The sequence below is a fragment of the Pseudomonas xantholysinigenes genome (assembly GCF_014268885.2).
In the GTDB taxonomy this organism is placed as follows: Bacteria; Pseudomonadota; Gammaproteobacteria; order Pseudomonadales; family Pseudomonadaceae; genus Aquipseudomonas; species Aquipseudomonas xantholysinigenes.
Window position 1 is genome coordinate 3,016,188 of the sequence record NZ_CP077095.1, and the last position, 113,926, is coordinate 3,130,113.

The 113,926-nt window shown below is 63.8% G+C and carries 100 protein-coding genes and 3 pseudogenes (2 of these 103 only partly in view); 39 read left to right on the forward strand and 64 right to left on the reverse strand.

All coding sequences use genetic code 11. The features are described 5' to 3' along the window. Positions 1–387: the 3' portion of a DUF3313 domain-containing protein gene (locus HU772_RS13335; RefSeq protein WP_225923012.1), read on the forward strand. Its footprint begins 291 nt before the window's first position; only the last 387 of its 678 coding nucleotides appear in the window; its start codon lies beyond the left edge, outside the window; its stop codon occupies positions 385–387. A gap of 44 nt (positions 388–431) precedes the next feature. On the opposite strand, the gene HU772_RS13340 is transcribed toward HU772_RS13335, so the two are convergent. Next, complete coding sequence (locus HU772_RS13340) at positions 432–1,706, reverse strand: serine/threonine transporter (protein ID WP_225923154.1); 1,275 nt, start codon at positions 1,704–1,706, stop codon at positions 432–434. 291 nt (positions 1,707–1,997) lie between these two features. Continuing rightward, positions 1,998–3,374, reverse strand: coding sequence for an L-serine ammonia-lyase (locus tag HU772_RS13345; RefSeq protein WP_186662722.1), 1,377 nt, complete (start codon positions 3,372–3,374; stop codon positions 1,998–2,000). Between the two features lie 146 nt (positions 3,375–3,520). Between HU772_RS13345 and HU772_RS13350 the strand changes: the two genes are divergently transcribed. Continuing rightward, the gene (locus HU772_RS13350; RefSeq protein ID WP_186662723.1) at positions 3,521–4,456 is read left to right on the forward strand and encodes a LysR substrate-binding domain-containing protein; all 936 of its coding nucleotides are present in this window, start codon (positions 3,521–3,523) and stop codon (positions 4,454–4,456) included. Between the two features lie 1,016 nt (positions 4,457–5,472). Here the strand turns inward: HU772_RS13350 and hpaR are convergent. Together hpaR and hpaA are read right to left on the reverse strand one after the other, a co-directional pair. Further along, positions 5,473–5,895 carry a homoprotocatechuate degradation operon regulator HpaR gene (gene hpaR, locus HU772_RS13355; RefSeq protein ID WP_186655314.1) on the reverse strand — a complete coding sequence of 141 codons (423 nt, stop codon included), beginning with the start codon at positions 5,893–5,895 and terminating at the stop codon, positions 5,473–5,475. 175 nt (positions 5,896–6,070) lie between these two features. Continuing rightward, the gene (gene hpaA, locus HU772_RS13360; RefSeq protein ID WP_186655309.1) at positions 6,071–6,973 is read right to left on the reverse strand and encodes a 4-hydroxyphenylacetate catabolism regulatory protein HpaA; all 903 of its coding nucleotides are present in this window, start codon (positions 6,971–6,973) and stop codon (positions 6,071–6,073) included. Positions 6,974–7,124: 151 nt separating this feature from the next. Here hpaA and HU772_RS13365 point away from each other — a divergent pair, with 151 nt between their 5' ends. The 10 genes from HU772_RS13365 (at position 7,125) to HU772_RS13410 (ending at position 19,012) form a co-directional block, all read left to right on the forward strand. Beyond that, complete coding sequence (locus HU772_RS13365) at positions 7,125–7,799, forward strand: fumarylacetoacetate hydrolase family protein (protein ID WP_186655307.1); 675 nt, start codon at positions 7,125–7,127, stop codon at positions 7,797–7,799. Then, on the forward strand, positions 7,796–8,575 hold the full coding sequence (locus HU772_RS13370) for a fumarylacetoacetate hydrolase family protein (RefSeq protein WP_186655297.1): 780 nt from the start codon (positions 7,796–7,798) through the stop codon (positions 8,573–8,575). The genes HU772_RS13365 and HU772_RS13370 overlap by 4 nt, the downstream gene beginning before the upstream one ends. Further along, entirely contained in the window at positions 8,572–10,032 is a 1,461-nt protein-coding gene (hpaE, locus tag HU772_RS13375; RefSeq protein ID WP_186655284.1) for a 5-carboxymethyl-2-hydroxymuconate semialdehyde dehydrogenase, read from the forward strand. Before HU772_RS13370 ends, hpaE begins: the two co-directional genes overlap by 4 nt. Before the next feature lie 134 nt (positions 10,033–10,166). Next, positions 10,167–11,090: a 3,4-dihydroxyphenylacetate 2,3-dioxygenase gene (gene hpaD / locus HU772_RS13380; protein WP_186655282.1), complete on the forward strand. Its 924-nt coding sequence runs from the start codon at positions 10,167–10,169 to the stop codon at positions 11,088–11,090. Positions 11,091–11,101: 11 nt separating this feature from the next. Further along, positions 11,102–11,512 (forward strand): 5-carboxymethyl-2-hydroxymuconate isomerase, encoded by a 411-nt coding sequence (locus tag HU772_RS13385; RefSeq protein WP_186655268.1) that lies wholly within the window; start codon positions 11,102–11,104, stop codon positions 11,510–11,512. Positions 11,513–11,519: 7 nt separating this feature from the next. Next, complete coding sequence (hpaH, locus tag HU772_RS13390) at positions 11,520–12,323, forward strand: 2-oxo-hept-4-ene-1,7-dioate hydratase (protein WP_186655265.1); 804 nt, start codon at positions 11,520–11,522, stop codon at positions 12,321–12,323. A 9-nt stretch (positions 12,324–12,332) separates the two neighbouring features. Beyond that, the gene (hpaI, locus tag HU772_RS13395) at positions 12,333–13,136 is read left to right on the forward strand and encodes a 4-hydroxy-2-oxoheptanedioate aldolase (RefSeq protein WP_186655263.1); all 804 of its coding nucleotides are present in this window, start codon (positions 12,333–12,335) and stop codon (positions 13,134–13,136) included. Between the two features lie 210 nt (positions 13,137–13,346). Then, positions 13,347–15,752 (forward strand): glucose/quinate/shikimate family membrane-bound PQQ-dependent dehydrogenase, encoded by a 2,406-nt coding sequence (locus tag HU772_RS13400; protein ID WP_186655260.1) that lies wholly within the window; start codon positions 13,347–13,349, stop codon positions 15,750–15,752. Between the two features lie 306 nt (positions 15,753–16,058). After that, on the forward strand, positions 16,059–17,303 hold the full coding sequence (locus tag HU772_RS13405; RefSeq protein WP_186655257.1) for a carbohydrate porin: 1,245 nt from the start codon (positions 16,059–16,061) through the stop codon (positions 17,301–17,303). 317 nt (positions 17,304–17,620) lie between these two features. Then, positions 17,621–19,012, forward strand: a complete 1,392-nt coding sequence (locus HU772_RS13410; RefSeq protein ID WP_186655253.1) for an APC family permease — start codon at positions 17,621–17,623, stop codon at positions 19,010–19,012. A gap of 80 nt (positions 19,013–19,092) precedes the next feature. Here the strand turns inward: HU772_RS13410 and argE are convergent, their stop codons facing one another. Together argE and HU772_RS13420 are read right to left on the reverse strand one after the other, a co-directional pair. Continuing rightward, positions 19,093–20,253 carry an acetylornithine deacetylase gene (gene argE / locus HU772_RS13415; protein ID WP_186655249.1) on the reverse strand — a complete coding sequence of 387 codons (1,161 nt, stop codon included), beginning with the start codon at positions 20,251–20,253 and terminating at the stop codon, positions 19,093–19,095. Continuing rightward, positions 20,246–20,923, reverse strand: a complete 678-nt coding sequence (locus HU772_RS13420) for a DUF1028 domain-containing protein (RefSeq protein ID WP_186655246.1) — start codon at positions 20,921–20,923, stop codon at positions 20,246–20,248. Before HU772_RS13420 ends, argE begins: the two co-directional genes overlap by 8 nt. Positions 20,924–21,306: 383 nt before the next feature. On the opposite strand from HU772_RS13420, the gene HU772_RS13425 reads away from it, so the two are divergent. Both HU772_RS13425 and HU772_RS13430 read left to right on the forward strand, forming a co-directional pair. Then, a complete protein-coding gene (locus HU772_RS13425) occupies positions 21,307–22,623 on the forward strand; it encodes a flavin-containing monooxygenase (RefSeq protein WP_186655243.1) in 1,317 nt (438 codons plus the stop codon). Then, positions 22,623–23,039, forward strand: a complete 417-nt coding sequence (locus HU772_RS13430) for a RidA family protein (protein ID WP_186655240.1) — start codon at positions 22,623–22,625, stop codon at positions 23,037–23,039. Before HU772_RS13425 ends, HU772_RS13430 begins: the two co-directional genes overlap by 1 nt. A 127-nt stretch (positions 23,040–23,166) precedes the next feature. Here HU772_RS13430 and HU772_RS13435 read toward each other — a convergent pair whose 3' ends face one another. The 6 genes from HU772_RS13435 to HU772_RS13460 form a co-directional block, all read right to left on the reverse strand. Beyond that, a complete protein-coding gene (locus tag HU772_RS13435) occupies positions 23,167–24,054 on the reverse strand; it encodes a pirin family protein (RefSeq protein ID WP_186655237.1) in 888 nt (295 codons plus the stop codon). A 223-nt stretch (positions 24,055–24,277) separates the two neighbouring features. Further along, on the reverse strand, positions 24,278–25,915 hold the full coding sequence (pgm, locus tag HU772_RS13440; protein WP_186655234.1) for a phosphoglucomutase (alpha-D-glucose-1,6-bisphosphate-dependent): 1,638 nt from the start codon (positions 25,913–25,915) through the stop codon (positions 24,278–24,280). An 82-nt stretch (positions 25,916–25,997) separates the two neighbouring features. Further along, on the reverse strand, positions 25,998–28,253 hold the full coding sequence (locus tag HU772_RS13445; protein ID WP_186655348.1) for an ATP-dependent DNA helicase: 2,256 nt from the start codon (positions 28,251–28,253) through the stop codon (positions 25,998–26,000). Further along, positions 28,250–29,899: a VRR-NUC domain-containing protein gene (locus tag HU772_RS13450; protein WP_186655232.1), complete on the reverse strand. Its 1,650-nt coding sequence runs from the start codon at positions 29,897–29,899 to the stop codon at positions 28,250–28,252. Before HU772_RS13450 ends, HU772_RS13445 begins: the two co-directional genes overlap by 4 nt. Positions 29,900–30,082: 183 nt before the next feature. Beyond that, complete coding sequence (locus HU772_RS13455; protein ID WP_186655229.1) at positions 30,083–31,489, reverse strand: hypothetical protein; 1,407 nt, start codon at positions 31,487–31,489, stop codon at positions 30,083–30,085. Positions 31,490–31,681: 192 nt separating this feature from the next. Next, a complete protein-coding gene (locus tag HU772_RS13460) occupies positions 31,682–32,704 on the reverse strand; it encodes a zinc-dependent alcohol dehydrogenase family protein (protein WP_186655226.1) in 1,023 nt (340 codons plus the stop codon). A 207-nt stretch (positions 32,705–32,911) separates the two neighbouring features. Here HU772_RS13460 and HU772_RS13465 point away from each other — a divergent pair, with 207 nt between their 5' ends. Beyond that, positions 32,912–33,826, forward strand: coding sequence for a LysR family transcriptional regulator (locus HU772_RS13465; protein WP_225923014.1), 915 nt, complete (start codon positions 32,912–32,914; stop codon positions 33,824–33,826). Positions 33,827–33,995: 169 nt separating this feature from the next. Here HU772_RS13465 and HU772_RS13470 read toward each other — a convergent pair whose 3' ends face one another. Together HU772_RS13470 and HU772_RS13475 are read right to left on the reverse strand one after the other, a co-directional pair. Continuing rightward, positions 33,996–34,604 carry a glutathione S-transferase gene (locus HU772_RS13470; RefSeq protein ID WP_186655224.1) on the reverse strand — a complete coding sequence of 203 codons (609 nt, stop codon included), beginning with the start codon at positions 34,602–34,604 and terminating at the stop codon, positions 33,996–33,998. A gap of 12 nt (positions 34,605–34,616) precedes the next feature. Beyond that, positions 34,617–34,973 carry a hypothetical protein gene (locus HU772_RS13475; RefSeq protein ID WP_186655222.1) on the reverse strand — a complete coding sequence of 119 codons (357 nt, stop codon included), beginning with the start codon at positions 34,971–34,973 and terminating at the stop codon, positions 34,617–34,619. 106 nt (positions 34,974–35,079) lie between these two features. Between HU772_RS13475 and HU772_RS13480 the strand changes: the two genes are divergently transcribed. Then, positions 35,080–35,997, forward strand: coding sequence for a LysR substrate-binding domain-containing protein (locus HU772_RS13480; protein WP_186655219.1), 918 nt, complete (start codon positions 35,080–35,082; stop codon positions 35,995–35,997). 490 nt (positions 35,998–36,487) lie between these two features. Here HU772_RS13480 and HU772_RS13485 read toward each other — a convergent pair whose 3' ends face one another. The 5 genes and pseudogenes from HU772_RS13485 to HU772_RS13505 form a co-directional block, all read right to left on the reverse strand. After that, the gene (locus tag HU772_RS13485; RefSeq protein ID WP_186655216.1) at positions 36,488–37,423 is read right to left on the reverse strand and encodes an alpha/beta hydrolase; all 936 of its coding nucleotides are present in this window, start codon (positions 37,421–37,423) and stop codon (positions 36,488–36,490) included. A 28-nt stretch (positions 37,424–37,451) separates the two neighbouring features. Then, the gene (locus HU772_RS13490; RefSeq protein ID WP_186655213.1) at positions 37,452–38,087 is read right to left on the reverse strand and encodes an SDR family oxidoreductase; all 636 of its coding nucleotides are present in this window, start codon (positions 38,085–38,087) and stop codon (positions 37,452–37,454) included. A gap of 63 nt (positions 38,088–38,150) precedes the next feature. Continuing rightward, positions 38,151–39,050 (reverse strand): alpha/beta hydrolase, encoded by a 900-nt coding sequence (locus HU772_RS13495; RefSeq protein ID WP_186655211.1) that lies wholly within the window; start codon positions 39,048–39,050, stop codon positions 38,151–38,153. A 278-nt stretch (positions 39,051–39,328) separates the two neighbouring features. Beyond that, complete coding sequence (locus tag HU772_RS13500) at positions 39,329–40,246, reverse strand: AraC family transcriptional regulator (RefSeq protein WP_186655209.1); 918 nt, start codon at positions 40,244–40,246, stop codon at positions 39,329–39,331. 453 nt (positions 40,247–40,699) lie between these two features. Continuing rightward, positions 40,700–41,270, reverse strand: a pseudogene (locus HU772_RS13505) (outer membrane beta-barrel protein); the annotation flags it as partial. 53 nt (positions 41,271–41,323) lie between these two features. On the opposite strand from HU772_RS13505, the gene HU772_RS13510 reads away from it, so the two are divergent. Then, positions 41,324–41,659 carry an acyl-CoA dehydrogenase C-terminal domain-containing protein gene (locus HU772_RS13510; RefSeq protein WP_264082534.1) on the forward strand — a complete coding sequence of 112 codons (336 nt, stop codon included), beginning with the start codon at positions 41,324–41,326 and terminating at the stop codon, positions 41,657–41,659. Positions 41,660–41,732: 73 nt separating this feature from the next. On the opposite strand, the gene HU772_RS13515 is transcribed toward HU772_RS13510, so the two are convergent. Continuing rightward, positions 41,733–43,502, reverse strand: a complete 1,770-nt coding sequence (locus tag HU772_RS13515) for an acyl-CoA dehydrogenase C-terminal domain-containing protein (protein ID WP_186655206.1) — start codon at positions 43,500–43,502, stop codon at positions 41,733–41,735. A gap of 99 nt (positions 43,503–43,601) precedes the next feature. Then, entirely contained in the window at positions 43,602–45,224 is a 1,623-nt protein-coding gene (locus tag HU772_RS13520; RefSeq protein ID WP_186655203.1) for an acyl-CoA synthetase, read from the reverse strand. A gap of 181 nt (positions 45,225–45,405) precedes the next feature. Between HU772_RS13520 and HU772_RS13525 the strand changes: the two genes are divergently transcribed. After that, positions 45,406–46,830 (forward strand): sensor histidine kinase, encoded by a 1,425-nt coding sequence (locus HU772_RS13525; RefSeq protein WP_186655200.1) that lies wholly within the window; start codon positions 45,406–45,408, stop codon positions 46,828–46,830. Further along, on the forward strand, positions 46,827–47,489 hold the full coding sequence (locus HU772_RS13530) for a response regulator transcription factor (RefSeq protein WP_186655198.1): 663 nt from the start codon (positions 46,827–46,829) through the stop codon (positions 47,487–47,489). Before HU772_RS13525 ends, HU772_RS13530 begins: the two co-directional genes overlap by 4 nt. Before the next feature lie 65 nt (positions 47,490–47,554). Here HU772_RS13530 and HU772_RS13535 read toward each other — a convergent pair whose 3' ends face one another. The 5 genes and pseudogenes from HU772_RS13535 to HU772_RS13555 form a co-directional block, all read right to left on the reverse strand. Next, positions 47,555–48,370, reverse strand: coding sequence for a LysR family transcriptional regulator (locus HU772_RS13535; protein ID WP_225923156.1), 816 nt, complete (start codon positions 48,368–48,370; stop codon positions 47,555–47,557). A gap of 243 nt (positions 48,371–48,613) precedes the next feature. Then, positions 48,614–49,588: a 5-oxoprolinase subunit C family protein gene (locus tag HU772_RS13540; protein WP_186655196.1), complete on the reverse strand. Its 975-nt coding sequence runs from the start codon at positions 49,586–49,588 to the stop codon at positions 48,614–48,616. Next, a complete protein-coding gene (locus HU772_RS13545) occupies positions 49,585–50,457 on the reverse strand; it encodes a 5-oxoprolinase subunit B family protein (protein ID WP_186655194.1) in 873 nt (290 codons plus the stop codon). The genes HU772_RS13540 and HU772_RS13545 overlap by 4 nt, the downstream gene beginning before the upstream one ends. Then, a pseudogene (locus tag HU772_RS13550) lies at positions 50,454–50,888 on the reverse strand (acetyl-CoA carboxylase biotin carboxylase subunit); the annotation flags it as partial. The gene HU772_RS13545 and the pseudogene HU772_RS13550, both read right to left, overlap by 4 nt. A 144-nt stretch (positions 50,889–51,032) precedes the next feature. Then, positions 51,033–51,791 (reverse strand): 5-oxoprolinase subunit PxpA, encoded by a 759-nt coding sequence (locus tag HU772_RS13555; protein WP_186655192.1) that lies wholly within the window; start codon positions 51,789–51,791, stop codon positions 51,033–51,035. Between the two features lie 125 nt (positions 51,792–51,916). Here HU772_RS13555 and HU772_RS13560 point away from each other — a divergent pair, with 125 nt between their 5' ends. The 4 genes from HU772_RS13560 (at position 51,917) to HU772_RS13575 (ending at position 56,946) form a co-directional block, all read left to right on the forward strand. After that, positions 51,917–52,834 carry a LysR family transcriptional regulator gene (locus HU772_RS13560; RefSeq protein ID WP_186655190.1) on the forward strand — a complete coding sequence of 306 codons (918 nt, stop codon included), beginning with the start codon at positions 51,917–51,919 and terminating at the stop codon, positions 52,832–52,834. A 120-nt stretch (positions 52,835–52,954) separates the two neighbouring features. Further along, positions 52,955–53,458, forward strand: coding sequence for a sigma-70 family RNA polymerase sigma factor (locus tag HU772_RS13565; RefSeq protein ID WP_186655188.1), 504 nt, complete (start codon positions 52,955–52,957; stop codon positions 53,456–53,458). Beyond that, on the forward strand, positions 53,458–54,456 hold the full coding sequence (locus HU772_RS13570) for a FecR domain-containing protein (protein ID WP_225923016.1): 999 nt from the start codon (positions 53,458–53,460) through the stop codon (positions 54,454–54,456). The genes HU772_RS13565 and HU772_RS13570 overlap by 1 nt, the downstream gene beginning before the upstream one ends. Positions 54,457–54,537: 81 nt before the next feature. Then, a complete protein-coding gene (locus HU772_RS13575) occupies positions 54,538–56,946 on the forward strand; it encodes a TonB-dependent siderophore receptor (RefSeq protein ID WP_186655183.1) in 2,409 nt (802 codons plus the stop codon). Between the two features lie 544 nt (positions 56,947–57,490). Here HU772_RS13575 and HU772_RS13580 read toward each other — a convergent pair. The 4 genes from HU772_RS13580 to HU772_RS13595 all read right to left on the reverse strand — a co-directional run bounded on the left by HU772_RS13580 (position 57,491) and on the right by HU772_RS13595 (position 60,242). Then, positions 57,491–58,714, reverse strand: coding sequence for an amidohydrolase family protein (locus tag HU772_RS13580; protein ID WP_186655180.1), 1,224 nt, complete (start codon positions 58,712–58,714; stop codon positions 57,491–57,493). Between the two features lie 47 nt (positions 58,715–58,761). Continuing rightward, positions 58,762–59,019, reverse strand: coding sequence for a DUF2790 domain-containing protein (locus tag HU772_RS13585; protein ID WP_186655177.1), 258 nt, complete (start codon positions 59,017–59,019; stop codon positions 58,762–58,764). A gap of 66 nt (positions 59,020–59,085) precedes the next feature. Then, entirely contained in the window at positions 59,086–59,556 is a 471-nt protein-coding gene (gene cynS / locus HU772_RS13590) for a cyanase (protein ID WP_186655175.1), read from the reverse strand. Positions 59,557–59,582: 26 nt separating this feature from the next. Further along, complete coding sequence (locus tag HU772_RS13595; protein ID WP_186655172.1) at positions 59,583–60,242, reverse strand: carbonic anhydrase; 660 nt, start codon at positions 60,240–60,242, stop codon at positions 59,583–59,585. A 112-nt stretch (positions 60,243–60,354) separates the two neighbouring features. Between HU772_RS13595 and cynR the strand changes: the two genes are divergently transcribed. Continuing rightward, positions 60,355–61,266, forward strand: a complete 912-nt coding sequence (gene cynR / locus HU772_RS13600; protein ID WP_186655169.1) for a transcriptional regulator CynR — start codon at positions 60,355–60,357, stop codon at positions 61,264–61,266. Positions 61,267–61,360: 94 nt separating this feature from the next. Here cynR and HU772_RS13605 read toward each other — a convergent pair whose 3' ends face one another. The 3 genes from HU772_RS13605 to HU772_RS13615 form a co-directional block, all read right to left on the reverse strand. Further along, positions 61,361–62,698 carry an MFS transporter gene (locus HU772_RS13605; protein WP_186655166.1) on the reverse strand — a complete coding sequence of 446 codons (1,338 nt, stop codon included), beginning with the start codon at positions 62,696–62,698 and terminating at the stop codon, positions 61,361–61,363. A gap of 57 nt (positions 62,699–62,755) precedes the next feature. Next, the gene (locus HU772_RS13610) at positions 62,756–63,826 is read right to left on the reverse strand and encodes a C45 family autoproteolytic acyltransferase/hydrolase (protein ID WP_186655163.1); all 1,071 of its coding nucleotides are present in this window, start codon (positions 63,824–63,826) and stop codon (positions 62,756–62,758) included. 156 nt (positions 63,827–63,982) lie between these two features. Continuing rightward, positions 63,983–64,912, reverse strand: a complete 930-nt coding sequence (locus tag HU772_RS13615; RefSeq protein ID WP_186655160.1) for a LysR family transcriptional regulator — start codon at positions 64,910–64,912, stop codon at positions 63,983–63,985. A gap of 224 nt (positions 64,913–65,136) precedes the next feature. Between HU772_RS13615 and HU772_RS13620 the strand changes: the two genes are divergently transcribed. The 3 genes from HU772_RS13620 (at position 65,137) to HU772_RS13630 (ending at position 68,577) form a co-directional block, all read left to right on the forward strand. Then, positions 65,137–66,858 carry an amidohydrolase gene (locus HU772_RS13620; protein ID WP_186655157.1) on the forward strand — a complete coding sequence of 574 codons (1,722 nt, stop codon included), beginning with the start codon at positions 65,137–65,139 and terminating at the stop codon, positions 66,856–66,858. A gap of 110 nt (positions 66,859–66,968) precedes the next feature. Then, complete coding sequence (locus HU772_RS13625) at positions 66,969–67,694, forward strand: TorF family putative porin (RefSeq protein ID WP_186655155.1); 726 nt, start codon at positions 66,969–66,971, stop codon at positions 67,692–67,694. A 325-nt stretch (positions 67,695–68,019) separates the two neighbouring features. Further along, the gene (locus HU772_RS13630; RefSeq protein WP_186655152.1) at positions 68,020–68,577 is read left to right on the forward strand and encodes a GNAT family N-acetyltransferase; all 558 of its coding nucleotides are present in this window, start codon (positions 68,020–68,022) and stop codon (positions 68,575–68,577) included. Positions 68,578–68,857: 280 nt separating this feature from the next. On the opposite strand, the gene HU772_RS13635 is transcribed toward HU772_RS13630, so the two are convergent. The 3 genes from HU772_RS13635 to HU772_RS13645 all read right to left on the reverse strand — a co-directional run bounded on the left by HU772_RS13635 (position 68,858) and on the right by HU772_RS13645 (position 70,717). After that, positions 68,858–69,328, reverse strand: coding sequence for a hypothetical protein (locus HU772_RS13635; RefSeq protein WP_186655149.1), 471 nt, complete (start codon positions 69,326–69,328; stop codon positions 68,858–68,860). 108 nt (positions 69,329–69,436) lie between these two features. Beyond that, positions 69,437–69,823, reverse strand: a complete 387-nt coding sequence (locus HU772_RS13640) for a cupin domain-containing protein (protein WP_186655146.1) — start codon at positions 69,821–69,823, stop codon at positions 69,437–69,439. A gap of 72 nt (positions 69,824–69,895) precedes the next feature. Then, on the reverse strand, positions 69,896–70,717 hold the full coding sequence (locus HU772_RS13645) for an AraC family transcriptional regulator (protein WP_186655144.1): 822 nt from the start codon (positions 70,715–70,717) through the stop codon (positions 69,896–69,898). 245 nt (positions 70,718–70,962) lie between these two features. On the opposite strand from HU772_RS13645, the gene HU772_RS13650 reads away from it, so the two are divergent. Next, a complete protein-coding gene (locus HU772_RS13650; protein WP_186655140.1) occupies positions 70,963–71,454 on the forward strand; it encodes a GNAT family N-acetyltransferase in 492 nt (163 codons plus the stop codon). Positions 71,455–71,613: 159 nt separating this feature from the next. On the opposite strand, the gene HU772_RS13655 is transcribed toward HU772_RS13650, so the two are convergent. After that, positions 71,614–72,258, reverse strand: a complete 645-nt coding sequence (locus tag HU772_RS13655) for a TetR/AcrR family transcriptional regulator (RefSeq protein ID WP_186655138.1) — start codon at positions 72,256–72,258, stop codon at positions 71,614–71,616. 76 nt (positions 72,259–72,334) lie between these two features. Between HU772_RS13655 and HU772_RS13660 the strand changes: the two genes are divergently transcribed. The 4 genes from HU772_RS13660 to HU772_RS13675 all read left to right on the forward strand — a co-directional run bounded on the left by HU772_RS13660 (position 72,335) and on the right by HU772_RS13675 (position 75,707). After that, positions 72,335–73,306, forward strand: a complete 972-nt coding sequence (locus HU772_RS13660; protein WP_186655136.1) for an alpha/beta hydrolase — start codon at positions 72,335–72,337, stop codon at positions 73,304–73,306. Positions 73,307–73,521: 215 nt separating this feature from the next. Continuing rightward, complete coding sequence (locus HU772_RS13665; RefSeq protein ID WP_186655133.1) at positions 73,522–73,869, forward strand: metalloregulator ArsR/SmtB family transcription factor; 348 nt, start codon at positions 73,522–73,524, stop codon at positions 73,867–73,869. A gap of 21 nt (positions 73,870–73,890) precedes the next feature. Further along, positions 73,891–75,174 (forward strand): arsenic transporter, encoded by a 1,284-nt coding sequence (locus HU772_RS13670; RefSeq protein ID WP_186655130.1) that lies wholly within the window; start codon positions 73,891–73,893, stop codon positions 75,172–75,174. Between the two features lie 23 nt (positions 75,175–75,197). Then, on the forward strand, positions 75,198–75,707 hold the full coding sequence (locus HU772_RS13675) for an arsenate reductase ArsC (protein ID WP_186655127.1): 510 nt from the start codon (positions 75,198–75,200) through the stop codon (positions 75,705–75,707). A gap of 36 nt (positions 75,708–75,743) precedes the next feature. On the opposite strand, the gene HU772_RS13680 is transcribed toward HU772_RS13675, so the two are convergent. The 4 genes from HU772_RS13680 to HU772_RS13690 form a co-directional block, all read right to left on the reverse strand. After that, a complete protein-coding gene (locus tag HU772_RS13680; RefSeq protein ID WP_186655124.1) occupies positions 75,744–76,043 on the reverse strand; it encodes a cupin domain-containing protein in 300 nt (99 codons plus the stop codon). Positions 76,044–76,200: 157 nt separating this feature from the next. Beyond that, positions 76,201–76,602, reverse strand: coding sequence for an MFS transporter (locus tag HU772_RS24975; RefSeq protein ID WP_264082535.1), 402 nt, complete (start codon positions 76,600–76,602; stop codon positions 76,201–76,203). Next, the gene (locus HU772_RS24980; protein ID WP_225923018.1) at positions 76,566–77,468 is read right to left on the reverse strand and encodes an MFS transporter; all 903 of its coding nucleotides are present in this window, start codon (positions 77,466–77,468) and stop codon (positions 76,566–76,568) included. Before HU772_RS24980 ends, HU772_RS24975 begins: the two co-directional genes overlap by 37 nt. A gap of 39 nt (positions 77,469–77,507) precedes the next feature. Further along, positions 77,508–78,602: an NmrA family NAD(P)-binding protein gene (locus HU772_RS13690; protein WP_186655122.1), complete on the reverse strand. Its 1,095-nt coding sequence runs from the start codon at positions 78,600–78,602 to the stop codon at positions 77,508–77,510. A 210-nt stretch (positions 78,603–78,812) separates the two neighbouring features. Between HU772_RS13690 and HU772_RS13695 the strand changes: the two genes are divergently transcribed. Continuing rightward, positions 78,813–79,340 (forward strand): winged helix-turn-helix transcriptional regulator, encoded by a 528-nt coding sequence (locus HU772_RS13695; RefSeq protein ID WP_186655120.1) that lies wholly within the window; start codon positions 78,813–78,815, stop codon positions 79,338–79,340. Between the two features lie 267 nt (positions 79,341–79,607). Here the strand turns inward: HU772_RS13695 and HU772_RS13700 are convergent, their stop codons facing one another. The 3 genes and pseudogenes from HU772_RS13700 to HU772_RS25280 all read right to left on the reverse strand — a co-directional run. Next, positions 79,608–81,266, reverse strand: coding sequence for a phosphoethanolamine transferase (locus HU772_RS13700; protein ID WP_186655118.1), 1,659 nt, complete (start codon positions 81,264–81,266; stop codon positions 79,608–79,610). A 267-nt stretch (positions 81,267–81,533) separates the two neighbouring features. Further along, complete coding sequence (locus HU772_RS13705) at positions 81,534–82,340, reverse strand: LysR family transcriptional regulator (protein ID WP_437182439.1); 807 nt, start codon at positions 82,338–82,340, stop codon at positions 81,534–81,536. After that, positions 82,329–82,382 (reverse strand): annotated as a pseudogene (locus HU772_RS25280) (hypothetical protein); the annotation flags it as partial. The gene HU772_RS13705 and the pseudogene HU772_RS25280, both read right to left, overlap by 12 nt. Before the next feature lie 146 nt (positions 82,383–82,528). On the opposite strand from HU772_RS25280, the gene HU772_RS13710 reads away from it, so the two are divergent. After that, positions 82,529–82,852: a hypothetical protein gene (locus HU772_RS13710; RefSeq protein ID WP_186655115.1), complete on the forward strand. Its 324-nt coding sequence runs from the start codon at positions 82,529–82,531 to the stop codon at positions 82,850–82,852. Between the two features lie 51 nt (positions 82,853–82,903). On the opposite strand, the gene HU772_RS13715 is transcribed toward HU772_RS13710, so the two are convergent. The 4 genes from HU772_RS13715 to HU772_RS13730 are packed head-to-tail and all read right to left on the reverse strand — an operon-like array spanning position 82,904 to position 89,239. Beyond that, positions 82,904–83,524 (reverse strand): TetR family transcriptional regulator, encoded by a 621-nt coding sequence (locus HU772_RS13715; protein WP_186655113.1) that lies wholly within the window; start codon positions 83,522–83,524, stop codon positions 82,904–82,906. Between the two features lie 22 nt (positions 83,525–83,546). Next, a complete protein-coding gene (locus HU772_RS13720) occupies positions 83,547–84,935 on the reverse strand; it encodes an efflux transporter outer membrane subunit (protein WP_186655111.1) in 1,389 nt (462 codons plus the stop codon). After that, on the reverse strand, positions 84,932–88,072 hold the full coding sequence (locus HU772_RS13725; protein ID WP_186655109.1) for an efflux RND transporter permease subunit: 3,141 nt from the start codon (positions 88,070–88,072) through the stop codon (positions 84,932–84,934). The genes HU772_RS13720 and HU772_RS13725 overlap by 4 nt, the downstream gene beginning before the upstream one ends. A gap of 42 nt (positions 88,073–88,114) precedes the next feature. Further along, positions 88,115–89,239 (reverse strand): efflux RND transporter periplasmic adaptor subunit, encoded by a 1,125-nt coding sequence (locus HU772_RS13730; protein ID WP_186655106.1) that lies wholly within the window; start codon positions 89,237–89,239, stop codon positions 88,115–88,117. Positions 89,240–89,461: 222 nt separating this feature from the next. Between HU772_RS13730 and HU772_RS13735 the strand changes: the two genes are divergently transcribed. Continuing rightward, the gene (locus HU772_RS13735) at positions 89,462–90,229 is read left to right on the forward strand and encodes an IclR family transcriptional regulator (RefSeq protein ID WP_186655104.1); all 768 of its coding nucleotides are present in this window, start codon (positions 89,462–89,464) and stop codon (positions 90,227–90,229) included. A 484-nt stretch (positions 90,230–90,713) separates the two neighbouring features. On the opposite strand, the gene HU772_RS13740 is transcribed toward HU772_RS13735, so the two are convergent. Continuing rightward, entirely contained in the window at positions 90,714–92,987 is a 2,274-nt protein-coding gene (locus HU772_RS13740; protein ID WP_186655101.1) for an FdhF/YdeP family oxidoreductase, read from the reverse strand. A gap of 325 nt (positions 92,988–93,312) precedes the next feature. On the opposite strand from HU772_RS13740, the gene HU772_RS13745 reads away from it, so the two are divergent. Both HU772_RS13745 and cydB read left to right on the forward strand, forming a co-directional pair. Continuing rightward, positions 93,313–94,719 (forward strand): cytochrome ubiquinol oxidase subunit I, encoded by a 1,407-nt coding sequence (locus tag HU772_RS13745; RefSeq protein WP_186655087.1) that lies wholly within the window; start codon positions 93,313–93,315, stop codon positions 94,717–94,719. 38 nt (positions 94,720–94,757) lie between these two features. Beyond that, on the forward strand, positions 94,758–95,765 hold the full coding sequence (gene cydB, locus HU772_RS13750; RefSeq protein ID WP_186655084.1) for a cytochrome d ubiquinol oxidase subunit II: 1,008 nt from the start codon (positions 94,758–94,760) through the stop codon (positions 95,763–95,765). Positions 95,766–95,802: 37 nt separating this feature from the next. Here cydB and HU772_RS13755 read toward each other — a convergent pair whose 3' ends face one another. From HU772_RS13755 to HU772_RS13805, 11 genes are all read right to left on the reverse strand, one after another. Continuing rightward, positions 95,803–96,714, reverse strand: a complete 912-nt coding sequence (locus HU772_RS13755) for an AEC family transporter (RefSeq protein ID WP_186655081.1) — start codon at positions 96,712–96,714, stop codon at positions 95,803–95,805. Positions 96,715–96,719: 5 nt separating this feature from the next. Further along, positions 96,720–97,784 carry an NAD(P)/FAD-dependent oxidoreductase gene (locus HU772_RS13760; protein ID WP_186655079.1) on the reverse strand — a complete coding sequence of 355 codons (1,065 nt, stop codon included), beginning with the start codon at positions 97,782–97,784 and terminating at the stop codon, positions 96,720–96,722. After that, a complete protein-coding gene (locus tag HU772_RS13765) occupies positions 97,774–98,091 on the reverse strand; it encodes a cupin domain-containing protein (RefSeq protein WP_186655075.1) in 318 nt (105 codons plus the stop codon). Before HU772_RS13765 ends, HU772_RS13760 begins: the two co-directional genes overlap by 11 nt. A gap of 26 nt (positions 98,092–98,117) precedes the next feature. Further along, positions 98,118–99,287, reverse strand: a complete 1,170-nt coding sequence (locus HU772_RS13770) for a CaiB/BaiF CoA transferase family protein (protein WP_186655073.1) — start codon at positions 99,285–99,287, stop codon at positions 98,118–98,120. Further along, a complete protein-coding gene (locus HU772_RS13775) occupies positions 99,284–100,855 on the reverse strand; it encodes a methionine--tRNA ligase (RefSeq protein WP_186655070.1) in 1,572 nt (523 codons plus the stop codon). Before HU772_RS13775 ends, HU772_RS13770 begins: the two co-directional genes overlap by 4 nt. Then, complete coding sequence (locus HU772_RS13780; protein ID WP_186655067.1) at positions 100,848–102,137, reverse strand: ATP-grasp domain-containing protein; 1,290 nt, start codon at positions 102,135–102,137, stop codon at positions 100,848–100,850. Before HU772_RS13780 ends, HU772_RS13775 begins: the two co-directional genes overlap by 8 nt. Positions 102,138–102,148: 11 nt before the next feature. After that, positions 102,149–103,507, reverse strand: coding sequence for a lysine N(6)-hydroxylase/L-ornithine N(5)-oxygenase family protein (locus HU772_RS13785; protein WP_186655065.1), 1,359 nt, complete (start codon positions 103,505–103,507; stop codon positions 102,149–102,151). Between the two features lie 49 nt (positions 103,508–103,556). Continuing rightward, a complete protein-coding gene (locus HU772_RS13790) occupies positions 103,557–104,702 on the reverse strand; it encodes an NAD(P)/FAD-dependent oxidoreductase (protein ID WP_186655063.1) in 1,146 nt (381 codons plus the stop codon). Further along, on the reverse strand, positions 104,699–106,102 hold the full coding sequence (locus HU772_RS13795; protein WP_202885374.1) for a KamA family radical SAM protein: 1,404 nt from the start codon (positions 106,100–106,102) through the stop codon (positions 104,699–104,701). Before HU772_RS13795 ends, HU772_RS13790 begins: the two co-directional genes overlap by 4 nt. Before the next feature lie 185 nt (positions 106,103–106,287). Then, positions 106,288–107,175 carry an isocitrate lyase/PEP mutase family protein gene (locus tag HU772_RS13800; RefSeq protein ID WP_186655061.1) on the reverse strand — a complete coding sequence of 296 codons (888 nt, stop codon included), beginning with the start codon at positions 107,173–107,175 and terminating at the stop codon, positions 106,288–106,290. Positions 107,176–107,184: 9 nt separating this feature from the next. Continuing rightward, entirely contained in the window at positions 107,185–108,102 is a 918-nt protein-coding gene (locus HU772_RS13805) for an amidohydrolase family protein (RefSeq protein ID WP_186655059.1), read from the reverse strand. 116 nt (positions 108,103–108,218) lie between these two features. Between HU772_RS13805 and HU772_RS13810 the strand changes: the two genes are divergently transcribed. Further along, the gene (locus tag HU772_RS13810) at positions 108,219–109,112 is read left to right on the forward strand and encodes a LysR family transcriptional regulator (protein WP_186655057.1); all 894 of its coding nucleotides are present in this window, start codon (positions 108,219–108,221) and stop codon (positions 109,110–109,112) included. A 97-nt stretch (positions 109,113–109,209) separates the two neighbouring features. On the opposite strand, the gene HU772_RS13815 is transcribed toward HU772_RS13810, so the two are convergent. From HU772_RS13815 to HU772_RS13825, 3 genes are all read right to left on the reverse strand, one after another. After that, positions 109,210–110,253 (reverse strand): chitinase, encoded by a 1,044-nt coding sequence (locus HU772_RS13815; protein ID WP_186655055.1) that lies wholly within the window; start codon positions 110,251–110,253, stop codon positions 109,210–109,212. Between the two features lie 37 nt (positions 110,254–110,290). Then, positions 110,291–110,926, reverse strand: coding sequence for a lytic polysaccharide monooxygenase auxiliary activity family 9 protein (locus tag HU772_RS13820; RefSeq protein ID WP_186655052.1), 636 nt, complete (start codon positions 110,924–110,926; stop codon positions 110,291–110,293). 220 nt (positions 110,927–111,146) lie between these two features. Further along, on the reverse strand, positions 111,147–112,199 hold the full coding sequence (locus HU772_RS13825) for a transketolase-like TK C-terminal-containing protein (protein ID WP_186655049.1): 1,053 nt from the start codon (positions 112,197–112,199) through the stop codon (positions 111,147–111,149). Positions 112,200–112,283: 84 nt separating this feature from the next. Here HU772_RS13825 and HU772_RS13830 point away from each other — a divergent pair, with 84 nt between their 5' ends. Next, on the forward strand, positions 112,284–112,916 hold the full coding sequence (locus tag HU772_RS13830) for a glutathione S-transferase family protein (RefSeq protein ID WP_186655047.1): 633 nt from the start codon (positions 112,284–112,286) through the stop codon (positions 112,914–112,916). Between the two features lies 1 nt (position 112,917). On the opposite strand, the gene HU772_RS13835 is transcribed toward HU772_RS13830, so the two are convergent. After that, a protein-coding gene (locus HU772_RS13835; protein WP_186655044.1) for an MFS transporter crosses the window boundary here: on the reverse strand, positions 112,918–113,926 show its 3' portion. 332 nt of this gene lie beyond the right edge of the window; 1,009 of the gene's 1,341 nt are visible here — the last part of the coding sequence; the start codon falls outside the window, past its right edge — the gene reads right to left on this strand; its stop codon occupies positions 112,918–112,920.

Below are 113,926 nucleotides of genomic sequence, written 5' to 3' on the forward strand. Positions count from 1 at the left end.
GACGCGATGCGCCGCGAGTTGGGCAGTGTGCTGACCTTGGTCAAGAGCCCCGGGCCAAACACCATCGTGGTACGCCCGGCGATCACCGCCGTGTCCACCAGCAGCGAAGGCCTCAAACCATACGAGGTAATCCCCATCGCGCTGGTCGCCGCCGCGGTCAACACCGCCGCTGGTGGGCGTGACCAGGAGGTGGACATCGCCGTGGAAGCGGCCTTCCTCGATGGCGCCAATCAGAAGGTCCTGGCCCAGGTCGTGCGCAAGGGCAGTGGCAAGGAGCTGGAGAACAAGACCACCCAGCTGACGTTGGACGACGTCAAGCCGGTACTCGATGGCTGGGCCAGCGACATGCGTCGCAGCTTCGTGGCGCTACAGCAAAAAGCCAAGTGAACGAGCGCGCAGGCCGGCTCCTTGCGCAGGAGCCGGCCTGGCAATCAGGCGACGAAGCTGTAGACGATCGCCGACAAGGTGATCAGGCCGATCAAAACCACAAATACATTCGACAGTTTGCCCGAGTACTGACGCAGCGCCGGCACCTTGTGCACCGCGTACATCGGCATCAGGAACAGCAAACAGGCGATCACCGGGCCACCCAGGCTCTCGATCAAGCCGAGGATGCTCGGGTTCAGGGTCGCCACCGCCCAGCAGGTCAGCACCATGAACAGCGCCGTGACACGCTCCAGGCGCTTGGCCGGCCAGGTCTTGCCGCGCCCGCGCAGGCTCTTGACGATCATGCCCTGGAAGCCCTCACTGGCGCCGATGTAATGGCCAAGGAACGACTTGGTGATCGCCACCAGCGCGATCAGCGGCGCGACGAACGCGATCACCGGGGTCTGGAAGTGGTTGGCCAGGTACGACAGGATCGAGATGTTCTGCGCCTTGGCCGCCGCCAGGTCGCCTGGGCTCAGGGCCAGCACGCAGCTGAAGCAGAAGAACATCACCGTCAGCACCATCATCACATGGGCAGTGGCCAGGGTACGCCCGCTCTTGCGATCGGCATCAAGGCCATAGCGGTGTTTCTGGTCGACGGCGAACGCCGAGATGATCGGCGAATGGTTGAACGAGAACACCATCACCGGGATCGCCAGCCACAGGGTCAGCAGCAGTTTCGAGGCACTGAAGCCTTCGTTGGCCTGGGCGAAGAAGGCGCCATTCCAGTTGGGAATCAGGCTCAGGGCCAGCAACAGCAGCGAGGCGACGAAGGGGTACACCAGCACGCTCATGGCCTTGACGATGATCTGCTGGCCACAACGCACCACGATCATCAATCCACAGATCAGCAACAGCGCGAGCAAGGCTCGGGGCGGCGGGGCGATGTGCAGCTGGTGCTCGAAGAAGCTGGTCAGGGTGTTGGTCAGCGCAACGCTGTAGACCAGCAGGATCGGGAAGATGGCAAAGAAGTACAGCAAGGTGATCAATTTGCCGGCACCGGTGCCGAAGTGCTCTTCGACCACTTCGGTGATGTCTTCGTTGCCGCCTTTGCGCCCGGAAAGCACGAAGCGAGTCAGTGCCCGATGGGCGAAGAAGGTCATGGGGAATGCCAGCAGCGCCAGGATCAGTAACGGCCAGAAGCCGCCGACCCCGGCGTTGATCGGCAGGAACAGGGTGCCGGCGCCGATGGCCGTGCCATACAGGCCCAGGGCCCAGGTGGTGTCGTGACGGTTCCAGGTGCTCGCGCCCGCAGCCGGGGCAGCCGAATCCGCACGCATGCGCGTGGTGCTTTGTACATCTGTCATAGGTATCGCCTTGTAGTTGTTTTTGTCGCAGGTACAGCGGGTATTGCAGGTCGCTTATTGATTTAGCCAGGCCCTGTAGGAGCGGCCTTGCGTCGCGAAAGGGGTGCGCAGCGGCCCCAGATTCCGAGCCACAATCGCCACTGCTGGGGCTGCTGCGCAGCCCTTTCGCGACGCCAGGCCGCTCCCACAGGGGGATAGTTCCCTGCGCGGCAGCGTAGCCCGAAGGGCTCGGCGATCTCCTACAGCGCAGTCAGTACGAAGCCATCAACACTCGACGAAGGCGACGGCCAGGCCGCCGCGCGATGTTTCCTTGTAGTTGGCATGCATGTCCGCGCCGGTATCACGCATGGTGCGGATCACCCGGTCGAGGGAAATGAAGTGTTCGCCGTCGCCACGCAAGGCCATCTGCACGGCATTGATCGCCTTCACTGCGGCGATCGCGTTGCGTTCGATACAGGGGATCTGCACCAGGCCGCCCACCGGGTCGCAGGTCAGTCCAAGGTTGTGCTCCAGGGCGATTTCGGCAGCGTTTTCCAGCTGCGGCGGCGTGGCGCCAAGTACCTCGGCCAGCCCTGCGGCGGCCATCGAGCAGGCCGAACCGACCTCGCCCTGGCAACCAACCTCGGCGCCGGAAATCGAAGCGTTCTTTTTGCACAGGATGCCCACCGCGGCAGCGGCCAGCAGGAACGCCACCACATCGTCGTCGCAGGCGCCGGGGTTGAACTTCATGTAGTAGTGCAGCACCGCCGGGATGATCCCCGCCGCACCATTGGTGGGCGCGGTAACCATGCGTCCGCCGGCGGCGTTCTCTTCGTTGACGGCCAGGGCGAACAGGTTGACCCACTCCATGGCGCTGAGGGTCGAGCCGATCACATTGGGTTTGCCCAGCTCCTGCAGGCTGCGGTGCAGGCGCGCCGCGCGGCGCTTGACCTTGAGTCCGCCAGGTAGGATGCCTTCGTTGCGCAGGCCGTTGTTGACGCACTCGCCCATCGCCGCCCAGATCTTCAGCAACCCTTCGCGGACTTCGCTTTCCGGCCGCCAGGCACATTCGTTGGCCAGCATCAGCTGGCTGACGCTGAGGTTGTGGGCCTTGCACAGCGCCAGCAACTCGGCGCCACTGGAAAACTCGTAGGGCAGCTCGACCTGCCCGCCAGCGGCCTGCGGTGCGTCGATCTCGCTGGCCTCGACGATGAAGCCGCCGCCGACCGAATAGTAGGTCTGGCTGAACAGGCTGGCCTGGCCGCAGAAGCATTCGACGGTCATGGCGTTGGGGTGGTAGGCCAGGTTCTCGTCGAGCAGGCGCATGTCACGGGCATACTGGAACTCGACCGGGTGGCTGCCATCGAGCAGCAGGCAGTTTTCCTGCATCAGTTGATCGATGCGCGGCTCGATGCTCTGCGGGTCGATCCGGTCTGGCCACTGGCCCATCAACCCGAGCAGACAGGCACGGTCGGTGGCATGCCCCACGCCGGTGGCCGACAGCGAGCCATACAGACGCACCTCGACCCGCGTCACCTGGGCCAACAGGCCTTGTTCACGCAGGGTCTGGGCGAAGGTCGCGGTGGCGCGCATCGGGCCAACGGTGTGGGAGCTGGACGGGCCAATGCCAATCTTGAAGAGGTCGAAAACACTGATAGCCATGCTAATGCCTGACCATGACGCATAACGGAAACACGCCATGGTTCTCTGGAAAAATTGAACGGTATTACAAAGTTGCGCGATACTGCCGCGCTCAGGTCGGCTTGACCAACGAAACTTCCTACACAAGCCTTTAGCAGGACTAAACGATGAAAGGGCCACTTAACGGCCAGGTGTTCGTCTGGCTGCATGTGTTTTCCTGCGCCGCGCGGCACTTGTCGTTCACCCGCTGCGCCGAGGAGCTGCACATTACCCCCGGAGCGGTCAGCCAGCAGATGCGCCAACTCGAGGAGCGCCTGGGCTTTCGCCTGTTCCTGCGTCGTGCTCGCGGCGTCGAACTGTCCGCCGAAGGCCAGCGCCTGGCGCAGACAGTAGCGGAGGCCTACGGCAGCATTGAAGCAGAGCTGCTGCGCCTGGATGCTGGCGAGATCCGTGGCACCTTGCGCCTGCGCTCGATCCCATCGTTCCTGGCCAAGTGGCTGACGCCGCGCCTGCCACGCTTCCAGCAGCGCTACCCGGACATCGAACTGCGTCTGGTGGCCGAGGACAGCAACCAGGCGTTGCACCCGGAAGACTTCGACCTGGCCATCGATCTCAACGACGGCAGTTATCCGGGCATGCTTTCCACGCCGCTGCTGGACGAGCAGATCTTTCCCGTCTGTTCCCCTGCCCTGCTGCGCGGCCGCCCGCCTTTGCACGGCCCGGCCGATCTGGCGCACTACCCGCTGCTGCACGACATCACCGCCTGGCGTGGCAGCTCGGAATATGCCGAATGGGAGTTCTACCTCGACGGTATTGGTGCTGCCGGGTTGGATGTGCGCCGCGGGCATACCTTCAACCGCAACCACCTGACCATCGAGGCGGCCATTGCCGGTGTCGGCGTGGCCATTGCCCGGCGCACCCTGCTCAACGACGAGCTGGAGCGTGGCGCGTTGATCGTGCCGTTCGGCGTGCCGATCGCCAACCACAAACGCTACGTACTGCTGTACCCGCCGGGCGGGTTGAACCAGCCAGGAGCACGGGCGGTGCATGACTGGCTGGTGGAAGAAGCGCAAAGTTTCAGGGCCATGTGGGAAAGAAGTTGAAGACCGGCCTTCAGGGCCGTTGCCGTTGCCGTTGCCGTTGCCGTTGCCGTTGCCGATCAAGAGGCTAGCGCCAAACCCAACGCGCGACAGCTGCGCCAGCCCAGGCGCCGCCCGTACCTTCGCGACTTCAGGAGGCCGAACGCAGGCCTTGCGGAGGGAGGTGACGGGCATGGATGCCCGTCAAGCGCTGCGCCCCAGGATGGGGCGTTCAGCGCGGTCCTCCCGGGAGCAAGGCCGGAGTGAGGGAACCCGGAGCGAAGCGGAGGGCCGAATGAATGGAGCGCAGCGTTTTTTGGTTACTTTTTGTCGCGTTTGACAAAAAGTGACTCGCCGTAAAGGCGAAAAGGTGACTATGCGTCGACATAGCAAATGAATGCGCTTACATCTGTAGAAACCCACGCCGACCGACTTTGACTTTGACTTTCAGAGCGTGGGTTTTGAAAGTTATACGCTCATTCATTGGCGATGGCGACGCATAGTCACCTTTCCGCCCTTACGGCCAGCCCTTTCAAGGTCTTTGCGTTTTTCGGATGTGGCCGCTTCAATTCAAGATTGCCGGGGCTGCGTTGCAGCCCTTTCGCAACACAAGGCCGCTACAGGTGACCGTGCCGCCCTGTAGGAGCGGCCTTGTGTCGCGAAATTCTAAGTCGGACGCCAATTCTCAACACCTTGAAAGGGCTGGCCCTTACGGCGGCCTACTTTTGTGGCAAAAGTAGGCAAAACCGTTCCGCTCCGTTCATCCGGCCCCTACGCTTCGCTCCGGGGTCCCCTCGCTCCGTTCTTGCTCCCGGGAGGACCGCGCTGAACGCCCCATCCTGGGGCGCAGCGCTTGACGGGCATCCATGCCCGTCACCTCCCTCCGCAAGAACTCCGCTCGGCCTCCTGAAGTCGCAATTGGTGGCGCCTGAACTATCGCGCGCTTAGAAGCAAAATCAAGAGCGCAACAGCAACCGAGTCGACAGAAGTGTGAATTGATTGTTACTCGAGTCTATATTCCGAGCACACAGTTCCCTCTCTCAAGGCTTGACCTTTTTCAATTCATTCAACAACACCATGAGCTGCTCCAACTTATCCGTCCCGAATTGCCGCTGGATCTCCTGATAGTTGCGCTCCATCTCCTCACTCATCGCCAGAAACGCCTGCTGCCCTCGCACAGTCAGGCTGATGAAGATCCGCCGCTGGTCTTCCGGCGACTTACGCCGTGCCACCAGGCCATCGCGTTCAAGGCGCTTGAGCACGCCACTCATGCTGGGTTTGAGAATGCATGCCAGATCCGCCAGCTGGTGGCTTTCCAGCTCACCCTGCTGGCGCAGGATACGGATCACCCGCCATTGCTGCTCGGTCAGGTCATGGGCATTGAGGGCCGGGCGGAAGAACGCCATCGTCGCTTCGCGGGCCTGCAACAGGGTCAAGGTCAGGGAGGGTCTTGGTTGGGTCATCAGGATAAAGGGCTGGTTTTATTAAGATATTAATAAAGTGAAAACCATTTACCCCCACCCTGTCCAGCCTCCGTGAAAAGTACCAGCGTTCCCAGCCAACGCCCATTCACCCCAGGCTTCCCGCCGTTGCACGATCAAGCCCCTGTCCCAACGCCTGGAGGCCAACGTGCAGCGCTCAACGCAACCCCGCCTGACGCAGGCGATATTCCCCAGGCGTGGTGCCCGCGTGCCGCTGGAAAAACCGGCTGAAGTACGCCGGGTCCTTGAACCCCAACTGATAGCAGATCGCATTGGCCGAGCCCCCCGTGTACAGCAACAGTCGCCGCGCTTCCTGCATCAATCGTTCGAACACCAAACGCTTGGACGGCAAGTTGGCAATTCGCCGGCAGACGTCGTTCAACCGCGCCTCCGTCACCCCCAGCGCCGCTGCATAGGCCGGCAGTGTCCAGTGATCCAGGTAGTGCCGCTCGATCAACTCGTTGAACCGGCGAAACACCTGCAAGTCCTCATGCCGCGCGGGATTGGCCGGCAACGCATTGGTACTCAGGCGCAACAGGCTGATCATCACCAACCGCGCCAGGTCCTGCACCGCCGTGCCCTGCCCCACCTGGCCCCGACCCATTTCGCTGCCCAACAGGTCGAGCAGTTGCTCCAACCGGCGCGCCTCTTCAGCCCCCTGGCCCTGCAACGGCCCCAAGGCAACGCATGCCGGAGCCAAGTGCGCGCCCGCCACCAGCCCTGGCTCGGCCTGGAGCAATTGCCAAACCAACTGCTGGCTGAGGGTCAGCACATGGCCGTCGGCATCGGGCTCGGTCACGAAGGCGTGGGGGATGGTCGGCGGGGTCAGGAAGAACATCGGCCCCGCCTCGTGAAACTGCTGGTCATCGAGGAACACCCGCACGCTGCCACTCTTGACGTAATGCACCTGGAAGAAACGGTCATGGCGATGCACCGGCATGTTGCGACCGAAGAACCCAGCCAGGTTGCCAAGCCGGTCGTAATGCACCTCGCTGTCGCTGTAACGCTGGTCGTAGACCTGCCCGATATTGATATTGGGAATCGGCTGTCGCGCTTTCATTGTTGTTCTCGTGCCGGTGGGACTGCCCGGAATCGCCATCGTAGCACCGTCGATGCCTTGACGATCGTTAACATATTAAATATAACGTTAACACATTAACAAAAACACGATGAAGCATCCCCGCATGCTTCACCCAGCGCAGGAGAAAAGCATGAGCCGTGCCTTGCACGAGGTCGCCAGCGGCAGCCTGTTCGGCGTCGCCCTGAACTACCAGGGCCTGCTGCAACAGCATCTGGCGTCCTTCCATGAAGCGCCCTACCGGCAACCGCCGGTCAAGCCGGTGCTGTTCATCAAAACCCCAAACACCCGTAACGGGCATGGCCAGGCACTGACCTACCCCTCGGCAGTCGAGCGCCTGCAACCCGGGCCTGCCCTGGGCGTGGTGATCGGCAAGGACGCCAGCCGCGTAAGCGTGGAGCAGGCCCTGGAGCATGTGGCGGGCTACACCGTGGTCAACGAGTTCAGCCTGCCCGAGGACAGCTACTACCGCCCAGCGGTCAAGGCCAAGTGCCGCGATGGCTTCTGCCCAATGGGGCCAGAGCTGGTGCCGGCGTCCCAGGTCGGCAACCCTGATGCGCTGGGTATCCGCCTGTGGGTCAACGGCGAACTGCGCCAGCAGAACAACACCGCCAACTGCGTGCGCAACGTGGCGCAATTGATCGCCGAGATCAGTGAATTCATGACCCTGCACGCCGGCGACGTGCTGATCACCGGCACCCCGGAAGGCCGAGTCGATGTGCTGCCGGGCGATCAGGTGACGGTCGAGATCGATGGCCTCGGCCAGCTCACCACCCCCATCGTCGCCGAACAAGGACTCGCCCCATGAAGCACGCCCGCATTCAGTTCGACGGCCAGGTCCACCAGGCCATCGTCGAGGCCGACCAGCAACTGCGCCTGGCCGACGGGCGCGTGGTCCAGGCCGACCAGGTCACCTGGCTGCCACCGGCCACCGGCAACATGTTCGCCCTGGGCCTGAACTACGCCGACCACGCCGCCGAGCTGGCCTTCACACCACCCACCGAACCGCTGGCATTCATCAAGTCACTCGGCACCTACACCGGGCACGGCCAAGTAACCTGGCGTCCAGACAACATCAAGTACATGCACTACGAGTGCGAACTGGTGGCGGTGATCGGCAAGACCGCGCGCAACGTGCGCCGCGAGGATGCCCTGGACTACCTGGCTGGCTACACGGTGTGCAACGACTACGCCATCCGTGACTACCTCGAGAACTACTACCGCCCCAACCTGCGGGTGAAGAACCGCGACGCCACCACCCCCGTGGGCCCGTGGATCGTCGACACCGCCGATGTGCCGGACCCGTCCAACCTCAAGCTGCGCACCTGGGTCAACGGTGAACTGAAGCAGGAAGGCAGCACGGCGGACATGATCTTCGACATCCCTTACCTGATCGAATACTTCTCCAGCTTCATGACCCTGCAACCCGGCGACATGATCGCCACCGGTACGCCGGAAGGCCTGGCCGACGTGGTGCCGGGCGATGAAGTGGTGGTGGAGGTGGAAGGCGTCGCTCGCCTGGTCAATCGAATCGTCAGCGAAGCCGAGTTCTTCGCCCGCAAAGCACAAGAGGCAACAGCATGATCAAGCACTGGATCGACGGCCGCGAAGTCGAAAGCCGCGACACTTTCATCAACTACAACCCTGCCACCGGCGAGGCCATTGGCGAAGTCGCCAGCGGCGGCGCCGAGGAAGTCGCCCAGGCCGTGGCCGCGGCCAAGGCGGCCTTCCCGAAATGGGCCAATACCCCGGCCAAGGAGCGCGCCCGCCTGATGCGCCGCCTGGGCGAGCTGATCGAGCAGAACGTGCCGCAGTTGGCCGAGCTGGAAACCCTGGACACCGGCCTGCCGATCCATCAGACGCGCAACGTGCTGATCCCCCGCGCTTCGCACAACTTCGACTTCTTCGCCGAGGTCTGCACGCGCATGGACGGCCACAGCTACCCGGTGGACGACCAGATGCTCAACTACACCCTGTACCAGCCGGTGGGCGTGTGCGGGTTGGTGTCGCCGTGGAACGTGCCGTTCATGACCGCCACCTGGAAGACCGCGCCATGCCTGGCCCTGGGCAACACCGCGGTGCTGAAGATGAGCGAGCTGTCGCCGCTGACCGCCAATGAGCTGGGCCGCCTGGCGGTCGAGGCCGGCATCCCCAACGGCGTGCTCAACGTGATCCAGGGCTATGGCGCCACGGCCGGCGATGCCCTGGTGCGTCACCCGGACGTGCGGGCCATCTCGTTCACCGGCGGCACCGCCACCGGCCGCAAGATCATGCAGACCGCGGGCCTGAAAAAGTATTCCATGGAGCTGGGCGGCAAGTCGCCGGTGCTGATCTTCGAGGACGCCGACCTCGAGCGTGCCTTGGATGCCGCGCTGTTCACCATCTTTTCGCTCAACGGCGAACGCTGCACCGCCGGCAGCCGGATCTTCATCCAGGAGAGCGTCTACCCGCAGTTTGTCGCCGAATTCGCCGCCCGTGCCAAACGCCTGATCGTTGGCGACCCGACCGATCCGAAGACCCAGGTCGGCTCGATGATCACCCAGCAGCACTACGACAAGGTCACCGGCTATATCCGTATTGGTCTCGAAGAAGGCGCGCGCCTGGTCGCAGGTGGCCTGGAGCGCCCGACGGGCCTGCCGGCGCACCTGGCCAAGGGGCAGTTCATCCAGCCGACCGTGTTCGCCGACGTGAACAATCGGATGCGCATCGCCCAGGAAGAGATCTTCGGGCCGGTGGTGTGCCTGATCCCGTTCAAGGACGAGGCCGAGGCGCTGCAGCTGGCCAACGACACCGAGTACGGCCTGGCCTCGTACATCTGGACCCAGGACATCGGCAAGGCCCACCGCCTGGCACGTGGCATCGAGGCCGGGATGGTGTTCATCAACAGCCAGAACGTGCGCGACCTGCGCCAGCCGTTTGGCGGGGTCAAGGGCTCGGGCACTGGCCGCGAAGGCGGGCAATACAGCTTCGAGGTCTTCGCCGAGATCAAGAACGTGTGTATATCCATGGGTAGCCATCACATTCCGCGCTGGGGGGTTTGACGCTCCAGCTCTTCGCGGGTAAACCCGCTCCCACACGGACAAGCGCAGGACCTGTAGGAGCGGGTTCACCCGCGAATCGAGGGCGCAGCCCTCGCCATGGACACATAACAACACTCTTCAACAGGAGACACACCATGGGCACACTCGCTCTCGCCGCCAAGATCACCCATGTCCCGTCGATGTACCTGTCGGAACTGCCCGGCCCGCGCCAGGGCTTTCGCCAGGCGGCCATCGACGGCCACCACGAGATCGGCCGGCGCTGCCGCGAACTGGGGGTGGACACCATCGTCGTGTTCGACACCCACTGGCTGGTCAACGCCAACTACCACATCAACTGCGCCGCGCAGTTCGAAGGCCTGTACACCAGCAACGAGCTGCCGCACTTCATCGCCAACATGAACTACGGCTTCCCCGGCAACCCGGAACTGGGTCGACTGCTGGCCGAGCAATGCAATCGCCTGGGGGTCGAGACCATGGCCCACGACGCCACCACCCTGGCCCCGGAATACGGCACCCTGGTGCCAATGCGCTACATGAACGCCGACCAGCACTTCAAGGTGATCTCGGTCTCGGCGCTGTGCACCTCGCACTACCTCAACGACAGCGCGCGCCTGGGCTGGGCCATGCGCAAGGCGGTCGAGGAGCACTACGACGGCACCGTGGCGTTCCTCGCCAGTGGCTCGCTGTCGCACCGCTTCGCGCAGAACGGCCAGGCGCCGGAGTTCGCCACCAAGGTCTGGAGCCCGTTCCTGGAAACCCTTGACCACCGCGTGGTGCGCATGTGGCAGGACGGCGACTGGGCCGACTTCTGCGCCATGCTCCCGGAATATGCGGTCAAGGGCCATGGCGAAGGCTTCATGCACGACACCGCGATGCTGCTCGGCGCCCTGGGCTGGTCACGCTACGACGGCAAGGCCGAGGTGGTGACGCCCTACTTCGGCTCGTCCGGCACTGGCCAGATCAACGCGATCTTCCCGGTCACCGCGCAGGACGGCCGCGCCATCCCCGCCGCCCAGGCCTCGAACCCGGCCGGCGTGGCCTCCACCAGCCGCCTGTAAGGAGCCGCTGCATGCCCCATCTGGTCCTGCTCTACAGCCCAGACATCGAAGCCGATGCCGACATGCCCACACTGTGCCGCGCCCTCGCCGACTGCATGCTCGAACAACGGGATGAGTCCGGCCGGCAAGTGTTCCCCACCGGCGGCACCCGGGTGCTCGCCTACCCCGCTGCCCATGCGGCGATTGCCGATGGCCGGGGTGACTATGGCTTCGTCTACGCCAACCTGCGCATGGGCGCGGGGCGCAGTGGCGGCGTGCACCGCCAGGTCGGCGACCAATTGCTGGCGGTGATGCGCCAACAGCTTGACCCCTTGCTCGCGCGACGCCCGGTGGGCGTGACCGTGCAGATCGACGAAAGCCAGGCCCAGGTATACGACGCCAAGCACAGCAGCCTGCATCCCTTGTTCAACCGTCAACCCTGAGGTTTCCATGCTCGACGCGCACATCATCCAGCAAGCCGTCGCCCGTCTCGACCAGGCCGAACGCGCCCGCGAACAGGTCGGCCAGTTTTCCCTCGAATACCCGGCCATCAGCATCGAGGACGCCTACGCCATCCAGCGCGCCTGGGTCGCCCAGAAGATCAAGGACGGCCGCCGACTGGTCGGCCACAAGATCGGCCTGACCTCCCGCGCCATGCAGGTTTCCTCGAACATCACCGAGCCGGACTATGGCGCCCTGCTCGACGACATGCTGTTCGAGGAAGGCAGCGACATCCCCTTTGACCGCTTCATCGTGCCACGGGTGGAGGTGGAGCTCGCGTTCATCCTCGGCAAGCCCTTGAAAGGCCCGGACGTAACCCTGTTCGATGTACTCGAGGCCACCGAGTGGGTGATTCCGGCGCTGGAAATCATCGACGCACGTATCCAGCAGGTTGATCCGCAGAGCGGCGCCACGCGCAAAGTCTTCGACACCATCTCCGACAATGCCGCCAACGCAGGCGTGGTCATGGGCGGGCGCGCGGTGCGGCCCAACGCCATCGACCTGCGCAAAGTGCCCGCGGTGCTCTACCGCAACGGCGTGATCGAAGAGTCCGGGGTGTCCGCCGCGGTGCTCAACCACCCGGCCAAGGGCGTGGCTTGGCTGGCCAACAAACTGGCGGCCTACGATGTCGGCCTGGAAGCCGGCCAGGTGATCCTCGGCGGCTCCTTCACCCGTCCGGTGGCGGCCCGCCCCGGCGATACCTTCCATGTCGACTACGACCAGCTCGGCTCGATCGCCTGCCGTTTCGTCTGAGGACAGCCCATGGACATGCCTATCAACACCTTCAAGCAACGGCTGCGCGGCGGCCAGGCGCAAATTGGCCTGTGGCTGGGCCTGGCCGACCCGTACTGCGCGGAGCTGGCCGCCAATGTCGGCTTCGACTGGTTGCTGCTCGATGGCGAGCACGCCCCCAATGACCTGCGTAGCCTGCTCGGCCAACTACAGGCGGTGGCACCCTACCCTGGCCAGGCAGTGGTACGCCCGGTGATCGGCGACACCGTGCTGATCAAGCAACTGCTCGATATTGGCGCGCAGACCTTGCTGGTGCCGATGGTCGAGAGCGCGGAACAGGCCCGCCAGCTGGTGCGCGCCACCCGCTATCCGCCTGCAGGCATACGGGGTGTCGGTAGCGCCCTGGCCCGTGCCTCGCGCTGGAACAGCATTGCTGGCTATCTGGATCGCGCCGACGACCAGGTCTGCCTGCTGGTGCAGATCGAAAACCGCGAAGGCTTGGCCAATCTCGAGGCAATCTGCGCGGTGGACGGCGTCGACGGGGTGTTCATCGGCCCTGCCGACCTCAGCGCCGCCATGGGCCATCGTGGCAACCCCGGGCATCCCGAGGTGCAGGCGGCCATCGAACAAGCCATCGTGCGTATCAGCCAGGCCGGCAAGGCGGCAGGGATCCTCAGTGCCGACGAGCAGTTGGCGCGCCGCTATATCGAGTTGGGCGCTGCGTTTGTCGCGGTGGGGGTGGATACCACGGTGCTGATGCGCGGCTTGCAGGGGTTGTTGGGCAAGTTCAAGGCAGGTACGCCGGGGGGCACGGCTACCAGTTCGGTGTACTGAGCCTTTCGCGGCTCCACGAGCCCTCTGGGGGCTTGGCACCGACTGCGCCAGTGTTCGCGGCGCTGCCCGCTCCCATAGGGATAATAGTTCCCTGCGCGACAACGTAGCCCCAAAGAGCGGGGCGAACTCCTGCAAACAAAATGTACTAACTTGTTAATTAGCTTGCTAAGGGCTTACACTGCGGCGTATTCCACCTGCGAGATCCCTGGCATGAACAACACCTCCCGCGCTACCGGCGCCTCAACCTTCATCCTGGTCGGGCTCGGCGCCATCATCGCCCTGCTCGGCCTGCTCCTGGCCGCCGGCGGCGCCAAGTTGGCCGGCCTGGGCGGTTCCTGGTACTTCCTGGTCGGCGGCCTGGCCATGGCCATCGCCGGCATCCTCATCGCCCGCCGCAAGCCTGCGGGCGCCTGGCTGTACGCGCTGTTCCTGCTCGGCACCCTGGCCTGGGCGCTGGCCGACACGGGCCTGGTGTTCTGGCCGCTGTTCTCACGGCTGTTCATGTTCGCCGCAATTGGCCTGGTGGTGGCGCTGGTCTACCCGCAACTGGTCCGACGTCAGGCGCGCGGCGCCTATGGCGTGGCCGCTGTACTGGCCCTGGCGCTGGCCGTCGCCGCCGGCAACATGTTCGTCGCTCACCCCAGCGTCGCCCCGACCGGCAAGGGGCCGGGCCTGACCCCGGTCGAACCGGGCAAGGCCCAGCAGGACTGGGCCCATTACGGCAACACCGAAGGCGGCAGCCGCTTTGCCGCGCTGGACCAGATCAACCGCGGCAACGTCGACCAGCTCCAGGTGGCCTGGACCTATCGCACCGGCGACATTGCCGTCAGCGATGGCAACGGCGCCGAGGACCAGCTGACCCCCTTGCAGGTCGGCGACAAGGTGTTCATCTGCACCCCGCACAACAACCTGATCGCGCTGGACACCGATACTGGCCGCGAGCTCTGGAAAAACCCGATCAACGCTCAGTCCAAGGTCTGGCAGCGTTGCCGTGGGCTGGCCTACTTCGATGCCAGCGCGCCCCTGGCGCAGCCGACCCAGCCGGGCAGCTCGGCCATCAGCGTGGCCAGCGTGGCACCCGGTGCCAATTGCCAGCGTCGCCTGCTGACCAACACCATCGACGGTCGCCTGATTGCCGTCGACGCCGACACCGGCGCGTTCTGCCAGGGCTTCGGCAGCAACGGCCAGGTCGATCTCAAGGCCGGCCTGGGCGATGTGCCCGACTCGTACTACCAGCTGTCCTCCGCGCCGCTGATGGCCGGCACCACCGTGGTGGTCGGCGGACGTGTCGCCGACAACGTCCAGACCGACATGCCGGGCGGTGTGATCCGCGGCTTCGACGTGATCAGCGGCAAAATGCGCTGGGCCTTCGACCCGGGCAACCCGCAAGCACGCAACGCCCCGCAAGGCGACGACACCTATGTGCGCAGTACGCCGAACAGTTGGGCACCGATGTCCTACGACCCGGCGATGAACACCCTGTTCCTGCCCATGGGCTCGTCGTCCACTGACATCTATGGTGTCGAGCGCAACCAACTGGACCATACCTACGGCGCCTCGGTACTGGCCCTGGACGCCACCACCGGCGACCAGAAGTGGGTGTACCAGACCGTGCACAACGACCTCTGGGACTTCGACCTGCCGATGCAGCCGAGCCTGATCGACTTCACCCGCGATGACGGCAAGCGCGTGCCGGCGGTGGTGATCGGCACCAAGGCCGGGCAGATCTACGTGCTCGACCGCGCCACCGGCAAGCCGCTCACCCAAGTGGACGAAGTGCCGGTCAAGCCGAGCAACATTCCCAACGAGCCCTACTCCCCGACCCAGCCCAAATCGGTGGGCATGCCGCAGATCGGCGCGCAGACCCTGACCGAATCGGACATGTGGGGCGCCACCCCTTACGACCAGCTGCTGTGCCGTATCGATTTCAAGCAGATGCGCTACGACGGCCTGTACACCGCCCCCGGCAGCGATCTGTCGCTGAGTTTCCCCGGCTCGCTGGGTGGCATGAACTGGGGCAGCCTGTCCACCGACCCGGTCCACGGTTTCATCTTTGTCAACGACATGCGCCTGGGCCTGTGGATTCAGATGATCCCCTCGCAGAACAAAGGCGCGGCCGCCGGCGGTGGCGAGGCGCTGAACACCGGCATGGGCGCGGTACCGCTCAAAGGCACGCCTTACGCGGTGAACAAGAACCGCTTCCTGTCGGTAGCCGGTATCCCCTGCCAGGCACCGCCGTACGGCACCCTGACCGCCATCGACATGAACACCCGGCAGATCGCCTGGCAGGTACCGGTGGGCACCGTCGAGGACACCGGGCCGCTGGGTATCCGCATGCACCTGCCGATCAAGATCGGCCTGCCGACTCTTGGCGGTACCCTGTCGACCCAGGGTGGCCTGCTGTTCATCGCCGGTACCCAGGACTTCTACCTGCGCGCCTACGACAGCGGCAACGGCACTGAAATCTGGAAGGCGCGCCTGCCGGTGGGCAGCCAGGGCGGGCCAATGACTTACGTGTCGCCGAAAACCGGCAAGCAGTACGTGGTGGTCACCGCCGGCGGCGCGCGCCAGTCGACCGATCGTGGCGACTACGTCATTGCCTACGCCCTGCCGTAAACCGCGTCGCCCTCTTCGCGGGCAAGCCCGCTCCCACAGGGATCGCACAGGCCGCAGGCCAGTGACCATCCTGTGGGAGCAGGTCTATCTACCTCACAGGAACCGCACAAGCTACAGGCCTGCGCAAATCCTTTAGGAGCAGGTTTATCTGCCTCACAAGGACCGCACACGCTACTGGCCTGTGCAAGTCCTGTGAGAGCAGGTTTATCTGCCTCACAAGGACCGCGCAAGCTACAGGCCTGCGCAAATCCTGTGGGAGCGGGCTTGCCCGCGAAAGGGCCCTTACAGACAACCCGAGATACCGCAATGTCCTGCGTTTTTCGCTTCACTCCACTTCTTCTGACCCTCACAAGCCCCCTTACCCTCGCTGACAACACCCTGACGGGCGACTGGGGCGGCCTACGCTATCAACTTGAAGCAGACGGCATCACCTTCACCGGCGACTACAGTGGCGAAACCGCCTACAACGCCCATGGCGGCCTGCACCGCTCGGCCCGCTACTCGCAGAACCTCAAGCTCGGCGTACAGTTCGACCTGTCGAAGCTGTACGGCCTGGATAACGGCGGCCAGGTCCAGCTGACCATCAACGACCGCCGCGGCAACAGCGCCTCCGAGGACCTGGTGGGCAACCGCCTGCCAATCCAAGAGAACTACGGCGGCCTGTATACCCGCCTGACCGAGCTCAGCTACGCGCGCAACCTGTCGCCCGCGCTGAATCTCAAGCTCGGCTACATGGCCATGGGCAACGACCTCGGCGGCCTGGACAGCGGCATCTTGTGCAACTTCATGAACGCCGGGTTCTGCGGCCACCCGCTGAACATGTCCGGCGGTAGTGGCTGGAGCAACTACCCCAACGCCCACCTTGGCGTACGGGTGAAATACGACCTGACGCCCGACTGGCAATTGCGGGTGGCAGCGTTCAACGTCGACCCCGAGAGCAACGGCAATGCCAGTCGAGCCTGGCACCTTGGGCCCAAGCGCACCACCGGCACCGTGGTCCCGGTAGAGCTGGTGTACAAGCTGCACGGCAAACTACCAGGCGAGTACAAGCTCGGTTACTACTACGACAGCTCGAACGTGAAACGCATCGGCAGCAGCGAGGAAGTCGCCGATCGTGGCGGGCATTATTTGCTGGTCGACCAAGCCATGTGGAACGACCCGGCCTTGCCCGGGCGCAGCCTGCACGCCTTCGGCCAGTATTCAGCGTCGAGCAAGGCCGCCTCGCCGTTCACTCGCTGGTATGGTGCCGGCGTGGTGCTGTACCAGCCTTTCGCAAGCCGGCCACGGGATACCGTGGCGCTGGGCTATGGCCGCGCGGTCCCGAATCCGCGTAGCCGCGAAGTGCTGGAAGCGGCGGCATACGATGCAGGACAAGGCTTTCCCGACCTCGACAGCGCCGAACAACTGGTGGAGCTGAGCTATGGCTACCAGGCCACGCCGTGGCTGAACCTGCGCCCGGATGTGCAGTACATCGTCGAGCCAGGGGCGTTTTCCGGGCAAGATATCGACAATGCGCTGGTGGTCGGCTTGCAGGTCAAGGCGACGTTCTGAAAATTCGGTCTGCTTCGCGCTGCTGCGCTCTCGGTGGGAGCAACTGTCTTGCTCAACTGCTAAAGCTAGCGCGATCCCTGTGGGAGCGGCTTTAGCCGCGAACACCGGCACAGCCGGTGCCAGGCACCGCGCCGCCTGCTTCGCGGCGGTTCGGCGCCCCGATAAACCCGCTCCCACAGGTGTGGTGCATGCCCTGAGGTCGTTGTCGGCGCGCATAGCTTTTTCCTGCCCAGCAACCACATATTTACTAATTTCCCCGCCCCGCCCCCTGTCCCAGTATCTGGCGCGACTACAACAACAAGAGCGGGGAAATTCACATGACTGCAAGTACCTCCGTGCCTGCCGCCGCGCAGCACGACAACGCCGGCTTTCGCCGGGTCCTGGGACTGGGGTCGCTGCTGGCGGTAGCTGTCGGCCTGGTGGTGTCGCAAGGGGTGATGGTGATGATGCTGCAAGGCGTAGGCGCCGCCGGCCTGGGCTTCATCGTACCCTTGGCGCTGGCCTACCTGCTGGCCCTGAGCTACGCCTTTTCATTCTCCGAACTGGCCTTGCTGGTACCGCGCGCCGGCAGCCTGTCCAGCTACACCGAAGTGGCGCTGGGGCATTTCCCGGCGATTCTCGCCACCTTCTCCGGCTACGTGGTGGTAGCCATGTTCGCCCTGTCGGCCGAGCTGCTATTGCTCGACCTGATCGTCGGCAAGGTCTACCCGGGCGTGTTCCCGCAGTACTCGGTGGCCTTCGGCGTGCTCGCCCTGTTCACCGTCCTCAACCTGATGGGCATCGACATCTTCGCCAAGCTGCAAAGCGCCATGGCCGTGGTCATGGTCATCGTGCTGCTGATTCTCGGCCTGGCCGCGATCAGCGAAGGCCATGCCGAAGGGGTCACCACCACACTGCTGCAGGGTGACTGGAACCCGATGGGCGCCGGGGTGCTGGCCCTGACCGCCATGGCCGTGTGGGGCTTCGTCGGCGCCGAGTTCGTCTGCTCGTTGGTGGAGGAAACCCGCAAGCCCGAGCGCAATATCCCACGCTCGATGACCATTGGCCTGACCGTGATCTTCGCCACCATCGGCCTGTACGGGCTGGGCGCGCTGTTCCTGGTCCCGCGCGAAGCCTTGAGCAGCGATGCCCTGCCCCACTACCTGTTCGCCACCACGGTGTTCGGCAAGACCGGCGAGGTGTTCCTGGTGATCGCCGCAGTCACCGCCACCTGCAGCACCCTCAACACCTCGCTGGCGGCCATCCCGCGCATGCTCTACGGCATGGCCTGCAACGGCCAGGCATTTCCGCAGTTCAAGCTGCTCAGCCCGCGTGCGCGTACACCTTGGGTGGCGGTGCTGTTCGTAGCGGCAATCACTGGCTTGCCGGTGTTGCTGATGGGCCAGGACGCGGCGGCGATCAACCTGCTGCTGTTGTCCGCTGCACTCGCCTGGCTGCTGGCCTACATCATCGTGCACCTGGACGTGATCGCCCTGCGCCGCCGCTACCCGCACCTGCCACGGCCATTTCGCACGCCGTTCTACCCATTGCCGCAACTGTTCGGCATCGGCGGCATGCTCTATGCGATCTGGAACGCCTCGCCCAGCCCGGAAATGAACCTGAAGATCTTTGGTACCGCAGGGGTGGTGCTGGCCGTGGTGTCGCTGATTGCCGTCGCCTGGATCAAAGGGGTGATGAAGAAGCCGTTGTTCAGGCCTGAGCCGCTTTAAGCCCTACCGGCGTCTTCGCGGGCAAGCCCGCTCCCACAGGGTGGTTGCCTATCCTGTGGGAGTGGGCTTGCCCGCGACGTTCACTCGTGCTTGAGATGATCCACCAACCGCCGCAACAGCGCATCGCAGCCCTGCAACTGCTCGACACTGACGAACTCATCGGGCTTGTGCCCCTGGTCCATGCTGCCAGGGCCGCACACCACCGTGGGGATGCCAGCCTGGTCGAACAAGCCGCCTTCGGTGCCAAAGGCCACGGTACCGAAATCATCCGAGCCACTGAGCAGCGCCACCAGCCGCGCCACCTCGCTGTCGACCGGTGTTGCCAGCCCGGGATAGGCGCTCAACGGCTGCAGCTCAATCGTGCTGGCGGCGTGGACAGCACGCATGCGCGGCAACAGTTCGGCCTCGGCGTAGGCCTGCAACCGTTCGACCACTGATTGTGCCTCGAAGCCCGGCAAGGCGCGCACTTCGAAGTCGAATTCGCATTCCTCGGGCACGATATTCAGCGCCCTGCCGCCTTTGATCAGCCCGGTCTGCACCGTGGAAAACGGCGGATCGAAGCGCTCATCGTGGTGCGCCGCAAGCGCCAGGTCGTCGCCGATTTCGCCCAGTTTGCCGATCAGTCGCGCGGCATACTCGATGGCATTGACGCCATAAGGCGCATAAGCCGAATGGCAGGCCGCGCCGTGCACCTGGCAGCGCATGGCCAGCTTGCCCTTGTGGCCGAGCACCGGCTTCAGTTCGGTGGGCTCACCGATCAGGCACAACCGCGGCTTGTGCGCACGCTGCGCCAGGGCCGCGAGCATCGAGCGCACGCCCAGGCAGCCGACTTCCTCGTCATAGGAAAACGCCAAGTGCACCGGCATCTTCAGCGGCTGGGCAAGAAAAGCCGGCACCGCTGCCAGCACCGAGGCGATGAAGCCTTTCATGTCGGCGGTGCCGCGGCCATACAGGCGACCGTCACGTTCGCTGAGCCGAAACGGTTCGACCGTCCAGGCCTGGCCATCCACCGGCACCACGTCGGTGTGCCCGGAGAGCACCACGCCACCTCGGTCGGCGGGGCCGATGGTGGCGAACAGGTTAGCCTTGGTGCCCTCTTCGTTGAGGAACAGCTCGCTGGCAACGCCTAGCCCGGCCAGGTAATCGCGGATGAAGGCGATCAGTTCCAGGTTGGAATCGCGGCTGACCGTGGCAAAGCTGACCAAGCGCGCCAGTAGCGCGCGGCTGGACATCTCACTCATCGCCCGGCACTCCATAGCTTGGCGCGGCGGTCGGGTTCAGGGCGCGGGTCACGTAGTCCTGCATCTGCGGGCGATAGGCCTGCCAGAGGTTGTCCAGCTCGCCGATGGGATCGTGCTCGGCCCAGTCCACGCGCAGGTCCACTAGTGGCCAGGTCAGCTCGCCGGCGACCTTCAACGCCGCCGAGTGCACCGGGCCCGCCTCGCCACCGGCGGCCATGGCCGCGTGCATCGCCGCCAGCAGGCGGTCGGCCAGGTGGCCACCGGCCTGTTCGAATGCCGCCACCATGGCCTCGATCACCGTCCGCGTCGACAGCAGGTTGCCGGCCGCCACGCAGCCTTCACCCGCCACGGCGTTGTGCACGCCCAAGGCCTCCTTGCCGGTGAACAGTGCCACCTGGCCGTGGCTGTCGATCACCGTGACCTGGCGGTACTCGCTCCAGCCATTGGCACTGAGCACCCGGTCCAGGGCCGCAGCAGGTGGCATCTGGCCCTGTTCGAGGGCATCGAGGATCTGTGGGCCGAGGGCCGGCAGGGTGATGTTCTGGGTGGCCACCGCGCCAACCCCGGCGCGCACCCAGGGGCAGCGGGCGCCGACGGCGATGCTCGATGAACTGATGGCGATGCCCAGTTGGCCGGTTTCCTGGCAGCGGCCGATGATGGAGAAAGTCATGGATGCAGCTCCTGTGTTGAGGTTACCGGCATTCTCGATGTGCCCCGGAAGCTGCGAAACCAACATTTTCCTCGGTACAGGGCAGGAAAAAACTAAGGCGGCGTGAATGCATTCTGTGTAGGAGCGGCCTTGCGCCGCGAAAGGGCTGCGTAGCAGCCCCGGGATTTCAGCGTTGATGCAAAGATTGCCGGGGCTGCTCTGCAGCCCTTTCGCGGCGCAAGGCCGCTCCTACAAGGCCCCGTGCAACCCTGAACATCGCAGGCCTTCGCCAATTTATCGGCAAGCCCCAGCTAAATACTATTTTCGCGATTCCCGCCCCATCCCTAGTCTGGCCCCAGGCAACACCGACCTGAACAAGAACGCCGCTGAAGAAGGGCTGGGACATGACACTGAACAATATCGAAATCGACACCCTCGTGGTTGGCGCCGGCCAGGCTGGCGTGGCCATGAGCGAACACTTGAGCAAGCTCGGCGTGCCGCACCTGGTGCTGGAGCGCAAGCGTATCGCCGAAGCCTGGCGCAGTGGACGCTGGGACTCGCTGGTAGCCAACGGCCCGGCCTGGCACGACCGCTTCCCAGGGCTGGAATTCGACCTCGATGCCGACGCGTTCGCCGGCAAGGACCAGGTCGCCGACTACTTCGAGCAGTACGTGCGCAAGTACAACCTGCCGGTGCGCACCGGTGTCGAGGTCAAGCGTGTGGTGCGCAACGCCGATCGCCCGGGCTTCACCATCGATACCAACCAGGGCGTGATCCGCGCCAACCGCGTGGTGGCCGCCACCGGTCCATTCCAGCGCCCGGTGATCCCAGCCATCGCGCCGAAGGACGAGGGCCTGCACCAGATCCACTCCGCCGCCTACTACAACCCAGAGCAACTGCCCGAAGGCGCGGTGCTGGTGGTCGGCGCCGGCTCCTCCGGGGTGCAGATCGCCGAGGAATTGATGCGCGCCGGGCGCCAGGTGTACCTGTCGGTCGGTGCCCATGACCGTCCGCCGCGCAGCTACCGCAACCGCGATTTCTGCTGGTGGCTGGGGGTGCTCGGCGAGTGGGATGCCGAGATCGCCAAGCCAGGCCGCGAGCACGTGACCATCGCCGTGTCGGGCGCCCGTGGCGGGCACACCGTGGACTTTCGCACCCTCGCCCACCAGGGCATGACCCTGGTCGGCCTGACCCAGTCGTTCGAAGGCGGCGTGGCGCGCTTCCAGGACAACCTGGCTGAGAACATCACCCGCGGCGACGAGAACTACCTGGCCTTGCTGGACGCCGCCGATGCCTATGTCGAGCGCAATGGCCTGGACCTGCCCGAAGAACCCGAGGCACGCAAGCGCCTGCCCGATCCGGACTGCGTTACCCAGCCCCTGCGCGAGCTGGACCTGGCCCAGGCCAACGTCAACAGCATCATCTGGGCCACCGGTTATGGCGTCGACTTCAGCTGGCTGCAGGTCGACACCTTCGATGCCAACGGCAAGCCGCAGCACCAGCGCGGCGTGTCGAAGGAGCCGGGCGTGTACTTCCTCGGCCTGCCCTGGCTGTCGCGCCGTGGCTCGTCGTTCATCTGGGGCGTGTGGCATGACGCCAAGCACGTCGCCGGGCATATCGCCACCCAGCGCACCTACCTGGCCTACCGCGACCGCGAACAGCGCGCGGCGGCCGATCAACAATCCTCGATCAGCAATGTCAGCACTTTCGGAGCCCACTGATGCCTACCCACACGCGCATCCGCATGTTCAACACCAAGGCCACCTACCCCAACCAGACCCTGGACAACGACCTGTGCCAGGCCGTGCGGGCCGGCAACACCATCTATGTACGCGGCCAGGTCGGCACCGACTTCGAGGGGCGCCTGGTCGGCCTGGGCGACCCGCAGGCGCAGGCTGAACAGGCCATGAAGAACGTCAAGCAATTGCTCGAGGAGGCTGGTTCGGACCTGTCGCATATCGTCAAGACCACCACCTATATCACCGATCCGCGTTTCCGCGAGCCGGTGTACCGGGAGGTTGGCAAATGGCTGAAGGGCGTGTTCCCGATTTCCACCGGGCTGGTGGTCGCGGGCCTGGCGCAGGCCGAGTGGCTGATGGAGATCGACGTGATCGCGGTGGTGCCGGAAGCGATCTGACGACCATAGCCCTGAACGTCTGTGGGAGCGGGTTTACCCGCGAATGCTGCGGTGACTTCACCGACGCATTCGCGGGTAAACCCGCTCCCACAGATACCCGCTGCCTGGCATGCCTTGAAACAGGCCGTCAATGCCGGGCGCCGTGCTCGACACCGCCCATCTGCCCGAACCGCCCGGCCTGGAAGTCGTCGAACGACTCGGCAATTTCCGCCTGGCTGTTCATCACGAACGGGCCGTAGCCGACGATGGGCTCGTCGATCGGCTCACCGCTGAGCAGCAGCACGCTGACATCCTCCAGCGCCTCGATCCGCACATCCTCGCCGTCACGCTCCAACAGCACCAGGCTGGCCGGGCCAGCTTCACGCTGGTCATTGACCCGCAGGTTGCCGCGCAGTACCACCAGCGCGGCATTGCGCCCGGCGGCTACGGGCAGTTGCAGCGAAGCACCGGCTTTCAGACGCAGGTCCCATACATCCATGTCGGTGAAGGTATGGGCCGGGCCTTGCTGGTCCCGGTAACGCCCGGCGATCACCCGCAAGTTGCCCATCTCGTCGTCCAGCGTCACCACTGGAATATCACTGGCCAGCAATGTCTGGTAGCCGGCGGCGGCGCGCTTGTCCTTGGCCGGCAGGTTGACCCACAGCTGGACCATTTCCAAGGTACCGCCACGCTTGGCGAAAGCCGGCGAATGAAACTCTTCGTGGAGGATACCGCCCGCGGCGGTCATCCATTGCACATCGCCCGGGCCGATCAAACCGCCGGCACCGGTGGAGTCCCGGTGCTCCAGCTCGCCCTGGTAGACGATGGTCACGGTCTCGAAGCCGCGATGCGGATGCTGGCCGACGCCGCGCCGGTCCGTGGTCGGTGTGAAATCATGGGGGCCGGCATAGTCCAGCAGCAGGAACGGGCTGATGTGCCGGGCCAGGTTGTCATAGGTGAACAGGCTGCGCACCGGGAAGCCGTCGCCCACCCAGTGGGCGTGGGGGCTGCGGTGGATGCCCTGGATCTTTTTCATGAGAAGCCTCCTCTTGGATAGGTATAACCTTACCGACGAGGCTAATTAAGCGGTAGACAGGAGAATTGGCATGGATCGTTCTACTGACAGAACAATCACAGCATCCTTTGGGAGCGGCTTCAGCCGCGAAGCAGGCGACGCGGTGCCTGGCACCGGCTGTGCCGGTGTTCGCGGCTAAAGCCGCTCCCACAGGGACCGCGCCGACCTTGTTTAACGAGGTAGATCAGGCGATCGCCGCATCCACCAGCACCTGGGCTTCGGCCACCAGACGCGCCAGATGCGCCTCGTCGATGAAGCTCTCGGCGTAGATCTTGTAGATGTCCTCGGTGCCCGACGGCCGTGCGGCGAACCAGCCGTTGGCAGTCATCACCTTCAACCCACCGATGGCCTGGTTGTTGCCCGGCGCATGGCTGAGGATCTGCTCGATCGGCTCGCCAGCCAGTTCGGTGGACGTGACCTGCTCGGGCGCCAGCTTGCTCAGCAGCGCCTTCTGCCGCGCATCGGCCTTGGCTTCGACACGGGTGGCGTAGGGCTTGCCCAGCTTGGCGGTAAGGTCGGCGTAGATCTGGCTCGGGTTGCGCCCGGTGCGTGCGGTCATCTCGGCCGCCAGCAGCGCCGGGATCAGGCCGTCCTTGTCGGTGGCCCAGACGCTGCCGTCCTTGCGCAGGAACGAGGCGCCGGCGCTTTCTTCGCCGCCAAAGCCCAGCGAGCCATCGAACAGGCCCTGGGCGAAGAACTTGAAGCCCACCGGCACTTCGTACAGGTCACGGCCCAGCGCGGCGGTGACCCGGTCGATCAGGCCGCTGGAGACCACGGTCTTGCCCACCGCCGCGTCGCTGCGCCATTGCGGGCGGTTGCGGTACAAGTAGTCGATCGCCACGGCCAGGTAGTTGTTCGGCTGCAGCAGGCCATCGGCGGTGACGATGCCGTGGCGGTCGTGGTCCGGGTCGCAGGCGAAGGCCACGTCGAAGCGCTCGCGCAGGCCGATCAGGCCTTGCATGGCGTAAGGCGAGGACGGGTCCATGCGGATCTGGCCGTCCCAATCGACGGTCATGAAGCGGAAGGTCGGGTCTACTTCGGTATTCACCACTTCCAGGTTGAGTTGGTAGCGCTCGGCGATGGCCGACCAGTAACGCACCCCGGCACCGCCCAGCGGGTCGACGCCCAGACGCAGGTTGGCGCCGCGAATTACCTCGAAGTCGATGACGTTTTCCAGGTCGGCGACGTAGCTGCTGACATAGTCGTGACGCTGGGTGGTCGGTGCCGCCAGCGCCTGCTTGTAGTCCATGCGCTTGACGCCGGCCAGATTGGCCGCCAGCAGTTCGTTGGCCTTGGCCTCGATCCACTTGGTCACATCGCTGTCGGCCGGGCCGCCATTGGGCGGGTTGTACTTGAAGCCACCGCTCTGCGGTGGATTGTGCGACGGGGTGATGACGATGCCGTCGGCCAGGCCCTGCTGGCGGCCACGGTTGTAGCAGAGGATGGCATGGGACACCGCCGGGGTCGGGGTGTACTCGTCATCCTGGCTCAGCATCACCTGCACGCCGTTGGCGGCCAGCACTTCCAGGGCACTGGCGGCGGCCGGCGCGGACAGCGCATGGGTGTCGGCGCCGATGAACAGCGGGCCGTCGATGCCCTTTTCCTGGCGATACAGGCAAATGGCCTGGGTGATCGCCAGCACGTGGTATTCGTTGAAGCTCAGCTCGAACGAGGTGCCCCGGTGGCCCGAGGTGCCGAAGGCCACGCGCTGGGCCGCTACCGTGGCGTCGGGGCGCCCGGTGTAGTAAGCGGTCAACAGGCGGGGGATATCGACCAGCACGCTGGCCGGAGCCGGCTTGCCTGCCAAAGGACTGAGCGTCATGCAAAAACCTCGAGAATCAACGAATGTTGGGGGTTGGAACGCGCAGTGTACTGGGAGTTTCAACGCCAGGCGATGGGCACGTTCAGGCGCAGTGCCACCAGCTGGGGAACATCTGCCGTACCCGCGGCTCGGCGAAACGCTCGTCGATCAGCAACAGCACGCCGCGGTCCTGGTCGCCACGGATCACCCGGCCGGCCGCCTGGATCACCTTGCGCACCCCGGGATAAAGGTAGGCATAGTCGAAACCGGCGCCGAACTGGCGGCCCAGGCGCTGCTTGAACTGCTCATTGACCGGGTTGACCTGGGGCAGCCCGAGGGTGGCGACGAAGGCGCCGATCAGCCGCGTGCCCGGCAGGTCCACGCCTTCGCCAAAGGCGCCACCGAGCACGGCGAAGCCAATGCCCTGGCCATCTTCGACGAAACGCGCGAGAAACACCTCGCGGCTGGCCTCGTCCATCCCCGGTGCCTGGCGCCACAGGGGGATATCCGGGTGCTGCGCCTCTAGCAACCGCGCCACCTGTTCCAGGTACTCGAAGCTGCTGAAGAAGGCCAGGTAGTTGCCTGGCTGGCGGGCGAACTGGGCGACGATCAGTTCGACGATCGGTGCCAACGACGCCTGGCGCTGCTGGTAGCGGGTCGACACGTCGCTGACGATGCGCACCTGCAGCTGCTCGGCGCGAAACGGCGCGGCGACCTCCAGCCAGGCCGTGTTGGCCGGCATGCCCAGCAGGTCGCGGTAATAGTGCTGCGGGTTGAGCGTTGCGGAAAACAGCGTGACGCTGCGCGCCGCGCTCATCCGTGGCCCGAGCAGCCGCGCCGGCACCACGTTGCGCAGGCACAGCGTGGCCAGGCGTCGCCCGCGAGGGCCGTTGCGCGGGCTGATATCGAACAGGAAGTGTTCGTCGAACAGTTCGGCGATGCGGCTGAACTGCAAGGCTTGAAAGAAGAATTCCAGAACCTTGGGCTCGACCTCGGCGGGCGCCTGGTTCATGCGCTCCTGGATCAGCCCGATGCACTGCTGCAGGGCACGCAGGAAAGCATCCGGCAGGTGTTCGCAGACTTGGTACGGCGCATGCTGGGCCTTGTACAACGCATTCCACTGCCGGTTCAGCCGGTCAAGGGCGCTGCCCAGCCCTGCCGGCTTGCTCTGGCGCAACGCCAGCAGCTGGCCCTGGTCGAGGCTGGCGCTGTACATCTGTCGTCCGCGCTCCACCAGGTTGTGTGCTTCGTCCACTAGCACCGCCGTGCGCCACTGGTTGGCCTGGGCCAGGCCGAACAGCAAGGCATGGGCATCGAAGTAGTAGTTGTAGTCGGCCACCAGCACGTCGACCCAGCGCGCCATTTCCTGGCCCAGGTAGTACGGGCAGACCTGATGCGCCAAGGCCACCTCGCGCAGCGCAGCACGGTCGAGCAATGGCACACGGGCCGCTGCTTCGCGGGCCGCCGGCAGCCGATCGTAGAACCCCCGGGCCAACGGGCATGACTCGCCATGGCAAGCGTTCTGCGGGAACTCGCAGGCCTTGTCGCGGGCGATCAGTTCCAGGCTGCGCAAGGCCGGTTGCGCCGAGGCCTGGGTGATCTGGCGCAAGGCATCGAGCGCCAGGGCCCGACCCGGCGTCTTGGCGGTGAGGAAGTAGAGCTTGTCCAACTGCTGTGGCACCACGGCCTTGAGTAGTGGAAACAGGGTACCGAGGGTCTTGCCGATGCCGGTGCTGGCCTGGGCCATCAGGCAGCGACCGGTGCTCACCGCCTTGTACAGCGTCTCGGCCAGCTGTCGCTGGCCCTGGCGCAATGCGGGATAGGGAAAGCCCAGCGCCTGAAGCTCCTGGTCTCGTGCCAGCGTGCGCGCCTGCTGGGCTTGCGCCCAGGCCAGGAAGCGCTGGCACTGCGCTTCGAAAAACGTCTTCAGCGCACTGGCGCTGTAATGCTCGCGGATGACCGTCTGGCCATCGCTGTCCACATCCAGGTACACCAGCGCCACATCGAGGGCCGGCAATTGCCGCGCCTGGCACAGCAGCCAGCCATAGACCTTGGCCTGGGCCCAGTGCAACTGGCGATGGTTGGCCGGCTGCCGGGCCAGGTCGCCGCGGTGGGTCTTGATCTCTTCCAGGCAGTTGCGTGCCGGGTCGTAGCCATCGGCACGGCCGCGCACGCGCAAACCCTGGTAGTGCCCTTCGAGGGTCACTTCAGCCTCATAGCCGGCCTCGCGCCGGGCCACCACCCGGCGATGGCCGGCCATGCCTTCCTGGGCGGTAGGCGAAGGGGTAAAGCGCAGGTCCAGGTCGCCAAGCTTGGCGCTGAACTCGCACAGGGCGCGCACGGCGACGGTGTAGGTCATGCCGGCGGCGTCCAGCGTACGTGGCACACCGTGACCGGCAGGCCATGCTCATGGCAGAACGCGAGCCAGCGCAGTTGGTTGTCCTGCAGGCGGTCGCCCGGGCCCTTGACCTCGACCATGCGGTAGCGCCCCTCCCCCGGCCAGAACTGGATCAGGTCGGGCATGCCGGCGCGGTTGGCGCGGATGTCCTGCAGCAGGCGCACAAAGCAGGCCTTCAGGTGCGCCGCCGGCAGATGCTCGAGGGCTTGCTCGAGCAAGTCCTGGTCGAGCATCTGCCAGGCCACGAACGGTGATTGCAGGCCCTGCTTGGCCGTGTAACAGGCGCGAATGGCGGCGCGATGACTGCCATCGTCGAGCCGGCCCAGGCAACGCTCGAACAACTCGCCACGCCGCAACTGGAAATCAGCATCGTGCAGGTCCTGGGGCCCGACCTGGAACGGATGGAAGAACGCCCCCGGCACCGGGGCGAAGATAGCCTCCCAGCACAGCAGGCCGAACAGACTGTTGAACAGGGTGTTCTCGACATAATGAACAACCCCACCGGCCTCTTGCAGATGCACGCGCACGGCCTCCTCCACTCCCTGCGAGGCCAGCGTGAGCGGCAGCTCCAGTTCGATGATATCCATCGGCGCCGGACCTCGACGCGGCTGCGCCGGCCCGCCGAGCTTGCGCGCCAGACGCGGCAGCATGCGCGCCAGGGCTTGCGCCTCCTGGGCATTGGCCGGCGCCGCGGCCATGCGCGAGGCCAGGGCATGGGCCTGCGACCACTGCTCGCTGCGCTCGTACACCCGCACCTGGCGAATGCGCGCCTGCGGGTGGTCGCAGTCGGCGTAGACCTGCAAGGCCAGGTCCCAGTCGCCGGCACGCTCGCATTGCTGGCCGATGCCAAACAGCAGCCGCGCCCGACGCCGGGCCAGCCAGGGGTTGGCACTGTCGAGCCCGTGCAGCGCCGCCAGTACTTCGGCCGGCGCTGCACCCTGCTCCAAGCGTTCGGCGCTTGCATGCAAGGTCATGGCCAGGTCGACCTCTGCACGCTGGCACAGGGCCCGGGAATCATCGCTGAACGGCACCTGCTCGTAACGGTACAGGCCCAGGTCGGCGAGCACGAAGTCTGACCAGTCCTGGTAGAGGTTGCCGAAGAACAACAAGCGCAGGCGATCGCACACCGGTTGCAGACGCCAGTGCCACAGCCGCACCGGGAAATCGGCGCACCAGTCGGCCAAGGGCCTGGGCGCAAGCGCAAGCGCCTGCAACTGCGCCAGTAGGTCGGTCTTGCCCGCCCGTGGCCGCGCCAGTTGCGCGCCGAAGCAGTGGGCCAGCTCCTCCTTGCGCAGCAGCGCCCAGAGCTGCTCCACGGTCAGGGGGGCGTCGGCCTCGACCCATCCCAGGGCCAGCAACGGCGCCAGCGCGGCTTGGGTGTCGCCAATCTCGGCGTAGGCGAGCTTGTCGCTTCGAAACCACTGGCCCTTGCGCATGACCATGCGCACCAGCAAGGCCTGGGCCGGTACCGGCAGGCTGGCGAACGCCTGGATAAAGCCACGCTCGTCGGCATCCAGTAAATCGGCGTAGCGCTGCTCGACCCAGCTCAGGACCTGGCGGAAGTTGTGCAGGTAATACAAGGGGTCGTCGACAGGATGGGCGATCACGGCATGAGGAGAGTGCTAGGAGTGAATGCTGGTTATACATACAGGCCTGTATCGAAACAAGCCTCTGCCACACACCTCCACACCCCCGCGGCCCGTTCGCACGCCTCTAGCACGCGGGGTCGCGCGCGTTTGTCCGCTGGCCTAATCGCCATCCCTTACCGATGAGCGGCCAACAACAGGGGCTCACACCGCCGTCTGGCGCACTGCTGCGTCATCGGATGCAGGGTCTGCCACTCGACACAACCCTAGGTCGCGTCGAGCCAGCAAGGCGTACAAATGCTGTACTTCTGGCCGCAATTGGCCGGTGTAGATAGCCCGCAACTGGGCAAGCGTGAGCCCACTGGTATCGATCAGCCATTGACTCACCGGGTCCGGACAGGGCCTGCCCTGCAACGCCCGGTGCAGGTAGGGCAAGGCAACCCGCATGTTCGGCTGACAACGCAGCACGTAGGCATCGAGGTTGCGCCCTTGCGCCACGAACGGCGTGGACAACAGGCACGCCAACTGCTTCTCGCCGACCGCGTAGGCGTCTCCCAGGCGAACCTGCGCTTCGTCGCGCAGGGCTTGGCCCTGCGGCCACGCCAGCGGTCGATGGCCCAGGCGCTTGAACAATGCCTGGGCGCCTTCACGGTAGCTGCGCTGCTCGATCATCTGCGCCCGCAGGCCATGCAGGTGCGCCAGCGGCAGCGGATCGAACAGCCCGGCCGGCCCGTGGGGCTGTTCGCACGGGTCCGTGGCGTGCCCCAGCATGCGTTCGAGGGGCCCGGCCTCCCCTGGGTGCGGTAGCAGCGCCTCGACCGATGCCACTCGTACCACCCGCCCGGCCTCGATCATGGGCCGCGATAATGGCGGACACAGCGGGTCCGACAGGACATCGCCCAGTTGCTTCATGCCGTCTACCAGGCTGATCACGCTGTCGCCACTTACGCTCTGCGCCACGTGCTCGGTATGCCGCAGACAACGCCGCCCCCACGCCAGCAGACGATGCAAGCGCAGAGGCGGGATAGCGCTGACCAGCAAGTTGGCGCCATCCTCGCCACCAAGTGCCTGCGCCAGGCTCGCCGCCAGCTCCATGTAGCCCCTGGCGCCAAGCATGGCATCCGGCTGCCCGCCAGTAAGGTGGCCGAACAGCAACCAGGCATTGCCCGCCGCCTGTGCCTGGCTGGGCGAGCACACCGGCCGAGGCCCGAACGGCCCCAGTTGCCCGGCATCGGTACGCAGCAACTCGACGCGTGGGTCGTCCTGGAGGAACAACGCACTGAAGCAACGCTCGTGCAGGGCCACCGTCTCACGATCAAGGCTAGGCAACCTGGCCACCAGCACCTGCAGGCGAAAGGTCCCGGCATGGCGCAGGGCGATGCTCAATTGCGCGGCGCGCAGGCAGGCCAGCAAATGTGTGCTGCGCGGGTCCGGGCCATGCAGTACCAGGATGCGGAAACCACCGATGTTTTCCGCCCCTCCGCCCATCACCAGCATCCGCTGCACCAGCAGTTGCACCGAAGCCCGCTGGGCCTGGTTCATGTGTTCGAGCAGGCGCTGCAGGACCTGCTGGTAGATATAGTGCATGGCTTGATCATGGGTTGTGCTCATGCGTTCGCTCCATCTTCCTGACGGCTTCAAGGTGAAGCCCGAATTCTGGCAGTGAATACAGCACCAGGCTTGAAGGACGCTTCCCATAACCATGTAAGACAATTATCTGAATGCAGGCGCGCGCCTCACCTGGCGCCCAATAAAAAGCCCGGGACCACTGCCCGGGCTCTTGCCATCACATCGCTGAACGCGTCACACGGTGCCCATGTCCAGCACCACCCGCCCGCCACACGGGCATTCATCCATGTGGCGATGCGCCTCGACCACCTGGTCGAACGGGTAGACCTTGATGATCTGCGGCGTCAACAACTGGTCGGCGGTGAACTGGTTGATGTCGCGCAAGGCCCGCTGCAAGGCCACCTGGTCCTGGGCGATGCCCAGTTCCGGCTTGCCGGTGAAGTTGCCGATGCAGTGCACATGGAACTGGATGTTCTTCTGGAACGCCGCGCAGGCCGGGAACGGCGTCTGGTTGCCGCCCTGCAGGCCGTACAGCACCAGGCTGCCACGGGGCGCCAGCACATCGCCGAGCAACGACATCTGCGGCCCACCCATGCCGTCGAGGACCATGTCCACGCCGCGGCCATCGGTGTACTTGCCGATCTGCATCAACAGGTCCTGCTCCTCGGTGACGATCACCTTGTCCGCCCCCAGGCCCAGCAGGTATTCACGCTGCTCCGGCTCCTTGGTCGCGGCGAACACCTTGAGCCCCAGGGCCTTGCCCAGTTGCACGAAGGCCGGACCGGCACAATGGCTGGCGTCGGTGATCAGCGCGGTCTGCCCGGCCTTGGCCCGGGCCAGATCGACATAGGCGAAATAAGCCATCAGCAACGGCGTGTAGTGCACGCTGGCCTCGATCGGGGTCAGCACATCGGGATAACGGGTGATGGCGCTGCGCGGCAACACGATGACATCGCCATACACCGGGTGGTCGTTGGGGCTGGTAGCCGGGAAGCTAGCCACCCGGTCACCCACCGCAATATCGTCCACGCCTTCGCCGACCGCCGTGACCACGCCGGCCATCTCATGGCCGATACCCGCCGGCAGGCGCGCCTGGGAAGGCGCCAGGTTCTGCCGCCAGAGCACGTCGTACCAACTGATGCCGATCGCCTCGACGCGGATCTGCAGCTCGCCGGCAGCCGGGGACGGTTCGGCCTGCTCCTCGCAACGGAGCACATCGGCCTGGCCGAACTTGTGGAAACGGATCATGCGGGACATCGCATACCTCGCCTGTGTGAATCTCGTATTACCACGGACTTTATCCGGGCTTTCGCGGTTGGACCATCAGTGGCTGTTAATAGTCGACATGCTTGTCATTGATTGGGCCCCTGACTTTTATGTGCATTGGCACCCGGAAATCGGTGCAGGGTAACAGCCTTTGGCCTTAAGATTCACCCCTGCCCCACTTCTGGCGAGCCGCATCGAATGAATCGTAACGACTTGCGTCGCGTAGACCTCAACCTGCTCATCGTGTTCGAAACGCTGATGCACGAACGCAGCGTGACCCGCGCCGCCGAGAAACTGTTCCTCGGCCAGCCGGCGATCAGCGCCGCGTTGTCGCGCCTGCGCAACCTGTTCGACGACCCATTGTTCGTGCGCACCGGGCGCAGCATGGAACCCTCGGCGCGCGCCCACGAAATCTTCGCCCTGCTGTCGCCGGCGCTGGACTCGATTTCCACCGCGGTCAGCCGCGCCGCCGAATTCGACCCGGCCACCAGCAACGCAGTGTTCCGCATTGGCCTTTCCGATGACGCCGAGTTCGCCCTGCTGCCACAATTGCTCAAGCGCGTGCGCGCCGAGGCGCCGGGCATTGTGCTGGTGGTGCGCCGGGTCAACTACCTATTGATGCCGACCCTGCTTGCCTCCGGCGAGATCTCGGTGGGCGTGAGCTACACCAGCGAGCTGCCGGCCAACGCCAAGCGCAAGGTGCTGCGCCGCAGCAAGCCCAAGCTGCTGCGCGCCGACAGCATGCCTGGCGGTATCACCCTGGACGACTTCTGCGCCCGGCCCCATGCCCTGGTGTCGTTCGCTGGCGACCTGTCCGGGTTCATCGACGAGGCACTCGATGAAATCGGCCGCAAGCGCCACGTGGTGCTGGCCGTGCCGCAGTTCAACGGATTGGGCAGCTTGCTGGCGGGGACCGATATCGTCGCCACGGTGCCGGACTACACCGCCGACGCGCTGACCGCGGCAGGCGGGTTGCGGGCAGAGGACCTGCCACTGCCGGTGCAGACCTTCGAGCTGCACATGGCCTGGCGCGGGGCACAGGACAACGACCCGGCGGAGCGCTGGTTGAGGTCGCGGATACAGATGTTCTTCGGCGACCCCGATAGTCTTTGAAGTTGACCAGTGCGAGTTGCAAGATCTATCGACTGCCACGCGGCCCGCTATGCCACGACTCAGCCTGCCGTCAGCCCGGCCGAGTGTGTACATGGCATCGGCTCAAAAGCCAGGAAATGGCGGGAAGGCCGAAGGGTGCGGTCGAGCCAGGCCCAATCCGCACCCACGATCAGGCGATCGGAAAACGCTTGAACAGGTCGGTCTGTTCCAGACGCTCCGTATGGGCCTTGAGGGCCGGGAAATCATCGGCCTTGACCACTTCGGGCAACATCAGTTGCATGAACGACCAGGCCACGGCGGTGGTGAGCGCCGCCTGGTCTGGCCGCCCACCTTGCGCCGGTCGTGCAGCCCAATGCCTGTCCAGTTCGGCGCACGCCGCCAGCAACTGGCGGGTGACGCGCTCGACCCAAGGCAGGTGGAGCTTTTGCGCCGGACGTAGATTGTGCTCGTAGACAATCTGCACGCTCTTCTCGCACGCCGCCAGCGCCAGCCCCAACGTACGCAAGGCTGTGGCCAACGCTGCTGGCTGCTGCGGTAGCAGCTTGCTGGCGGGGTCACTGAGGGTCTCGAAGTAATCGATGATCAGTGTCGAGTCCATGAGTACCGAGCCATCATCCAGCACCAGGCTCGGCGCCTTGACCACCGGGTTGATCCGGGAGAACGCCTCGAACGTGCTGAACACCGACAGCGGATCGTGCTCGAACCTGACGCCTAGCAGGTCCAGGGAAATGGCCACCCGGCGAACATAGGGTGAGTCCAGCATGCCAATGAGTTTCATCCATCACTCTCCTTAGTTGATATTGATCTCCAGCGCCATTGCCCGGCGTTTGAACAGCTGGTCGAGTCGCCATGAAAAAGGATATGGCACACAGGCTCCAGGCCCGTTGGCAAGTGCTAGCTGCAGAACACCCTCACCATCGATCAGGGCCAGCCCGGCAGGCAGTTTCACCCGCTCTCCAGGTCCGATCGCGAGGTCGACACCGTCGGTACTGATCCAATGCCTGCCACTGACCACACGCGTGTCGATATCCTGGGCAAAGCGCACCGACAGCAATTGTGTCCTCGCCAATGAAACCTGCAACCATTGCCGTTCCTCTGCGCCATTGACCTCCTCCTGCAACTGCCGTGGTCCCACCGCATTGTCCATGGCGCCATTCCTTCCGCTCTATGAGAATTTACTATCCCTTACACTAGTGAGAATCTAGATACTTAAATATCGATATTTTTTTGGGCTTAACGAAAGAAATACTTACATGTCGAGCATTCCACCCATTACCTGCCTGCGCAGTTTCGAGTCGGTAGCACGGCTGGGCAGCGTCACCGCCGCCGCCAAGGAGCTGCACGTCACCCATTCAGCTATCAGCCAGCAGATCAAGGTGCTGGAGGAGATGATCGGCGTGACCCTGTTCATCCGTGAGGGACGCGGACTGCGAGTCAGCGAGGATGGGCGGCTCTACGCGCTGCAGATCCGTGAGTCGCTGAGCGGCATCGCCGAGGCGACCCGTCTGATCAAGGCCCAGCCCAAGTCGACGGAACTGGTCGTTGCCGTGCTCCCGTCGTTCGGGCTCAACTGGTTGTTGCCACGCCTGCCGCGCTTCCAGCAATCGCAACCGCATATCAGCATTCGCCTGCAAGCCAACCTAGCAGTTTCGAACCTGTCCCGTGAGTCGGTCGATGTCGGGATCCGCATGGGCAAGGGCGATTGGGACGGGGTGGAGCAACACCTGCTGTTCCACGACGAAACGCTGGTTGTCGCCGCACCGCACTTCAATGGCGGGGCCTTGCCGCGAACGCCGGAAGCGATCATCAGCAGCAACATCATCTTCAACATGGAGTCATGGCAGCCGTGGTGCCAGGCCGCCGGCCTGGATATCGATGTCCCACGCATCGGCCTGTGCAGCAACGATTCCAACCTGGTACTCCAGGCGGTGCGCCTGGGCCAAGGTATTGCCCTCGAGCGCCGCAGCCTGGTGCACGACGCCATCGAGCGTGGCGAACTGGTGCAATTGTCCCGGATCACAGTGCCCTACCCCTACCCCTACTGGTTGGTGCTACCCAACCGGGAGCGCTCTGAAGCCAAGCAACGGGTATTTTCCAACTGGCTGACGCGGGAAGTGGCGGATTACCTGGAGGAACTGGATCAAGACTACGAGAGGACGGAGCCAGCATGAACCTGCACCTGGAAAGGTAGAAGTGTGGTCATCAGCGGAGGCAGACTGTCCTGTTGGTCACCACGCACGCGCAAGACCTGGCCTCGGCGCACCTCAACCGGGCATATTCACGGCTGAACTGCGAGGCGCTTTCGAAGCCGACCCGCGCGGCCGTCACACTCGCCTCGCCGATGCCGCTGGAGGCGCCGGTAATAACGGCCACACGGCCTTGTAGGCGTTGATCACTCATCGTGGATTGCTCCTCTGGCGGTAATCGCCAGACGTTGAAAATGTTGAAGCCAGTATAAGGACGATGGGAAAGCCTTCTTTGCCTATTCCAACTGGAGACTTGCTCGATCTATTGAGAATTTGGGCAAGCCGCCCCCGCTCAACCCAAACTGAAAGGGGCTGCTTTGATAATGAGTTATGAGCAAGGGTAGATAGTTTTGCCTAAATCGGCAGAATCAGCCTGGACAGGCCAGCACATGTCGCACTGGCCCACCCGGCCCTGTCACAGGTGCTTTTGCAGGAAGGGAACCGCTTGTGCCATGGCCAGCGCCACTGGCTCCGGCTTGTCGTACAGGTCGTAATGCGACCAACCTTCGGCAACATAGATCTGCTTGTCAGGGGAAGCCGCCCGACCATGGATTTCCCAGCCGTCGCGGTAAGCGCCAAAAGCGCCCGGCTTGTCGCCGATGATCACCAGCAACGGCTGGGTCAGCAGCACTTCGGCGTGCAGGAACGCATCCCAGCCGAACGCTGCGCTGTTGAACGAGAACAGCCCGCTGGTAGCGCCGTTAGGTTGTTGCCCACGGGCAGTCTTGTAGTACTCGGTCGCCTCGAGCACATCGATATCGGTGAGCCCGGCAGCACGCCCCTCCTCCACCGAGGCCGGCAGGTAGTTGATCACCTGCCGCGCGCTACCCTGGGCTTCGGCGGTGCGCTGGGCAGCCATGGCCTGCAGCGCCGCGACCGGTTGGAAATTACTGAAACCTTCGCGGATCAGACGGCCGAAATTGACCCCAGTGATCGAGACCAGCGCCTTGATCCGGTGGTCGGTGATGGCCGCATGCACGGTGTAGGCGCCGCCGCCGCAGATGCCAATGGCACCGATACGTGCCGGATCGACGTAGGGCAACGTCACCAGGTAATCGATGGCGTAACGGATGTCGGATACGCGGATCGACGGGTCCTCCATGAAGCGCGGCTCACCGCCGCTGGCGCCCTGGAAGCTGGCATCGAAGGCGATCACCACGAAGCCCTCCCGGGCCAGGCCCGCACCGTAGACATTGCCCGAGGTTTGCTCCTTGCAGCTGCCAATCGGGTGGGTACTGACGACCGCCGGGTATTGCTTGGTGGCATCGAAGCCTGGCGGCAGGTACAGGTCCGCCGCGGTTTCCCAGCCGAGGTTCTGGTAGCGAACATGCTTGATCGTGATATCGCTCATGGGATTCTCCAGGTACAGGGACATTGACTTACATGAAGGCCGGCTTGTCGCCGTCGCTGCCCGGCTTGTTGACGCCTACGTTGTCGCGCGACAACCAGCCGGGCGTCTCGATGATCCGCACGATCAGCGCCGCGACACTCTTGCGCGAAACCTCGGTGCCCCGGAAAGGCGCATGCCGGCCGGTGGTCTCGTAATCCACCTCAACGTGATCGCTGAGCCAGGCCGCACGCACAATGGTGTAGTCCAGGTCACTGGCTTCGATCAGGTCGGCCGATCGCCGATAGGGCGGAAGGTACTGGCCAATCTCGCGATGGTTCCACTCGCCGAACTTGCCAGGAATCTCGTCATAGATGCCCAGGGAGTTGACGAAGATCAGGCGGCTGGGGCCTGCTGCGTGCATGGCGCCAATGATGCGGTCGGTCTGTTCGTCGATTGCACCGGCCAGGTTGGCGTAAACGATATCCTGACCCACCATGGCGCGAACCAGGTCGCGCGGCTCAAGTGCATCGCCTTCGATAACGGCAGCATTGGCTGGAACAGGGTCTTGCAGCTTGTTCGCGTCACGCAGGAAAAGGGTGAGCTTCACATCCTCGCGCCCTGCCAGCATGGCAATGACCCAGCGCGCAATCTGCCCGGAGGCACCGATTACCAGTACGTTTTTCATCTGTCATTCCTGAAATGTGCAAGGGATAAAGGGCGGCGCTTGGTATCGCGGCGCCCAGGGCAATCAGAGGCTGGATTGGAAGAACGGTGCCAGGTGCGTCATGGCGACATTGACCCCTGGGCCGTCGTACAGGTCCATGTGCGCCAGGCCATCAAGCACCACCAGCTCTTTTTGCCCGAGCGCCTTGGCATGCAGCTCCTGGCTGTGCCACAGCGATCCGGCGTCGCTGCCGGCGATGACCAGCGTAGGCTGGGTCAGCAATTGGTCGATCAGGTCGAAGGCATCGAAGGCGACCCAGGCGCCGAGGCCGTTCATCAGCATCTTGTTCTGCGCATTGGGATGCTGGGCACGAGGCGTCAGGTAGTAGTCGGCCGCTTCCTGCAGGTCACGTGGGGCACTGGTATCGCCCAGTGCCGGTACATAAGGGGCATACACCGGCTCGGCACCACCCGCTTCGGCCGTGCGCTGCCCGGCCAGGGCGTCGAGCACCGGCAGCAGGTCGTTGATGGAGCCTTTGCCCTCCCAGTCCTTGCGGGTGGCAGTGCCCACATTGACCGCGCTGGCGGTGGCCAGCGCCTTGATGCGGCGATCGACCGACGCCGCCTTGGCCGCAAAGCCGCCACCGGCACAGATGCCCAGCACGCCGATGCGTTGTGCATCGACGTAACCCAGGGTGCTCAGGTAATCCACGGCGCTGTAGACGTCGGCCACGCGATTCATCGGCTCGTCGAGGAAGTGCGGTTCACCACCGCTCTCGCCCTGATAGGACGCATCGAACGCCAAGGTCACGAAACCTTGCTCGGCCAGCAGGCGGGCGTAGGTACCGGCGGTCTGCTCCTTGACGCCACCGCCTGGGTGAACGGTGATGATCGCGGGGTACTGCTGGCTTTCGGTGAAGGCTGGCGGCAGGTACAGGTTGCCCGCCATCACGATGTTGCGATTGTTGAAGTGGACGTTTTGCATGGTGTTGCCTCCAGGTGGGCCGCGCGCCAAGCCAGAAAGCGCGAATGCCAGGTTGCCGAGGGCAAGGTGCCTGCCCTTCGTTGGAGACAAGTATAGGAATCGGCCCGCAGGGATTTTTGCCTAATCCACCAGCTTGCTTGCACGTTCCAAGGAAATTGCGCGGTCGTATAAAAATGCGTGTTTCAACGTTTAGCGCTGTATACCTCTTATTTCAAGGGCATTTCCAGAGAGGAATGGGTTTATAAGCCGCCTGACAAACATTGCCTATTGCACTGACTTCAACCTTGCTGGCGCATGCGTCGGACGTCACGTTGTGGCGGCGCGCCGAAAGCCCGGCTGTACTCGCGGCTGAACTGCGAAGCACTCTCGTAGCCAACCCTTCCCGCCGCCTGCCCGGCGTCCAGGTGCTGGTTGAGCATCAGTTGGCGGGCCTCCTGCAAGCGCAGTTGCTTGTGAAATTGCAAAGGGCTTACGCCGGTCAGCGTGCGGAAATGCTGGCGGAAGGTCGACGGGCTCATGTGTACCCGCTCGGCAAGATCATCGATGCGCATGGGCTGCGCCAGGTTCTGCTTCAACCAAGCCACCACCTTGGCAATCTGCTGCATCGGCGAACCGGCGGCCACCAGGTGCCGTAGCGCCACGCCATGCCGGCCAACCAGCAAGCGGACAATGATTTCCTGCACGACCAACGGCGCAAGGTGATCGAACAGCGCAGGCTCATCGAGCAGTTTCAACAGGCGCTCGAGCGCTCGCACCACCTCGGCATCGAGCTCGGCGATCACCAGCGCCTGGTGCGTGCTGTCCTTTGGCGGCGGCGGCAATTGCAGGTCCGACACCGTGCGCATGACCTGGCTGGGGTCGAGTGCCAGCATCAGGCCCAGGAAGGGCTTTGCCACTGAAGCCACCGAGACATGGGACACCACCGGTTGGTCGATGCTGGTCAGCATGCCCTGCCCTGCCCGGTAGTGCAGAACAGCCTCCTGCTGCATCACCTGCTTGCTGCCCTGGGCCACCACGCCAAGGCCGAGCCCATAGATGCACGGCATGGGATCGGTGGGCGATGTACGCCGATGCACGCTCAGAGCCGGCAAGCGGGTAGCAAAGTCACCGGCATTTGGAGCGTGTCGTGCAATCAAGGCACTCAAACCTGGCAGACCGGACTCGGCGTGGTCGAGGGGGGATTCGAGGCGGGTCATGTACGTCTCCATCAGCGCTATCGTCGTGCCAGGCATAATGATGAAGCGTTTTTTGTGAGTCGACCACTGTTCAGAGGCTGATCGCTTTCCTGCATGCTCGCCTTACCTGGCCTCGTACACAAGCTGTGCAAGGGGCTTCAGCTATTGTGGGGGGTTGCGAGCAAGCGAGGTGCCGCTGTCGCCACGAAAGTCCAACACTTGCCATCTTGGGCTTTGTCAGGAATCGCCATTCTCGATCGCGCATTCCGCTGGGGGTATCCAAGGGTATTTCTGGGGGTACATTTCTGATTCAGCTAACCCCAAATACCGTCCCAGAGCCCTGTCCCAATGTTCTTCGGCGACTCAGCAGTTCTGCTGGAAACCTCTGCAGCACGGCTGCGATTTACAACGCCAACCTGAGGCGAACCAGAACGAGCAGCGCGTGACCAGACCGCCCACGGCCTAAGCGCTCGATCAGAAGTAGAACAACGCCTCGACCATCGCCGTCAGTTGTGTACGGTCACGGCCATTGCCATAGGGACGATCACGCTCGCGAGCGTCGAACCAGTCGTAGCGCAGTTCCGGTCGCAGTGTAAGATTGCCGTTTACATCCCAACGCAACCCAGCGGTGAGCGCATTGAAGTCGCCGCCACTGGTGCTGGTCGGAAACAGGATGAAACCGTCCGGGTCACTGAAGTGTTCCCCACGCACTGAAAACGAAAGGTCCTGACGGTACTGGTAGGTCAGCACGGCATTCGCCCCCCCACCAGTGCGCCCCGCCGAAACCCGGACCAGTCACCACGTCCACCGTCGATGGCTTGCCGTCGCTTGCCTGATGGCCGTAAACCACTTCGGCGCCCATCGACCAACGCGCGTCGAACCTGTGCCAGCCGTTCAAGGAATGTTGCTGCTTGAGCTGGCCGCTGTCGGCGATCAACCGCGAAACGGGCGCCTGAACATCGCTGACACTGTCGTTCTGTTCATTCCCGACGATGAACTCGTAGTCGATCCAGGTGTTCATGTCTGGCGTGCGCCAGCGCCGCGCGGATCGAGAAAACCGAAGCCGAACTGACCGCCAGCGGCACGGCCGCCGCCAAGGTGGTCAACGCGCGATTGGCCTCTGCACGACTGGCCTTCCAGGAAACCGTGGAATTCGTGACTCAGAACGCGAAGGCAGCGCCCAACGATGTGTTTTCCGGCAGCGTGCCCTATCTGATGCTGGCCGGTAATCTCCTGGCTGGTTGGCAACTTGCCCGCTCGCTACTGGCAGCCGAGAAGCTGGTGGCCAAAGGTGAGGACGTGCCTTTCATGCAAGCCAGGATCACCACCGCCCGCTTCTATGCAGAGCACATCCTCACGCGCATCCCCGGCCAACGTGACGCAATCATCAATGGCGCCAGCAGTGTCATGGCCTTGCCCGTTGCAGCGTTCTAAGACGCACTGCCAGTGCCCGAGTCGCCCTGCCCAGGGCGACTCGGGCACTGGCAATCTCCACTCAACGCACGCCTCAGAACTGCTCGCGCGACATTTCATACAAGCTCTGGCTTCCCGCTTTGATGCCGGCCTCCAAAGCCTGGGCGCGAGGCAACAAACGCTGGAAAAAGAACGCCGCGCACGCCAGCTTGGCGCCATGGAAAGCCGGATCCTCGGCCTGCAGCACCTGCGCGGTGTTGGCCATGCGTGCCCACATGTAGGCGTAGGCGGTCAGGCCGAACAGGTGCAGGTATTCCACCGCCGAGGCGCTGACCAGGTTCGGATCGTCACTTGCCTGTACCTGCAGCCATTGGCTGACGCGCTCCAGGCGCACCAGTGCTGCCAACAGCGCTTCCCGGTGCAGCGGAGCATCGACACACCAGGCACGGATTTCCGCCGCCAGGCCAGCCAAGGCCTGGCGGCCGTCGGCCAGCACCTTGCGCCCGAGCAGGTCGAGCGCCTGGATACCGTTGGTGCCCTCGTAGATCTGCGCGATGCGCACGTCGCGCACCCGCTGCTCCTGGCCCCACTCGCGGATATAGCCGTGGCCGCCGAACACCTGCTGGCCGAGCACGCAGCTCTCCAGGCCGTTGTCGGTGAAGAACGCCTTGGCCACCGGCGTGAGCAACGCTACCTGACGCTGCGCCCGTTCGCGCTCGCCGGCGTCCTCGGCGTAGCGGGCGATGTCCAACTGCTGGCCGACATACACGGCGAAGGCGCGGCCGCCCTCGGTGAGGGCGCGCATGGTCAGCAGCATGCGCCGCACATCGCCATGCACGATGATCGGGTCGGCGCTGCGCTCGGGGGCTTGCGCACCGGCCGCCGAGCGGCTCTGCAGACGCTCGTTGGCATAGCCCGCAGCGCTCTGGTAAGAGGCCTCGGCGCAGCCGATGCCCTGGATGCCGATGGACAGCCGCTCGTAGTTCATCATGGTGAACATCGCGGCCAGGCCTTTGTTCGACTCACCGACCAGGTAACCCTCGGCCTGGTCGAAGTTCATCACGCAGGTGGCCGAGGCCTTGATGCCCATCTTGTGCTCGATCGAGCCACAGTGGGCCGGATTGCGCGCCCCCAGGCTGCCGTCGTCGTTCACCAGGTACTTGGGCACCAGGAACAGCGAAATGCCCTTGGGCCCGACCGGCGCATCCGGCAGCCGCGCCAGCACCAGGTGGACGATGTTCTCGGTGAGATCCTGCTCACCGCCGGTGATGAAAATCTTGCTGCCGCTGATGCGGTAGCTGCCGTCGGCCTGGGGTTCGGCGCGACTGCGGATCAAGCCCAGGTCGGTGCCGGCTTGGGGTTCGGTCAGGCACATGGTGCCGGCCCAGCGGCCTGCGTACAGCGGCGGCAGGTAAGTGGCCTTGAGCGCCGCGCTGGCATGGGCGTCGATGGCCAGGCAACTGCCGGCGGTGAGGGCCGAGTACAGGCTGAAGCTGCTGTCGGCGGCGTACATCATCTCCTCGAACAGCACGCCGAGCATCTTCGGCATGCCCATGCCGCCGTGCTCGGGGTTGCCGCCCAGGCCCACCCAGCCGCCTTCGCGGTAGGTGCGCCAGGCCTCGCGGAAACCATCGGGGGTGCGCACCTGGCCGTTGGCGAACTGCACGCCCTGTTCATCGCCGTTGCGGCTGAGCGGGGCGATCAGCTGGCCGGTTAGCCTGGCGGCTTCTTCGAGGATGGCGTCGGCGGTGTCGGCGTCGACCCGCTCGGCCAGGGCCGGCAGATGGGCCCACAAGGCAGGGCCGTGGAAGACGTCCTTGAGGATGAAGCGCATGTCACGCAGGGGGGCGGTGTAGGTGGTCATCTCAGGCTCGCGGTTAGGCTTTGGGTTTTGAGTTGGCAGGCCCGGCCTCATCGCCGGCTTGCCGGCGATGCGGCCGCACTGGCCGCTGTGGCTGAACGCTCAGAGCGCCCGGGCGCGGTCGCGCAGCACGTACTTCTGGATCTTGCCGGTACTGGTCTTGGGCAATTCGCCGAACACCACGGTCTTGGGCACCTTGAAGCCTGCCAGGTGTTCGCGACACCAGGCGACGATCTCAACTTCGCGGGTGGCACCGTGGCCGGTCTTGAGGGTGACGAAGGCGCAGGGCGTCTCGCCCCATTTCTCGTCGGGGCGGGCGACCACGGCGGCCTCGAGCACGGCGGAATGCTTGTACAAGACGTCCTCGACCTCGATGGTGGAGATGTTTTCGCCGCCGGAAATGATGATGTCCTTGAGTCGATCCTTGATCTCGACGTAGCCGTCGGCATGCCACACCGCCAGGTCACCGGTGTGGAACCAGCCGCCGCGGAAGGCCTCGGCGGTGGCCTCGGGATTCTTCAGGTACCCCTTCATCACCGTATTGCCGCGCATGAAGATCTCGCCCAGGGTGTTGCCGTCGCGCGGCACCGGTTCCAAGGTCTGCGGGTCGGCGACCATCAGGCCGTCCAGGGTCGGGTAGCGCACGCCCTGGCGCGACTTGATCCGCGCCCGCTCTTCCAGGGTCAAGGCATCCCATTGCGCGTGCCAGGCGCACACCGTCACCGGGCCGTAGACCTCGGTCAGGCCATAGGTGTGGGTAATGTGGATGCCCATCTCCTCGACCGCGCCGATCACCTTGGCCGGTGGCGCGGCGCCGGCAACCATCGCCTGAACCGGGTGCTCGATGGCGGCCTTGGCGCTCTCGGGCATGTTGACCAGGGCGTTGAGCACGATAGGAGCACCGCACAGGTGGCTGACCCGGTGCTCGCGAATCAGGGTGAGGATTTTCTGCGGGTCGACCCGGCGCAGGAACACATGGGTGCCGGCCAGGGCGGTGATGGTCCAGGGGTAGCACCAACCGTTGCAGTGGAACATCGGCAGGGTCCACAGGTACACCGGGCGGTGGCCCATGGCCCAGGTCATCTGGTTGCCGATGGCGTTGAGGTAGGCGCCGCGGTGGTGGTAGACCACGCCCTTGGGATTGCCTGTGGTGCCGGAGGTGTAGTTGAGCGAGATCGCCTGCCATTCGTCCTCGGGCCATTCCCAGGCGAACTCGGGGTCGCCCTCGGCCAGCAGGGCCTCGTAGTCCAGATCGCTGACCGGCTGGCCTTCGCCATATTCCGGGTCGTCCACATCAATCACCAGTGGTGGGTGTTCGAGCAAGGCCAGGGCGTCCTTGATGACGCCGTGGAACTCGCGGTCGCCGATCAGCACCTTGGCCTCGCCATGACGCAGCATGAAGGCAATGGCCTCGGCGTCCAGGCGCACGTTGAGGGTGTTGAGCACGGCGCCGATCATCGGCACGCCGAAGTGCGCTTCGAGCATGGCGGGAATGTTCGGCAGCATCACCGCCACCGTGTCGCCGCGCCCCACGCCACGGCCCTGCAGGGCACTGGCCAGGCGCCGGCAACGGGCATAGGTTGCGGCCCAGTCGCGGCGGATGGCGCCATGGATCACGGCCGGGTACTGGCCATACACTGCGGCGGTGCGCTCGATGAAGCTGAGTGGCGTCAGGGCGACGTGGTTGACCGGTGCGGGCATCAGGCCCTGGGAGAATATCGACATGCGCGGGTCCTGTAGTGGAGGCAGGCGCGCGCTGTGCGCAAGCCCCCGGTGGCTGATTGTTAGCTCTGATCAGGGTGTGGGAGGCGTTTTCCTCCCTGTCGCTTTTTTACGCGAACCGCTATCGTATCTGGAAGATCGACTATAGCAATATGGTAAAACTACTATAAAAGAGCCTTTTATCGTGATCGCCACCTGCTCTCCCCTGCTCGCCCTGGACCCACAACCCAGCCTGCTGCTGGCCGCTGACGCCAGCCCCGTGCAGCTCAATCCTGCCTGCGAGGCCTTGGTTCGCCAGGGGCCGCCCCTGGCGCAATGGCTGCCCGCCAACCATGTCGAGTTGGTCCGCGCCAGCCTGAAGCAAGGCCGGGCCATCAGCGAGGTCGAGGCCGAGGCCAACGGGCGCATCCTGCTCTGGACCTTCATTCCCGATGACCAACGCCAACAGGTACTGGCGCGCTGCCGCGACGCCAGCGCCGAACGCGGTGGCGAGCGCGAAGCCAGTCGCGCGCGAAGGCTGTACCGGCTGATCACCGAGAACACCACCGACCTGATCTCGCGGCACAGCCCGGACGGACGCTTTCTCGATGCCACCCCTGCCGCGTTCCGCCTGCTCGGGCTGTGGCCCGAACAACTGCGCGGCAGCCTCGTGCGTGGTCTTCTGCACCCGGGCGAGCGCCTCCAGGCCTTGCTGCAAGCCGGCGCCGCGCTGGACGCGGACGGCTACCACACCATGACCTGTCGCGTGCGGCATGCCGATGGCCGCTATCGCTGGTTCGAAATCGCCTGCAGGGCGATCCGCGAGACCTACACCGGCGCCGTGGTGGAGATCGTCGCCGTGTCCCGCGACATTACTCTGCGCATCGAGGCCCAGGAAACCCTGGCCCACAGCGCCCGGGTCGCCACCCTGGGCGAGCTGGCCTCGGGTATCGCCCACGAGATCAACCAGCCACTGGCCGCGGTGCTCAACTACAGCAATGCCAGCCTGCGCTACCTGAGCAACCTGGAGCACGACCCCCAGGCGCGGGACCGGGTCGAGCAGGGGCTGCAGCGCATCAACGCCCAGGCCACCCATGCCGCCGAGGTTATCCGTCGCCTGCGCGCCTTCCTGCGCAAGGGTCCACGCCAGTTGCAGGCACTGGAGATTGGCGAAGTGATCGAGGAAGCCATGCGCCTGTGCGCCTGGGAAGCGGCTGGCGCGCAGGTGCGTATCGAGCAACGCCTGGGCGGGCAGTTGCCGAGGGTGAACGCCGACCGGGTACTGCTGGAGCAGGTCCTGCTCAACCTTCTGCGCAACGCCATCGAAGCCAATCGTGAGCAGCATTCCAGCCAACCATCACGTATATTTCTCACGGCAGAGCGCCAAGGCGATTGGCTGCAGATCGAAGTGGCAGATCAGGGATGCGGTGTCCCTGCTGAACGCCTCGATGAGATCTTCACCCCGTTTATCACCAGCAAGCCCGAGGGGCTTGGGCTTGGCCTGTCGATGAGCCGGAGTATTGTCGAAGGCTTTGGTGGCAACCTGCATGCGCGTGCCAATGAGCCAGGTGGTCTGGTGCTGTGCTGCCGCCTGCCGACCAATAACCTCAGGAGCGACAACCGGCGATGAAGCCAAGGGTTTATGTAGTCGACGATGATCAGGGCATGCTCGACTCGACGGTCTGGCTGCTGGAGTCGGTAGGCCTCGAGGCCGTGCCTTTCACGAACGGCCAGGCCTTTCTGGATGCGGCAGACCTGAGCGGGCCGGCCTGTGTACTGCTTGATGTGCGCATGCCTGGCATGGGTGGGCTGGCCATACAGGAAGCGCTGCAAAAACGTGATATCAAGACCCCAGTCATCTTTGTCAGCGCCCATGCCGATGTGCCGATTGTCGTGCGCGCATTCAAATCCGGTGCCTGCGACTTCATCGAAAAGCCCTACAACGATCAACTGTTGCTGGACAGCGTTCAAGCAGCGCTGCAGCAAGCAGGGAGCTCACTGGCTGGCATGACGGAGCTTGCCTTGGTTCAGGAGCGCATCAACGCCCTCACCCCGCGAGAGCAGGATGTCTTTATCCCGTTGGTGCAGGGGTTCAGCAACCGGGAGATTGCCGAACACCTCGATGTCAGCACCAAGACCATCGATCTCTATCGAAGCCGCGTGATGAAACGAATGCAGGCCGAGAGCTTGCCAGCGCTTGTCGGTATGGCCATTGCTTGTGGGCAGATTGATGCACTCAGTCTACGGGCCAAGCCAAGCGAGAATACGAGTGAGCTTGGGTTGATATGAGCAAACAAGGTTTCAGGCATCTCGAGCCTGGACAAGCCCCCGACAACCGAGCAGTGGCCGTGAGGTCAGGCCTGATTGCCTTCGTCGAGCATTTCCAGATAACGCTGGATCGGTCCCCACTCTCCACCAGCCCGAGTGATCACCACCAAGTCTGACTTCGGTACATCACCCAAGAGCTCACGGAACACCACATTCGGCAGGGTCATATGACTGATCGGCTCGGGAGCCAGCGTCACCCCGAGGCCGGCAGCCGTCACGGCAAGCATCGACAGCATACTGCTCATCCTATGCGCGATCCGGGGCTCCTTGCCCAGGATCTGCCGCAGGATTGCCAACTGGCCTTCGTCATCGCCTTCGGCGGCATAGACGATGAATGACTCGTCCATCAGCGCGCTAACGTCCAGGGATGGCTGCCGAGCCAGCGGATGGCGGGCACCGAGCGCCACGTACCAGGGCCAGCGGCCCAGCGTGCGCACGGCCAGTCGCGCATCGAAAGGCACACCAAAAGTCGAGCAGTAACCGATATCCAGACGTCCAGCCAGGATTGCCTCCTGCTGCTCGGCCGGCATCATTTCTTGCAGATCGAGCACGACATTTGGCCATGCGTCATGGAAGGCTCCAAGGTCTTCGGATAACCGTGCCGAGGCCAATGCGTTGCCGACGAAACCGATCCTCACTATGCCGGTTTCGCCCCTCGCTGCCCGCTGTATCAGGCTCTTGGTGCGCTCGGCCTGCTCGATCGTGCGTTGCGCCTCGCCTAGCAGCAAACGCCCGGCGTCCGTCAAGGCCACCCGCCGGGTGCTGCGTTCGAACAACGCCGCCCCCAGCTCCTCCTCGAGTGCGCGAATCTGCACGCTCAGTGCTGGTTGCACGATATGCAGACGTTCCGCTGCACGGCCGAAATGTCCCTCCTCGGCGACGGCGAGAAAGCTACGGTGCGGCGGTCCGACAAGCCCGCTTCCACAGGATTGCGCGAAATCTCAAGCTTGCGCTGTACCTGTGGGAGCGGGCTTGCCCGCGAAGGGCCGCAAAGCGGCCCCAGTTAGTGAGAATGAAACCTAAACTGACCGGCATTAGGCGTTGGCTTGCCTTCTTGGCTTTACCCGCGCAGTGCGACGGGCAGATCAGGAAGGGAACAGCTTGCTCAGACAGCTGAGCTTTTTCTTGTAGGAGCGTCGGGCTTGCAGTGCCTCTTCCAGCGTCACCGCGACGAAGCGGGCCTTCTGGTTGGGTTGCATCTGGCCGACCAGATCGAGGTCAGCGCTGATCACCGTGCCGATCATCGCGTAGCCGCCACCGGACACTGCATCGCGGTGCAGAATGATGGGCTCGAGCCCTGCCGGCACCTGGATCGAGCCGATCGGGTAGCAGCTGTCAACGATGTTCGAAGGGTCGGAGCCGGCGCCGAACGGCTGCTCGCGAGGCTGGAAGCTCAGCGGGCTGCCACCCTTGAAGCGATAGCCGATGCGATCTGCCTCCGAGCCGACAGTCCAGGCTTCGGCGAAAAAGCTGTCCGCCGCCGCCGGGGTCAGCCGGTCGTAGTACAGCCCCGGCACCACCCGCAGGGTGGTCTCCCCTCCCAGCGACTGACGCAACGCCATGGGCAGGCTCGCCCCGGCACGCCCCTTGCCGCTGGCGATGCCAATCGGCAGTTCATCACCAATCACCAGCCTGCGCCCCTGAAAACCACCCAGCGCGCCCAACGCGTAGGTGGAACGACTGCCGAGCACCACCGCTACATCGATACCGCCGGCCACCGCCAGATAAGCCCGCGCGCCAGCCTTGGGAAAATCGAAACGCAGCACTTGACCGGCCTTCACTTCAAAGGCGGTGTCCAAGTGCATGTCCACGCCATCGACCTTCGGCGTCATCTGCGCACCACATACCGCCACCAGGGCATCCTGCTGAAACTCCAGCTCCGGTCCCAGCAACGTGCACTCCAGCGCCGCCGAATTGGCCGGATTACCCACCAACTGGTTGGCCGCGCTCAGGGCATACTGGTCCAGCGCCCCGGAAGGCGGGATACCCAAGTGGTAATAGCCTTCGCGGCCGAGGTCTTGCACCGAGGTGGCCAGACCGGGTTTGAGCACCTTGATCATGCCAGCACCTCCTGCAGCGACTTGGGATAGCCGATCGGGTCGGCGAGAAACGCATCGAGCGAGAACTCCACAGGACGGATGCGCAGATCGAAGCGCCCGGCTTCGACCTCGGCCACGGCGTGGTCATAGGCATCGCGGTCCATCGGCTTGAACTGCACGATGTCGCCGGGACGGAAGAACACCATGTGTTCCTTCAGGTACGCCAGGTTCTGCTGCGGGTCATAGATCGGTGCCGGAGTGACACCAAACATCTGGTAGCCACCGGCGCCACGGACCGAGTAAATGCAACCGAAGCAGCCGCCATGGCCCAGGGTCAATTTCGGCGTGTCGGTACGCGGCCGCAGGTATTTGGGCACCTGCAACTGGCGTTCGCGCTCGACCATCTGGAACATGAACGGCAGGCCCGCCACGAAGCCCACCATCGAAACGAACCACGGCGCGCCACTGTGGGCGGCGATGAACGCCTCGACGTCAGCCAAGCCGTTGATGCGCGCGGCGTATTCCAGGTCCGTGGCATTCGGGTCCTGGTGGCGGTCGCGAAAGCGCATCAGGGTTTCGTGGGTCCAGGGATCGTTGTAGAGCACCGGGATCTCGATGATCCGGGTGTGCAGGGTGCGCTCGGCCACCGCCTGGGCCTCGGCCCCCTTCACCGCGTCAAGCAGCTCGGCCGGCAAGATGCGATCCGGGTCAAAGCGGATCTGGAACGAGGCGTTGGCCAAGCACACGTCGAGCACGCCATCGAGGGCCAGGCGCTCCACCGCACGGGTGACCGCCATACCCTTGAAGAAGGCTTCAAGGGACATGCTGTCGCTGACTTCGGCAAACAGATGTTCGTCGGCGCCAAAGCTGTAGCGAATCGGACTGTTCATGCTGCACCTCCGCTGCGGCGCTCGGCCAGCCAGGTTTCCAAAGTGCCGGTGTGGAAGTCGGCGGTGTGCAACCAGGGTTGCTCCAGCAGTTCGCCGTGCAACGACAAGGTGCTGGCCATGCCGGTGAGCGTGGTCTGCTCGACTGCCAGTCGTGCGCGGGCCAGGGCTTCGGCGCGATCACGGCCATGAACAATCAGCTTGGCCAGCAGCGAGTCATAGTATGGCGGCACCCGGTAGCCTTCATACAGATGGCTGTCGACACGCACGCCCTCGCCTTGTGGCCAGTTCAGCGCTTGCACAAGCCCTGGGCTTGGGAAGAAATCCCGTGCCGGGTCTTCGGCGCTCAGGCGCATCTGCAGGGCTGCGCCGTTGATCTCGATATCGCTTTGCCTGAATCCCAGTGGCTCGCCACCGGCAAGGCGCAAGGTGGCCTTGCGGTAGAAAGTCCCCGGCAACGGGGTGATGACGGTGTGCTGTGCCATGTCTGTGCCTCTTGGAATAGTTGTAGAAAGGCAGGCAAGAATCTGTGTGTCGAGCAAACCCTGGCGTCTGCGTGCCAGGTGTCGTCGGTGGCGTTATCGCGGTGCGCGCACCTGGATCCCCGCGCCATCGAGCGCTTTACGGGTGGCCTCGACCAGTGCCAGGGCACCGGGTGTATCGCTGTGCAAGCAGATGGAGTCGAATTCGATCGCCAGGTCTTCACCTTCGACCGTGCGCACCACGCCTTGCTGACAGGCACGCAGTACCCGCGCAGCGACTTGCGCGGGGTCGTAGGCACGCACATTGCGGGTGAAGACGATGGAGCCGCTGATGTCGTATTCGCGGTCGGCGTAGAACTCGCGGATCACTGGCTGGCCAAGCTCGGTGGCGATACGCCAGATCATCGAGCCGGGCATGCAATACAGCAGCAGTTCAGGCTCCAGGCGCTGCAGGTTTTCCACCAGCAAGCGCGCCGCTTCTTCGTCCCGGGCCAGGTGCATGTACAGCGCACCGTGAGGTTTGATGTGTTGCAGGGCCACGCCTTGAACTCGGGCGAGCTCACGCAGGGCGCCCAGCTGATACAGCATGTCGTCCACCAGCTCCTGGGCCGATGCATTGATGTGGCGGCGGCCGAACCCGACCAGGTCGCGAAAGCCCGGATGAGCACCGACGGCCACGCCCAGGCGCTTGGCCTGCTCGACCGTGCGACGCATGGTGCCGGGGTCGCCGGCATGGAAACCGGTGGCGATGTTGGCCGAACTGATGAAGCCCATCAGTTGGTTGTCGACGCCGTCGCCGATAGTCCACGGACCGAAGCCTTCGCCCATGTCCGAGTTGAAATCTACTGCCTGCATGACACGCACTCCTGACGCTTGTGACTTCATGCAGAGCACGTTAAGTTCCAGCCACCCCCTTGGGAAGATCTATTATCCGAGGGGATATCTTCTGAAAATCAGATACCTCATCAAGCGGAGCGTTCATGTCACTGACCCTGCGCCAGGTTCGCTACTTCGTCGCCACGGCCGAGATCGGGCAAATCTCCCAAGCTGCGATTCATCTGAATATTTCCCAGTCGGCGGTAACCACTGCGATCAAGGAACTGGAGGGCATGCTCGGCACGCTACTGTTCCAGCGCTCGGCCCAGGGCATGAGCCTGACCGATGCCGGACGGCACTTTCTCAATCGGGCCTACGTGATCTTGCGCAGCGTCGACGACGCCCTTAACAGCCCACTGCCGGACGTTCGCGCCACCGGTCTGTTGCGGGTAGCGGCCAGTTACACGGTGATCGGCTACTTCCTGCCCCATCACCTGCAACGCCTGGAACACTGGCACCCGGACGTGGCCATCGAAGTGCACGAACGGGAGCGCCAGGCCATCGAACAAGGCCTGCTGGAAGGCGAATTCGACATGGCGGTGGTGCTGACCTCGAACCTGACCCACCCGGACATCGTCTCGAAAACCCTGTTCAATTCCGAGCGCCGGCTGTGGCTGCCCAGCCATCACCCGCTGTGCGAACGCTCAGCAGTGAGTCTTGCCGACGCCACGCAGGAGCCCTTCATCCTGCTTACCGTCGACGAAGCCGAGCAAAGCGCCATGCGCTACTGGGAACATGCCCAGCAGCAGCCCAACGTGCGAATCCGCACCAGCTCCGTGGAGGCAGTGCGCAGCATGGTGGCCAACGGCAGCGGCGTGGCGATCCTCTCCGACCTGGTGCACCGCCCCTGGTCGCTGGAGGGTAAACGCATCGAAACGGTGACCATCACCGACAAGGTCACCCCCATGAGCGTCGGCCTGGCCTGGCATCGCGAACGGGAATTCAGCCCGGCGATGCACGCGTTCCACAATTACTTCCACGACGCCTTCCTGGCGCCGCAACAACTTTCCGCACGGCGCTAAGCAAGCACATGCCCCTCATCCACCAGGCCAGTCCTACCCTGCGCCGTTGTGCATTCTTGTCGGTACCCAATTAATCTCATATGATACTAAGTCTCATTTGCATAAATTCTGCGGCAGCTCATGGCATCCATCGATACCGCTCAGCTCACTGCTCTCTACCAACAGCAACACCGCTGGTTGCGTAGCTGGCTGCATCGGCAATTGAGCTGCTCACACCGCGCCGCTGATTTGATGCAGGACACCTTCATGCGCCTGCTGGCCAGCAACGAGGCGCTTGAAATCCGCCAGCCCCGGCCTTTTCTGGCCAAGGTGGCGCGCAGCGTCCTGTCCAACCACTACCGCCGCGCACGCCTGGAAAAAGCCTATCTGGATGAGCTCCAGACCGAAGAGCAAAGCGTGCTGCCGGATCTGGCGACCCAACTGATCATTTTCGAGACGCTGGTTCGACTCGACGAAGCGCTGTGCGCACTGGATGTCGCCGTCAAGCAGGCTTTTCTCTGGTCGCAACTCGATGGGCTCAGCCACGCAGAAATCGCTGAGCGTCTGGGGATTTCAATCGCCACCGTCAAGCGCCATATCGTCAAGGCGGGCGCGCGATGCATGCTGGTGACGGACGCACTGTAATGACCATCAGCGCAAACGCCTTCGGCCAAGAACCCTCGCTTTCGCCAAAAATGTGTGAAGAGGCGATGGAATGGTGGCTCGACATGCAGGAAGCCAATTTCGATTCACCCGCACAAGCCGCTTTCATGGCATGGCGTGGTGAACACCCCTTGCATGAGCTGGCCTGGGAAAAAGCCTTGGCGCTGGGGGAGCAGCTCGATGCACTGCGCACCCAAGGCAATCCAGACCTCGCCCGACAAGCCCTGTTGCTTCCCTCCCAGGAAGGGCTGAGCAGGCGTCGAGCGATAAAGGGCCTGGCCTTGCTACTGGCTGCAAGCACCGGCGCCTGGTTGAGTCGCGACAGTGAGCTGGTGTCGCGCATGAGTGCCGACTACAACACGGGTGTGGGCGAGCAGCGACGTGTCGCGCTGGCCTCGGATCTCTCGCTTGAGCTCAATACCCGCACTGCGATAAATGCTCGCGCGACTGACCATCGCTGGCACCTTCGATTACTCAGCGGTGAGGTCTTGGTCAACACTGCCGTGAACCCGGCTCTGTTTATCGAGACCGCTCAGGTTCGGGCGCAGGCGTCCTCGGCGCGGTTCACGATACGGCAGTTTGACAATGGCTCAACCCAGTTGGCGGTCTATCGTGGCTCGCTTGATGTAATCCCGACTCAAGCCAGCACCTGGTCTACCCTGCAAGCCGGACAGCTGGCGCGCTTCGGGCCGCTCGGAATACTCGATCAGGGTGCATTGCAAGCCTCCGCTCCCGCCTGGAGCGAAGGCATGATCGTCGCCGACGGCCAACCGCTTCAGGCGTTCCTCGATGAACTTGGCCGGTATCGTCATGGGCACCTTGGGTGCGACGCTGCCTTGGCCAACCTGCGAGTGTGGGGCACCTACCCATTGGCAGACAGCGATCGAGTCATCGATGCCGTCGCCCAGACACTGAATCTGGATGTGCAGCGTTTCACTCGCCTATGGGTTAACTTGCGTCCTCTGCCCGCTAACGTTTGAAGTTTTTTCGTCCTCGATGAGCCGTTTTGATTTCTGGCGAGACTCATAGGCCATACATCAATAATCATCGGGAAACTTCACATGCATCACCGCAGTATTTCCTCATGCTACGTAACCTCGCTCGCCACTACCCTGGGTTGCACCGCAGCGGTGCTGCTCGCCACTTCATCGCCAGCCTGGGCGGCTGCCGACAGCAGCGTGCAGCACTACGAAATTGCCCCGGCGCCACTGGGAGCCGCACTCAATCAACTGGGCCAGCAGGCCCATTTGTTGTTGTCGTTTCCCAATGACTTGATTGCTGGGCAAAACAGTCCTGGCGTGAGGGGTGATTACACGGTCGACGGTGCTTTACAGGCGCTGCTTGAGGGCAGCCAACTCATAGCGGTTCGCCAGCCGGATGGGCGATACACCCTCCAGCGCGCAGCGGCCTCTACCGCCCTGGAGCTTCAAAGCATTTCTATTTCGGGCAAAGCGCCCGGGTCGACTACCGAGGGCACCGGGCTCTACACCACCTACTCATCCAGCAGTTCGACCCGCCTGAACCTGACCCCCAAGGAAACCCCGCAGTCGCTGACCGTCATGACCCGCCAGCGCCTGGATGACCAACGCCTGACCAATCTCAGCGACACCCTGGACGCCACTCCAGGCATCATCGTGTTGCGCGACGGGCAGGGTGCCGAATCCGACGGTTACTTCTCGCGCGGCTTCGAGATTCAGAACTTTGAAATCGATGGTGTGCCCACCGTCAAGCGCATGGACAATTACACCCAGAGCATGGCCATGTACGACCGGGTGGAGGTGGTCCGCGGTGCTACCGGCCTGATCAGCGGCCTGGGCAGCCCTTCAGCGACGATCAACCTGATTCGCAAGCGCCCGACCGCCGAGGCTCAGGCCAGTGTCACCGCTGAAGCCGGCAACTGGGACCGCTACGGTACCGGCTTTGATGTGTCTGGCCCACTGACCGAGATCGGCAACGTACGCGGTCGCCTGGTCGTCAATTTCAAGACCGAGCAGTCCTGGGTCGACCGCTACAAGCAGGACTCGCAACTGATCTACGGCATTACCGAGTTCGACCTGACCGAGGACACCCTGCTGACCATGGGCTTCAGTTATCAACGCACAGACGTCGACTCGCCCATGCGCTCCGGCCTGCCGACCCGCTTCACCGACGGCTCTCGCAGCGACCTCAAGCGCTCGCTCAATTCGGCCCAGACCTGGTCATACAACGACCATGAGCAAACCAGCTTTTTCACCTCGATCGAACAGCAGTTTGCCAATGGCTGGAGCGGCAAGATCGAACTGACCCACTCCGAAAACAAGTTTGACGAAGTCTTCAACTACGTCAACGGCAGCCTCAACCCGGACGGAAGTGGCACCACCCAGTTGCCCGTGCGCTTCTCCGGTATCCCGCGCCAGAACAACATCGATGCCTACCTGACCGGCCCGTTCGATCTGTTGGGCCGTGAGCACGAGCTGATCGCCGGCGTGACCTTGTCCAACTACTACGAGAACGTGCCCAGCTACGGCGGCTGGAAATACGATTATTCGGGCTCTCCAGCCGGCGCGATCGACAACCTGCTGAACTGGAACGGCGCCTCGGTGAAACCGGAATTCGACGTCACAGGCAAATCCACTGTCGACGAAAGCCAATACGCCGCCTACCTCGCCACGCGCCTGCACGCCACAGACGATCTCAGTATCTTGCTGGGCAGCCGCGTGATCGACTGGCATCGCCAGATCGAAGATAAGCCCTACAACGCTGAACACACCAAGACCAAGGAATCGGAAACCGGCGTCTACATCCCGTATGCCGGCGTGGTGTATGACGTCAACGACACGTGGTCGTTGTATGCCAGCTATACGAAAATCTTCAACCCTCAGTCGTCCTGGGTTCGCGATATCAACAACAAGCCACTGGACCCGATGGAGGGCACCGGCTATGAAGTCGGCGTCAAGGGCAGCCACTTCGACGGCAAGCTGAACTCCAGCGTCGCGCTGTTCAAGATCGAGCAGGACAACCTGGCGATCTGGATCGATACCCCAGGCGGCAATACTTACAAGTCGGAACAGGGCACCACTACCAAGGGCGCCGAGTTCACCCTGGACGGAGAACTGGCCGAAGGCTGGCAGGCCTCCGCCGGTTATGCCTATGCGGTCAGCACCGACGCTGACGACCAGCGTATCGTTACCACTCTGCCCCGCCACAGTCTCAAGACCTTCACCAGCTATCGCCTGCCGGGAGTCCTGGACAAGGTCACCATCGGCGGTGGCGTGAACTGGCAGAGCAAGACCGGTGCCGACCTGCACACCTTCACCCAGGGCAGCTACGCCGTCACCAACCTCATGGCTCGCTACGACTTCAACCAACATCTGAGTGCGTCCGTCAATTTGAACAACCTGTTCGACCGCGAATACCTCAGCTATGCCGGCGACCACGGCATGTACGGTGCTCCAAGAAACATCATGACGGGTATCAAATACAACTTCTGACGTTCGCATGCTCCGCCCGGCGCAAGCACTGCAACGCCTACCAGATCGAGCGCCGCCCACGCGGCGCAAGGCCGCTCCCACAGGTGTGGTGCATGCCCTGAGGTCGGCGCGGTCGCTGTGGGAGCGGCTTCAGCCGCGAACACCGGCACAGCCGGTGCCAGGCACCGCGTCGCTTGCTTCGCGGCGGTTCGGCGCCCCGATAAACCCGCTCCCACAGGTGTCGTGCATGCCCTGAGGTCGGCGCGGTACCTGTGGGAGCGGCTTCAGCCGCGAACACCGGCACAGCCGGTGCCAGGCACCGCGTCGCTTGCTTCGCGGGTAAACCCGCTCCCACAGGTGTGGTGCATGCCCTGAGGCCGGCGCGGTACCTGTGGGAGCGGCCTTGCGTCGCGCAGGCGGCGCTCGATCTGGTAGGCGCTGCAACTCTAACGTGAAACACGTTGAAAGGGCTGGTATTAACGGCGGCAAAACAAAGGGCCATTTGCACAACTGAAGATCGATGGCTCGGGAGCGCGCCTGCGGTGCGCGAAGATAACTGGGCTCCTCAAAATGCAACTGACCTACGATGCTCGGCCGTTGCCACCACCTTGCCGCGCTTGAGCACCATCAACCGTGTCGGCAGGTCGAGAATGACATCGGCCACGGCACGGCAATCGACCAGTACCAGGTCGGCATCATTGCCCACCGCCAAACCGTGGTGTTTCAACCCCAAGGCTTTGGCCGGGTTTGTCGTGAGCATCGACAACACGGTGGCCTGATCATCCGCGCCGCCCAGGTGGCACGCAGGAATGGCCAGTTGTGCAATGTGCAACAGGTCGCCAGTGCCATAGGGTGTGAATGCGTTGCGGATGTTGTTGGTGGCCAGGCAAACCGTGACACCGCCGTCGCGCAGCGCACGCACAGGTGTCAGGGTGCGTCTTACATTGTGGCTGTCACCCCGGGCGCCCAGGTGCAGGTCGGTGGCGGGCAGGCACATCACGCTGATATCAGCCTCGCGCAGCAACGCGATGACCTGTGCCTGTCGCGCTGGCGAGACGGCGGCCAGGCTGGTCAGGTGCCCGACGCAGACCCGCCCCTGGTAGCCTTCGGCAATGGTTCGACGTGCCACGTACTCGATGGTCATGTGCTCGGCGTCATCGGCGAAGTCCTGGTGCAAGTCGATGTCTTTGCCGTAGCGCTTGGCCAAGTCAAAGACGAAATCAATGTGTTCCTGCGCCGACAGGTCGTTGTAGGGAATGCCACCCACCACATCGGCCCCCATCTCCATCGCCTGGGCCATCATGGCCGGCATGCCAGGCAGCTTGAGAATGCCTTCCTGTGGAAAGGCCACGACCTGGATGTCGATCACCTCGCGGAACGCCTCGCGCAGCTCCAGCACCACTTCGAGCCCGGTGAAGCCTTGGGCAGGGTCGAACTCGGCGTGGGCACGCACATGCGTGGTACCGGCTTGAACCAATGCGCGCAGCACCTGGATCGAACGTTCGCGGATATCCTCGCGGGTCAATGTGGGCTTCAGTTCGGCGGTGACGGCGATCGCTTCCTTCAAGGTGCCGGAACGATTGGCCTTGCGCTGCATGACGTTGGCTTTTTCCAGGTGCAGGTGGCCTTCGACAAACCCAGCGACAAGCACCTTGCCCTCGCCCTGGATTTCGCGCCCTGCCGTGCTGGCGATGTGTTGTGCGATCTCGGCGATCTTGCCTGCCTGCACAGCCACATCTACCAGTGGCTGGGCGTCGTCAATACGTACATTTCGAAAGATCAGGTCCATCGACTTCAGTCCTCATGTCGAGTGCTGCGGCACCGCGAAGGCCGGGCTCAGTTATTCGAGCAGCCATTGCCCATCACGCGGTACTCAAGCACATGCTTATTGCCTTGGGAGTCTTCGTACGTCATGCGAGCGGGCACGACCTGACAGACGTCGGGGACCTCGCTCATGGAAATGACGCGCGCAATATCGAGGTGCTGGGAGTAACTGTATTGTTCAACCGGTGCCTGCTCGACCTGCTGCTCAACGTCGGCAGCCATCGCCACGTTGCACAGCGCGCCGAGTATCAATGCCAACAACGCTTTCAATTTTGATCACCTTCAGGTTGGGGCTCGGCCGCAAAATTGCGGCCGGGCCCATGGGTTGCAGCCAAATCAGAACGGTTTGGTGGGCAGGTATTTGCCATCCAGGGTGATCACTGCGCGCGAGCCGCCCTCGGGGTCTTCGACTTTCTTGATGTCCAGCTTGAAATTGATTGCACTGATGATGCCGTCACCGAACTTTTCATGAACCAGCGCCTTCAAGGTGGTGCCGTACACCTGCAACATCTCGTAAAAGCGGTAGATGGTCGGGTCGGTCGGGATACCCTTTTCAATGCTGCCGCGCAGTGGCACGGTCTGCAGCAGTGCAACGCCATCCGCGTCGAGGCCGAGTTTGTCGCCCACTACCTGGGCCGCGCTCGCCGGCAACGGGTGCTGGCCCAACAGTGCTGCGGTGACGAAGGCTTCGGACAAACCGGTGCCTTCGGTGATCTGGGAGAACGACAGGTCTTTGCGGGCCTTGGCCAGCAGGATGACTTCGCTCAGGGCAAGGCGAGCGTTCTGGCTGATTTGCGATTGGATCATGGTGTTTCTCCTTGGTTGAAAGATGTTCAGGCAACGCGCTTGGGTTGATGGCAAACGGCGTGCACTTCAGGGTTGTGGGCGAGGGATACGAATGTACCGGTACTACCATCGAAGGCCTCGATCAGCCCGCTTTCGATGTCGTAGATCCAGCCATGCAATGTCACGCGGCCTTCTTCCAGGGCCAGGCGCACCGAGGGGTGGGTCTGGATGTTGGCAAGCTGGGCGATCACGTTTTCGCGCACCATGGCTTCGACCTTGGCCTGCGGACCGAAATGGTCGCGCGCTTCGTTGACCACTCGGGCGGAATCGGCGTAGCGCAGCCAACCCGCCACTGCGGGCATGTGGTCCAGGCATTTGCAGGTGGCGATGGCCGTCATGGCGCCGCAATCGGAGTGACCGCAGATGACGATGTCGGAAACCTGCAAGGCCGCCACGGCATATTCGACCGAGGCCGATACGCCTCCAGGCTCGGGCCCGTAGGACGGCACGATGTTGCCGGCATTGCGGATGACGAACAGGTCTCCGGGTTCGCGCTGGGTGACCAGCTCCGGCACCAGGCGGCTGTCGGAGCATGAGATGAACAGGGCACGTGGGCTCTGCTGGCTGGCCAGATCCTTGAATAGTTTGACGCGCTCGGGATAGGCGTCTTTCTGGAACTTCAGAAACCCGTCGATGATGTCTTTCATGGCTGACTCCTTGAGTGACGCGATGTGTTGAAGCAAAGGTTACGCAGCACTTCCGATAAGGTAAAAGTCTGATTTATGATGCAGGCAATCAGATAATCTTATAGGTCCAGCCATGCTTGCCCGGCACATTCAATACTTCATCGCAGTGGCAACTCACCTCAGTTTCACCCGCGCCGCAGCGGCCTTGCATGTGTCTCAACCGGCCTTGTCGCAGCAGGTCCGGCAGCTGGAAGAGAGTCTTGGCACACCGCTGTTCGATCGTTCTGGTCGGACCACACGATTGACGGATGCCGGCGAGGTGTACCTGCGCTATGCCAAGCGAGCCGCGCAGGAGCTGCAGGAGGCAAAACGAGCCATTGATGACCTCGGAGATCTGAGCCGCGGATCACTTCGGGTGGGGGTAACACCGACATTCACCAGCTACCTCGTTGGCCCACTGGTTGAAGCGTTCCATGGCCGCTACCCGAACATCACGCTGGTGCTGCGAGAGATCGCTCAAGAGGCGCTGGAGGAAATGTTGTTGGCCGACGAGGTCGATGTGGGTATTGCGTTCGACAATGGCCATCATCTGGACCTGGAAGCCCAAGCGCTATTGGTCGAAACCCTCGCGCTGGTGGTCGGCAAGCAGCACCCTCTGGCCACGGTGGGCAGTATTGGCCTGGAGGCGTTGAACTCAGAGTCGTTGATACTCTTGAGCGCCGAATTCGCCACCCGTGAGCAGATCGACAGCTACTGCCGCCAGCACAACATTCGCCCTCACGTGCAAGTGGAAGCCAATACCATCAGTGCGCTGATCGAAGTGGTCAGCAGGACCACGCTCTCGACCTTGTTGCCGGCCACCATCGCCCTGGCTCACGAGCAGTTGGTGGCTATCGCGCTAGACCAGCAGCGCTTGCAACGCACTGCCGTTCTGATGCAACGAAAAGGGGTTTACCAAACGGCGGCAGCGCGGGCCTTTGTCGAACTGGCGATGCAAGTGGCCAAGCAACTTGAGCAGCCAGGCTGCTCCGACCAGCTGATGTAGACGCAGGCCAAATTCACCAGGCAGTTCAGTCTGCACCGCCACGGCCAGCATTGATCACGCATCGCGTTGGGGTATTCATGGGACTGCCGGCCCATTAATGCCGCAGTAACTTGCCCTCTGCAAAAATACCACCAACAGGCTCCTCATCGATTTGCGCCATGCTCAACTGCGAGGTCTCGCGCAACATCAGCGAGCAGATCGCCACCAATGCCAACGCCCCCGCGCCATACAAGGCCACCCCCAGTGGATTGTGATTGGTGAGGATAAGAATTGCCGTGGCAATGCTTGATGCCGTCCCCCCGCCCAGCGCCGCGCCGATCTGGTAACTGGCCGAAATCCCCGAGTAACGCATGCTGCGCGGGAACTGCTCGCCCAGAAACGCCGGGATCGGCCCTTGGGTCGCGCCCATCAGCAGGCCGGTCAGGCTGTAGGCGAACAGGGCCATGCCAAAGTGCTGCATGGCGACCAGCTCGAAGAAGGCGAACAGCCCGAGCGCCATGGCCACGGCACCGAATGCCATCACCGTGCGCCGGCCCAGGCGGTCGGACAGGTGGCCGAACAGCGGCGCGGCAAACACGATGGCAATCGACAATGTCAGGTCGAACATCAGCGCGTCGGTGCTGCCATAACCCGCCTGGGTGGCGTACGTCAGGAAGAAGGTGCTGCCGATGTAGGCGATGGTGCAGTAGCCGAAGGCGATTCCGGTGCACAGCAGCAACTGCCGTGGGCGCTGGCGCAGGGCCTCGGCCAGCGGTGCACGTGTCGGCTTGACCGCGGGTGCCGCAACAGCTGCCGGCGCCTTGAGGCGCGCGTACAGGCCGATCAGCACCAGGGTGCCACCGAGCCAGAAGGGAATGCGCCAGGCGAAATCCACCAGGTTGTCGTCGAAGGCGGCGCTGACGATGGCGAACACCGCCGCGCCGAAGATGCCGCCAACCCCGATGCCCATGCTCGTGAAGCTACCCCACAGGCCTCGCCGGCCCGGCGGTGCGGACTCGATGCCGAACAGCGCGGCACCGCCCCACTCCCCTCCCGCGGCGAAGCCCTGGACCAGGCGCAGCAGCACCAACAGGATTGGCGCGGCCACACCGATGCTGGCGTGGGTTGGCAAGCAACCGATGAGGAACGTGCTCAGGCCCATGAGCAGCAAGGTCGCTACCAGCACCTTCTGCCGGCCGATGCGGTCGCCGAAGTGGCCGAACACCAGCCCGCCCAACGGTCGAGCGAAGAAACCGGCGCCAAAGGCGCTGAAGGCCACCAGGGTCGCGGTCAGGTGGTCCATCTGCGGAAAGAACACCTGGGGAAACACCAGCGCGGCGGCGGTGCCATAGATGATGAAGTCGTAGAACTCCAGCGCCGTGCCCATGCCGGACACACAGAAGGTCCGCAAGGCGGAGCGCGATGACGCAGGTAGAGAATGATCCGCATGCATTATTGTTGTTCTCGTTCAGCGGGTACCGCCGACTTGGGCTGGCGGCACCGGGTGGGCTCAGAAGGTTTCGAAGCCGGCCTTGGCCAGTTGCAGTGGCGTGCCCGCCGCGTATTCGAGCAGGCAACGCTCGGTGTCGATGCCCACGCTCAGCAGGGTTTGCCAGCGCTCGGTGTCGGGCAGGGTCATGTCCGGGTGGAAGCAGATCGGCGCGCTGTCGCCTTGCCCACCGCACATGGCTTCGGCGCGCGCGCGCAGCTCGCAGCTGTCCATCTGGCCGATCACTTGCTCCAGGTGACCCAGCCGGCCTTGGGTGTCGGCGCGATCGAGCACTTGCTCGCCCTGGCTCAAGTGCGGATCGAGAAAGTGGTTGGTGTGCAGCAGCCAACCATCCTCACGCGGCAGCACCAGCGCCGTGCGCTCGGGGCTCAGTTCGATGCTGAGCGCACGCGGGCTGCTGTCGTCGCGGGAGAACACGGTCAGCACGGTGGAGGCACTGACCCGCGCCGAACGCGCAAGCTCCACGGCCTCTTCGACGCTGCTGGCCTCCTCCAGCAAGCGACGGGCGATGGCATGCACCGGCACGCCGCCACTGTCGTTATCGCTGACATGGTGGAGGATGTTGAAGTGAAGCCCCAGGCCGGCACTGTTCACGCCCAGCTTGGCCAACATGCCGAACTCGCAGAACAGCTTGACGTGCATGCCACGCTCGGTATGCAGCGCCAGCATCAGGCCGTGGGGGCAGAGGCTGTCGTGCCAGTCCCAGGTTTGCAGGGTCTGCGGCGCGCGCGGGCCGCGCGGCGCGTGCACGGTGGTCGAACACTCGCTATGGCGGGTGCGTGCAGCCAGTACCTCGGTGCGGGCGTTCAGGCTCGCCAACTGCCACAGCGGCAAGCCTGCGCCGCTGGCCAGGCCGATCACCTCCGCGGCCAGGTCCGGGCTCCAGGCCTCCAGCGCGGCCAGGCTGTTTTCGCCGATGCGCTGCGCTTCGCGCAGGCTTACGCCGACCCGTGGGAAGAAATCCAGGTACAGCTCGGTGGTAGTGCGGATCTGCTCGGCGAAACGTTCGCCGATCTGGCGACCACGCTCGAGGGGGTTGCGGACGTCGGTGACTAACGTGTGGATCTTCACTGCAGGAACTCCTGGTACAGCGCGCTCAAGGCATCGTTGCGGTTCTGGAAAGAGTGAGGCCGCCGGATTCAAGCGACCACCACCTTCAGCCTAGCGAGCCGATCCCTGCTGATCATCGCCACACCCCGCACAACTTTTGTGCCTGAACGGAAAAACTCAGCGCCGCGCCGCCGACTCCAGGCCCTGCCCCCGCAGGTGTTCGTGCAACAGGGCGATGAAGGTCTGCACCTTGCGCGTGTTGCGCCGGTGCGGCAGGTACAGCACGTGCACCCATGGCCCGAACGCGCTCAACGCGCGCCAGTACTCAGGCATCACCTCCACCAGTTGTCCGTTGGCCAGATACGGCGCGGCGCACCATGTGGGCACGAACTGCAAACCCTGGCCATCGAGCAGGCATGCCAGCAAAAAATCGAAGTTGTCACTCAGCAACCGCGGCGTGGGCTGGCGCACCCGCAACGACTGGCCGTCACGTTCGATCCACCAGAAGCTACGGTTGAGCAGCGGGTGGCGCAGCAACAGCCAGTCGTGCTGGGCATAGTTCTCCAGGGTAATGGCTGCGCCGCGCCGGGCCAGGTAGTCGGGGCTGGCGCAGAGGATCACCCGGTTCTCGATCAACGGCTGGGCGATCAGCTCGGGCTGGTCGGTGGGGCCGTCACGCAGCGACAGGTCGTAGCCGCCGTCGATCAAATCTTCGTTGGCGTCGTTGAGGTTTACCTCCAGACGCACCTGCGGGTGTTCACGCATGAAGCGGCAACACACCTGATTGAGAAACGCCGGGCCGAACGAGGGTGGCGCGGTGATGCGCAAGGTACCGCGCAGCTCATGCTGCAACTGCTCGACTTCTTCGGTTACCCGTTGCAGGTGCATCAGCGCCTGGCGGGCGCCTTCCAGATACAGCGTGCCCGCCTCGGTGAGCGCCATGCGCCGCGTGGTGCGCTCGAACAGGCGCACACCCAGTTCGGCCTCCAGGTGCGCGACGGCCTTGGTGATCGCCGACGGGGTCTTGCCCAATTGCTCGGCCGCACGGCTGAAGCTGCCGTGTTCGGCGGCAGCAACGAAGATGGTCAGGGCCGTCATTTTGTCCATGGTTTCTTCCTGTTCGGCACAAGCGGAGATGCACAGCGCCTTTTATCAGGCCCGCAGTTACCGCGTATTTGAATAGGCACTGGCATAACGACGGCTTGCATCACGGCAATCATAGGCGACGGATTATTTCCTCTGGGAGAAAAAAGTTGTGCCTGCTTGCGCATTTTTCCACCCGCGCGCCTTGGCTAGGCTGCCGCTCCAACACAACAAGAACGAGGCAGCGAATGAAGCAGCTCCTGAAGATGGCGATCAGCGCGGGCCTTGCCTGCGCTGCCCTGCCGAGCGTTGCGGCAGTGGACGTGATCCTGCACAACGCCAAGGTCTACACCGCCGAGCCAGGCCAACCCTTGCAGCAGGCCGTGGCAGTCGAAGGCGAGAAGATCGTGGCGGTGGGCTCCGACCAGGCCGTGCTGCGCCTGAAAGGCGACAGCACGCAGGTAATCAACCTCGGCGGCAAAGTGCTGATGCCTGGCATGCTCGACTCCCATTCCCATGCCATCAAGGGCGGCCTGCAACTGGAACTGGCCAACCTGGCTGGCGCAGCAATCCCCCTCGATGAACTGGAACGGCGTCTGCGCCAGTGGCGCAAGGACGGCAAAGCCGTGCGCGGCGAGTTCCTCTGCGTCGGTGGCGTGCCTGGCACCTACTGGGACGACATTCCCGCCCTGGAGCAGCGTTTCAACCACGGCGAATGGGCCGACCAGCCGATCCTCTTCGCCGCCAATGACATGCACACCGGCTGGGCCAACCAGGCCATGCTCGAACGCGCGGGCATCAACAACCAGACCATCGCTGCCCTGCCCGCCGAGGCGCGCAATACCATTGGCCAGCGCCCGGACGGCACGCCGAACGGCTTCCTCGCCGATGCCAGCTACTACCCGGTGACCGACCTGCTGCCAGCGCTGTCCCACGCCACCTTGATGAGCGCCGGGCGCATGGCCCTGGATTACTACAAGCAACTGGGCATCACCGGCTGGATGGACCCGCTGGCCAACGAACTGCCGGGCGCCGACGTGCACAATAACTCAATGGGCGTGCTGCCGGTCTACAAGGATCTCGCCGAGCGCGGCGAGCTGACCGCCCACGTCGCGGCGCTGCTGATGGCCGACTCCAAGGCCCGCCCCGCAGACCTCGACGAACTGGACAAAGTGCGCCAGCAATTTCTCGGCGTGCGCAACCTCACCCTGCCGGGCATCAAGGTGTTTGCCGACGGTGTGGCCGAGGCGCCGGCGCAGACCGCGGCGATGCTCAAGCCCTACAAGAACTCCGGGCGCAATGGCGAGTTGCTGCTCGACCCGCAACACTTCGGCGAGCTGGTCAGTGCCGCCGATGCCCGCGGCTGGCTGGTGCACGTGCATGCGATTGGCGATCGCGCCGTGCGCGAAGCGCTCAATGGCATCGCCCAGGCCCGGCGTGATCGTCACAGTGGCATCCCCCACTCCATTACCCACTTGCAGATGGTCAGCCCCAAGGAATACGCCCGCTTCAAGCAGCTCGACGTGATCGCCGCGATGCAGCTGTACTGGGCCAGCGCCGATGAGTCCAACATCGACCTGGTCAAGCCCTACGTGGATGCCATGGCCTTCATGCACAGCTTCCCGGCTCATTCGCTGCTCAAGCATGGCGCGATCATCTCTGGTGCCAGCGACTGGCCGATCACCACGCCCGATCCCTGGAAGGCGATCTACCAGGCTGTCAGCCGCAAAGGGCCCAAAGGCGTGCTCAACGCCGACGAGGCCATTGACCGCCAGGTGATGTTCCAGGCCTACACCCTCAACTCCGCCCGGGCCATGCGCCTGGAGCAGCAGGTCGGCTCGCTGAAGGTCGGCAAGCAGGCCGACATGATCGTGCTCGACCGCGACGTGCTCAGCGTCGAGCCCGAGGCCCTGCGCGACACCCAGGTGCTGCAGACCTGGTTTGCCGGCAAGCAGATCTACGCGCGCTGAGGCCTTGTCGGTGCAACTTTCAATCTAGCTCGCGCCCTGTGGGAGCGGGCTTGCCCGCGAACAGGCTGTCTCTGATACACCGCTCACAATAACAATAACGGAAAGCATCAATGAACCTACGCAACTTCATCGGCGGCGGCCTGCTCGCCTGCGCGCCACTGGCCAATGCCATCGATCTCGACGTCGACTTCAGCCTCGAAGCCAAGATCGGAGTCTTCAGCGACTATCGCACCCGTGGCATCTCCCAGACCCAAAACGACCCGGCCCTGCAAGGCTCGCTGACCCTTGCCCACTCCACCGGCCTGTACGCAGGCGTGTGGAGCTCCAATGTCGATTTCGGCTTTGGCAACAGTACCCGCCAGGAACTGGACTACTACGCGGGCTACTTCTGGCAAGTCAGCGACGACGTCACCCTCGACACCTCGTACATCAAGTACGTCTACCCGCGTCAAGGCAACTTCAACTACGGTGAATACCACGCCGAACTGCGCGCCTGGGGCGTGTTGCTGGGCGGCAACTACTCGGACAACTTCAACGGCGACCAGGCAATGTTCTACAGCTATGCCGGCTATGCCATGCAGTTGCCCTACGACATCAGCCTGGAAACGCGCTACGGACGCAACGACTACAAGGACCCGAGCTGGTTCGCCAACGACGGTTCGAGCCGCGATGCCTACCACGAATGGCAAGTGAAACTGAGCCGCATGATGCTGTCGCTAGACTGGTCGGTCAGCTACATCGACACCGACCTGTCGCAAGCAGAATGCGCCAGTTACCTGGGGTTCAACGACATTTGCTCGGCCACGGTGGTGGCCTCGGTCGGCAAATCCTTCTGATCGAGCGTGGTACTCAGTAGATGGCTGGGCAGCAATGATGACCTGCTTGGATCAAACATGTCGACTTGGATACTTCATGGCCTAACACAGGCGATAGCTTTCGCACATGACCCCGTGCTCCACCCGGCGGCTTGCCACAGGCACTAGCCGTGCTTGTCCCAAACGTGAACCAATGACTGTTATGGGTCGCAAGCTGCTCTTCGCGACTGACCGCTTCCGACCCATGGCTGCCGGTGCTGACGTTTCACAAACCGGGTAACGGTCGACACAAACAAGCCCGTTCCAGATAATCAAAGCTTTACAGGGATGCTCAGGAACCAATGCCATGGATTGTCTTCCGACGCTGATCACAGATCGGCTGGTTCTCACGCCTCTCCAGTTAGAGGATTCATCCATTATCCAAGAGCTGTTCCCCTGCTGGGAGGTGGTTCGCTACCTTGATCGTCGTGTCCCATGGCCGTATCCGGAAGACGGTGCGCTGATCTATGTCCGAGATATCGCTCTGCCTGCCATGGCCGCAGGTCGTGAATGGCACTGGATGATCCGCATGCGTAACGATGCTGGCTGCACCCTGGGTAGTATTAGTTTGTATGATCAGCCCGGCAACAACAGAGGCTTCTGGCTCGCACCACAGTGGTGGGGAAAGGGCTATATGCGTGAGGCATGCCGGATTATCAATCGCTATTGGTTCGAGACACTGTCGCGTCCAGTCATGCAGGTTCCCAAAGCTATTGCCAACAACGCATCTCGCAAGGTCTCGGAACATGAGGGTATGCGCTTGGTAGATGTGCGGGCAGGCGATTTTGTATGTGGACCGATGGGCGTCGAAATATGGGAGATGACTCGTGCAGACTGGTTAGAAAGTTCAACTGCCAGTCGCTAGTGTCCTATCTCGGAGATACGTTCTCTTTTGGCGAGTGGCTTGGGTGTTCGGGCAAGGCGCCGCGACGAGTCATAGCAGGGCTATGGCGAGGAGTGGCAACGCCGGCCGGGCGCCAAGACGCCGCCAAAAGTGAACAGCTTATTTCCGAGACAGGACACTAATTTTTACGGAGTCAATCACCGCCAGCTTCGAGTTGTAATCTGCCCTCCGAAGGGCTGCTTTGGGTCGTCAGCAGCCCTTCTGCGACTGACCGCTAACGCCCCAATGTGCTCTCCTGATTTCATGTCTTGGCTTCGATGGCTGCAATAGCAGCCAGATAAGCCTCACTACCAATTCCCACCTGACTCCATATCGGGCGTGTCTCCCCACCTTCTCGGTCATACTGTTCGTCCGCATCCCAAAGCGTGAGAATCTGGTTGGGGAAACAATATTCATAGCTGTTGAACTCATGTTGGCCAGATCCATCTGCCTCAGCCATCAGCAAGAACAGCTCGTCAGCAGGCAGGTTGAACACATTGATTCCTTTGAACATCACCCAGAAAGCTGCACTCTCCGACACACCTATGAAAAGTACTTCCTCACCGGCGTCGTACAAGATTTGTATGGCCGCACTGCAGAAATAATCGAGATCGCCACGAGATTGTTCCAGCGGGAATCCAATGGCGGCCATTACCTCCCTCGTTTCCATCCGCGTGGCACCAAGGCGTACGGGGCCGATGGCTTGCAGTGGCAGAATTTCAAAGGCAGGCATTTAGGGGGCATCCTGAAAGCAGTAAAGTGGACTTTGAATCAATAGGCTTGGGGGCGAAAGGAGGATGGAGTGTATCAAGGCTCTGGCCTCATCACCTGCAATACCAACTCATATCCAGACGTCATTCACCGCAGTTCGCTCCCCGCCTTCATGGCCGGTGTTCAAAACGCCTCGCGGCTCGATCATCATCAGTTTCGTTTCCGCCTGCGCCGCCGTTCTGTGCTCTACACCACGCGGCACGACATACAGCTCGCCCGGCTGCACATACACGCTGCCCTCCGGCAGATCGATACGCAAGGTGCCTTCAAGCACCAGGAACGCTTCGTCGGTCTCCGGGTGCGAGTGCCAGATGAATTCCCCTTCGATGCGCACCACCTTGAACTGGTAGTCGTTCATTTCCGCGACCACCCTTGGGCTCCACTGTTGCTCGATCAGTGCAGCCTTCTGAGCCAGGTTCACAGGTTGCGATGCGCGTTGCGGGTGTAAGTCGGCCATGACAGATCCTCTGTAGTTAGAGTGATCAGGCTACCGAAGAGAAAGCCGGCGTCTCTTGTACGATCCTGCAAGTCAGCGGGCAGGCCGCAAGCGTTCCAGCCAGCGCAGAGGCGGCACGCCGTAGGCGCGGGTAAAGTGCCGGGTCATGTGGCTCTGGTCGTGAAAGCCTGCAGCGAGGGCGGCATCGACCAGGGTGAAGCCATCCAGGATCAGCCTGCGAAAACAGTCCAGCCGTCGTAGCGTGACAAAACGGTACGGGCTGGTGCCATAAAGGGCCCGGAAGTCCCGTGACAAGCTCCATTGTTCACGGCCGCTGGCCTGCTCGAGCATTTCCAGTGTGATGCCGTGGTCAAGGTGCTCCATGATGAACGCCCTGGCGCGCTCGGCCGAGCGGTAGTCCAGGCGTTTGCGGCCGCGGGACTTGCCGCCGACTGCACGCAGCGCCATGGCCAGATCATAGACGGCGTCCTGCTCCTCCAGTGTTTCCAGCGGATGCTCCATTGCCTGCACGAAGGCCTCGCTGGCGCGATAGAGACGCGGGTCGCTGGACAGCCCGCCGCCAATGAATGGCAGCGGTTCGCCGCCGAGCACGCTCTGGATCAGCGAAGGATCGATGTAGGCCATCCGGTAGCGAAAACCAATATCCGTGCCGGCCATGCCGTCATGGACTTCGTCCGGGTGCAGCACCAGTGTGTTGCCCGGCACGCCGTGGCACAGCGCCCCTTTGTAGTGAAAGCTCTGTACACCGGCAAGGGTACGGCCTATCGAGTAGGTATCGTGCCGATGGGGGTCGTAGCCATGGCCGCCAAACCACGCCTCGATGCGCTCCACGCGGCCAGGCGTGGCGCTGCGTATGACCCAATCAGCGGGGGATGGATTTACTTTTCGTTCCATGGATAAGCTTGCTGCTGGTGCGCAATGTTGGATAAGGATGGCCCATCCTATTTCAGTCAACAGTTCCGGATTACTTAGCTACGCTCTAGGGCGTATATGCCATGACCAGCGCCGAGGTCGTAGCATATCCGTTGAAGAGCCGATGCGTGCGACGCGATCGCTGTATGGCGCGTTTTTATTTAATCTGTGTCTAACAGTCTCCTATTGACCGCCCTACCATCGGCCGCTCCGTCCAGGTGCATACGATGAAAGAGATTCCCGGCAACATCGATTTTTCAGGCTTGACGGCCCGTCGGCTAGGGCCAAACGATCGTGAGATCATTTGTGTGCACCGTGAAACGATGTTCCTTGAGGCGGGAGGTGACCCATCAGAGTTGCGGGTGATGACTGAGCACTTCCGTCCCTGGTTGCACCAGCGCCTACTCGATGGCCGCTACTACGGTTTTGCGCTGATGGACACGGGGCAGCCTGTGGCGGCGATAGGTCTGATGAATATCGACTGGCCACCTCATCCTTCCCATCCGGCCTTAGACCAGCGCGGCTATGTGCTAAATGTTTTCGTCGAACCTGCTTACCGGCGCCGGGGCTTGGCTTCAACCCTGATGAAGTTGGCTGAAGCCGAGTTTGCGCAACGCGGAATGAGTTTTGCCGTGCTACACGCGACCAAGGCCGGCAAGCCGGTGTATGAAGGACTGGGCTGGGCAAATACATCTGAAATGGCGAAAACCGTTTCGTAATTTCACTGCCTATCTCAGGAGTCTGGTCGCCGATTCCAACTGTCGATGAAAGGCTGCCTCGGGTCGAAAGCAGCGGTTCGCGAGTGGCTGCTTTGGACCCATAGCGGACGGTGGGGACAGGCAGAAGTCGGCATCGCTGTGCCAAGCCAGTGGCTGGATCTATTCCCAGCGCGACAGGTAGGCAATCGTGGCTTCGGTCGCCTCGATGCAGATCGCTTCGCTGATACTTCCATCCGACACATAGCCGTAGCGCATGCAGGCGAAGGCGATCTCGACCGACAGGGTCGCAGCATCCGGCTGTAGCGGCAGCTCCTTGAGCATGCCCTGGGCCTGCAGGAAATCGCGCAGGAGCGATCCAATCATCGCGTCCTTCTCCTCGTGGGCCTTGCGGTCGGTCGGGGTGAAGTTGCCGCGCATGAGCAAGGCCGCCGCAGCAGGATTGGCGTTGTAGTAGTCCGCCACGCCGCGCACGACTCGGCCGATTGCTGCTTTCCAGTCTTCCCCCTCCTGCGGTCGCATCGCGACAATGAGCTCGCCCACGCGCTCCATCTGTAGCTGCGCCATGTGAGCGAAGAGCACGTATTTATCAGGGAAGAACTGGTAGATGCTCGCCCGCGGAATGCCCGAGAGCTTGGAAATCTCGGGGATCGATGCGGCGTCCGCGCCTATCTCGGCAAGCAGTTGCTCGGCCGCTGCCAGCACCTTGGCGATGCGTGTCTGCGAACGCTCCTGCTGGGGCAAGCGGCCCGCTCTTTTGCCCTTGGCAGCCGACGACGGGTCTTGCACATCCGAAAAATCAGACATATGTTATGTTTTCACAAGGTAACAAATGTCATCTTTATAGGTTTCCCCACTCCCCTTGTCCAGTGCAAGGACGTCGATGAGCTACGCAGATCAGACCCAATGGCAGGCGATACAAGCCTTCCTGCCGCCCACTTACCGCATCGACGCCGGCAATGCGCCCAGGGAAGAGTACTGGACGTGGCGTGGGCATCAGGTCCACCTGGACCGCTACGCCAACCCGGCGGCGTCAGCCCGCGTCATCCTGTTCCATGGTGTCGGCACCAATGGCCGGCAGATGTCCACTATCGTCGGCCTGCCGCTCGCAAGGCAAGGGCTGGAGACGGTGGCCATCGACATGCCCGGTTATGGCGAAACGAAGGTCGCAGCCGGCGCCCAGGAGCGCTACGACACCTGGGTGGAACTGGCCAACGACTTCATCGAATACGAACGTGCCCGGGATCCGCGGCCGATCTTCCTCTACGGCCTGAGCGCGGGCGGCATGCTCACCTACCATGCAGCCGCCCTGAACCGGCGCGTGGCGGGCATCGTCGGTATGACCTTCCTCGATCAGCGCGTTGCGCAGGTGCGCGAGCAGACCGCACTCACTCCGATGATGGGCCGCTTGGGCATTCCGATGATCCACTTACTGGCGCGCACGCCGCTGGCCGGGCTGAAGATGCCGATGTGGCTGGCGAGCAAGATGCACACACTGGTCAATGACCGCGCCGCGCTAAAGGCCTGCCTGAAGGACCGCACCTCGGCCGGCAACTGGGCCAGCCTGCGCTTCCTCAGTTCCTATCTGGGCTACGCGCCAGCCATCGAGCCGGAGGCCTTCGACGTCTGCCCGGTCCTGCTGACCCAGCCGGCGGCCGACCGCTGGACCCCGCTCGCACTGAGCCAGCCCTTCCTGCGGCGCCTACGCCGCGTCGAAGTGACCACCCGGCTGCTCGACAATGCCGGGCATTACCCGCTGGAAGAGCCCGGTCTGGGGCAGATGAACGAGGCGATCCTGGCGTTCATCGAGCGGACCCTAGCCAGGCATAAAGTCGAACGGCCAACGCAGGGATGAGCAGTCTTGTAGATACATCTCGGAGCAATCCTCGCGCGGGTCAATTCTCAACGTCTCATTTGGCCGTCAGAGGCGACTATCAAAGTCTGCTTTGGGTCGATAGCTGCCTCTCGCGCGTGACCGCAATCGACCCTTAACGGACATCGAGCCCGATAAAGCTTGCGCAAAATATATGGAAATCCGTATATTCGACTTTCCATATCTAAGTTGAAGCCATGATCACTCCACCCAAAGTCTTCAAGAGCCTGGCCGACGAGACCCGCGCTCGCGCCACCCTGCTCATCGCCAGCTTGGGCGAACTGTGTGTATGCGAGTTGATGTGCGCATTGGACGACAGCCAACCGAAGATCAGCCGCCACCTGGCACAGCTGCGCAGCAGTGGTCTGCTGCTGGATCGCCGGCAGGGCCAGTGGGTCTATTACCGCCTCAATCCCGAGCTGCCCACGTGGGTGCACGAGCTGCTGCAGGTCACCCTGCAGGCCAATGCGCAATGGCTGGCCAACAACACCCTTCGCCTGCAGAACATGGACGGTCGTCCCGTTCGTGATACCGCTTGCTGCTGATCATTTCCGAGCGAACTTCCGATGCTGGTCGCCATTGCTGTGTTTGTTTTCACCCTCTTGCTGGTCATCTGGCAACCCAAAGGCCTCGGTGTCGGCTGGAGCGCTGCTCTGGGCGCGATCATCGCCCTTGCCGTGGGTGCGGTTTCACTGCACGACATCCCCACCGTATGGGCCATCGTCTGGAACGCTACCGCCACCTTCATCGCGGTGATCATCATCAGCCTGTTGCTGGACGAGGCCGGCTTCTTCGAATGGGCCGCATTGCACGTGGCGCGTTGGGCAAAGGGCAGCGGCTACCGCCTGTTTGCCTTCTGCATACTGCTCGGCGCCGCAGTTTCGGCATTGTTCGCCAATGATGGCGCGGCGCTGATCCTCACGCCCATTGTCATGTCGATGCTGCTCGCCCTGCGCTTCTCTCCCGCCGCAACACTGGCCTTCGTCATGGCGGCCGGCTTCATCGCCGATACCGCAAGCCTGCCGCTGGTGGTCTCGAACCTGGTGAACATCGTCTCGGCCGATTACTTCGGCTTGGGCTTCGCCGAGTACGCTTCGGTCATGGTGCCGGTGAACCTCGCCAGCGTCGCCGCTACCCTGCTGGTGCTGTTTCTGTTCTTGCGCCGCGATATTCCCAGGCACTACGCACTTGATGCGCTAAAGGAGCCGAACGCAGCGATCCACGACCGCGCCACCTTCATCGTCGGCCGGTGGACGCTGCTGGCATTGCTGGTCGGCCTGTTCACCCTGGAGCCGCTGGGTATCCCGATCAGTGCTCTGGCTGCCGTCTGTGCGGCGATCCTCTTCGTCGTTGCCGCTCGTGGGCACCGTATCTCCACCCAGCGCGTCCTGCGTGAAGCTCCCTGGCAGGTAGTGATCTTCTCCCTCGGCATGTACCTGGTGGTGTACGGCCTGAAGAATGCCGGTCTCACGGACTTCCTCAGCCACTTGCTCAACCGTCTGGCCGAACAAGGCTTGTGGAGCGCCGCCATCGGCACCGGCCTGATCTCGGCGCTGCTGTCCTCGGTCATGAACAACATGCCCAGTGTTCTGCTCGGCGCCCTGTCGATCCAGGCGAGCGATGCGCAGGGACTGGTGCGCGAGGCGATGATCTACGCCAACGTGATCGGCTGCGACCTCGGTCCGAAGATCACGCCCATCGGCAGCCTCGCCACGCTGCTCTGGTTGCATGTGCTGCAGCGCAAGGGCATGCGCATCACCTGGGGTTACTACTTCAAGGTCGGCATCCTCCTGACGCTGCCCGTCCTGCTGATCACCCTTTCGGCCCTGGCGCTACGCCTGAGCCTGTGACATCCGCCACGTAGGAGCTTTCCATGCGAGTCCTGTTCATGTGCACGGCCAACAGTTGCCGCAGCATCCTCTCGCAAGCGCTGTTCAACCATCTGGCGCCGGAAGGCTTCGAGGCGGTAAGTTCCGGTAGTTTCCCCAAGGGCCAGGTGCTGCCGCGCAGCCTCACGACCCTGCAGCAGGCCGGTATCTCTACCGAAGGCCTGAGCAGCAAAGGCAATGACGCCTTCGAAGGCAACCCGCCAGACATCGTCATCACTGTTTGCGACAAGGCCGCAGGCGAAGTCTGCCCGGTCCACTTCGGCCCAGCGCTGAGGTCCCACTGGGGCTTGGAAGATCCTTCAGAAGTTGCAGGTGACGAGCCTGCGATCGACGCTGCCTTCCGCGCCACGCTGGCCTGCATCGAGCTGCGCTGCCAGGCCTTCTTCGCCCTTCCTTTCGACACCCTCGGCCGCGACGAACTCAAGCGCGAGCTTGATCGCATCGGTGCTCTCCAGGCAGGAAAAATAGCTGTCCGATCAACTGCCAAACCTTGACCCTTCAAAGTTTGACCTGCCGCCAGCTGCTCTGGGTCATTGTCCATCCACAAGCAACAGCGTCCCCTGGCTGCCTTCGAGGACCCGGTGCTGTTTCCCGGCTGGGACTAGATGAAAATCCCCCGCACGCATGACGATCACCTCCCCCTCTATTTCCAGGCTCATCTGCCCGTCGATCAGCACAAGCGCCTCATCGAAGCCACTGTGCACCTCATGGGGAATGCCCTGCACATCCATGCGGATGATCTTCAGGTTGGCATCCCCTACACGCCCCAGAATGCGCGAGCGCCACGCGTGCGGGAGCGAAGCCGCTGCCTCGACCAGATTCGTTGTCATGTTTGCTCACTTTTCAATGTTTGATTACGAGGACGCCCCCTCGGGCCCGGGCAGTCTAGAAGAGACTGCCTGGGTAGACATAAGACCCATAAGGCATACCTATAGAAGTGCCTCCGGTATTCACCCACCTCACCGGCCGCTTGCCAATGGGCGCCTATCAATCCGCCGGCCTGGTCAACTGTGCTTTCGCCCGGGGCACCCAGCGCGCAAGCAGCAACGCGCCGATAAACAGCATCCCCGCCACCCCCGCGCACACCGCTAGGCCGCGCTCACCTATTGCGCTGATCACCGTGCCGGTGGCGATCGGCCCTGCGATGCTGCCCAGGGTGTAACACAAGGCAATAGCGGTCATGGCCGTCGATAGCTGGTGCTCATGAACCCGATCACCGGCCTCGATCACCGCCAAGGTATTCATGCCGCCGATGCCGCCTCCCCAGAAAAACACCGTCAACGCAGCGAGCCAAGGGTAAGGCTCGCAAAGTGGCAGCAGCGCCGCGCCAGCGACCAGCACAGCGGCGCAGATCAACTGCGCGGTCTTGTAGGAACGGCGATCCGCCACCCAACCAATGGGCAGTTGCAGCAGCGTCCCCCCATGCCGAACGCCGAAACCAGCAGCGTGGCAAGGGCAAGCAGATAACCGGCCGCCAAGGCGTAGCTGGCCAGAAAGGTCACCGCGCTGGTTTCGCTGTACCCGGCGATGAAAGCCGCGCATAGCGCCAGGGGAATCAGCCGGATCACGCCCCGTGGCGCATGGCGCCGAGGATCAGCGGGCCTTACGTCAGCCTCTCGCAGGGTCCAGCCCAGGACGCCCGAAACACCGACAAGCACCGCGCAGGCGTAGTAGGCCAGGGCATTGTCGACACCGAGCAACGCCAGTAGCAGCGGGCCCACGGCGATGCCCAGGCCCATCAGGGTTTCATGAATGCCAATGGCGCGCCCTCTCTCGCTGCTGCGCGCGACCAATACGATCCAGGTATCGCTGGCGATCCAACGCAGAATCAGCCCGACGCCGAGCAGGAAGTTCAACGCGAAGAGCAGTAACGGATCGTAGGTCAGGGACATGCCGAGAACGGCCGCCAGGGTCAAGCCGGCACTGATCATTACCGCCCTGGGCAGGCCGAGCCGCACCAGCAATCGCGGAACCACCCGATACAGCAGCACGATGGCCAACCAGGACGCACTCACCACCAGCCCGATCACTTGCGGTTCATGGCCCGCTCGCTGCATCGACAACGACAACAGCGGCGTGATGGTGCCTATCTGCACGATCTGCGAGAGCGCCGACAAGGCGTTGATCCTGGCCAGCACCTGCCAGCGTTGGCGATCAGTGAATTCAATCGCTGGATTTTCCACGGGAGCACCGTCAATGGCAGTGGCTGGGAACGTGGCGTTTGTCAATTCAGCCAGCGCACTGGCGTACGGCAAGCCAAGCTGACAAACCCCATTTGCACTTCGAGCACGGCCTTACAGAGCGCCCGAGCGTCCGTCCTCGATCATCTTCAGCAGCGGTGGCGACTTGAAGCAGTTCTCCGGCTGGACGCGCTCCCAGAGACTGCCCCTACCCTGCTCGCGCCCCAGTTGATCTGCGCGCGTCAACCATGCCTCCACGCTGCTGATGCGGTTCGGGTGGATTTCATCGAGCAAGGCGTAGTCGCGCCGGATGATGTTGTGCTTCCAGACATTCCAGAACCCGGTGAAATTGTCCCGGAAGCTCATCGTGCTCTTGTCGTTCGGATCGGCGTTGTAGCCGGCCGGCAAGCCAGCCGCCATCTGCAGCGGGCCACGCCAGTAGGTGTCCAGGTCGGTATCGATGTAGCGCGCCGGATGGCCGGTGACCCGGGCGAAAGCCTCGGCCAGCTGCTGGTACCCGACGTGCTCGATGGCGACCTCGAGGTTCATGCCGTTAGCCCGCTCAGGGTGGTCGAACAACCAGCGGACATAGTGGCCACAGTCCTCCAGCGCAACATGGGGTACGGCGCCGGCGCCAAGCGGGACGCGCCAGGTAACGACACCCGCCTCGACGGAAGGCGTCATCGGCGTCATCGGTGAAACGGCCATCTCCATGTACGGCCCCGTGGTGAACACCGCCGCGCCCATGCGCGCCTGGTTGAACGCATTCTGGAACAGAATCCACTCGCCGACCCGGCCCTTGCCGTCATAGTGGCCAGTACGGAACGCCGAGTCGTAGCCCGCCTTTTTCAGCGCGTAGTCGAGGTTGCCATACACGAAGAACCTGACCCCTTCTTCAATGGCGATCTCGTAGCAGCGCATGGCCCAGTAGACCTCGGTCTTCTCCCCGGTGTTGAACCCATCGAGATTGACATAGGCGCCATCGCAGCCGCGAAAGCCCTCGCGCAGCACCGCTTCGTCGGCGAACGTTCCTTTGACGATGGACACGTTACCCAGCGCGAGCAGTGCCTTGGCGCGTCGCGACTGTGGGTCGCGGCTCAAGGCTCGCACGGCGTACTTCTTGTCGGCGACCAGGCCGCTGATGACCGAAAGGCCCTGGGCCCCCGTGCCGCCGATGACAAAAATCCTGGAGGTGGAGTAAGCGGACATCGTGGTTTCCTCGGTGTTGAGTGAACGGATCGATGGGCAGGAAAGCGACGCATGCTGGGTGGCATGGGTCGTGATCACCACTCGAAAGCAGTTACTCTTATAATAGGAGTCACTTTGTCGATTGCGCAATCTGTTCTTCTACACGCCGCGACCACGCTCTTATAATCAGACTCACCCGGGGACGACCTCGGTGCAGGTGAGGAATGATTCATGCGCTCGAAAGGTTTTGATGGAATGGTGTGTCCGATCGCCGGTGTCATGGCCGCTATCGGTGATCGTTGGGGGCTACTGATCCTGCGCGACCTAGTGCTGGGGATCCGTCGATACGATGACTTTCGCCGCTCCTCCGGCGTGACCAACGCCACCCTCAGCGACCGGCTCAAACACCTGGAAGGCCATGATCTGGTGGAACGGCGGCGCTACCAGGTGAACCCGGAACGCTTCGAGTACCTGCTGACCGCGCAAGGTCGGCAACTCGCGCCGATGATGCTGGTGCTGGCGCAGATCGGCGATCGCCTGGGCGTCGCTGGGGCCAGCGCTGCGCCGCTGACGTTCGTCAACCGCGAAACCGGCGCCAACGTGGGCTGGGGCTTTTTCGATCAGCAAACGGGGGAACCGGTGGCTGCGCAGGACATTGCCATCGAGGCAGGGCCTGGCGCCGATGAGCTGATGCGCTGGCGGCTGACGCAAGCCGGTCGGCGCCAGGCGGAAGACGATGCGGGCAACGGAGCCCAGTGACAACCGGTGTCTAATCAAGCCCATGTGGTGTCTGATAACACGTCGCCTGCTTCGCGACGGTTCGGCGGTCCGACAAGCCCGCTCCCACAGGTGTCGTGCAAGTCCTGAGGTCGGCGCGGTACCTGTGGGAGCAACTGTCTTGCTCAACTGCTAAAGCTAGCGGGATCCCTGTGGGAGCGGGCTTGCCCGCGAACACGGGCGGAGCCCGTGCCGCCCTGCACGGTGCACCCACATCCTGTCGCGAGCAACCGTTCTTATGCCCCCGCTCTACTGGGCGACGGTCATCTTGCGCTTGCAACCGTGGAAGATATCCAGCGCTGGCTGGTACAGACTGGTGTGCACGCCATACAGGCCCAGCACCGAATGGAACAGATTGTCATGGCTCAGCTCGGCAGTGCCGGCCTGCTGTGCCAGGCAACCGCGATCCACGCCCATGCCGTCCAGCGCACCATTGCCGAACCACATCACCATGGGCACGTGGGTCTGCGCTTTCGGTGCAATGGCATAGGGCGCGGCGTGCAGGTACACACCGTTCTCGCCCAGTGACTCGCCATGATCGGAAACGTAGAGCATCGTGGTGTCGAAGCGCGCTTCGTTGTGCTTGAGCAATGCCACTACCTTGGACAGGAAGAAGTCGGTGTAGAGGATGGTGTTGTCATAGACGTTGACCAGTTCCTCGTTGCTGCAACTGCCCAACTGGTTGGTGTGGCAGACCGGGGTGAAGCGCTCCATGCTTTTCGGGTAACGATCGTAGTATTCCGGGCCATGGCTGCCGTCGGCATGCAACACGATCAGGGCGTTGTCCTGCTGCTTGTCGATATACGCCTGCAGGTCTTGCAGCAGAGCCTCGTCCAGGCAGTTCTCGCCGTCGCAGAACGGGCCGGGCTGGTCCTTGGGAATATCGCGATTGGGCACGCGCAGGCAGGTGCCCTTGCAGTCGCTGTTGTTGTCCAGCCAGAGCACCGACACGCCGACACGCTGAAGGATGTCCAGCAGGCTCTGGTAGGTCTTGCCCTTCTTGTCGCTGTAGTCCTCGCGGGGGAACTTGGAAAACATGCAAGGCACCGACACCGCCGTGGATGTGCCGCAGGAGCTGACGTTGGCGAAGTTGAGGATGTCGAGCTTGCTCAACTCCGGGTTGGTATCGCGGGCATAGCCGTTGAGGGCGAAATGATCGGCCCGGGCGGTTTCGCCGACCACCAGGATCATCAGTGACTTCTTGCCGTCGGCGTTCACCTTACGCGGCATCAGCGCGTCCTCGCCGATGGGCTGCACCACCAGGTTTTCCTTGATGCCCAGGCGCTGCTTGGTGAACTTGCTCACGGCATAGATGTAGTTGGTCGGGTTGATGAAGTGGGTCACCTTCTCTTCCTGGCGGAACACCGGCGCGTAGGTGGAGTAGAACGCCCCCACGCAGACGGCCACCACCAGCAGGCAGCCGGCGATCACCAGCACCTTGTTCAGCAGGCCACGCAGGAACGGGCTGTAGCGCACCGGCGTCAGCCAGATGATCGCCGCCGGCAACACCCCCAGTACCAGCAAATAGCCGACCAGGCGCGCGCTGAACAGCGCGGCGGCCTCCATGGGGTTGGTCTCGATGATGTTCTGCACCATCACGGTGTCGATCACCACACCGTAGGTGTTCATGAAATACGCCGCCGCCGCCGAGACCAGCGCCACCAGGGTCAAGGCCGGCTTGAGCAATGGGCGGAAGGACACCAAGGTCAGCAGCAGGGTGAAGGCCGCCCATAGGAACAACGCAAAAGAGCCGAAGAATGCCATGCCCCACGGACCTTCCATGGGAACCAGGCCGTTCAGCGCCCGCCAGGTTGAGAAGTTGTAGAACAGCACCAGGGCCAATGCAAACAGCAGGACCAGCCGCGCGGTGCTGACCTCGGGGAACAGGTTACGCTTGCCCTCGGACATCGAACGCACTCCTTACATCGATAGTCGGACAGGAGATGGGATGAGCGGTCTTCGTGACCGTGGGCATGAATCTAGCCGGGAATTTGTCAAAGAAGTGTCAAGATGTTTCCGCCCGCTCGGCAACGCTCGATGCCTGTCACTCAGGGCATGCACAGGCCTGGAGGCATTGCCAGGCTGGCTAGTGAGTGCGGTTGCCGCCGCGATGGCGGATGCCCCGCTGCAATGCCCGCGTAATGCCAGGCAACCGCCACAGGGATGCAAGTACCGTCACTCCAGGGCCGCCCACTTCTTCGCCAGGTCGAGCCGCTCGAACCGCTCCAGCAGGAATTCGGTGAACACGCGGATCTTCGCTGGCTGGTGACGCCGGCTCTGAAAGGCCAGGTTGATGGTCAGCGGCGGCAGTTGCCAATCTGACAGCACCGGGACCAGGCGGCCGGAGACGATGTCGTCATGGACGATGTAGAGCGGCTGGATGAGGATGCCCAGGCCGGCGAGCGCCGCCGCGCGGATGACCTGGCCTTCGTTCGCATCAAGCACACTGGTGATGTTGACGGCCTGCGTCTGCGCGCCCCGGTGGAAGTTCAGTACATACGGGTCGTTGGCCAGGTTGTAGACGATCAACTGGTGCTGGAGCAGGTCGCTGGGCGCGCTCGGCTGGCCGTGTTCGCACAGGTAGGCCGGCGAGGCCGCCAGGACGCGCCGGGTTTGTGCCAACCGGCGCACGGTAATCCCCGAGTCGCCTTCGTGCTCGCGGGTGCGAATGGCGATATCGATACCTGCTTCGATGAAATCGGGGTACCTGTTCGCGGTGATGATCTGCACCGATAAATCCGGGTAGCGCTTGCGAAATTCTGGCAAGCCCGGGGCGATATGCATCATGGCGAAGGAGACGGACGAGGTGACCCGCAAGGTCCCCTTGGGCTTGATGCTGGCCGCCGTGGCCGCGGCGTCTGCCTCGGCCAGCTCGGTCAGCAGCGCGACGCAACGCTTGTGGTACTCCAGGCCAGCATCGGTAAGCCACAAACGTCGTGTCGTGCGCTCCACCAAGCGCACGGCCAGGCGCTCCTCCAGCATGTTCAGGCAACGGCTGGCCGCCGCGCTGGACATACCCAGGCGCTCTGCCGCGCGGGAAAGGCTGCCCGTCTCGGCGACCTGGGCAAAACCTCGAAGCCTTCGCCCAGGCGTCGCTGGCCACCCTGGAACGCTGGCCCGGGCTGGCCACGTACATCCTCACCGAAAACAAGTTCCGGCTGTTCCAGCGGGTGGAACCCGGCGAGGTCGACTACGGCCTGGCCTACTTCGACCACATCGGCCGCATCCTCGAACGAGCGGCGATAGCGCAGCCATTCGCGGCCATGGCCTATCACCTGCTGCTGTTCATCTCGGTGGTCGCGGCGGAAAAAGAAAACCACCAGGCCCCGCAACTGCATGGCGACTTCATCGGCGGTTACCTGGCACGGTCGGCCCAGCAGTACCCAGGCGCCTCGTTCCTGGGCACGCACTTTACCGCGATCAGCAGCACGGCCACGTTCGACGCGGGGCTGGCCGTGCTGCTCGACGGCTTCGAGGGCTGGCGCCGGCCCTGACCCGCCAGGCAGCGCCATCGGCCGTCGGTCGATGGCGCTGCCTGGCCAGACTCACGTTGCTGCCACCACCGGCATGAGCATGGCCAGGACCACGCGCTCGACATCTTGCCCGATCCGCCCCTGCTCACCTGGCCAACCAAGCATCAAGGCCTCGCTGATCACCCCGAGGATGAACGCGCCGACCGCCCGGGCCAAGATACCGCTGTCGCCAGACAACGGCCCGGTCACCCGCGACGGTTCGAGCACCATGGCCACATGCCGGCAGATACGCTGTTGCATGCCCTGCAAGCGCTGCAACACACGCTCGCTGACACTGCGCAATTCACGCCCCTGCAACAGGATCAACGCACTCCTGCGCAGCCGTGGCTCGCACAGGGTGCGCTGGATGCCCTGCCCCAGCACCCCGGCCATCTCCGCGATGCTCGGCAGCCGCTCCAGCTCCGTCTGGTCGACCGCCAGCTGGTCCCAGGGGAACCAAGCGCGGTCGATCACCGCATCCAGCAACTCGGGCTTGCCTTTGAAATGCCAGTAGATCGAGCCGCGGCTCAAGCCCGCGGCGTCGGCGATCTGCTCCAGCTTCGCGGTGGCATAGCCCTGCTCGCTGAACACCCGTTCGGCGGCGTCCAGCAAGCGCTGGCGGGTCCGCTCCATCTCGAGCTTGGTGCGTCTCATCGCAAGGCCCTCCCTGGCCGTCTCATTCGCTGCCACCTCCCAGCGCCTTGTACAGGGCGATCAGGTTCTGGCTGCGCGCCAGTTGGGTGCCGACCAGCTCCTGCTGCGAGGCAAACAGGTTGCGCTGGGCATCCAGGCTATTCAGGTAGGTATCGACGCCCGTCTCGTAACGCTGCCGGGCCAGGTCGTAACTGCGATCGTTGGCCTTGACCAGCAATTGCTGGGCGGTCACCTGGCTGTCCAGCTTGCCGCGCGCGACCAGGCCGTCGGCCACCTCGCGGAACGCCTCCTGGATGGCCTTCTGGTAGTTGGCCACCTCGATCGACGTCTGCACCTTGGCCACGTCGAGGTTGGCCTGATTGCGCCCCCAGTTGAAGATCGGCACGTTGATCGAAGGCACGAAGCTCCAGGCCCCCTGCCCACCGGCGAACAGTTCGCCCAGTTGACCGCTGGCCGAACCTGCCGAGGCAGTCAGGCTGATGCTCGGGAAGAACGCCGCACGGGCGGCGCCGACATTGGCGTTGGCGGCCTTGAGCGCATGCTCCGCGGCGAGGATGTCCGGGCGCTGGCTGAGGACCTGGGACGGCAGGCCCGCCGGTAAGGCGGCGTCCAGCGCCAGCGCCGCCGACGCCGAAGGCGCCATCTGCTCGGCCGTCAGCGGCTTGCCGACCAGCAGCACCAGGGCATTGCGGTCCTGCTCCACCAGGCGCTGGTACTGCGCCTGGCTGGCCTGGGCGGAACGCACGGTGCTCTCGGCCTGGCTGAGGTCGAGCTCAGATACCACATCCTCCTGATAGCTGCTGCGAGTTGTCAGGTAGCTCTGGTGCTGGCTCTCCAGGGTCTGGTCGCTCAACGCCAGCGACTGCAGGTCTGCCTGCAGCTGGTAATAGGCATTGGCGACCTCGGCAACCAGGGATATCTGCGTACTGCGCTGTGCTTCGACCGTTTGCAGGTACTCTTCCAGCGCCTCCTGGCTGAGACTTCGCACGCGGCCGAAAAAGTCCAGCTCGTAGGAGGTGAAACCGACCCCAGCTTCATAGCTGTGGGTGGTTTGCTTACGCCCAGTGGTGGACAGGTCCGCCGGGGTTCGCTGGTGGGTGCCGGACACACTGGCATCGACTGTCGGCAGCAAGTCAGCGCGCTGGATGCGGTACTGTGCCTTCGCCTTTTCAATATTGAGCAACGCCACCCGCAGGTCGCGGTTGTTGGCCAGCGCTTCGCCGATCAGGCCCTTGAGCTGCTCGTCCTTGAAGAAACGCCCCCAGGGCAGCAGCGCCTGCGCGTCGACGGGTGCGCTGGACCAGCTGTCGGCCACCGGCGCCGTCGGGCGCTGGTAGTCCGGGATCAACGAACAACCGCCCAGCAGCCCGACGGCCAGGGCCAGGGCGGTTTTCAGGGTGCCGTGGTTCATGCTTGCTCTCCTTGGGCTTGGGCATCTGCTTGGCGAGCCTTGCGGGTGAACAGGTTGGTGATCACCACGAAGAACAGCGGGACGAAGAACACCGCCAGGAAGGTCGCGGTCAACATGCCGCCGACCACGCCGGTGCCGATCGAGTGCTGGCTGCCCGAGCCCGGGCCGGTGGAGATCGCCAGGGGCAGGACCCCGAGCACGAAGGCCAGGGAGGTCATGATGATCGGGCGCAGACGCTGGCGCGCCGCTTCCCCCGCCGCTTGCAGCAACGGCATGCCCTGCTCGTGCAACGCCTTGGCGAACTCGACGATCAGGATGGCGTTTTTCGCCGACAAGCCCACGGTGGTCAACAGGCCAACCTGGAAAAACACGTCATTTTCCAAGCCACGGCCGAGGGTCGCCAGCACCGCGCCGATGACGCCCAGCGGCACCACCATGATCACCGCCAACGGCACCGACCAGCTCTCGTAGAGGGCCGCCAGGCAAAGGAACACAATCAATACCGAGACCACATACAACGCCGGTGCCTGGGAGCCGGACAAGCGCTCCTCGAAGGACATGCCGGTGTACTGCAGGCCGATCCCGTCGGGCAGCTTGGCGACGATGCGCGCCACCGCCTGCATGGCATCACCCGAGCTGTAGCCCGGCGCGGGCTCGCCCTGGATCTCAACCGCCGAGACGCCGTTGAAACGCTCGAGCTTCGGCGAACCGTAGGTCCAGTAGCCATTGGCGAAGGAAGAGAACTTGACCATCTCGCCCTTGGCGTTGCGCACGTACCACTTGTCGAAGTCTTCCGGCGCGATGCGCGCGCTGATCTCACCCTGCACGTAGACCTTCTTCACCCGACCACGGTCGATGAAGTCGTTGACATACGACGAGCCCCAGGCGGTGCTCATGGTGCTGTTGATATCGGCGATGCTCACCTGCAGCGCACGGGCTTTTTCCTTGTCGATGACGATCTGGTACTGCGGTTCGTCGTTCAAGCCATTGGGGCGCACGTTGGCCAGCACCGGATCGGCGGCGGCCATCTGCAGGAACTGGTTGCGCGCCTCGATCAGCTTCTCGTGGCCCAGGCCCGCGCGGTCCTGGAGGTAGAAGTCGAAGCCCATGGCGTTGCCCATCTCCAGGATGGCCGGTGGCACGATGGCGATCACGATGCCGTCCTTGATCTGTGCGCCACGCGCTTGCAGGCGCTGTCCCAGGGCGAAGATTTCGCTGCCACGCGGGTCGCTGCGCGCTTCCCAGCGCTTGAGGCTGACGAACAGCATCCCCGAACTCTGGCCACGGCCGGCGAAGTTGAAGCCGTTCACCGTATAGGCGCTCGCCACCACCCCGCGCTCGTCCTCGAGCAGGTAGTCACGGATCTCGTTGAGCACCACCTGGGTACGCTCGGCGCTGGTGTTGGTGGGCATCTGCACCTGGACGAACAGGGTGCCCTGGTCCTCGGGCGGCAGGAACGAGGTCGGGATCTTCGGGAACAGCCAGCACAGGGCGACCACGATCAGCCCATAGATGCCCAGGAACAACACCTTGCGCTTGGCGATGCCGAGCACGCCGACCTTGTAGCGATCGGCATTGCGCTCGAAGGTACGGTTGAACCAGCCGAAGAAGCCTTTCTTGTCGTGGTGATCATGCCCGATCGGCTTGAGCAGGGTCGCGCACAGGGCCGGGGTGAAGATCATTGCCACCAGCACCGACAGCGCCATCGCCGAGACGATGGTGATGGAGAACTGGCGATAGATGATACCGGTCGCGCCGCCGAAGAACGCCATCGGCACGAACACCGCCGACAGCACCATGGCGATACCCACCAGCGCCCCCTGGATCTGGCCCATGGACTTGCGCGTGGCTTCGCGTGGCGAGAGTTTGTCCTCGACCATCACCCGTTCGACGTTTTCCACCACGACGATGGCGTCGTCCACCAGCAGGCCGATGGCCAGGACCATGCCGAACATGGTCAGGATGTTGATGGTGAAGCCGAACGCCGCCAGCACGCCGAAGGTGCCCAGCAGCACCACCGGCACGGCCAGGGTCGGGATCAGGGTGGCGCGCAGGTTCTGCATGAACAGGTACATCACCAGGAACACCAGGACGATACCTTCGAACAGCGTCTTGACCACCTCATGGATCGAGGCGCCCACCGCCGGCGAGGTGTCGTACGGATAGGCGACCTTCAAGCCCGGCGGCAGGAACGGCGCCAGCTCGTCGACGGTGTCACGCACCCGCTGCACGGTTTCCAGCAGGTTGGCGCCGGTGGCCAGGCGCAGGGCGATGGCCGAGGCCGGCTTGCCATTGTAGGTGCCGCTGATGGAGAAGTCCTCGGCGCCCAGGCCGACGGTGGCGACGTCCTTCAGGCGTACTTGCGAGCCGTCCGGGTTGACCTTGAGCAGGATCTCGAGGAATTCGTCGGCGGCCTTCATCCGCGACATGCCCAGCACGGTGGCGTTGAGCTGCACGCCCTGGTGTGTCGGCAGGCCGCCCAGCGAGCCGGACGAGACCTGGACGTTCTCCGACTTGACCGCGTCGATCACATCCTGGGGCGTCAGCTGGTAGCTGAGCAGTTTTTGCGGATCGGTCCAGATCCGCATGGCGTACTGCGCGCCCAGCATCTGGTAGTCGCCCACGCCCTTGACCCGGGTGATCGGGTCCTTGAGGTTGGAGACGATGTAGTTACCGATGTCGAAGTCGTCCATGCTGCCGTCTTCGGAGTACAGGCCGACCACCAGCATGAAGTTGATCTGGTACTTGGCCACGCGCAGGCCCTGGCGCTGCACCTCCTCGGGCAGCAGCGGGGTCGCCAGCTGCAGCTTGTTCTGCACCTGCACCTGGGCGATGTCCGCGTCGGTGCCCTGGTCGAAGGTGACGATGATACTCATGCTGCCATCGCTGTTGCTTTCAGCAGAGATGTAGCGCAAGCCATCGAGGTTGTTCAGTTGCTGTTCGATCACCTGCACCACGGTGTCCTGCACGGTCTGCGCCGAGGCACCGGGATAGCTGACGGTGATGCTCACCGCGGGGGCGGCGATGTTGGGGTACTGGTTGATCGGGAGCTTCATGATGCTGAAGACACCGGCCAACATGATCACGATGGCGACCACCCAGGCAAAGATGGGCCTGTTGATGAAAAACGAAGACATGGGGATATACCGGGTAGTGACGGCGATGCCGGGGCTGCGCTGTTACTTGGCGCTGACGATGGACTGCACGGGCGCGACGTTGTTGGCGGGCACGGGCTTGAGGGCAATGCCTGGGCGCACGCGCTGCACACCCTCGGTGATCACCCGCTCGCCGGCCTTCAGGCCCGCTTCGACCAACCACTGGTTGCCCACCGTGCGGGTAGCCTTGATATGGCGCAGCTCGGCCTTGTCGCCCTCGCCGACCACCCAGGCGGTCGCCTCGCCCTTGAGGTCACGGCTGACGCCTTGCTGCGGCACCAGGACCGCTTGCTGGCGCACGCCTTCGGCCAAGGTGCCGTGGACGAACATGCCCGGCATCAGCAGGCCGTCCGGGTTGGGGAACTGCGCCCGCAGGGTCACCGCGCCGGTGCTCGAGTCCACGGTGACCTCGGAGAATTTCAGGGCACCTTGCTGGGCATAGGGCGTGCCGTCTTCCAGCGTCAGGTCGACCTTCACCTGACCCGGGCCGGCCATGGTCAGGTGCCCGGCATCGAGTTCGCGACGCAGCCGCAGGACCTCGGTGGAGGCCTGGGTGACGTCCACATAGATCGGGTCGAGCTGGTTGATCGAGGCCAGTTCCAGGCTCTGCTGGGCACTGACCAAGGCGCCCTCGGTGACGTTGGAACGGCTGATGCGCCCGTCGATCGGTGCCAGCACGCGGGTGTATTCCAGGTTGATGCGGGCCGTCTTCAGCTCGGCCTCGGCCTGCTTCCAGCTGGCCTGGGCATCGTCGAACTGCTGGCGGCTGATGGCCTTGGTGTCCAGCAGCCGCTGGTAGCGCTGGGCCAGGTTGCGCGCGGTGTCACGGCTCGCCTCGGCCTTCTCGACCGTCGCCTGGTAGAGCGCCGGATCGATCTGGTAGAGCTGCTGCCCCTTGCGCACCACGGTGCCTTCGGTGAACAGGCGCTTTTGGATGATCCCGCTGACCTGGGGCCGGACCTCGGCCACGCGATAGGCCGTGGTGCGGCCCGGCAGGTCGCTGCTGAGCAGCACATCCTGGGCCTTGAGTTCGACCACGCCGACTTCTGGCGGTGGCGCCGCCACGGTCTGTTCAGTCTTTTCGCACGCCGACAGCAGGAGCGTCACCGACACCAAGGCGCCGAGGCTCTGCAGGGTTTTGATCTTCATCTTCTCTCCTAAGGGACAGCGCCAAACACCTGCTTCTGGAGCTGTTCTCCAACCACTGGGCAACCATTTGGCAGACTTCATGTATCGCATTACGATTCTATGTATCGCATTATGATACACAAGCTCAGGTAAAAATAAACAGCCACTGCCGGACCGGTGACGAACCTGTACACTGCCCGGGTCGCCGCAAGGCGCGTGGCAAGGCCGTTTTCGAGGAATGTGATGAGTGTTGAAAAAGACAACGCAGCGGAAGAACAGCGCAGCGGCGGGATCCAGGTCATCGCCCGGGCCAGCGCGGTCATGCGCACCTTGGCGGCGCAGCCCCAGGGCCTGAGCCTGGCCGCCATCGCCCAGGCGGTGGGGTTGCCGCGCTCGACCGTGCAACGCATCATCGGCGCGCTGGAAGTCGAGGACCTGGTGGAAGCCTTGCCGGGCAGCGGCTATCGCCTGGGGCCGGGGCTGCACCAATTGATCCACCATGCCCATGGCGACATCATTTCCATCGTCCGCGAATCCCTCGAGCAACTGAGCGCGACGCTGGGGGAGACCGTGGCGCTGTCGTGCATTCGCGGGCAGCAGAGCACGGTCATCGTGCGCGCCATCGGCGAGCACGAACTGCGCGTGGTGGTCGCCCTGGGCCGCTCCTTGCCGATGCACGCCACCTCGGATGGCAAGGTGTTGCTCTCCACCTTGAGCGACGAAGAAATCGGCCGCTGGATCACCCCGCACCCAGAGCGGTTGACCGCCAATACGCTCGACCTGTGCGGCGTGCTCGCGCAAATGCCGGAGATTCGTCGCGAGGGCATCGCGGTGGATGTCGAGGAGCACACCCCGGGGGTCAGCGCGATGAGCATCCTGCTGCCGACCTTCATGGGCCCTCATGCGGTGACGGTGGTCGTGCCGACGGCGCGCTTCAAGCCACGGCAGGCGGAGTTCCGCCAGGCGCTGGAGCACTTCAGGGAAACATTCAAGCAGGCGCGCACGGCTTGAGGATTGTAGGAACCAGCAAGCTGGCTCCCACAAAAGAAGTGCATGGTTCAAGGCCTGAGGGAGCAACTCTCTTGCTCAAATTTCAGAAGCTTGCGCGATCCCTGTGGGAGCGGCTTCAGCCGCGAACACCGGCATAGCCGGTGCCAGGCACCGCGTCGCTTGCTTCGCGGCGGTTCGGCGCCCCGATAAACCCGCTCCCACAGGTGTGGTGCATGCCCTGAGGTCGGCGCGATCCTTGTGGGAGCAACTGTCTTGCTCACCTGCTAAAGCTAGCGCGGTCCCTGTGGGAGCGGCTTCAGCCGCGAACACCGGCATAGCCGGTGCCAGGCACTGCAGCGCTTGCTTCGCGGCGGTGCGGCGGTCCGACAAGCCCGCTCCCACAGGTGTAGTGCATGCCCCGAGGTCGGCGCGGTCGCTGTGGGAGCAGGTTTGTCGGACCGCTCCCACACTGTGCAAGTGGATGCAGGATGCAACCACCCTCCCCTCAGTTAAGCTCCGAACGCATCACCCGCACCGGTACCGACTTGTAGGACGGCGTGCCGCTGTCCACGTCGATGTAGTCCAGCGGCACCAACTGGTTGGCCTCAGGGTAATAGGCCCCCACCGAGCCGGGCGAGATCTTGTACTCGATGGCTGTGATCCGCTCGTAGCGCATCTTGCGCCCCTGGGTCACCGTCTCGATATCCACCAGGTCGCCGTGGGCCAGGCCGCGCGCCTGCAGGTCGGCGGGGTTCATGAACAGCACGTCGCGACGGCCGAACACACCGCGGTAGCGATCGTCCATGGCGTAGATGGTGGTGTTGTACTGGTCATGGCTGCGCAAGGTGATCAGGCGCAGTACATCGTCGCCATCGACTTCCTTGTCTTCGTGCAAGCCCGGGAACACAAAGAACTCGGCCTTGCCCGAAGGCGTCAGCCACACCCGCTCGGTGGCCGGCAGCGGCATGCGGAAACCGCCCGGCACGCGGATGCGCGCGTTGTAGTCATCGAAGCCCGGCAAGGTCTTCTCGATCAGGTCGCGAATCTTGTCGTAGTCGGCACCCAGCTCCAGCCAAGGCACCGGGCTGTCCGGCAAGGTCGCGTTGGCCATGCCGGCGACGATCGCCGGCTCCGAGCGCAGGAACTCCGATGCTGGGGTCAGCTTGCCCGCCGAGGCATGCACCATCGACATCGAGTCCTCGACGGTGATCGCCTGCCGCTCGCCGTTCTGCACGTCCAGCTCGGTGCGTCCCAGGCACGGGAACAGGTAGGTTTCCTTGCCCACCAACAGGTGGGTACGGTTGAGCTTGGTGCCGATGTGCACGCTCAGGTCGAGCTTGCCCATGGCCGGGAAGCACTGGCCGGGGTCGGGCAGCGCCACGGCGAAGTTGCCGCCCAGGCAGATGAGCGCCTTGGAGGTGCCGGCGATCATCGCCTGCATGGCCTGCACCGAATCGTGCCCATGCTCTGCCGGTGGCTTGAAACCAAGCACTTGCTCGATCTTGTTGAGGAAATCGGCCGAGGGCTTCTCGGTGATGCCGACGGTGCGGTTGCCCTGCACATTGGAGTGCCCGCGCAGCGGACAGATGCCGGCACCGGGCTTGCCGATATTACCGCGCAGCATCAACAAGTCGCAGATCAGCCGCACGTTGGCGGTGCCTTCGTTGTGCTGGGTGATACCCATGCCGTAGGTGACGATGGTCGCGTTGGACTTGGCGTAAGCTGCGGCGACCTTCTCCATCTCGGCCTTGGTCAAGCCGCTGGCGTGTTCGATATCAGGCCATTGCGTGGCCAACAGGTCGGCCTTGAGCGCATCAAAGCCATTGGTGTGCTGGGCGATGAACTCGAAGTCGAGCACCTGACCGAGCGCGTCCTCCATCTCCAGCAGCGACTTCATCACCCCTTTGATCGCCGCCGCATCGCCACCGGCCTTGACCTGCAGGTAGGTCGAGGCGATCCGGGTGGAGCCGTAGGTGGCCATCTCGATCATGTCCTGCGGGTCGGCGAAGCGCTCCAGCGCCCGTTCGCGCAGCGGGTTGAGGACCATGATCGGCACTTTGCGCCGCGACACCTCATGCAAGGTACCCATCATCCGCGGGTGATTGGTGCCCGGGTTGTGGCCGATGGAAATCACCAGCTCGCACGACTCGAAATCGTCCAGCGACACCGAGCCCTTGCCCATGCCGATCGAGCGTGGCAAGCCCACGCTGGTGGGCTCGTGACACATGTTCGAGCAATCGGGGAAGTTGTTGGTGCCCAGCGCCCGGGCGAACAGCTGGTACAGGTAGGCGGCTTCGTTGGAGGCGCGCCCGGAGGTGTAGAACTCGACCTGGTTCGGTTCCAGGCCACGAAGAATCTCGCCGATGCGGGCGAAGGCGTGCTCCCACTCCACCGGCTTGTAGGTGCCGCTGGCGTGGTCGTAAACCATCGGGTGGGTCAGCCGTCCGAGGTCTTCCAGCTCGTAATCGGTGCGGTGCAGCAGCGTGGCCACCGGGTGATTGGCGAAGAACTCGGGGGGCACCCGCTTGTTGGTCGCCTCCCAGGTCACGGCCTTGGCGCCGTTCTCGCAGAACTGGAAGGTCGATTTGTGCTCCTTGTCGGGCCAGGCGCACCCCGGGCAGTCGAAACCGTCCGGCTGGTTGGTGCGCATCAGCGTGAGCGGCGCCTTGAGCGTGTCCATCTGCTCGCGCACCGCCGTCGCCGTCGCCTTGAGCGCTCCCCAGCCGCCTGCGGGGCCATCGTAGTTACGTACACCGGGTACCTTGCGTCGAGTCGTCATGGTCGCTCCTTAAACGCCTTATAGGTATTCGATATAAAGCGTTAGTTGCGTAATAAACCGCTGCACTAGCGGACCTGAGGAAGTTGCTTAGTTTCTAGAGCCCAAGAAAAGCGTACAACCTTGTTGAATAAAGACAACTGCCAAAGCGCAATCCGACTTACGCTCGATGTGCAGTGAAAAGTTCAGTCGACCGGCAAAATCGTGTTCTAGAATCAAGCCACACTCCTTCGACATGTCAAGGCAACGGTTCGATGAGCTGCTCATCTTCTCGTTGCGTCTCATTCGCACCGCGGCCCTGAAACCGCGCCCTGTGAGGCCGAGAAACATGGAAACATTCAGCTCTACGGCACTTGATCTGGCTCGTTTTCAGTTCGCCTTCACCGTGGCGATGCATATCCTCTTTCCGGCAATCACTATTGGCCTCGCCAGTTACCTCGCCGTTCTCGAGGGGTTGTATCTGAAGACCGGTCGCGATGTATATCGCGACCTTTACATGTTCTGGATAAAGATCTTCGCGCTGAATTTCGGCATGGGCGTGGTGTCCGGCCTGGTCATGGCTTACCAATTCGGTACCAACTGGTCGCAGTTCTCTTATTTCGCCGGCGGTATTACCGGGCCACTACTGACTTACGAAGTGCTCACGGCCTTCTTCCTCGAAGCCGGCTTTCTCGGCGTCATGCTGTTCGGCTGGGACCGGGTCGGCCGCGGCCTGCACATGTTCGCCACCTGCATGGTGGCGCTGGGCACGCTGATCTCGACCTTCTGGATCCTCTCCTCCAACAGCTGGATGCACACCCCCCAGGGCCACGAGATCATCGACGGTCGCGCGGTGCCGGTGGACTGGCTGGCGGTCATCTTCAACCCATCATTCCCCTACCGCCTGGCGCACATGGCGATCGCCGCGTTCCTCAGCACCGCGTTCTTCGTCGGCGCCTCGGGGGCCTGGCACCTGTTGCGCCGCCAGCACATCGAGCCGGCCCGCACCATGCTCTCCATGGCCTGCTGGATGGCCCTGGTGGTGGCGCCGATCCAGGCGGTGGTCGGGGATGCCCACGGCCTGAACACCCTGGAGCACCAGCCGGCGAAGATCGCCGCCATCGAAGGGCACTGGGAGAACATGCCCGGCGAACCATCGCCGCTGATCCTGGTTGGCTGGCCGGACATGAAGGCCGAGAAGACCCACTTCGCCATCGAGATCCCCTACCTGGGCAGCCTGATCCTGACCCACAGCCTCGACCGCCAGATCCCGGCGCTCAAGTCGTTCCCACCCGAGGACCGGCCCAACTCCACGGTGATCTTCTGGACCTTCCGGCTGATGGTGTGCATGGGCCTGCTGATGATTCTCGCCGGGGTATGGAGCCTGTGGCTGCGCCGTGGCGACCGCCTGCACAGCACGCCGTTGTTCCTCAAGTTCATGCTGTGCATGGGCCCGGCAGGGCTGATCGCCCTGCTGGCCGGCTGGGTGACCACCGAGATGGGCCGCCAGCCCTGGGTGGTCTACGGGCTGATGCGCACCGAGCATGCGGTCTCGCCTTTGAGCACCGCGCAGATGAGCGTTAGCCTGGCCGCGTTCGTGGTGGTGTACTTCGTGCTGTTCGGCACCGGCATCGCCTACATGCTCAAGCTGGTGCACAAGGGCCCGCAGCGCCACGAAGGCGAGCACCCGATCGAAGGTGGCGCGGGCCAGGCCAAGACCCCCGCGCGCCCCCTGTCCGCGGCGGACGATCACTGACCCTGTCGAAGGCGACGGCAACCTGAGGAGCGATGGCCATGGGCGTGGATATCACTTTGATCTGGGCATTGATCATCATCTTTGGCGTGATGATGTACGTCATCATGGACGGCTTCGACCTGGGCATCGGCATTCTCTTCCTGGCGATCAAGGACAAGGAAGAGCGCGATGTGATGATGAACACCGTCGCCCCGGTGTGGGACGGCAACGAGACCTGGCTGGTGCTCGGCGGCGCAGGCCTGTTCGGCGCCTTCCCGCTGGCCTACTCGGTGATCCTCAGCGCCTTGTACCTGCCGCTGGTGCTGATGCTGCTGGGCCTGATCTTCCGGGGCGTGGCCTTCGAGTTCCGGTTCAAGGCCAGCGAGCGCAACCGCCACTGGTGGGACAAGGCGTTCATCGGCGGCTCGATCGTCGCCACCTTCACCCAGGGCGTCGCCCTGGGCGCCTTCCTCGATGGCATCCCGGTGGCAAACAACATGTACGCCGGTGGCGCCCTCGACTGGCTGCGGCCCTTCCCGCTGTTCTGCGGCTTCGCCCTGCTGCTGGCCTACGCGCAGCTCGGCAGCACCTGGCTGATCATGAAGACCGAGGGCCGCCTGCAAGAAGAGATGTACCGCTATTCCTCGTACTTCATCTGGGGCCTGCTGGGCGCCCTCGCGGTGATCAGCGTGTGGACGCCGCTGGCCCACCCGGAGATCGCCCAGCGCTGGTTCAGCCTGCCCAACCTGTTCTACTTCCTGCCGGTGCCACTGCTGCTGGTGGTCTGCTTCTTCGGCACCCTCACCACCTTGGCGCACCGGGCCACCGCCGCGCCGTTCCTGTTCACCCTGCTGGTGATCTTCCTCGGCTACAGCGGCCTGGGCATCAGCATCTGGCCGAATATCATCCCGCCCTCGGTCACCCTGTGGCAGGCGGCCTCGCCGGTGGCCAGCCAGCTGTTCGCGTTGATCGGCGCGCTGTTCATCCTGCCGTTCATCCTGGTGTACACCGCCTGGAGCTACTACGTGTTCAGGGGCAAGGTGAAGGTCGGCGACGGCTATCATTGAGTGTTTCATCGCCAGGCCCGCGCGCAAGCGAGCAGGTCTACAGGGAACCGGCCACCAGGAAGATCGGCACGAACGAAAGCACCGTCGACACCGCCACGACGAATGCCATCAAGCGATGATCGCCCCCCTGCTGGGTTGCCAGCACATAGGAATTGCTGGCGCAAGGCAATACCGAATACAGCAGCACCAGTGTCGCGGCCAGCGGCGGCACCGACCAGGTGCTGATCAGGCCATAGGCGAGCAACGGGAACAGGCACAAGCGGATGCCGGCGGTCAGCAAGCCGGTTTTGCACAAACGCGCGAACTCTGCGCGCGGAAACTGCAAGGCAGCGCCCACGCAGATCAGGCTCAGGGGCAATGCCGGTGCCCCCAGCGCCTGCAGCGGCTGGCCCAATGCCGCCGGCAACGACACTGCGCTCAGGTTGAGCGCCAGGCCCAGGCCACTGGCCAGGATCAACGGATTAAGGCAGACCTTGAGCAGCACCGCCCAGGTCGAACCGCCCCGATTGCCGAATGCCAGCAGCACCACGGTGTTGGAAATGGCCACCATATAGGCCACCACCACGGCCGCCACGCCATAGTCCTCGGGGCTGAGCAACTGCGAGGCCACGCCCAGGAAAATGAAACTGTTGAAACGTACCGAACCCTGCATGATCGAGGTAAAGGTTGCGTGCAACACGCGTCGGTAACGGCATCCCAGCACGACCCCGGCGGTAATCAGCAGCGTCACGCCCCCCAGCACCAGCACCGTCGCACGCGCGGCGCTACCCATGGCGCCGGCGCTGCCGATGGTATGAACCAGGTAGGCTGGGAAAAACACCCAATGAGTCAGTTTCTCGGCGCCCGCCCAGAAGCCGTTGTCTACCCAACCGCAGCGGCGCACGAGCACACCGACCAGAATCAAGATGAACGACGGCGCGATGGCCGCCAAGGCTGTTCCTACGTGCATGGTGCTTAGGCTTCCCTGCTGTTGACGGGCGAACTCGGTGAATCACTATCAATCAGGCCCACCGCCGCCAAGGCTTCGCAGGCCAAGGCTGGGGCAAAGCGCACCCCCGAGCCGGAAGCACCGACCAGCGCGCAGGCACCGGGCCCTTGGGGCAAACGCACGACCTGCGGCTCGAAATCGCTGCAATAGCTGTCGAATGCCGCCCGTGGGCGCAACGTGTGAATATCCAGGCCTGGCAGTTCTTCATCGAGGATACGTCGGGCCTGCCGGGTTTCGTGGCTGTGGACGCTCAGGTCGCCCTCGGCATCGTTGCGCCAATCCTCGGAGGTAATGCTGAGCAACCAGCCATCACCCTGCCGATTACGCATCACGAACGCCTTGCGGCCCGGCAGGTAGATCACCCCTTCCGCGGTGTCCGGTGGACGCGGGCCCTGCAGGTCGAAGGCAACGATTTTCTTGATCGAGCCGCCCTGAACCACGCCGTCCAAGGCGTTGCCGCGCGCCCCTGCGGCAACGATCAGGTGGCGCGCCTGCAACGTCCCGCCAGCCGCTTGCAGGCGCCAACCCGCTGCCTCCCGGCTCACCCGTTCGACCCGGGCTTCGACCCGTTCAAAGCGCCCGGGCCCAGTCGCCCCGAGCGCCAGGCACGCCCGCACCAGGCCCGGTACGTCGACCGCCAAGGCATGGCCGGCCTGCAGCAGCGTACCGAGCGTCCGCTGGCCTCGGTAACGGCCCAGCACCTCGGCCAAAGGGCTCGCCACAGAGCGGGCCTCGAACAGCAACGGCCTTGGTGCCTGCGCCGGGTCATGGACATAGCTGAAGGGCAGCTGGCTTACCCCCGCCCAGCCCAGGCCCAAGGCCTGGTAATGGGCGAACGCCTGCAACGAGCGCCGACGACGCAAGCCTTCGCCACAGAATGGCGTGACCAGCCCGGCCGACAGGGCGCTGGCGCTGACCCGCCGGCCATCGTCCAGCAGTACGATGGACAGCCCAGGCAGACGCCGACGCGCCTCGGCCACCACGCTGGCACCGACAATGCCAGCACCAAGCACCACCAGGTCAGTCGCCATGGACATCCCACCAGACCGTGCTGATCACCAACGGCTCATGGCCATCGTTGTGAATCTGATGCCGGTGATGCGACTCGAACACCAGCACATCGCCCTGAGCCACCCGCAGCGTGCTGCCGTGGTAGTCCAGCACGCCGCCACCGCTGGCGATCATCCAGCACTCGCGGACCGCATGTATGTCAGGTCGTGACGTGCACTGCGGGGCGACGGTGAACAACCCGCCGCGAAACGGTGTGACACCCTCGCCCAGGCTGGCGAAATCAGCCTGATGCAACACCACTCCCGGCACATGACTTTCGGCGGCCATTGGTCGGACCTTTGGATCACTTGCGTTCATGCCTGAACCTCTCTGCGAGATGGCGACAGCGCCTTGAGAATGGCCGCTCGGTCCTGGTCCAGCGCAGGCGCTGCGCGCCGTTGCCGCGGGTCCGGGGCATCGGAGATCTTGATCGGCGAGCCGACCAGGCGGTAACGGCCCACCTGCGGGTCATCCACATCGATCAACATGTTGCGTTCGGCCACTTGAGGGTGCGCCACCGCCTGGTCGACGCGGTTGATCGGCCCGGCAGGCAAGCCGACCGCCGCGAAGTGCTCGGTCCAATGGCTGACCGAGTGCGCGGCGAGGGCATCATCGAGCCGCCGCGCCAGCAGGGCTTCGTTGTCCTTGCGCGCCTCCCCGTTGGCAAACAGCGGGTCCTCGGCCATCTCGGGCCGACCGATGGCCTGGCACAACAGGGCGAACAGCTTGTCGTTGCCAGCGGCGATGACCAGCCCGCCATCCTGTGCCTGGTAGACGCCAAATGGCGGCGCAATGGCCGGCCTGTAGCTGCCTACCGGGCCGGTTACCTCACCGGTGGCGAAATAGCGCCCGATGAAATACTCCATCAGCGCCAGCTGGCAGTCGAACATGGCAATGTCGACCTTCGCGCCAAGCCCGCTCTGCTGGCGCTTGAGCAGCGCCATCAGCAGCCCGCAGGTGAGGAACAGGCCGGCGCTGATATCGCCGATCGACACCCCTACCCGCACCGGGGAGCGCCCCGGCTCGCCGGTGACGCTCATGATCCCGCCCATGCCCTGGACGATCATGTCGTAGGCCCGCCGCTGGGAGGACGAACCGGTATGGCCGAAGCCCGAGGCCGCACCGTAGATCAGGCGTGGGTAACGGGCATGCAGGGTGTCCCAGCCGTACCCGAGTTTCTCCATGGTGCCGGGGCGGAAGTTCTCGGTGAGCACGTCGGCCTGTTCGAGCAACTGCTCGAAGATGGCGCGGTCCTCGGGCTGCTTCAGGTCCAGGGCAATGCTTTCCTTGCCACGGTTGAGCGAGGAAAAGTACGCCGACTTCTCGCCGAACCACGGGCCATAGGCGCGGGCATCGTCACCCTTGCCGGGTTGCTCGACCTTGATCACCCGCGCACCGTGGTCGGCAAGCAGCATGGTGCAGAATGGCCCGGCCAATACCCGGGTCAGGTCGATGATCAGCAAACCTTCGAGTGCGGGCTTCATGACAGGGCCTCCAGGCTGGCGGGAGCGCGGACCGCCACGGCGAACGGCGCGGGCAGGCCACCAGGCAACGGCGTGGTGCACTGGCCGAATGCCTCACGGCTGACCTCACCGACATGGCCAAGGGCGTGCCACAGCGCCAGCGACAGGCTCGGCAGCAAGGGATAAGCCAACAACGCCAGGCCCTTGGCCCACCAGTAACGGTCCAGTTCATCGGCCAAGGTGTCGAAGCGTCTCTCCCAGCGCGCAATGCTCTGGCTCAACGCTCGTGGGTCGAAATGGGCGAAGGACAGCACCTGGGCCTGTTCGTCACAGGCCGCCATGACCGGCGCCAGCCATACCTGACTCGTCTGGCGCGGCGCGGCCACGGCGGCCAGCGCCGAGCCTGCGCGCGTAAGCAGGCCAGCATAGTCCTCGCTCAGGAAACGTTCGAAGTCGGCGCGACGGAAGTCCGTGCGCCCATGGATCGGGCTGGTGCTGGCCAGGAAGTAGCGCAATGCATCGGACGGGATGCGCCCTTCGCGGGCAATGTCCTCGACCCAGATCGCCCAGCCCTGGCTGGTGGAGAACTTGCGGCCCTCCAGGGTATAGAAATGGTTGATGAGGAAATGGTCGAACGGCTTGGAAATACCATCGGCCATGGCCATCGCCTGGATGCTCACCAGGTGCGACACGCTGTTGTCGATACCAAAACCATTCACCGTGATCACCGGCGAATCGCAATCGAAGGGGTTGCACGCCAGGCCCGCGGCGCGGGCGAAGCAGTCACCGACAAAACGCACCGCGCCGAACAGCAGGCCATGGCCGAACAAGGTGCGTGCCTGGCCGCGCACCTCGCAGGGCAGGCCCCAGCCTGCATGGTTGGTGACCCGGACCTGGGGCGATGGCCGACGGACATGGCGCCTGGCGATATCAAGGAAGACCTCCGGTGTCTGGGTACCCTGCAACTGCTCGATCAGCGCCTCGGGCTGGCGGATCTCGAAGAACAGGTTGTCCAGCGCCCGCCCGGGGACCTCCTCGCCCCAGCGTGCGCGGGGAGCGCGCACTTCATCCGGCTCGAAGTGCGCGCCGCAGTCTTCGCAGAAGAATCCGGAAACAGCCGCCTCGCATGCCGGGCAGTGGCCGGTCAGGTAGCTGCCGCTGACGAACTGCTGACGCGACTGCGACCATGGCATCTGCTCCTCGACGCAGCGAATGGCGTGTTCGCCGTCAAGGCGCTCGACCAGATCGCGGTGCGCGGCCAGGTAGGCATCTCGGTGCTCCGCGGCCAGAGGGTCGATGAACAGGTCGATCTGCACATTCATGTAGGCCAGGTCGTCGATGATGCCGGCACAACTCTCCTGGGCCAACGCAGCCGGGTCGACCTCGGCCTGCTGGGCCCGCAAGGGTATGTAAGAATCGAACGGGTCGCTGGCACAGACAATGCTGGCCTTGTGGCCGTCCCGACGCAGGTGGCGTGCCAGGATGTCCAGGTTCAGGTAGGGGCCGGCAACGTGTCCCAGGTGCAGCCGGCCATTGGGCGCGGGCATGGCCGGGACCAGCAGGTACTGCTTCGCCGAGGTGTCAGTCATGGCGCGCTCCCTGGTCATTGGCGACCTCGACGACGACCTCTTCGGCCAACCGCTCCAACACATCGCAGATATCATCCTGCAACGCGCACTGGGCGATCACGTAGGCAATTTCGTAGGCCTTGAAACGCTCGGCAGGTCGTGCCATCTGCGCGCCAACGCCCGCCACCACCTGGAGAAAACGGGTCTCGCCATGGCGCCACAGCCGCTCGAAGCCCTCCACGCGGGTGACCTGTCCGGTGCGCGGCGGCATGATCACCCGTTGCCCGGCACGACAGGTGGCGCTGCCGATCCGATCGGCGCAACCGTCCGGGATCACGCCGCAGGCCAGTTGCAACACGGCCTGGTATGGCGAGAAACCGAGCACGCTGTTGGGGATCAGGTGCGAGTTGATGAACTCCCCGCCCAGGCGGCCGCCGATTTCGAGAATCTTCGGCCCTTGCGCGGTCACCATCAGGTCGACATGGAAACCGCACCAGTCGATGCCCGTGGCCGTGACGGCGCGGCGCACCAGGTCGCAGATGCGATCCTGCAGCGCCGCGTCAAGACGCGAAGGCGTGATGTTCTCGTACTGGATCGGGATACTGCGGTCGAACTGCTTGTCGATGATCGCATTGATCACCACCCGGCCATCGGCGACCAGGCCAGAGATGGAATGCTCCGACCCCACCAACTGCTCCTCGAGCAGGGCGTGCTGACCATAAAGGGCGTACATCTCCCCTTTGTCCGGGGTGTTGTAGGCACGAAATTCACGATAGATCGCCAACGCATCACAGCCTTGCTCGAGCATGAAGATGCCGCGGCTGCCAGAGTTGCCCGCCGGCTTGAGCAGCGCAGGCAGACCGACGTGCTGCAAGCCTTCGAGGAAAGCCTGCTCATCGCTGACCACGGCATAGCGAGGGTTGGCGTTGGCCACCGCGTCGAGGCAGCGCCGTGTGCGCGCCTTGTCGCGGACGTTGGCAGCGGCCTCGGCGCTGCTGCCAACCAACCCCAGGCGCTGGCTCAGGCGGCTGGCCAACTCCACTTCGAGGTCTTTCCAGGCGACCACCCCGGACAGGGTGATGCGCTGTTCGTCCAGGTAGCGCAGGATCGCGTCCTGGGCCGCGTCGTAGTCCCCCAGGCGGGTGACGATCACACCGGCACAGCCCATGGAGCGAAATGGCTCGGGAGTCGGCGTGGCCACCAGCACGTTGTAGCCCAGCTCATGGCCCGCGGCGATTTCAGCGATCCGCTCGCCAGCCAGGGCGCGGGTGTCGAGGTACAGAATATAAGGTGCTTCAGACATGCTCGGATCCTTCATTCAGTCAGTTGATGGTCGTGCAACAGGCAGCCAGGCTCGGCCAGCTCCAGGCCCCATTCCACAAGGCCCGGCGGCGTGCTGACGTCGTACAGCGGTTGGCCCAGCAAACGGTTGGCGATCTTGCCGCTGCGCCAGGCGGCCAGGCTCAGGTTGGGGTCGGCGATGCCGCGGATGTGCCGAGCAGCGTTCTGGAAGAACAGCCGTGGGTGGTCGGCCCGCGACCACTTCACCGCATAGTCGTGGTCAAGCTCGGGCAGGCCATTGCGCGTTGCCATCTCGAAACGCAGCGGTTGCAACGCGGCCGGCATCTGGAACTCGGACCCCGTGGCCAGCAGCACCAGATCAGCCTCCAGCTGACGGCTACCCGTGGCACTGTCGATGCGCAGCGCCAGGCCATCGTCCAGTTGCCGCAGCGTTTGCAGTGTCGCCCCCGGCAACAAGCGGCAGAACGCCTTGCGCCCTTCGATGTAGGTCACTTCGTACAATCGCCTGTAGATGCTCTCGAGCAGTGGCTGGACCACGCCGTCGCTGGCCATGTGCTGCTGGGCCAGCGCGGCCTGGCGTTGCTCGGCGGACAGGCCGAAGAAGTGGTCGCTGTAGCCAGGCACGAACCATTCGTTGACGAACGGCGAATCATCCATCGGCAGAAAGTTGCCGCGCCGGCTGACCCAGACCAGCGAGGTCGGTGCCGCGGATTCCGGCAGGTTGAGCATCATCTGCATCAGCTCGGCCCCACTCTGCCCGCCGCCCACCACCACCACGCGCTTGCCGGCCACGGGCGGGGCATCGGTGATAAAGCGCGAAGAGTGCATCACGGCTGACCCCAGGCACGCCTGCGCGCAACTGGGAATACTCGGCCGATGCCCGGTACCGACTACCAGGTTGGGGGTTCGCGCGACACCCCTGGCATGGGTCACCAACCACTCGCTGCCCTCGCGGGTGACACGCAGCACCTCATTGCCAAAGGTCAGGTTCGACAGCGAACGACAGACCCACGCCATGTACTGTTCGAACTCCTTGCGCCGCACCGTGGGAAAACGGGCATTGAGAAATGCGTAGAGCCGCTCGGTCTTCTTCAGGAAAGCAATGAACGAATACGGGCTGCATGGATCGGCCAGGGTGACCAGGTCCTTGAGAAAGCTGGTGGTGAGCGAGGAATTCACATGCATCATGCCTTCGTGCCAGCGAAAATCCGCGCGGCGCTCGAAGAACATGCTCCGAAAGCCTTTGCACGGTTGCAGCAAGGCGGCCAGGCTCAGGTTGGCCGGGCCAATGCCCAGACCGATGACATCGAAGCGTTCGACATGACGCGACACGGCCTTCCCGGCCATCGACGGGATTTCATGGGTACTCATTGGAGTCACTCCTGCAAGCTTCAGGAAAGGGCTGCGAGCCCTGGCGGCCTCAATAGCGTTGCGGCGGTTCGCCCTCGCCCACGGTGAATGCGGGCGTGGCGTTGGCGAGTGCCATGTGGGCCAGTTGTCGGCCACAACTCACCGCCGTGGCGATGCCGCTGCCGCAGTAACCACCGCCCCAGCACACCGGGCCACTGCGCCCCGTGCGCGGCAGGCCATCAGGGGTGAAACCAAGGCTGCCGGACCACACCTGGCGCACCTCGATATCACCCAGCGACGGGAAGTAGCCGACCAGACGCTGGCGCAACGCCGCCACCACGGCCTGCGGCTCGGCCTCGAGGGGCACCAGGCCCAGGCGACTGCCGAACAGCAAGCGTCCCTGATGCACACGGAAATAATCCTTGTCGGCGGTCGCCGTGCCATAGACCCGTGGTTGCCGGCTGATCAGCTGCAGCGCCGCGGTGGCGAGTGGCGCGCTTTCGAACAGGTGGGTCTGGTGCAGCGTCAGGGGCTCGCGGGCAGCGGCCATCGACAGCGACCAGGCCTCTTCGCTGGCGATCAGCACTCGCGCTGTGCTGATCCGCCCCGCCGCCAGCACCAGGTCGACCGCGTCGAGCCCAGGCTCGAGCGCCAACACCGGGGTTGCATACTGGATGCACACACCAAGGGACTCGGCATGGTGACGCAGGGCAAGTAGCAGTCGCGCCGGCTCGATCAAGGCGAAATGCTCATTGAGCAACCCGCCCATCAGGCCTTGCGCGCCAGTCTGGCCGGCGACCTGGTGGGCATCCAGCCAGAGCACCCCACCACCGAGCAGCGCCTGGGCATCGAGGCCGCGTTGCCTGAGCGTCGACGCCGAAGTCTCATCCAGCGCCAGGGTGATATGCCCAGGCTGCGTCCAGGCGCAGTCATAACCGAACGCCTCGACCTGTTCCTTGAGCGCGCGCACCGGAGCCAGCGTTGCCTGCAGACGTTGCGCCGGATCGTGGTCGCCGTGAGCCGTCGCAGGCAACGCCGGCGGCATGACCGCCACCGAGCCGAAGTTGAACGCACTGGCGTTGTCGCCCCATTGCCCACGGTCGAGGACGCGCACCCGCGCGCCCTGCCTTGCCAGTTCGATGGCCGCGCTCAGGCCGCAATAGCCAGCACCGATGATCACTGCGTCGTTGGCCGCTGACCGGCCCTGAGCACTCACGCCTCACCTCCCGTAGAAGCCTGCGCCATGAAGCGCCGGTAATCGGCCTCGAAGAAGAACTCCGCTTGCCCCTCGGGCGGCTGCAACTGGTCCAGCCAGCAGGCCGTTTCGGAGTACCGCGCCAGGAACGGCCTGCCAAGCCAACGCGAATCGCGCGCCTGGATGAACTTCAGCAGGAAGTGGCGCTGTCCATGCAGTTCGAGGGTACCGCTGACCTCGACCTTGCCAGGCCCCGCGCTCATGGACGGGCCCCGCGCAGTCTTGGCCAGCCCCGACACCGACTCGATAGCCTCGCTGTAGATCGACAGCGCGCGGGCCAGGGGTATCTGGAAGTAGTCGCGCGGCCCGGTATCGCGCTCGACGAACATGTAGTAGGGCACTATGCCCAGGCGCACTTGCTCTTCCCAATTGCGCTTCCAGGTCGCCGCGCTGTCGTTGATGTGCTTGAGTACCGGGCCCTGCGCACGAATGACAATACCCAGTTGCTGCAGCGCGGCCACCGCTTCCTGGGCGATCGGCGTGGACAGCTCGCGCCAATGATTGAGGTGAGCCATGAGCGCGACATGCTTGCCACTGTCCACCAGGCGCCGCAGCACGGCCATGAGCTGCGGTGTATCGACGTCGCTGACGAAACGGTAGGGCCAGTAGGTCAGTGCCTTGGTGCCGATCCTGATGGTGGTGACATGGCGCAGGGCCGGGTCCAGGAAAGGTTCCAGGTAGCGCTTGAGGTGGGCCGCGGTCATCACCAGCGGATCGCCGCCGGTAAACAGAACGTCGGTGACTTCGGGGTGGCGCGCCAGGTAGCGGTGCAACTGTTCACCATCGTTGGAGGCAAACTTCAGCGACTTGTCGCCAATGAACTGCGGCCAGCGGAAACAGAAGGTGCAATAGCTGTGGCAGGTCTGCCCGTGGCTGGGGAAGAACAACACCGTCTGCGGATACTTGTGCTGCACCCCGTGCAAACGCTCGCCATCGAGCAGCGGCGCATTGAGCTGCTGCTGGGCCGGATGCGGGTTCATGCCGTCGCGCAAGCGTTGCACCAAAGTGTCCAGCGCCTGCTCGCCAGCACCGCTGCGCACGCAATGGGCGAGCCGCTCGAGATCCTCGGCGTCGAGCATCTGGGCCTGGGGGAAGGTCAGGCGGAAGATCGGGTCGTTTGGCACATCATGCCAATCGATCAGGTGCTTGATCACATAGTCGTTGACCTTGAACGGCAGCACCCGCGCCACCAGGCTGATCGCCTCCATCAACTGCGGTGCATGCTTGACCAGTTGCGGAATTTGCCCGAGCCGCTGGTGGCTGAACACGCGCATGGGTGGAGATGCCAACTGCGTTCGGCGCACGGTGGGCATCAGGTTGTAGGTTTCATTGGCTGAAACCTTGGTTATCAGGTTGTCCATCACCAGTTCCGACCTCATTTATTGAAGTTGTATTGAGTCAGTTTCCAGACGAAGCAAACCGCCGCCGGGTCTGCATCAACCCGGCGTTTCACACTGTCGAATTCAGCTGTGGCTGACGCTGCTCACAGCAGACGGGAACCGCCCGCGATGTCGCTCAACGGCGTGCCGTGGATCACGCCGCGGGGCTAGCGGTCCTGGCCGGCATAGGCGCGTTCGAGCTGGTCGAACCGTGCCTTGTCCACCAACCGCTGGCGCTCGGCGAACGGCACGACCAGGGCTGGGTCTTCATCCAGGCGGCCGTGCTCGAGCAAGGTCTTCAGGGCGCGTTGCATGCCCAGCGCCGCGCTCTGCAAACCGGCGTTGGCGTACAGCACGATGCCGTAACCCAGGTCGGCGAGCTCGGCCCGATCCAGTGTCGGGGTCTTGCCGCCGATCACGATGTTGATCAGGTTCGGCGTGCGGAACAGCCCAGGCAGGCGGCGAATGTCCCCCAGGCGCTCGGTGGCCTCGATGAACAGGATGTCCGCCCCGGCCTCCACATAGCGATGGGCGCGCTCGATGGCCGACTCCATGCCTTCCACCGCGCAGGCATCGGTGCGGGCAATGATCATCAGGTTCGGATCTTCACGGGCATCCACCGCAGCCTTGAGCTTGCCGACCATCTCGGCGCTGCTGATGACCTCCTTGCCGTTGAAGTGCCCACATTTCTTCGGCAACACCTGGTCCTCGAACTGAATGGCGTCGGCGCCGCTGCGTTCAAGCACGCGCACCGCATGGCGCACGTTCAGCGCGTTGCCAAAGCCGGTGTCGGCATCGACGATCAGCGGCAGCGCGACGGCATCGCGCACACGGGCGGTATGGCCGGCCATCTCGTCCAGGCCAACGAACCCCAAGTCGGGCAGGCCCAGGGACATGTTGGTGACCCCGGCACCACTCAGGTACAAGGCCTGGAAGCCGATATCACTGGCAATCCGGGCGCTCAGGGCATTGAACACGCCGGCCACCAGCAGCCCCTGGCGCGCCTCGACCTGGCGACGGAACGCTGCTCTGCGCTGCAAGCTTGAATCAGTCATGGAAACACCTCATTGAGTGAACTTGAACAGGTCCTGGGCGGTGTGGCACAGCACATCCTGGCGCTGCCGCGGGTCCGGCACCCAGTCAGCCAGGGCCGCTTTCGCCGCGGCAAAGTCGACCCACTGGCGATGCTGGGTATGCGGCCAGTCGCTGCCCCACAGCAGCCGTGCGCTGGAAAAAGCCCGCAATAGCAAGCGGCTGGCGCGTTCACCGAACACATTCCCGGCGCCGTGCGCATCGTTCATGGCGCAGCGGTAGGCGCCAGACAACTTGACCCACACCTGCCCGCTGGCACCCTGCTCCAGCAGGTACTGGAAACCAGGGTCGGCGATATCCAGGCGTGGGTCCGGGCGGCCAAAGTGGTCGACCACCACCTTGCAACCACTGCGCAGCATGGCGCCCAACAAGTACGGCAGGTCCGCCGCCTGACGCTGCACTTCGATATGCCAGTCCAGCGCCTTGATCCGTGCCATGAAGCGCTGCCAGCCTGGCTGCGCCAGGTCGGGCAACGCGGTGCCGAGCAGGTTCAGGCGCACGCCGACCACGCCGCATTGGGCCAATGCCTCGAGCCGCGCCTCGTCGATCCCGGGCTCGACCACCACCACACCACGGAAACGCTTGGGATAGCGCGCCAGCGCCTCCAACAGAAAGGCATTGTCGGTGCCCAGGAAGCTCGGTTGCACCAGAACCCCATGGGAAACCCGGTTGGCCGCCAGGTGCCGGGCATAGTCGTCCACTGTGGCGTTGTAGTCGGGGGTATGGCGCCGCTCGCGGACCATGGGCAGGCCTTGCACGAACACGTGGGCATGACCATCGATGGCGCTGACCGGCGCAACCGCCTGGGCATGCCAGCGATCGGTGAAGCTGTCGCCAGCGGCGGCGGCCTCGCCAAGCGGTGATCTGATGATCTCGACCTCACTGTCCATCGCATGCTCCTTGTGGCCCAACACCCAAAGCATTGGATCCAATCCATGGCGCCATCCTATGAAAAGATTGAATTGATATCTATTATGCGAACAATCAAAAAACATAACGTGAGCGTATGGAAACCCGACACCTGCGATACTTCCTGGCCATTGCCGACAGCGGCAGCATTACCCGCGCCGCCGAACAGCTGGATATCGCCCAGCCTGCCCTCAGCCAAGCCTTGGTACGTATGGAAAAAGAACTGGGGGTCAAGCTGTTCGAGCGTTCGCGGCGCGGCGCGCTACTGACCCCTGCCGCCACCGCCATCATCGATGACCTGCGCGCCAGCCTGGCCAGAATCGACGCGGCCACCGAGCGCGCCCGCGCCATCGGCGCCAAGCGCGCAGGAAGGCTGATCATTGGTTTCGTCTCCACGGCATTGTTCGGCACCCTGCCCCGCGCCCTCGACCGCATGCAGGCGCGCTACCCCGGTGTCGATGTGGTGCTGCGCGAGATGAGCAACGCTGAACAGGCATTGGCCCTGCAACGTGGCGAAATCGACATCGGCCTGCTGCACACGCCGGTGTCGATCCAGGGCAACATGCGCGAACAGCGGATCAACCAGGATCCACTGATCGCGGTGCTGCCCAGCGACTACCCACTGGGCGACGACGGCAAGGTCGGCCTGGCGCAACTCGCGGCCACGGGGCTGGTGTGGTTCCCCGAACAGCAACTGCCGCTGATCCGCAATGCCATCCTCAGCGCCTTTCGCCGCAGTGGCCACCCTATCGAGATCATCCAGGAAGCCAACCGCACCCTGACCGTGGTGGCCTATGTTGCAGCCGGACGGGGTGTCTCGCTGCTGCCCGCGACCGTGCAAGCCTTGCAATTCGAAGGCACCCGCTACAGTGAGATCCGCGACGGCGCCGACCTGCCGAGTTTCGAACTCAGCGCCCTCTGGCCGGCGCAGTCCAGGATGACCATGGCCGACCACTTCGCCGAACTGCTGTTCGAGCCAGGCCCAGAATGAAAGAATCCGCTGCCTCACGGCAGCGGATTGGTATTGCAGGCTATTCGCGCTACACCTGCCTGGCACGTCTGCCCGGTGGCGCCGCGCACAGCCACTGTCAGGCGCCTTGTGACACGGCCTCATGCCCGACGCTGGCGCTGTTGATCAACGGCCCATAGCGCCGACTGAACTCCTGGTTGTAAGGCACATGGTCCTTGTTGACCCCGCTGTCCCAATTGACCGACCAGGTCATCAGCCCCTTGATCGACACCCCCTTGGCGTACAACCGCTTGAAGGCATTGGTCACGGCCGCCGGGTTGCTCACGTAGCCGGTCGCCGCGGCGTCAACATTGGCCGGCAGGCCAATCAGCAGCTTGTCGGCCGCTATGCGGGTGAAACCGCGAGTGCCCTTGGCCAGGCTTTCGGTCAGGTAGAAGAGAAAGTCCTCCTTTAGCGCCTCGTTGTTCTGGGCAATCCAGGCGCCCTTGCCGTTGTTGGCCTCCTCGACCCACAGGCCGTCGCCGCCCTGGTTGTAGAACTGCGGCGCGATGAAGTCGTAGTAGCCCTCCAACGCCTTGAGGTAGTCCACATAGCGCCCGGCGCTGGTCAGGTAGGGAAACTCCGGCGCCATGCTGATGATGAAGTGCTTGCCCTGGGTTTTGTAGTGGTCCTTGACCAGCTTCAGCGCGGCAGGCAACACGGTCTTGTTACTGGCGAAATCAATCGCGCTCTGTTCAAGATCGATGTCCAGCCCGTCGAAACCGTAGGTTTCCACCAGACGGATGATTTCATTGGCCAGTGGCTGCTCGTGGCCCTTGTTCAAGGCGATATGCGCATCGGCGCCGCCCAGGGACATCAACACCGCCCTGCCCTGGCTGTTCAGCACGCCGACCTGGCGACGGAACTCGGCGTCGGACAGGTTGTACGGCTTGAACGTCGGGATGCCGCTGCCTTTCATGAAGGCCACTGCCACCACGTTGTAGTCGCGCGGCACCTCCTCCAGGCTCATGTTGGCGAACTGCCCACGCTGGTAGCCGTCCGCGGGGCCGGCCGGCCAGTTGTGCCAGTAGCCCATGAGGATCTTCTTGCCCTCCAGGCTGGGCATCGGCGCGGCGGCATCGTCGTACGATGCCTTGTGCTGAGTAAAGTCAATGTTCGACATGTTCCAATCCTTTAGAACCTGTGGACGATCCGCCGACTTACTGGAAGTCGACGTCGAAGGCCTGGTAGAAGGCGTTGCCGGTGTTGGCGACGATCCACATCAGCACGATCACGTGACGTCCCTTCTTGTTGGCCGGCAGCTTCACCTCGTGGTCGACCTTGGCTTTCAACTCGCCGGCATGGCTGTAGTACGGCACCTGCGGGTAGAAGTCCTCGGCGAACGGTTGTGCTTCCAGTTGCGCGCGGCTGATGCGCTGTTTCGGGTCCCAGCCGTCCTTGGTGATCAGCCAGCGGTAGCCACGGGTGGTGTGCGGCGCGGTGTACTTCCAGGTCACCTTGAACACTTGCCCGGCGTCGACGTTGATCAGCGGCCAGGTGAAGGCGCGGTTGAGCTTCTTGCTCATTTCCTCGTCGGTGAAGTTGACGCAGTCGCGGGCGTCGGTCTTGCCGCCACTGAGGATATGGCCATCGGCAGGTGGCGCGACGCTGGGGTTGTCGGTCTGGAACGGCGCGGGGAACGGGCCGGCCGCCAGGGCCGGAAAGTTCTTGCCACCTTCCATCTCGTCGACCTGCCAGCCGCTGAGTACACCGAGGTCGATGGCCACGGCACCGCGCGAGGCTGGGGTGGTGACGCGACCATGACGCAGTGGGTTATCGGTTTGTGGTTTGTTCATGAGTAGTGCTCCATTGAGTTTGAGAACTCTCCCTTTCCTAAGGAGAGGCCTTCAAACTAACCGAGCCGTTTTTTCTGTCCACGGGCCCTTTTTGCGGTCCTCGGCGGCCAGTTGGCGCAATCACCAGCAAATACTGGACATCCATACAGTATCGCTATCATTCACTGACCTCCCCTGGCGCGAAAGACCTACAGCGCGAAGGGTTGTTTGCCGCAAACGCTCAAGCCAGGCCGTAACGCCGCAGTGCCCGGCTCAGCACACGGGGCCCGACCACTCCCTCGCGGGCCAGGGCCTGCAGCGCAGTGAAGGTGATCCAGTGACGGCCCAGGTCCTGGCCGAGCGCCAGGGTATCGCTGCCCAGCGCGGTGAAGGGAGCATCGACATGCGCCGCCAGCTGGTTCACCACGAACGCGTCGTAACCGGTCACCGCCACCACCGGCACCCCCGAGCTGCCAAGACACTCGTCCAGGTGTGAACGCCGCGCGGCGTGCTGCCGATGGCTGCGATTCCACTGCAGCACGGCGGCGGCCTCGCGGGCCAGGCGGGTATAGCTGGGACAGCTCCAGACCTCGCAAGCCATGCCCCAGTCCTGCTCAAGCTGACGCGCCGCCGCCCGTACTTCCTGAAGCATGTGCCCTGCGCCCAACAGGCGAACCTGCGGCGCAACGCTGCCACAAAGCCGGTACATGCCACGGTAGGCCGCGCGAGGGTCGCATTCGCTGGCGTCATCCACTGCATCGTGCAGCGTCAGGTAGCAGAAGCCCTGGCGCCCTTCCAGGTAGAACTCGCGCAGTGCCCCTTCCATGATCGCCTGGGCCTCCGCGCCGTTGGCCGGGTCGAACGGCAGGCAGTGCCAGTTCGCCGCCAGCCACAACGGCAACCACGGGTGGGCGCCCTTCGCCCAGCGCGAAGGCAGCGACTCGATGTCGTTGAGGATGATGCCGCGATCGGCGGTCTGCGCGGTCAGCATCTCCAGGTGGGCCGAGGTGGCCGAACGGGTGAAGTAGAACAGTGGCCGTTCATCGTTGCGGGCGCTGTCGCTGAACCATAGCGGCCAGGCGCTGATGGCCAGACCCGGTTGCTCGGGGTCGGCGCGGTCGTCGATCAACCAGAACTGGCCGTTGGCCTGCGGATTGCGCCGCAGTGTCTCGACCAGGCTGAGCGCGGTACGCCGTGGCGAGCCAGGTTCCAGCGCCGTCTGCGCGAGCCCGCGCAGGCAGGCCGCCGCGGCGTGTCCGGTGTGTTGCGTGCGTTGCAGATGCAGGGTGTCCATGGGGCGTCCCTCCCGTTGCCGCCCTTGCGCGGGCGTGATGGCTGAGGCAATCTAATTGCAATTGCAACCAAAAAGGTAGCACCAATGAAGACCTCCACGCCACTGCAGCTGTACACCGCCAACACCCCGAATGGGCAAAAGATCTCTATTGCCCTGGAGGAACTGGGCCTGGCCTATGGGCAAACCGACATTGACCTGAGCAAGGGCGAGCAGAAGACGCCGCAATTCCTGCGCCTGAACCCGAATGGCAAGATTCCGGTGCTGGTCGATCAGGACCGCGACCTGGTGCTGTTCGAAAGCGCCGTGATTCTCAGCTACCTCGCCGAACGACAAGGCATGCTGGCAGGCGACACGGCGGATCAGCGACGCATCGTGCAGCAATGGCTGTGTTTCCAGATCGCCAGCGTCGGCCCCATGCTTGGCCAGCTCTGGTGGTTCCGCCACGGCTCGACCAGCCACAACCGTGAAGCGCTGGAACGCTATACCGGCGAGGCGTTGCGCTTGTATGGGGTGGTCGAACGACAGTTGGCCGAGCGGCCTTTCATCGCCGGCGACGCCTACAGCATCGCCGACATTGCCCTGTTCACCTGGCTGCGCACCCACGAGGAACTGGCCCTAGACCTGCAACCCTTCCCCGAGGTGCGCGACTGGCTGGAACAGATCGCCGGGCGTGTGGCGGTCAGGCGAGGCCTGGCGCGGGCCGCCGGGCTGCTGTGAGTCAGGCCTGGGGCTCGGCCGCCAGCACCGGGGCCGGGTCTGGCGCAACCTGGGTCGGGTGCGTGGTGGCGACGAAATCCTCCTTGCGCAGCACCACCAGCGCCACCAGCGAGGCGATCCCGGTGGCGACGTAGAAGTACCAGGGCGCGGAAATATCGCCGGTGACCTTGATCAGCCAGGTGGAAATCAACGGCGCGCTGCCGCCAAAGGCCGCCACCGGGATGTTGTAGGCCACGGCGATCCCCGTGGAGCGGATGCGCGTGGGCAGCAGCTCGCTCATCAATGCGTAGGTCGACGACGCATAGAGCCCGAACAGGATCGCCACCGCCATCAACGGCCAGAACAGCGTGGCCGGGGTGGCCGTGGGCGCGGCCTTGAAGAACCAGTACATGGCCAGGGTCGCCAGCACGCCAATCACCATCAGGAACGGCTTGCGCCCGTAACGGTCGGTGAAGGCGCCGCCGAACGGCATCACCAACGCCGCCGACAGGCTGGCGACGAACACATAGAGCAAGGTGGTGCCGCTGTCGAACTTCAGGGTGTTGGACATGTAGGTCGAGGCGAAGGTCAGCACCAGATAGAAAATCGAGCTGTGCAAGGTGATGATGAAGAACACCAGGGCAATCGCCCGCTTCCACTGCCACACTTCGCGCAGCGGCGCCTTGGAGGTCTTGCCGGCCTCGACCAGGGCCACGAACTCCGGGCTGTCCTCGAGCTTGAGGCGAATGTACAGCGAGATGAAGCCCAAAGGCCCGGCCACCAGGAACGGGATGCGCCAGCCCCAGTCCTGCATCAGGTCGGCGCCGAGCATCCAGGTCATGCCATTGGCCACCACGCCGCCGAGTACCAGGCCCAGCACTGCGGTGACCATCAGCCAGCAGGTGGCGAAACCGCGCCGCCCGGGGCCGGCATACTCGGAAATGAAGCTGGTGATGGTGCCGATCTCGCCCCCGGCGGAGAAGCCTTGCACGCAGCGGATCAGCACCAGGATGATCGGCGCGGCGATGCCG

Coding starts and splice junctions, on each gene's coding strand:
- HU772_RS13340 (WP_225923154.1), bottom strand. CDS start 1,706: ATGCGTGCGGATTCGGCTGCCCCGGCTGCGGGCGCGAGCACCTGGAAC.
- HU772_RS13345 (WP_186662722.1), bottom strand. CDS start 3,374: ATGGCTATCAGTGTTTTCGACCTCTTCAAGATTGGCATTGGCCCGTCC.
- HU772_RS13350 (WP_186662723.1), top strand. CDS start 3,521: ATGAAAGGGCCACTTAACGGCCAGGTGTTCGTCTGGCTGCATGTGTTT.
- hpaR (WP_186655314.1), bottom strand. CDS start 5,895: ATGACCCAACCAAGACCCTCCCTGACCTTGACCCTGTTGCAGGCCCGC.
- hpaA (WP_186655309.1), bottom strand. CDS start 6,973: ATGAAAGCGCGACAGCCGATTCCCAATATCAATATCGGGCAGGTCTAC.
- HU772_RS13365 (WP_186655307.1), top strand. CDS start 7,125: ATGAGCCGTGCCTTGCACGAGGTCGCCAGCGGCAGCCTGTTCGGCGTC.
- HU772_RS13370 (WP_186655297.1), top strand. CDS start 7,796: ATGAAGCACGCCCGCATTCAGTTCGACGGCCAGGTCCACCAGGCCATC.
- hpaE (WP_186655284.1), top strand. CDS start 8,572: ATGATCAAGCACTGGATCGACGGCCGCGAAGTCGAAAGCCGCGACACT.
- hpaD (WP_186655282.1), top strand. CDS start 10,167: ATGGGCACACTCGCTCTCGCCGCCAAGATCACCCATGTCCCGTCGATG.
- HU772_RS13385 (WP_186655268.1), top strand. CDS start 11,102: ATGCCCCATCTGGTCCTGCTCTACAGCCCAGACATCGAAGCCGATGCC.
- hpaH (WP_186655265.1), top strand. CDS start 11,520: ATGCTCGACGCGCACATCATCCAGCAAGCCGTCGCCCGTCTCGACCAG.
- hpaI (WP_186655263.1), top strand. CDS start 12,333: ATGGACATGCCTATCAACACCTTCAAGCAACGGCTGCGCGGCGGCCAG.
- HU772_RS13400 (WP_186655260.1), top strand. CDS start 13,347: ATGAACAACACCTCCCGCGCTACCGGCGCCTCAACCTTCATCCTGGTC.
- HU772_RS13405 (WP_186655257.1), top strand. CDS start 16,059: ATGTCCTGCGTTTTTCGCTTCACTCCACTTCTTCTGACCCTCACAAGC.
- HU772_RS13410 (WP_186655253.1), top strand. CDS start 17,621: ATGACTGCAAGTACCTCCGTGCCTGCCGCCGCGCAGCACGACAACGCC.
- argE (WP_186655249.1), bottom strand. CDS start 20,253: ATGAGTGAGATGTCCAGCCGCGCGCTACTGGCGCGCTTGGTCAGCTTT.
- HU772_RS13420 (WP_186655246.1), bottom strand. CDS start 20,923: ATGACTTTCTCCATCATCGGCCGCTGCCAGGAAACCGGCCAACTGGGC.
- HU772_RS13425 (WP_186655243.1), top strand. CDS start 21,307: ATGACACTGAACAATATCGAAATCGACACCCTCGTGGTTGGCGCCGGC.
- HU772_RS13430 (WP_186655240.1), top strand. CDS start 22,623: ATGCCTACCCACACGCGCATCCGCATGTTCAACACCAAGGCCACCTAC.
- HU772_RS13435 (WP_186655237.1), bottom strand. CDS start 24,054: ATGAAAAAGATCCAGGGCATCCACCGCAGCCCCCACGCCCACTGGGTG.
- pgm (WP_186655234.1), bottom strand. CDS start 25,915: ATGACGCTCAGTCCTTTGGCAGGCAAGCCGGCTCCGGCCAGCGTGCTG.
- HU772_RS13445 (WP_186655348.1), bottom strand. CDS start 28,253: ATGACCTACACCGTCGCCGTGCGCGCCCTGTGCGAGTTCAGCGCCAAG.
- HU772_RS13455 (WP_186655229.1), bottom strand. CDS start 31,489: ATGAGCACAACCCATGATCAAGCCATGCACTATATCTACCAGCAGGTC.
- HU772_RS13460 (WP_186655226.1), bottom strand. CDS start 32,704: ATGTCCCGCATGATCCGTTTCCACAAGTTCGGCCAGGCCGATGTGCTC.
- HU772_RS13465 (WP_225923014.1), top strand. CDS start 32,912: ATGAATCGTAACGACTTGCGTCGCGTAGACCTCAACCTGCTCATCGTG.
- HU772_RS13470 (WP_186655224.1), bottom strand. CDS start 34,604: ATGAAACTCATTGGCATGCTGGACTCACCCTATGTTCGCCGGGTGGCC.
- HU772_RS13475 (WP_186655222.1), bottom strand. CDS start 34,973: ATGGACAATGCGGTGGGACCACGGCAGTTGCAGGAGGAGGTCAATGGC.
- HU772_RS13480 (WP_186655219.1), top strand. CDS start 35,080: ATGTCGAGCATTCCACCCATTACCTGCCTGCGCAGTTTCGAGTCGGTA.
- HU772_RS13485 (WP_186655216.1), bottom strand. CDS start 37,423: ATGAGCGATATCACGATCAAGCATGTTCGCTACCAGAACCTCGGCTGG.
- HU772_RS13490 (WP_186655213.1), bottom strand. CDS start 38,087: ATGAAAAACGTACTGGTAATCGGTGCCTCCGGGCAGATTGCGCGCTGG.
- HU772_RS13495 (WP_186655211.1), bottom strand. CDS start 39,050: ATGCAAAACGTCCACTTCAACAATCGCAACATCGTGATGGCGGGCAAC.
- HU772_RS13500 (WP_186655209.1), bottom strand. CDS start 40,246: ATGACCCGCCTCGAATCCCCCCTCGACCACGCCGAGTCCGGTCTGCCA.
- HU772_RS13515 (WP_186655206.1), bottom strand. CDS start 43,502: ATGACCACCTACACCGCCCCCCTGCGTGACATGCGCTTCATCCTCAAG.
- HU772_RS13520 (WP_186655203.1), bottom strand. CDS start 45,224: ATGTCGATATTCTCCCAGGGCCTGATGCCCGCACCGGTCAACCACGTC.
- HU772_RS13530 (WP_186655198.1), top strand. CDS start 46,827: ATGAAGCCAAGGGTTTATGTAGTCGACGATGATCAGGGCATGCTCGAC.
- HU772_RS13540 (WP_186655196.1), bottom strand. CDS start 49,588: ATGATCAAGGTGCTCAAACCCGGTCTGGCCACCTCGGTGCAAGACCTC.
- HU772_RS13545 (WP_186655194.1), bottom strand. CDS start 50,457: ATGAACAGTCCGATTCGCTACAGCTTTGGCGCCGACGAACATCTGTTT.
- HU772_RS13555 (WP_186655192.1), bottom strand. CDS start 51,791: ATGCAGGCAGTAGATTTCAACTCGGACATGGGCGAAGGCTTCGGTCCG.
- HU772_RS13560 (WP_186655190.1), top strand. CDS start 51,917: ATGTCACTGACCCTGCGCCAGGTTCGCTACTTCGTCGCCACGGCCGAG.
- HU772_RS13565 (WP_186655188.1), top strand. CDS start 52,955: ATGGCATCCATCGATACCGCTCAGCTCACTGCTCTCTACCAACAGCAA.
- HU772_RS13570 (WP_225923016.1), top strand. CDS start 53,458: ATGACCATCAGCGCAAACGCCTTCGGCCAAGAACCCTCGCTTTCGCCA.
- HU772_RS13575 (WP_186655183.1), top strand. CDS start 54,538: ATGCATCACCGCAGTATTTCCTCATGCTACGTAACCTCGCTCGCCACT.
- HU772_RS13580 (WP_186655180.1), bottom strand. CDS start 58,714: ATGGACCTGATCTTTCGAAATGTACGTATTGACGACGCCCAGCCACTG.
- cynS (WP_186655175.1), bottom strand. CDS start 59,556: ATGATCCAATCGCAAATCAGCCAGAACGCTCGCCTTGCCCTGAGCGAA.
- HU772_RS13595 (WP_186655172.1), bottom strand. CDS start 60,242: ATGAAAGACATCATCGACGGGTTTCTGAAGTTCCAGAAAGACGCCTAT.
- cynR (WP_186655169.1), top strand. CDS start 60,355: ATGCTTGCCCGGCACATTCAATACTTCATCGCAGTGGCAACTCACCTC.
- HU772_RS13605 (WP_186655166.1), bottom strand. CDS start 62,698: ATGCATGCGGATCATTCTCTACCTGCGTCATCGCGCTCCGCCTTGCGG.
- HU772_RS13615 (WP_186655160.1), bottom strand. CDS start 64,912: ATGGACAAAATGACGGCCCTGACCATCTTCGTTGCTGCCGCCGAACAC.
- HU772_RS13620 (WP_186655157.1), top strand. CDS start 65,137: ATGAAGCAGCTCCTGAAGATGGCGATCAGCGCGGGCCTTGCCTGCGCT.
- HU772_RS13625 (WP_186655155.1), top strand. CDS start 66,969: ATGAACCTACGCAACTTCATCGGCGGCGGCCTGCTCGCCTGCGCGCCA.
- HU772_RS13630 (WP_186655152.1), top strand. CDS start 68,020: ATGGATTGTCTTCCGACGCTGATCACAGATCGGCTGGTTCTCACGCCT.
- HU772_RS13635 (WP_186655149.1), bottom strand. CDS start 69,328: ATGCCTGCCTTTGAAATTCTGCCACTGCAAGCCATCGGCCCCGTACGC.
- HU772_RS13640 (WP_186655146.1), bottom strand. CDS start 69,823: ATGGCCGACTTACACCCGCAACGCGCATCGCAACCTGTGAACCTGGCT.
- HU772_RS13645 (WP_186655144.1), bottom strand. CDS start 70,717: ATGGAACGAAAAGTAAATCCATCCCCCGCTGATTGGGTCATACGCAGC.
- HU772_RS13650 (WP_186655140.1), top strand. CDS start 70,963: ATGAAAGAGATTCCCGGCAACATCGATTTTTCAGGCTTGACGGCCCGT.
- HU772_RS13655 (WP_186655138.1), bottom strand. CDS start 72,258: ATGTCTGATTTTTCGGATGTGCAAGACCCGTCGTCGGCTGCCAAGGGC.
- HU772_RS13660 (WP_186655136.1), top strand. CDS start 72,335: ATGAGCTACGCAGATCAGACCCAATGGCAGGCGATACAAGCCTTCCTG.
- HU772_RS13665 (WP_186655133.1), top strand. CDS start 73,522: ATGATCACTCCACCCAAAGTCTTCAAGAGCCTGGCCGACGAGACCCGC.
- HU772_RS13670 (WP_186655130.1), top strand. CDS start 73,891: ATGCTGGTCGCCATTGCTGTGTTTGTTTTCACCCTCTTGCTGGTCATC.
- HU772_RS13675 (WP_186655127.1), top strand. CDS start 75,198: ATGCGAGTCCTGTTCATGTGCACGGCCAACAGTTGCCGCAGCATCCTC.
- HU772_RS13680 (WP_186655124.1), bottom strand. CDS start 76,043: ATGACAACGAATCTGGTCGAGGCAGCGGCTTCGCTCCCGCACGCGTGG.
- HU772_RS13690 (WP_186655122.1), bottom strand. CDS start 78,602: ATGTCCGCTTACTCCACCTCCAGGATTTTTGTCATCGGCGGCACGGGG.
- HU772_RS13695 (WP_186655120.1), top strand. CDS start 78,813: ATGCGCTCGAAAGGTTTTGATGGAATGGTGTGTCCGATCGCCGGTGTC.
- HU772_RS13700 (WP_186655118.1), bottom strand. CDS start 81,266: ATGTCCGAGGGCAAGCGTAACCTGTTCCCCGAGGTCAGCACCGCGCGG.
- HU772_RS13705 (WP_437182439.1), bottom strand. CDS start 82,340: ATGCTGGAGGAGCGCCTGGCCGTGCGCTTGGTGGAGCGCACGACACGA.
- HU772_RS13715 (WP_186655113.1), bottom strand. CDS start 83,524: ATGAGACGCACCAAGCTCGAGATGGAGCGGACCCGCCAGCGCTTGCTG.
- HU772_RS13720 (WP_186655111.1), bottom strand. CDS start 84,935: ATGAACCACGGCACCCTGAAAACCGCCCTGGCCCTGGCCGTCGGGCTG.
- HU772_RS13725 (WP_186655109.1), bottom strand. CDS start 88,072: ATGTCTTCGTTTTTCATCAACAGGCCCATCTTTGCCTGGGTGGTCGCC.
- HU772_RS13730 (WP_186655106.1), bottom strand. CDS start 89,239: ATGAAGATCAAAACCCTGCAGAGCCTCGGCGCCTTGGTGTCGGTGACG.
- HU772_RS13735 (WP_186655104.1), top strand. CDS start 89,462: ATGAGTGTTGAAAAAGACAACGCAGCGGAAGAACAGCGCAGCGGCGGG.
- HU772_RS13740 (WP_186655101.1), bottom strand. CDS start 92,987: ATGACGACTCGACGCAAGGTACCCGGTGTACGTAACTACGATGGCCCC.
- HU772_RS13745 (WP_186655087.1), top strand. CDS start 93,313: ATGGAAACATTCAGCTCTACGGCACTTGATCTGGCTCGTTTTCAGTTC.
- cydB (WP_186655084.1), top strand. CDS start 94,758: ATGGGCGTGGATATCACTTTGATCTGGGCATTGATCATCATCTTTGGC.
- HU772_RS13755 (WP_186655081.1), bottom strand. CDS start 96,714: ATGCACGTAGGAACAGCCTTGGCGGCCATCGCGCCGTCGTTCATCTTG.
- HU772_RS13760 (WP_186655079.1), bottom strand. CDS start 97,784: ATGGCGACTGACCTGGTGGTGCTTGGTGCTGGCATTGTCGGTGCCAGC.
- HU772_RS13765 (WP_186655075.1), bottom strand. CDS start 98,091: ATGGCCGCCGAAAGTCATGTGCCGGGAGTGGTGTTGCATCAGGCTGAT.
- HU772_RS13770 (WP_186655073.1), bottom strand. CDS start 99,287: ATGAAGCCCGCACTCGAAGGTTTGCTGATCATCGACCTGACCCGGGTA.
- HU772_RS13775 (WP_186655070.1), bottom strand. CDS start 100,855: ATGACTGACACCTCGGCGAAGCAGTACCTGCTGGTCCCGGCCATGCCC.
- HU772_RS13780 (WP_186655067.1), bottom strand. CDS start 102,137: ATGTCTGAAGCACCTTATATTCTGTACCTCGACACCCGCGCCCTGGCT.
- HU772_RS13785 (WP_186655065.1), bottom strand. CDS start 103,507: ATGAGTACCCATGAAATCCCGTCGATGGCCGGGAAGGCCGTGTCGCGT.
- HU772_RS13795 (WP_202885374.1), bottom strand. CDS start 106,102: ATGGACAACCTGATAACCAAGGTTTCAGCCAATGAAACCTACAACCTG.
- HU772_RS13800 (WP_186655061.1), bottom strand. CDS start 107,175: ATGACTGATTCAAGCTTGCAGCGCAGAGCAGCGTTCCGTCGCCAGGTC.
- HU772_RS13805 (WP_186655059.1), bottom strand. CDS start 108,102: ATGGACAGTGAGGTCGAGATCATCAGATCACCGCTTGGCGAGGCCGCC.
- HU772_RS13810 (WP_186655057.1), top strand. CDS start 108,219: ATGGAAACCCGACACCTGCGATACTTCCTGGCCATTGCCGACAGCGGC.
- HU772_RS13815 (WP_186655055.1), bottom strand. CDS start 110,253: ATGTCGAACATTGACTTTACTCAGCACAAGGCATCGTACGACGATGCC.
- HU772_RS13820 (WP_186655052.1), bottom strand. CDS start 110,926: ATGAACAAACCACAAACCGATAACCCACTGCGTCATGGTCGCGTCACC.
- HU772_RS13825 (WP_186655049.1), bottom strand. CDS start 112,199: ATGGACACCCTGCATCTGCAACGCACGCAACACACCGGACACGCCGCG.
- HU772_RS13830 (WP_186655047.1), top strand. CDS start 112,284: ATGAAGACCTCCACGCCACTGCAGCTGTACACCGCCAACACCCCGAAT.